The sequence below is a fragment of the Micrococcoides hystricis genome (assembly GCF_042434215.1).
GTDB classification, from domain to species: Bacteria; Actinomycetota; Actinomycetes; order Actinomycetales; family Micrococcaceae; genus Micrococcoides; species Micrococcoides hystricis.
Window position 1 is genome coordinate 1 of record NZ_JBHLUB010000027.1, and the last position, 95,755, is coordinate 95,755.

A 95,755-nucleotide genomic window follows, 5' to 3' on the forward strand; every position below is an offset into this window, starting at 1 on the left:
AAACCGGTGGCGTGAAGATCCACACCGCTTGAACGAGAGCTACGCGATCAATCTATATGAGGCACAACCCGAGTTACGCGATCAAATTGACATGAGGCACTACGGAGTCAATATCTGCTGATGAGGCCCAGGGGCGACAAGTCCTAAACTAGCTAAAGACTCAACAACGGTAGGGAGTGGAAGTGGCAGAAGAGAGGCAACGAATCCGCGTTGAATTCGCCTACGACGGCGGTCCCTACCACGGCTGGGCCAAACAGCCCGGACTGCCAACAGTCCAAGCTGCGCTCGAAGACGCCTTGGCCATGATCATCCGCCAACCAATAGCCACCGTGGTCGCCGGGCGCACCGACGCCGGTGTTCACGCCAACCAACAAGTCGTGCACGCTGACATCCCCGCCGACATCTGGGCCACTGTGCCGCGGAACGCCCCGCTGGCCCCAGCCCCGGCGATGCTGCGCCGCCTCAACGGGGTCCTGGCCAAAGACCATCCGGGAATCATCGTGCACCAGATCCAAGAGGTGCCACGGGTTTTCGATGCGCGTTTCTCAGCGGTCCGCCGAGAATACAGCTATCAAATCGCCGACGGGCTGGCCCGGTGGAACCCGCTCTACCGACACATCCGCTGGCAGCACCGCGAAGAACTCAACGTCGAACACATGAACATCGGAGCCCAAGACCTGTTGGGCTTACACGATTTCCTCAGCTTTTGCCGTCCCCGCCCGCATTCCACCACCATTCGTACACTGGAAGAACTCAGCTTCAGCCGGCTACCGGACGGGGCCATCAAAGCGCGCATCATCGCCGACGCGTTCTGCCACAACATGGTCCGAGCCTTGATTGCCGCCTGCGTCCAGGTGGGTGCTGGCCAGCGTCCGCCGGCATGGCTGGGCGAGCGGCTCGCCGCCGCCGAGCGCACCAGCGAGACCAAACTTGCCCCCGCCCATGGGCTCGTCTTGGAAAAAGTCAGCTATCCTTCGTGCGAGCAGTGGGCGGCCCGCGCCGAGCAGACCCGGGCCCGCCGTGACAGCTAAACTAGGTAACGGCTAGACTAGGTGGCGCACCATCCGTTCTGTCGCCGGTATTTCGTGCAAAGTCACACCGGCCTCAAATTGACCTTCGGGCTCGCTGACGGATAAACTATTTGCTTGTGTGCGTGTTCCGCCCTATTAGGTGTTTCTGAACCGCGTCACCAAACTCGTCTAGTTGCATGACACATGAGTCTGGATGTGCGCATAGGGTCCACTACGAACTCGGCTTTCTGACAGCCCTCACCTGTCAGGCCGACCAGCGCCCACCACACCACAGAACTACCCTGTGCAGATCTCACCGCTGTACAACCGTTGCTGTGAATGTAACTTGTAGAACTACACGAAGGCAGTAAACGTGCGTACGTACACTCCTAAGCCCGGCGATGCCGATCGTCAGTGGCACGTCATTGACGCCACCGACGTCGTGCTGGGTCGTCTTGCCAGCCAGACCGCAACACTGCTGCGCGGGAAGCACAAGCCGACCTTTGCCCCACACCAAGACATGGGCGATTTCGTCATCATCATCAACGCTGACAAGGTTGCCCTGACCGGCTCCAAGCTGGAGCAGAAGCGCGCTTGGCGCCACTCCGGCTACCCAGGCGGTATCCGTTCGACCAGCTACGCAGAGTTGCTGGAAGCCAACCCAGTTCGCGCCGTCGAGAAGGCCGTGAAGGGTATGCTCCCGAAGAACTCGCTGGCTGCTCAGCAACTGTCCAAGCTCAAGGTCTACACCGGTGCCGAGCACCCACACGCTGCCCAGCAGCCAAAGACCTTTGAGATCACCCAGGTCTCCCAGTAGTCCTGACCACTAGACACAGAAGAATTTTCTAAGGAGAACCGTGGCTCAGAACACTGAAGAGCTCAACGAATTCGGTGAGGAAAACCTCACCAGCTACACCTCCGAGTCAGCCGCAGCCCCAGATTCCGAAGAAGCAGCTGCCGCTCGCCCGGCACTGACCGTGCCAGGTGCCGCTGTTGGCCGCCGCAAGCGCGCCATCGCTCGCGTCCGCCTGATCCCAGGCAGTGGCGAGTGGAAGATCAACGGCCGCACTCTGGATGAGTACTTCCCGAACAAGCTGCACCAGCAGGAAGTCAACGATCCGTTCAAGGTCCTCTCCCTCGAGGGTTCCTACGACGTTGTCGCCATCATCAACGGTGGCGGCGCTTCCGGCCAGGCCGGTGCCCTGCGTTTGGGCATTGCTCGCGCGTTGAACGAAATCGACCGCGACAACAACCGCCCAACCCTGAAGAAGGCAGGCTTCCTGACCCGTGACGCCCGCGTCATCGAGCGCAAGAAGGCCGGTCTGAAGAAGGCACGCAAGGCCCCACAATACTCCAAGCGCTAAACCGCTTTCGGTCGATGGTGCCGAGAACACCATCACGATCTGCAGGAACCAGAACGATCTGGTTCCTGCAGTCGTTTAACCGCACCCTGCCGAGGCCTGGTGAGCGGTTAGCTGCCCTTGATAAAGGTGCCGGACAAATCGTAGATGAACGAGCGGTAATGCTGATTCACCTTCACACTCACCTGAACCTGCGGCGTATCTTCCCCCAACGGGATCCTGATCCGAACATACAGGGACTCCGGCGAAGACTCACTACTCTCGCTCCCATTCGCGTCGGCCCGCTTCAGAGCATCGGCCGTCACCTCTTGGACGATCACCCAGTGGATGTCATTGAGCTCAAACGTTGGCTCGTGGGTGGTCACCACCGGTGCGTCATGGGTTCGCGCACCCGAACCGCCGCGTACTCCCGGCTGCTCCCAGTGATAGTAGTCCGCCAGATTCTTGCTCGTGTCCCCGTCAAACGGCAGGGTGATGGTAGCTCGCTGCGGCCACACTGACACGCTACTGACCTCCAACGGTTTCGGGTACCGCTCGGAGATCAACTCCGTCAGATCCGCCATCGCCGCTTCCAAATCATCCAAGCTCTCCAGCAGCTTAGGTGCCGGGTCTATCTCGGTGGCTGCAGGGGAAGTCCGCAGGATTGTCCCATCTCTGTCATAGGCCACCGACAGTAAGTGCGCGGTGGGAAAGTAGGAGGTCATCGACAGGTCCTCGTCGACCGGCAGCTGGAGGATGCTGATGTATGGCTCGGCCTCTTCGGTGCCCTCAAGCCCGGCATCCTGGGTGTACTTCAGGGCCGCCGCATGAAACTCAGCCAGTCGGTCCCACGGCACATCATCGAACGTAAACACACCCTCCGGATCGATCACGGCTTGCGCCCGGTCGCTGACATGGATATCCGAGCGGCCCACAGTACCGGGAAGACCATAGGTGATGTACCGTTCAACATTCCCCCCGGGCCGTTCCAAAACCTTCGCCTCCAAGATGTCGCCACGAATTGTTATATTTGTCAGCTCATCCGACGGGGCGGCCTGGCGCAATTGATCAACTGCGGAAAGCAGTTCTTCCTGCTCCGTCAGGAGCAACTCGATCTTCTCGCCTTGCAGTCTCTTAAAGCTCAGCTCGATGGCGGAGCTGACAAAGCCAGCGTGCGGCGCCAGCATGATGGCAGCCCCTAGGGTCACTGCCAGTAACCGCTTCAACACGGCGGCGCCCAACTTGCCGCCGGAACGGCGGCCCGGGTTACGGCCCGCCACCATGGCGCCGGGAAGCTGATCGTAGCTTGGCACCCGGTCCGCCGGTGGCAGCATAGGTGGCTGCCGCAGCATCGAGGAGCCAACTTCCTTCTCCGAGAGCAGCACGATGTCCCGCGGGTCGTCAGAGAGCTGGGCCACCGGGTGCACCGAGCCGACCTGGAACTGGGCAGTGTGGAAGAGATCGATCACCGTCTTGATGGTGGTCCGATAAACCTGCCCGTGAATGGAAACCGTCAGATCGGCCCGCACCTGGGGGTTGTCGTTAATGAGAACCCCCGTGCGCCGGACATCGTCAATACGGGCAAACCCCGTCCGGCCGGCCGCAATGGCGGCCCGACGCTGGGCCGCGCTGCGCCGCATATTCCCGAATCCGACGATGATGCCGGAAGCCACAGCCGCCACGGCAGAAATCGTCAATGTGGTGCTGTAGATGAAGCTCTTGCTCTCGGCAAAGAAAACCAATAGAACCGCTGAGCCGACGGCGATACCGCCGAACAGCCAGGGAAGTAGTCTCAACATAGCCACACCGTAGGCCCCGTATGTGACCGCAAGGTAAACTTCTGGTGCCGCGGCGCCGCCGGGCGATCCTCGGCGAAGCGTCGAGCTGTTCCGTTATTACCGGTCCTCGCGCTGAACCGGTGCCCCGTCCAAACCGTACTTGTAGGAGTACTTGCGTCCTTCGTGGGTGAATATGACGTGAATCAGGCTCTGGTTATCGCCGTCGGCGTGCATGAACACCACCGAAGGGTCCGTCACCGCGGCACGTTGGCTTTCGGAAACTCCGGCCTGCCGCAGACTACGCTCATAAACTTCAGGGGCCAGCTCCCACGATAGTTTCTCTAGCGGCAGGCTAGCCGTCGCCTGCCGCTCACCGACGCTGCTACTCTTACGCTCCCGCACGCTCACCCCCGTGGCTCCGAACAACTGCGGCAACCGCCACGTGAGCACAGAGTCCTCATCCGAGTCGGCGGTGGGGGAGACGAAGACCATGATGTGCTTGTCCTCGATAAAGACCGAGTTGACCCCGGAGATCCCCCGCTCCGCCAAAGACTGTTGCAGCTGACTGGTGGCCATCTCGTAGTCCTCTGCGTTGTCCAACAGGTGCAGCGCATCCTGCTGCTTCTCATCATCCGGGGCTGGAACGGAGTACACCATGGTCCCTGCCGCATCGAAGGTGGCCGAGCGCTCCTCCTCGCTATCGAGCACCACCTGATACTGCAGGCCGCGAACCGTAGGGCCGGTAGAAATGTGGATTTCGCTGGCTTCAGCACCTTGCGGCAACAAGTCTGCGGCCGCGAAGTATTCGATGGTCTTGGTGCGCATCAGGTCGATGATCGCCCAGTTGATGTTCTCCAGGCTGAATTGATCCGATTCGTAGGAGACGGAACCGGCACCGATGGAGCGCACCCCACTATTACCGAGGACCCCAGGCACCCCGTACCGGTACCGCTTGGTTGCGCTGGAATCCTCATCAAGGGACTTATCGGCCTCCATCGTGGTCCCGGTGAGAACCACCGAAGAGGCCCGCGTGCTCGGCCCGGCCGACTGAAGCTGCTCGGCGGCCCGCCGCTGGGCGTCCCGGTCAGTGAAGAGCGGTTCGTACTGGCCCGTCACGGATCGGTTGGCGTTGGCCAGCCACCCCTGCAACAGCGCGATATTCGGGCCGATCACGACCGCGGCCCCGATGACGAAGGCAACCAGCTGCATCGGCCATAAACTCCGGGCCGGAGCACCTGGCGCGGCGACTTGCCGGGCGCGGGCACGCCAGCGCGGCCATAGCAGCACCGCGGGCGCACCCACGATGCCGATGATGGCCAAGGCCAGCGCCCACAGCGCTGCCGGGGAGAACAGGAAGACGACCAAGGCTGCGATCCCCATACCGATCAGCGCCCAGCTGAGGACCCGCACGACCGTTGTTAGCTGCCTATCCGAACTGCTCATCTTCTTCTCACCACTTCCGCAAGAACGTCCCAGACTCATCAAAGTCCGCCCCGACCGCCGTCAGCTTGTCCCCGTTGGGAACAACAGAAACCCGGATTTCTACGTTGCCGGTGTGTGCATTCTGGCCGATCAACACTGACGGGCTACCTTCAGCGTAATCGCCCTCGGTCGTCAAACCATGCTTTTGCAGGGTTTCCGTGAGTAATCCCGGTAGCTGCTGCCACGGCAGGGCAGCCACGTCGACCCGCTGATCGCTCGATCCCGGGTCCACGCGTTCGGCCAACGAGGGGTAGAGCGTGTCCACCCACTGTGGTACCCGTGCGGCCCGCCAGCGCAGCACCGAACCCGAACCGGTCCGTTGATCCGAGGTCTTGTCCGTCCGTGTAGCCGCCACATCAAGACCGTAGGCGGTGACCTCGATGGCGTGCACCGCAGCATCACCGAGCTGTTCTTGCACCTGCTCCACGGCCTGAAGCAGCTGATCAGCCTCGGTCAATAGGTTCGTGGGTTTGGTGATCGCCAACCGGTGGGAGGGGGCGTAGCCAATGAGCTGGCCGGCCCCGTTAAAGGTGGCCGTAGCCGGGGATTTCTCAAAAACGAAGCGGTAGAAGGGGCCGTGCCCCGGATCGGAGGCTGTGACGCTCAGGTGCAGCCCTTCGGCACGTGCCGGGTCCCGGGCCCCCGCGGCGACCGCATTCGCCGTCGCCCGCTCAACAAACTCAGGAATTCGTGCCCACTGAACCTCGCTAAACCCTGAGATCTCGGAGCTGCTGTGCTTGGCCGAAGCCTCATCCTCCCGGGCCCCACCACCACCGAGCGTGCCCGGCGGGCGGTACTCGAAGACCCGGATCTTCCCGGCTGGGGCCGGCACCAAGACCGTCATCGTGTTGTCGCTGACCTCCACGCGCAAGACCGAAGCGGAACCGGCAGCCTTCTTCACCGCATCAAACCCCGACTGCAACGCCTGCGGATCGGCCAATAACGGTTCGCGGTCGAGCACCCGAAGACCCCCATGACCCGTGTCACCGACCCCGGCGGACACAGCGAGGGCGATGGCACCCCGAACGGTGGCAAAGTTCGGGACCGCAACCAGCACCAGCCCGGCCACAAGTGCCAAGGCCTGCACCCACCACCGGAGGCCACGGTCTCCACGCCGTGTAAACGCGATGACCAACAGTAACCCCACGCCGAGGGCCAGAAGACCGACAGCGTTCAGCGGCCACGGATCGTACTGAAACGGCAACAACGCCAACAGTCCGACCCCGACGCCGATAAGGAGCCACCCACCGAGCTTGAGGAACTTCATCCGGACCCGTTAATCGTTGGAGATGACGTTGCCGTCAAGATCATAGGTGACGCTGACACTGCCCTGTTCAGACACCCACGTGGAGACATCGATGCGCTGACCGGGGTGATCCGTGCGGTGCCGCATCATCAGGGACAGCCGGCCGGCTTCCTCCCCATCTGGGTCCAGCCCGGCACCGGTGAGCATATCCTCGGCCAGGGCGCCGAACTTCTCCCAAGGCACCTCAGCCAGAGTAAACATCTGATCGGGTTCGGCCACCTCCACGTTGACCACCTGGCTCGCATGGGCCCCTAGGTTTCCATGAATGCGTGGCGGCGCCCACTCGTACATCTTCATTCTCTTCGCATCATCAATCGCGACCGCAACGCTGATCCGACGCGGATTGACCGTCAGATTAGCGACCGGTTGTTCGCCCACCAGCTCCTCCAGTTCTGCAACGGCCTGCCGCAGGCCCTCTTCATCCTGGAAGAAACTCTGGGCGCTTCTCTCCTGATCATCGGCAGCGGGGCTGGTCCGCACGATGGTGCCATCCGCATCAAACGTCACACCCATCAGCTGCGGCCGGAACTGCATCTCATACTGGGGGCCATCGCTGGCCTTGAAGGAATTCAACACCAGCCGCGGGCTTTCGGCCTCAGCCACCTGCGGATACCCGGCTTCCATCAGGTGATCTGTGGCCTGCCGGTACAGCTGGGTGATCCGCTGCGCGGAGACCTCATCGAACCTCACCTTGCCCGGCTCATCCAGCACAAAAGCTGAACCCGTGTCCCTGACCCCGGAAGCCCCGAGGGTGCCCGGCAAACGATACTCCAGCTCCCGTGCCCGGCCCTGCTCATCCTGGTTGGGAACCCCCATTTGGATGCGGTCCGCCTCGACGCGGAAGCTATAGAACCTGTCACTGTCGGCGGCCTTGTGCAACGCCTGAAAGGCCTCCTCAATGGCGTGTTCATCGGTGAGCAGACGGTCATCGTGCTGGTCTTGAAGAGACTGCACGTACAAGCTGGCGCCGCCGGCCACATTGTTGTAATTGGGTATCAACACCACGGCCAGACCCACCACGGCAGCCACAAGCTTCAACCACCACGGTACCGCCCGACGCCGCGGCGCATCCGCATCGTCCCGATTGACAGCCGGGGTGGAGGACACCGGGACCGTATGTTTACGCACCCCCGGCAGCATCAAGAGCGCGACGCCGGCCACGATGCCCGCTATCCCCAGCAGAACTAACGGCCACCCGGTCACCAAGAACGCCTGCGCAATCAGCGCTCCAACGCCCAACCCGATCAGAAACCACGCCAGAATTCTCATCATGGTTCCCAGCCTAGGTGAGCCATGCCACCTGCGGCAGCTTCGTGACAGCACCAAAGCCCGCCGGTCGGTGATGACTGGGTAAAACTTCGATGAACCCTCTAAACTAATAAGCGCAGCATTACCTTTTGCAGATGGGACCGCTTCATGGCCAAAGAACACAACCCGGTAGACGTTGATGAACAAGCGCCACGGATTTCCGTTACCGAGGACTACGCCGCTGAAGTCGACGAGCTGCGGGAGCTGCGCAGCAAGCTCAAAAAAAACTTCAACCCGGCAGTCGATCCGGAAGCCTGGAAAGAGGGCTACCCCTACGACACCAAACTCTCACGGCGCAGCTATGAACGGACCAAACGCAACCTGCAAATCGAACTGCTGAAAATGCAATTGTGGGTCAAAGCCACCGGCCAGAAGGTGCTCATCATCTTCGAGGGCCGGGACGCCGCCGGCAAAGGCGGGACCATCAAACGGTTCAACGAACACCTCAACCCCCGTGGCGCCCGCGTCGTCGCCCTAGAAAAACCCACGGATGAGGAACAAACCCAGTGGTACTTCCAGCGCTACATCCAACACCTGCCCTCCGGCGGTGAAATCGTGATGTTCGACCGCTCCTGGTACAACCGGGCCGGTGTCGAACGCGTCATGGGCTACTGCAACACCCAGCAATACCTGGAGTTCATGCGCCAAGCCCCGGAACTGGAAGAAATGCTGGTCAACTCCGGGATGCACCTGATCAAATTCTGGTTCTCCGTCTCCCAGCGCGAACAGCTCTCCCGCTTCGCCCAACGCGAGACAGACCCGGTGCGCCGCTGGAAACTTTCCCCAACCGATATGGCCTCACTCGACAAGTGGCAGGACTACACGGACGCCAAAGAGGCCATGTTCTTCTACACGGACACCAAGATCGCCCCATGGACTGTCGTGAAGTCAAACGACAAGAAACGGGCACGCATTGAGGCGATGCGGCACGTGTTGAACTTATTGCCGTACCCGGATAAGAATGAAAAGTTGGTCTTTCCCGCTGACCCACTCATCGTGGGCCCAGCTAGTAAGATCTACGAAAGTGGGGAAGAACCCGGTGGTTCCTTCCCAGTCATCCGCTAAACGGCTGCGCTGGCCCGCATGCGTTACGATCATCTTCCCCTTGCTACCAGTAGGAAAAAATGAAACGACTTTTTGGTACCGACGGTGTCCGCGGAGAAGCCAACGGGCTCCTCACCGCAGAACTGGTTCTACAACTGAGCCAGGCCGCCGCCGTCGTCCTCGGGCACAACAAAGTAGATGAGGGCAAGCGCCCGTTCGCCGTCGTGGCGCGGGACCCACGCATCTCCGGGCACTTCATCTCCGCAGCCGTCGAGGCCGGTCTGTCCTCCTCCGGTGTGGACGTGCTCGATGCCGGCACCATGCCAACCCCGGCCGCCGCCTACCTGGTGGACAACATCGACGCCGACTTCGGTGTGATGATCTCCGCCTCACACAACCCGGCCCCAGACAACGGCATCAAGTTCCTAGCCCGCGGTGGCCAGAAACTCGACGACGAACTCGAAGACGCCATCGAACGCGTCATGAACTCCGGCAACTTCGCCACCCCCACCGGCGCCGACGTCGGTCGGGTCACCCGCTTCGCCGACGCCGAAGACCGCTACCTGCTGCACCTGCTGCAGTCCCTGCCGAACCGCCTCGACGGGCTACACATGGTCTTGGACTGCGCTCACGGTGCCGCCTCGGCCATCTCCCCGCGGCTGTTCCACAGCGCCGGGGCCAAAGTGGATGTCATCGGTGCCGACCCAGACGGGCTGAACATCAACGACGGCTACGGCTCCACCCACTTGGAGAACCTGCAACGCGAAGTCGTGGCACGCGGGGCCGACTTCGGTATCGCCCACGACGGGGACGCAGACCGCTGCCTAGCCGTGGACGCCGAAGGCAACGTCGTGGACGGGGACCAGATCATGGCCATCATGGCGGTAGCCATGAAAGACGCCGGCACCCTCAAAGACAACACCCTCGTAGTGACCGTCATGAGCAACCTAGGCCTCAAACTGGCCATGCAAGAGCACGGCATTGAACTGCTCGAAACCGCAGTCGGGGACCGCTACGTGCTGGAAGGCATGCGCTACGGCAGCTACTCCCTCGGCGGGGAACAATCCGGCCACCTGATCTTCTCCGACTACGCCACCACCGGCGACGGTCTGCTCACCGGCCTGCAGCTCGGCGCCCGGATGGCCGCCACCGGCAAGTCCCTCAAAGAGCTAGCCCAGGTCATGACCCACCTGCCCCAGGTCCTCATCAACGTCCCACAGGTGGACAAGAGCCAAGTCAACACCAACGAGACCCTGCAAAAGGCCGTCGAAGACGTCGAAGCCCGCCTCGGCGACGGCGGACGAGTCCTACTGCGTGCCTCCGGCACCGAACCGCTGGTACGCGTCATGGTGGAAGCCCAGGATAAGGAAACAGCCCAATCCACCTGCCAAGAACTCGCCGACGTGGTCAAAGCCGAACTCGGGCTCTAACTAAACCGCTCTCGGCGCATCGAGCGCCCAACACAAAAGCCGCGGTCCGAACCAATCAGCTGGTTCGGGCCGCGGCTTTTGTCTCTAAAAGATTAAGCGTGGTGTGAGTGAGGTAAAAGAGGTTAGCGAGCCACGTGGTCACCATCTGAACCGGCGGCCGGACGCTGCAGGGCGTCACGGATCTCGGTCAGCAAGGCGATCTGTGGGTCTACTTCTTCCTCCGGCTCGATGCCGAGCTTCTTATTGCGGGCCTCAATCAGCTTGTTCATCGGCATGACGATGAAGAAGTAGACGGCGGCAGCGATCAGCAGGAAGTTCACGACGGCGGTCAGCAGCATGCCAACCTTGACGGAACCGTCGGGGCCCAAGGCCAGCCAGTTATCGAAGTTTGGTTCGCCCACGGCCAGAGCGATGGCTGGCATCAGCACGTTCTCGACCAGTGAGTTGACGACGGCGCCGAAGGCGGCACCGATGATGATACCGACGGCAAGGTCAAGGACGTTGCCCTTCATAATGAATTCTTTGAAACCCTGAATCATGGTTATATCCTAAATCCTTTCTCGGGGCCCAAGCACCGAAAAACATGAATGTGACCAGTTACACGCCAAGACGGGGTACTGGGGCTCATCCTAGTAGGTGGGCGCCGATTTGTAACCAAAATACTGCTCCATCGTTTTCTTGGAGTACTTGATCTTGGTCGCGGTCTTCACCCCGACGTAGCGGAAATGCCACGGCTCGTAACTGTAACCGGTGTTCCATTCCTTCCCGGCCGGGTAGCGCAGAATGAAACCGTAGCGGTGCGCGTTGGCCGCCAACCACTTTCCCGAAGACAACGAACCAAAACACCGGTGCAGGGCACAGCCGTACCGGGAATCCCCGATGTCGATGGCCAGCCCCAGCTGGTGCTCCGAGTAGCCGGGCTTGGCCGAGATGCGGTTGGCGTAGGAGACCCCGTACTTACTCACCCAGTAGGCGTACGTGGATTTTTGGGTGGCGTAGGAACGGTACCCGGAAATCGGGTACAACCGGTGGCCCTTGGTGCGGGCCGCCGCGGCCATCTTCTTATACGCGCTCGCCGCCGCCGGACGCAGGGCCTGCGAGTTGCCCACCGAAACTAGGCGGCTGGGCCGGTAGGTTTTAGGCCGGAGGGGATTCTTCTTGTTGACGATGACCGTCACCGAGGACGGCTTGGTGGTGGAGGCCTGCGCATCGGCCGGCGTGGATCCGACCAGAAAGCCAAAGGTCAACCCGATGGCCAGCAACGGCGCAATGATCTTCCGGTGCATAATTGCCCATACCAATCTGGCAGCCCAGCAACCGGCGTGCAGGGGCTACCGATAGTTCGGGGCTGCCGGGAAGCCGTAGTAGGCCTCCATGGTCTTGCCCGAATTCTTGATCGCGGTGGCGGTCTCCACCCCGACGTAACGCAGATGCCATGGCTCATAGGAGTAGCCGGTCACCGAATCCTGGCCCTGCGGGTAGCGGATGATAAAGCCGTAGCGGTGTGCGTTGGCCGCCACCCACTTGCCTTCTGGAAGCTGGCCGAAGCACTGTTCCAATCGGCACTGCCCGGAAGCGGGCATCACATCAACAGCCAACCCGGTTTGGTGTTCCGAGTGACCGGGACGGGCGGAAATCTTCTCGGCATATTCCGCCCCATACTGGTTCTTCCAATGGTTATGCGTTTCAACTTGGGTGGCGTAGGAACGGTACGCCGAGCTGGGGCTCAGTTGGTACCCCGCCGCGCTCGCGGCACTGACTAGTTGCTGGTACGCGCCAGCGGCGGCGGAGCGCAGTTGTTGGCCGTTACCGATCGCCACCAGATCGGCCGGCGCGTAATCCGCCGGCTGCAGCGGCACCCGCTTATTGACTAAGACTTCCAGATCATGGGCCGGCCGAGTTGCAGGCGTCTTCGGGGCCGCGGAAGTTTTTTGCGATTGCTTCGGTGCTGACGTGCTGGCCGAGGGGCTCGGCGTTGCCGAGCTAGCCTGCTTGGTCTCGGAATCCTCCGGGGAGGATGTTACCTCCGGGGTGGTCGGTGCCGATGAAGATGCTGACGATGGAGACGATGACGATGACGGTGCAGCGGAGGTGTCGGTGGCACCAGCATCCGACGTTGATTCCCCGTCGCCGGCGCAACCGCTGAGCACCAAGGCGGCCGCCACGGCAGTCACGAGGAGCCCTTTGCTGCGGGGCAGGGGACGACGGGAGACAGAATCCGGTGCTCTCATAGCCAAATCATATCGCTGCAACCATCAAATGACCGAGCGAATCCGCCTTGGGAAGCCTGGGGGAAGAGGACGGCTAGATTTTGCGGAGCAGGACCCGGGAGACCGAGTGGTTCTGATCCTTGACCAACACCAGCTTGGACCGGCCGCGGGTGGTGATGACGTTTTCGCGCAAGTTCGGGCCGTTCGTCCGCTCCCAAATCGCGTTGGCGGTGGCCACCGCAGCCTCGTCATCGAGCTTGGAATACCGGTGAAAATACGAATCCGGGTCCGTGAAAGCACCCTCGCGCAACTTCATGAACCGCTCAATGTACCAGCGCTTAATGTCGGCCGACTTGGCATCGACGTACACCGTGAAATCGAAGAAGTCGGAGACCGCCAACCCGGTGGTCCCGTCCGTGCGGGGTTGGGCCGGCTGCAACACGTTCAGCCCCTCCACGATCAGCACGTCCGGCCGGTGCACCACAATCCGCTCCCCGGGCACGATGTCGTAACTCAGGTGCGAGTACACGGGCGCCTCCACCTCGTTGGCCCCGGACTTCACGGCGGAGACAAAACGCAGCAGCGAGCGCCGGTCATAGGACTCCGGGAACCCCTTGCGTTCCATTAGCCCGCGACGGCGCAGCTCCCGGTTCGGGAACAAGAACCCGTCTGTGGTCACCAGCTCCACCCGCGGAGTGTTCGGCCAGCGCCGTAACATTTCCTGCAACACGCGGGCCGTGGTCGATTTACCCACCGCCACGGAGCCACCCACACCAATCACGAAGGGGGTCCGGGAAGACCGGGACTTCAAAAACTCCGTCTGTTCTTGACGTAAATTCTTGGAGTTCTGCACGTAAATGTTCAGCAACCGGGAGATCGGCAAATACACCTCGGCCACCTCAGCTAACGACAGCTTGTCGCCCAAACCGCGCAGCCGCTCAATATCCTGCTGATTCAAGGGCTGTTTGATCTCTGCCGCTAGCCGCGCCCACGTTGGCCGGTCTAACTCCACAAAGGGCGAATAGCTCTCGTGGGAGTTGCTGGTTTTATCGTTGCGCACCGAAGAAAAATCACTCACGTTCGTCATCGAGCCGAGCGGATTCTCAGACTCCTTGACTAGTTTACGAGGTTGTTGCCCGGCTGCGCGCCTAGCCCCCGCGCTAAAGTGGAGAAAAGCCCTCCTGCTGACCTGTAGGACAGTCTAGAAGTAAAGAAGGCCCAGACCGTGATCGTAGGCATCGGCATCGACGTCGTCCTGGTAACCCGGTTCAAACACCAACTCCGCAAAGCCCCGGCCCTGCGAGAACGCCTGTTCGTCCCGGCCGAGCGTGAACTCAACGAACGCTCCCTCGCCGCCCGCTTCGCCGCCAAAGAGGCCGTCGCCAAAGCACTCGGCGCCCCGGCGGGCATGAACTGGCAACACTGCTGGATCGAAATGGACGCCGCCGGCGCCCCGCACGTGAAGATCACCGACACCGTGGCGCAAGTGGCCGAAGACCTCGGCATCAACCGCTGGCACCTGTCCCTCAGTCACGACGGCGACGTCGCCACCGCCATCGTCATCGCCGAACGGCTCAACGACGACGAAGGGGCCGGACCCCAACTACGGTTGGTCGACTAACCAATGCATCAGGTTTACACCGGAACCCAAATCCGTGAAGCCGAACAGCCGCTGCTGGCCGCCGGGGCCGGCCCCCAACTGATGCACCAGGCCGCCTGGGGCCTAGCCCAAGGTGTCATCGAACTGCTCCACGAGCACCAACTAGCCGTCCCCGGGGCTCGCATCACCGGGCTCATCGGCGCCGGCAACAACGGGGGAGACGGGCTCTGGGCCCTAAGCTTCCTAGCCCGACGCGGCGCCCACATCACCGCGATCTGTACCGCCGAGCGCGTCCACCCCGAAGGCGCAGCAGCCTTCCGAGCCGCCGGCGGACGGTTCCTCAGCGGCCCCGAAACCGCCGACTATGCCCGGGCCGAGGTGGTCATCGACGCGGTGCTGGGCACCGGCGCTCGCGGCGCATGGGAAGGCCACCCGGTGCCCGAAGGTGCGCTCGTCGTGGCCTGCGACATCCCCTCCGGTGTGAGCGCGGACACCGGCCAGGTGTCCGGCCAAGCCATCACCGCGGACCTCACCGTGACCTTCGGCGGGCTCAAAGTGGGCCTGTTCAATGGCGCCGGGGCCGCGCATTCGGGCAACATCAAACTGGTCGACATCGGCCTCGGACCCCACCTGCCGGCCCCCGAACTGCAGCTGCTCAGCCCTACAGACATCCCGGAACTGCTGCCACCGGCCGCACCCCACGCCCACAAATACACCCGCGGGGTCCTCGGGGTGCTGGCCGGCTCAACCAAGTACCCCGGCGCCGCCTCCTTGGTCTGCGCCGGAGCCCTTGCCACCGGCGTCGGCATGATCCGCTTCCTCACCCAGACCGAACACGCAGAACCGCTCACCACCCTGGTGCTCGGCGCCCACCCAGAAGTCGTGCCGGCCACCGACCCCACAGAACGGGTCCAAGCGTGGCTGGTCGGCTCCGGCTTGAGCGACAGCGACCACCGGGTAGAGCAAGCCAAACAGGTGCTGACCCTCACCCAACAGCAACAACTGCCGGCGGTCATCGACGCCGACGGGTTGAAACTCATCGAACCGGCCACCACCCAGCCCAGGGTCCTCACCCCGCACGCCGGCGAGGCCGCAGCCCTGCTGAACCGGCTCGGCGCAGGCTCTGACGACGCGACACAAAACCAGCGCGTCGACCGCGCCAACGTGGAGGCCGACCCGTTGGCCGCTGCCCAGAAGCTGGCGGAACTGACCGGAGATGTCATCGTGCTCAAAGGCCCGCACACCATCATCTGCGGTCCCGATGCCGGACCCGGTCAACGGTTCATCTACCCGGGTGGGCACCCCTTCCTAGCCACCGCCGGTTCCGGAGACACCCTCGCCGGGATCATCGCCGCCGTCCTCACCGGCTGGGCCGAGGCCGACGCCGCGCCACCACTGGCAGCTCAGGCCGCGGCCGGGGTCTGGCTGCACGGGGCCGCCAGCTACGCCGTCGCAGCCGGAGGACCGTTCGGCGCCAGCCAGCTGGCAGCCGGCGTGCGCACCGTGGTCGCCGAACTCCTTTAGGATGGAGTCGGAAGGCACACGAAGGAGAACTACATGAAGGTCAGTACCGGCCGTGCGTACCCACTGGGCGCAACCTGCGATGAAGAAGGCACAAACTTTGCCATCACCGCCCGGGACGCTGAACAGGTCATCCTGTGTCTCATCGACGAGGACGGCCGCGAGGAACAGATCCCACTGACTGAAAACTCCGGAACCACCTGGCACATTCACCTCTCCGGGGTGGGCCACGGACAACGTTTCGGTTGGCGCATCCAAGGTCCCTGGGACCCGGACGCCGGCCTGCGCTTCAACCCGCACAAGATCCTGCTGGACCCGTACGCCAAAGCCATCACGGGCCAAACCAGCTGGGGGCAGGAACAGTTCGGTTACGTTTTCGGGGAACCGGAAACCATGGACACCACCGACTCCCTGGGCGCCACCATGCTCTCGGTGGTCATTGACGACGACTTCGACTGGGGCGAGGACGCCGCCCCACAGATCCCGTACCATGACACCGTCATCTACGAGACCCACGTCAAAGGTCACACCGCACTGCACCCGGACGTGCCCGAAGAACTGCGCGGCACCTACGCCGGCCTAGCCCACCCGGCCGCCCTGGAACACTTCAAGAAACTCGGCGTCACCGCCATCGAGCTGCTGCCCGTCCACCAGTTCACCAACGACTCCCACCTGCAAGACAAGGGGCTATCGAACTACTGGGGCTACAACACCATCGGCTACTTCGCCCCACACAACGACTACTCCGCCGCCGTGCGCAACGGCCAGCAGGACTACGGCGCCCAGGTCCGCGAGTTCAAACAGATGGTCAAAGACATCCACGCCGCCGGGCTGGAAGTCATCCTCGACGTCGTCTACAACCACACCGCCGAGGGCAACCACCTAGGTCCCACCCTGTCCTTCCGGGGCATCGACAACACCGGGTACTACCACCTGGTCGAAGGCGATGAAGCCCACTACATGGACTACACCGGCACCGGTAACTCCCTGGACCTGTCCAACCCGATGGTCATGCAGCTGGTCATGGACTCGCTGCGCTACTGGGTCCAAGAGATGCACGTGGATGGCTTCCGCTTCGACCTTGCCACCACGCTGGTGCGCGAAGAGGGCGAACTCGGCCCGGACATGTACTCCAACTTCTTCCACGTCGTCCGCCAAGACCCCATCCTGCGCCAAGTCAAACTCATCGCCGAACCGTGGGACGTGGGCTGGGGCGGCTACCAAGTCGGTAACTTCCCGGGCCTGTGGAGCGAATGGAACGGCATGTACCGGGACTCGGTACGGGACTTCTGGCGCGGTGAATCCGGCGCCCTGGCGGAATTCGCCACCCGCATCACCGGCTCGGCGGACCTATTCCAAGGGGACGACCGCACACCGCAAGCCTCCATCAACTTCATCACCGCCCACGACGGCTTCACCCTGACCGACCTCGTCTCCTACAACGAGCCGCACAACCTGGCCAACGGCGAGGACGGAAACGACGGCGAGAAGCACAACCGGTCCTGGAACTGCGGGGTCGAAGGCCCCACCGATGACCCGGAGGTGCTGAAGCTGCGTACCCAGCAACGCAAGAACCTGCTCACCACGCTCTTGCTCTCCCAAGGCGTGCCGATGATCTCCCACGGCGACGAACTGGGCCGCAGCCAAGACGGCAACAACAACGTGTACTGCCAAGACAACGAACTGTCTTGGATCGACTGGGCCAACGTGGATGAAGACATGATCGCCTTCACCACCAAACTCATCACCTTGCGCCAAGAACACCCGGTGTTCCGCCGCCGCAACTTCTTCAAAGGCCCCGCCGGGTGGGATGAGCAAAACGAGGCGCTGCCGGACATCTACTGGCTCGAACCCAGTGGCGAACCCAAGGCCGCCGAGGACTGGGCCAATCCCAACGCCAAATCCATCGCGTTCTACCTCAACGGTTCGGACCAGCCGGCCACCGCGCAACGGCACAAGGAAGAACCCGACCAGGACTTCTACATCCTGTTCAACGCCCACTACGAGCCGGTGCCGTACACGCTGCCGGCAGACCCGTTCCCCACCACGTGGGAGCTGGAACTGTGCACTGTCGAGGACGCGCACCTCACCGACGCCCAGCATCACCGCGGAGACCGGTACACCCAGGGGGACGTGCTGAACGTCCCCGCACGCTCCACCGTCGTGCTCGCCTCCGTGTGGGAGGACACCGAGCAGAACGCAGCTGAAGAAGTAACCGAGGAATAGCACCACACATGACAGCCGCCAACTCCCGGCCCCGGGCCAGCAGCACCGGGGCTGCCATCCCGCAGTCCGCCCAGTCCCAGCCGGCCCGCAGCGCCGACATCGACTTGGCGGCCATCCGCCACAACGTGGCCACCCTCGCGGCCCACGTCGCGCCCGCCAAAACCATGGTGGTTGTCAAAGCGGACGCGTACGGGCACGGCGCCCTGCCGGTGGCGCTCGCGGCCCAAGCCGCCGGCGCGCACATCATCGGCACCGCCCACCTGGAAGAGGCCCTCGCCCTCCGTGAGGCCGGGCTGACCGGGGAGCTGGTGGCATGGTTGCACACGCCCGACGCCGCGTTCGCCGAGGCCCTCGCCGCAGACATCCAAATCGGTGTCTCCGGGTGGGAACTGTCCCGGGTCATCAGTGCCGCCGCCGCAATCGGGCATCCGGCCCAAGTCCACCTGAAGGTCGACACCGGGCTGGGCCGCAACGGCTGCCCGCTGCCGGACTGGCCCGCCTTACTGGCCGAGGCCGCCGCCGCGGAAGCAGCCGGCCACATCAAGGTGGTGGGCATCTTCTCCCACCTGGCCATGTCCGAGGAACTCGCCCACCACTGCACCCCCGACCAGCTGGCCACCTTCGAAGAAGCCCTAGGTTACGTGCGTGAAGCCGGGCTGAACCCAACCTACCGGCACATCGCCAACACGGCGGCCGCCATCGCCTGGCCGGAAGCCAAATATGATCTGGTCCGGGTCGGATTGGGGACCTACGGGCTCAGCCCGTTCGCGGACAAAACCCCGGAGGACTTGGGGCTCATCCCGGCCATGACCCTGCGCACCCGGGTCGCCAACGTCAAAGACGTCCCCGTCGGCACCGGGGTTTCCTACGGCTGGCGCTACCACACCCACGACGGCTCCCGGCTCGCCCTCATCCCGATGGGTTACGCCGACGGCATCCCTCGCCCGGCAGTCGCCGGCCCGGTCAGCATCCACGGAACCACCTACAACTGTGTCGGCACCGTCGCCATGGACCAATTCGTCCTCGACCTGTCCCAACACCCACAAGCCCAAGCCACCGTCAACGTCGGTGACGAGGCCATCCTCTTCGGACCACCACCGGCACCGTCTGCCACCGCGTGGGCTGACGCGGCCGGCACCATCAACTATGAGATCGTCACCCGGATCTCCCCGCGCACCCCGCGGCGCTACCGCAACGCAGAATTCCGCCTCACCCTGCACACCGCTGAGCACACCAGCGCTTTCGCCGCCGCCCTCGCAGGCTACCTGCGCCCCGGAGACGGGATCATCCTCAGCGGTGAACTCGGTGCCGGCAAAACCACCTTCACCCAGGGGCTGGCCACCGGACTGGGGATCGAAGCGGCCATCACCTCACCGACTTTCGTGCTCGCCCGCCACCACGAAAACCCCACCGGCCCGCAACTGGTCCATGTCGACGCCTACCGGCTGACTGACGCCCAGGAACTCTACGACATCGACCTGGACCGCACGGTCCCAGACGCCATCACCGTCGTGGAATGGGGCCAAGACAAGGCCGAGGAACTGTTCACCTCTTGGCTGCAGATCGAGCTCATCCGCGAGGTCGGCGGGGCCGCGGACACCACCGACTTCAGCGACGAAGACGTCGACGAACCCCGGCAGCTGATCATCCGCCCGCACGGGCCCCGCTTCCAAACCCTCACCGCCATCCAAGAGCTGGCCCAGCTCGTCGCAGCCGCAGCCACCGGGGGAGAAGAACCACAACCATGAAACTGCTGGTCATTGACACCGCCGCCACCACCTCGGTGGCCCTGATTGCGGCCCCCGATGACGGTACCGGACCCGCAACGGTGCTGGCCGAGCAAACCACCGAGTCCAGCACCGATCACGCGGAACAGCTCAGCGTTACCGTCGCCGAGGTTCTCGCCGCGGCACACCTCGAACCCAGCGGGCTGACCGGTATTGTTTCCGGCGTCGGACCGGGCCCGTTCACCGGGCTGCGGGTCGGCATGGTCGCCGCCTCCGCGTACGCCTTCGGCTGGTCCCTGCCGCTGCACGGTGTCATGAGCCTCGACGCGTTAGCTCTCCCCGCCGCGGCCGCCCTACACCACGCTGCAGAGACTGAATTCCTTGTCGCCGCCGACGCCCGCCGACGCGAAGTCTACTGGGCCCACTATCGGCTGCCTCGAGCGGAGAACAATCTAGCGGCCAGCTTCCAGCCGGAACTGGTTGCCGGACCCTTCGTTGGCCCCGCCCAAGACATCCCCGCAGAACTGCGTCAACTCCCGGCCTTCGGCCCCGGTACCACCCTGTACCCGGAAGCCTTCCCGAACGTGGCAGAACCGGCACCTCATGCCGGCGTCGCGGCAACCGAACAGGAACACGGTCCCGCCAGCCACCTCGGCATGCGAGCAGCCCACCTGCTGGCGCACCACCCGGAACAACTGCTGCCGCAGATCCCGCTCTACCTGCGCGAATCAGACGCCAAGATCCCCACCAACCAACGCTGGGCACGGAATGTCTGAGCTGCCGCAGACCTACCCCAGCCCGGCCGGGCCCCTCACCATCCGGGCGTTCACCGCCGAGGACGCGGCGGAAGCCGCCGCGCTCGATGCACAACTGTTCCCCGGGCACCCGTGGCCAGCAGAGATGTTCGCGGCAGAAGCCACCAGCGACTACGCCCACTATCTGGCCGTGGCGGACCCCAGCGGCACCCTCATCGCCACCGCCGGCATTGCTCTGTTCGCACCCATCGCGGACATCCAAACCATCGGGGTGCACCCGCAGTACCGCGGCAGCGGCCTGGCCCGGCACCTGATGGGTCTGCTGGAAGAAGCCGCCACCGAACGCTGGCAACCCGAAGCGTTCATGCTCGAGGTCGCCGCCAACAACACCGCAGCCCTGAATCTCTACACCTCGCTGGGATACCGGCCCATCCACACCCGGCCAAACTACTATCCCGGCGGCATCGACGGAGTGATCATGCGCAAAGAAACCAGCCCAACTAACAGCACCAACGAACAGTACGCACCGCTGATCCTGGGCATCGAATCCTCCTGCGATGAGACCGGCATCGGCATCGCGCGCGGCACCACCGTCCTAGCCAACGCGGTCGCCACCTCCATGCACCGACACGCAGCCTACGGCGGGGTCATCCCGGAAATCGCCGCCCGCGCCCACTTGGAGCAATTCATCCCCGTGCTGCAGCAGGCATTGGCCGAGGCCGACGTCGACTTCGCCGATATCGACGCCATCGCCGTCACCGCCGGCCCAGGCCTCATCGGCGCCCTCATGGTCGGGGTCGCCGGCGCCAAAGCGCTGGCCCATGCCACCGGCAAACCGCTCTACGGGATCAACCACCTCGTCGCCCACGTCGCGGCGGCCACAGCAGAAGGAGTGCAGCTGCCCGAACGCACCGGCGCCCTCCTGGTCTCCGGCGGGCACACCGAGATCCTCAAAGTCGGGGCGCTCACCCGGGACCTTGAACTCTTAGGCGCCACCCGCGACGACGCGGCCGGGGAGGCCTATGACAAGGTCGCCCGCATTCTGGGGCTGGGCTACCCGGGCGGACCCGTCATTGACAAGGCTGCCCAACAGGGCAACCCCACCGCTTTCAAGTTCCCCCGGGGCATGACCGCCCGCAAATTCATGGGCACCGCAGAAGAACCCGGACCGGACCGGTACAACTTCTCCTTCTCCGGGCTGAAAACCGCCGTGGCACGGGCCGTGGAAGGCTTCGAATCCCGCGGGGAAGAGCCGCCCATCGAAGACCTGTGCGCGTCCTTCCAAGAAGCCGTGGTCGATGTGCTGACGGACAAAGCCGTCAAAGCCTGCACCGAAAATGGGCTAGAAAACCTGATTCTGGCCGGTGGGGTCGCCGCCAACTCCCGGCTGCGCGCCCTGCTGGCCGAACGCTGTGCCGCGGCCAACATCACTGTGCTCACCCCGGAGTTCAACTTGTGCACGGACAACGGGGCGATGGTCGCGCTGCTGGGCGCAGCGCTCGTCAGCGCCGGGGTACCGTCCTCCGAACGTGACTTCCCGGCCGTCTCCACCCTGCCGGTGCAGACCGTCAGCCACTAGCGAGGCGGATCAGCGGGTCGATTCCCGCGTGCGTCGAGCCGAATTCAGCACCACGGTGGCCAAGTCCCCACCGGATTCGGCAGCCCACTTTTCCTGGCGTTTGTACCCGGGGCCGTGGCGCAGAATATCCTCCACCTTGGCCAACTCTGCTGCGCAGTTGAGCCGGGCAGCCACCGGCTCCAACCGGTTGAGCGTCTCTTCTAGGTGGTCGGTGACCAGCCGTTCGGTCCCGGCGGCATCGTAAATGATCTCCGCGTCCAAACCGTAGCGGGCGGCGCGCCACTTATTCTCCTGGATATGCCACGGCTGCATGGTCGGGATCTGCTCACCGGTATCCAGCCGGGCGGAAAAATCGTCCACCAGACACTGGGTCAGCGCCGTCATGGCTTCAACCTCTGCCAAGGAGTCCATCCCGTCACAGACCCGCATCTCAATGGTCCCGTACCGGGGGACCGGCCGAATATCCCAGCGCACCTCGGTCACCGACTCGATGACCCCCGTCTTGTGCATATCGGCCACACAGTTCTCAAACCCGGACCAATCCGGGAACTGAAACGGCAGCCCGGCGGTGGGCAGCTGCTGGAACACGAGGGCGCGTTGGGAGGCGTAACCGGTAGCCAACCCGGACCAGAACGGGGAGGAGGCGCTCAGCGCCAAGAAATCCGGCATGTGGTTCAACAGCCCATCCAGTACCGGCATCGCCTTGTTCACGTGGTCCAGCCCAACGTGGACGTGGACCCCGTAGATCAGCATCTGCCGGCCCCAATATTGGGTGCGTTCCACCAAGGTCGCGTAGCGTTCCCCCTCGGTCACCGGCTGGGAGCTGGCGTCCTCGAACGGGTGGGTGCCTTGGCAGAACAGTTCGATGCCGAGGTCATCGGTGACCTTGCGGGCGCGGTGAACCAAGTCGCGCAGCTCGTCGCTGAGCTGGGCCACCTCGTGGTGCACACCGGTGACGCATTCGATGGTGTTTTGCAAAAACTCGTTGGTGATGTGGGCTTTAGTCTCCACATCTTCTTTACCGTGACCAGACTCGGACAGCTCGGCCAACACCTGCGGGGCAGAGGAGGAGAGTTTGCCGGTTTCGGCCTCAATTAAACCGAACTCCCATTCAACACCAATGGTTGATCGTTCCGAGGTCTTGAACTCGGTCTGCATGGGGCCCTCCTTGAACTGGTTTCACGCCACGTACGGCCCACCGCGACGGCGTCATCGACGCGAGGGTAGAGGCCAACAGCAGACGCTACTGGTGGTAAGTGTAATTGCTTTAACCCGCAGGTGGTATTCGTGACAATCCGGCTGCAATGACCAACAGTATCCCGGTTCGAACTAAGCTGTAAGGCGTGAAAGAACTGCGTGCACACTCTAGCCTTGCCACCACGGTGATCGCCCTGCTGATGATCCTCGGTGTGCTGACCGCTTGCGGGCCCACCACGCCGGCAGAACCCCACGAAAGTGTGACGAGCCCAGCGGCGGGCCAAGGACAAGGCGGGGCCGGGCAGTCTTCACCATCGCCGTCGGACACATCGAGCCCAGAACCCAGCGCAGAAACCCTCAGCTGGGGGCCAACCAAGGCTGAAGCCGCCGAAGCCAAAGAGATTGTGCAGGACATGAGCGTGGCCGAACAGGCCGGCCAAGTCCTGATGGCCTCCCTGCCCGGGACACAACGGATCGACTCTGCCGTCATCGCCAGCACCAAGCTCGGCGGACTGATCCTGATGGAAACCAACATTTCCACGGCGGCCGGGACCAAAAAACTCACCGCGGCGTTCGATGCCGCCTCGCGGAAAGCCTCCGGTCATGACGTGCCGGCCTTGATCGGCATCGACCAAGAAGGCGGGCTGGTCCAACGCTACTTCAAAAAAGAAACCCCGTTCCCAACCGCCATGGCCTACGGGGCCATCTACGAGATTGACCCCGAGGAAGCCACCGAGCTAGCCGCAGAAGGCTACCGTCGCCTAGGCACGCAACTGACCGAGCTGGGCGTGACGATGGACTTTGCCCCCGTCGCCGATGTCACCGCCGGAGCCACGGACCCGGTGATCGGGGCCCGCAGCTTCTCCGGCAAACCCGCCGCGGTGTCTGCTCTGGTGCGTGCCGCCAGCACCGGTTTGACCCAGGCCGGGCTGCTGCCGGTCATCAAGCACTTTCCCGGCCACGGCTCGGTTAGCACCGACTCGCACTACGGCCTACCGGTCTACGATCAGCCGCTGGAGGAGCTGAAGAGCACACAGTGGCAGCCCTTCGTGGATGCGATCAGTGACGGCATTCCGGCCGTCATGAGCGGGCACTTGGCCACCCCGGATGCCCCCACCGTGCCGGCCACCGTCAAGAAGGCCAATTACACCACGCTCAAAGAAGAGCTGGGTTTCGAGGGCCTGAATGTCACCGACGCCATGAACATGGGCGCGATCGTGAACCAGTACGGTTCAGCACAGGCTTCCGTCGCCGCGTTGAAGGCCGGTGCGGACCTGGTGGTGATGCCCGCCGATGTTGCTCAAGCGCACGCCGGGATCGTCAGCGCGGTCAGCGCGAAAGAGTTGTCCGCCGCGCGGCTGGCCGACGCCGCCACGACCGTGATCACCGCCAAGTTGTACCAGCAGCGGCTTTTGGCGGACCAAGACGTCGAGGACGCTGGCAGCGACAGCGCCTTCATCGAACTGGTCTTCGCCAAAGCCATCACCGATCTCTCCGGCCAATGTACACCCACGGCATCGGCGTCAGCTGCCTCGAGCGTGATCGGTGCGGATGCCACGCAGCAACAGTTACTGCGCACCGCTCTCGCCGACGTTGACGCCGAGGGCACAGCCACAGGCGCACCGGGGGCGGGGACCGTGGCCTTGATCGGGGTTGACCAGCTCAGCGTCGATGCCGCCACCGCCGTCACCCTGAACAGCCCGTGGCCGCTGGCCCGTTCTCGGGCCCAACACAAGTACGCGCTCTACGGTCGGGGTCCGGCCGCCATGGCGGCGCTGGCAAAAGTGCTTTCCGGGGCGGCGCCGGCACCGGGCAAGCTCCCGGTCACGGTGGGGGAGTATCCTGCCGGAACCGGCTGCGGCACTGCCACGGATTAGTCCGCTTCCGCTCGACTAGCGCGACAGCTTACGAGGCAGCCGAATCCGTCGTTGCCGGGCTGACCACCAGGGCGAGCCGTTCCTGTCCCACCCGGGTCAGAATGAGGTGCTGGTGTCGGCCGGCCTCCTTCTCGGCCTTGCTGAGTTTGCCCAGCAGCAGATTGCGCAGTTCCTCCGGCGTCACATCCATGCCCCGCTTCTTGATCGTCAAGGACCCGATGCCTGATTCTTTGACCCAAGCCCGCAACTTCTTCACGTTGTAGGGCCTGATCTCTTCCAAGCGGTAGGCCGTAAATCCGGGGCCGGCATGCAGATTTGGCGCACCAAAATAGGCGATGTGCTCATCGAACAGGAACCCGTCAACTTGCTCCACAGCCACATCCAGCAGCCGGGCACGAATCAACGCCGGATCCGGCTCGTACACGTAACCGCCCGCCAGCAGCGAGTCCAGGCCGGCACGGCCCCGTACCGCGGGCACACCCGCCTGCGGCAACGGCACACTGGAGGTGAACTCGGTTGGAGCCGCATCGTCCTGCAGGACCAGTGCGCTGCGGCGGATTCCCGGCCGGGCCAGCTCATTGAACCACAGCACCACTTCCACCAAGTCCCCGTTGTGAGAGACATATTGGATCTCCCCGCGCTCATGCACCGAGCGCGGCAGCGCATCGTGCGGCATTGCGGGTGCCAGTTTGACGCCGACGGGATGCCCAGCATCCACCAAAGACCCAATCAAATCGAGGGAGGGCGTGTATTCGGCCGGGTCAAACACCTTGGCGGCACCCCCGGCCGCATGAACCTGGCGGCGGGCCGGATCAAACCACAACCCGGCAGAGGCCAAATCTGCACTGGCCAGATAGTCTTCGGCGCTGGCGTGCACGACGGTGGCGTTCGGGAACGGCATGAGGTTCACGGTGGCAGCCGCCGCCACCGCTTCATCAATTTCCACGCCCACCGTCTCAGTGCCCAACGCGGCATTGGCCATGGTGTCCGCACCGATGCCGCAGCCGACGTCGATCACCCGTTGCACCCCGACGTGGACGAAGCGTTGGGCGTGATGGGCGGCCACGGGTAACCGGGTTGCTTGCTCTAAACCGTGTCTGGTGAGCAGCATCCGCTGCGCAAACTCCCCGAACTTGCTGTGAGCTTGGGCACGTAGTTGCTGCTGGGTCAGGGCCGCAGCCACCAGTTCGGGGCTATGCCCGGCTGCACGCAATTGGCGGTTGAGCCGATCACTGTCCGCAGAATCATACGCCGGTAGGGAGTTCACCAGCTCCCATCCTTCAGGGGTGAGCAGCGGTGTTAGGGAGCGTTGCGCTTGGGATGGGGCAGACATGGTCTCACTGTAGCAAGCACGCAGCAGCCAAACCTTGTTATCATTTTGTGACATCAAGGAAATGGAGCCGCAGATGGAACGAGAAGCCGAAGATCGCACCGATCTAGATGTGATCGGTGCCTTTGACGCCGTGGAAGAAGACGAGGCGCGGACCGAAGAACCGGTCTCAAGCCGTCATGCCCGGTTCCGGCTGCTGCTGATCATCAGCCTCATCATTGGCTTCCTTGCGGCCCTGCTGCTCATCGGCATGGCCGTGTTCCAAGTTTTTGCTGCCGGCAGCCAGACCCTGGCGGAGTCGGCCACCAGCCGTCCGGAGGGCGAATCCGCCCAAATCGAGGGCGTCTCCGTGCCGTTTGTGCCGGTCTTTGTGATCTTCGGCCTGGCGTTCATCGGCATCGTGGTCGGTGGCTGGGGTACCGGCCTAGGCCGACGCCGCCGTCGCTAAACTTGTGCCCTAGCCAACCTCGGCTAGAACACAACGTGGCACTCAACCGGGGCGCTAGCGGTAGTAGATCCCGATGCGCTGACCGTTGATGACTTCTACCGGAATGACGATGTCGTAAATCGCGCGCAACCGCGGGGTGCTCATCATCTCCTCCGGGGTTCCCTGATCGATCAGCCGGCCGTCCTTCATCGCCAAAATCTGGTCCGAGTAACAGGACGCGAAGTTAATGTCGTGAATCACGATCACCACGGTCTTGGCCAACTCTTGGCTCAACTGGGCTAAGAGCCGCATCATCTGGACCGAGTGCCGCATATCCAGATTGTTCAGCGGCTCGTCTAGAAAAAGGTAGTCGGTGTCTTGAGCCAACACCATGGAGATGAAGGCCCGTTGCCGCTGACCACCGGAGAGCTCGTCAACAAACTTGTCGGCAAACGGCAGCAGATCCAAATAATCCAGCGCCTGTTCTACCTTGACCCGGTCCTGTTCGGTCGGCCGGCCCTGGTGGTGGGGGAAGCGACCGAAGCCGACCAGATCCCGCACGGTCAGGCGTACCGTCAGCACGTTTTCTTGCCGGAGGATCGCCATCTTCTGCGCGATGAGCTTGCTGTCGGTGGTGAACACGTCGTGGCCATCAATCCGGCAATGCCCGGCATCGGCCGGCAGCAGACGCCCCATCATGGACAGCAGCGTGGATTTGCCGGCACCGTTGGGCCCGATGATCGAGGTGATCCCGCCAGCGGGGATCTGCGTGGTGACCGCATCGACCACGGTGTGCTCCCCGTAGCTTTTGGTCAGGTTTTCCAGTTCGATCAACGCAACCGTCCTCTCAAGAGCAGGGCGATGAAGACAATACCGCCCACAAAGTCAATGATGATGCTCAGTGCCGTGGAAAGCCCCAACACGTGGCTGAGCAGGAATTGGCCACCAATCAGCGCGATGACGCCGATGAGGACGGCCGCCGGGAGAGTGTACCGGTGCTTGCCACTGGAGACCTGGTAGGCCAGATTGGCCACCAGCACGCCAAAGAAGGTCACCGGCCCCACCAGCGCCGTAGACACGGAGATCATGACCGCGGCGATGACTAGCACCCCGGTGGAGATCAGCTTGTAGTGCACACCCAGAGAGATGGCGACCTCCCGGCCCAAGTTCATCACATCCAGCTGGTGCCGCCACAACACCACCGGGATGGACACCACGACCAGGGCCAGCAGAGCAAAGGGCAACAGATCGGGTTTGGTCCGGTTGAAGCTGGCGAAGAACAAGTCCTGCAGGATGATGTACTCGCTGGGATCCATCAGCCGTTGCAGCAGGGAGGCGATCCCCCGGAACAGGGTGCCAAAGACAATGCCGATCAGTAACAGCAAGTGCAGGGAGCGGCCCTGACCGGTGAACACCCAGCGGTAAAGCACGATGGCGAAGCCGGTCATCAAGACCGTGTTCAGCACGAACTTCAACGGTTCCGGGGCGGAAGTCAACGCGCCAGCGGAAAACAGGAAGACCGCGGCGGTCTGGATCAACAGGTAAAGCGCATCGAAGCCCATGATGGAGGGAGTCAGGATGCGGTTGTTCGTGACCGTTTGGAACAGGACGGTGGACATGCCGACGGCGTAGGCCACCAGCACCATCGTGATGACTGATAAGAGTCGGCGGTTCACGGCGTAGGCGAAGCCGCCTTCGATGCCGTAGAACAAAAACAGCCCGATCAGAACGAGGGAGCTGGCGCCGAGCACCCACAGCCAGGTGCGTGGGGTGAGCAGTCCTTCAAAGCGGTGCACCCGGCGGGCCGGGGTGGAAAGAAGTGGTGACACGAGTGTGGTCCGTACCGACGGTGACGGTTTAGGCGCGGTTCTTGCGGAACAGGCGGATCAGCATGCCGAGGAACACGGCTGCACCGAGCACCGAGACGACAATGCCGACCGGCACCTCGTAGGGGTAGATGATGGTTCGGCCGATGATGTCGCAGACCAAGATCAGGCCCACACCGATGACGGCGGTCCACGGCACGGCCTTGCGTGCGTTGTCGCCCACGAGCAGGGAGACGAGGTTCGGGACGATGAGGCCGAGGAAGGGCAGCGCGCCGACGGTCACTACGACGACGGCGGCGATCATGGCCACCAGGGACATGCCCAGCACCATGGTTTTGCGGTAGCTCAGGCCGAGGTTGGTGGTGAAATCCGCGCCCATACCGGCGACGGTGAAACGGTCGGCGGCCACAAACGCGACGGCCACCAGCAGGGCCACCACCCAGAGCAGCTCGTAACGGCCGGCTAGCACGCCGGAGAAATCGCCAATCATCCACGTGTTCAGGGTCTGCAGTAGGTCAACCCGGTAGGCCACAAAAGTGGTCAGGGCGCTGATGACCCCGCCGAGCATGAGCCCGACCAGCGGAATCAGGAATGTGGAGCGGACCGGGATGGTCCGGGTGATGGCAATGAACAAAACCGTGCCGCCGAGCGCGAAGAGAGCGGCAACCCCCATCTTGGCCATCAACGCGGCCGCGGGGAAGGCCAAGGTGACCACGAGGACACCCAGGGTGGCGGATTCAATGGTGCCGACCGTGGAGGGCTCCACGAACTTGTTGCGCACCATTAGCTGCATGATCAGACCGGCAACCGCCATGGCGGCCCCGGCCAGCATCACGGCCGCGGTCCGGGGGATACGGGAGACCTGCAGCAGTTCCCACGCGGCGGAGTCCCCGCGCAGAACATCAGAAAGAGCGACGTCGGTGACGCCCACAAACATGCTCACCACGGCCATTACGGCCAGCGCGGCAATCGCGAAGCTCAGCCCGGTGGACCCGGTGAGTCGGTCCCGCCAGTTCAGTGGGCGGGCCGGAGCGGTCACCAGGGTGGTGCCCGTGTTCTCTAACGTCGCTGTGAGAGCCATGAAACTTTCTTTTCGCTGTAGGTCGGTTTGAATCTGTATCACCCCGGACACCGGCACGTGCCCATGGTTGGGGACAACTGGGTTTTACTTGGCGCCTTCGACGACTTGGTCAATCATCTCCGGCAGGGAGTCCAAGCCGAGGCCCACCAGGTACCACTGGCCCGAATCCAAGTAGACGATCTTGTCGTTCTTAGCGGCGTTGGTGTTCTTTACCAGATCGTTGTCCAAAGTGGCCTTGGCGTTGGCCCCGGATTCGCCGGTGGCGCTATCCCGGTCAACCACCAGCAGGGTGTCTGGGTTGTGTTCGGCCAAGAATTCGAAGGAGATGGACTGACCGTGCGGGCCTTCAGCCTTGACCGGTGCAGCTTCCTTGAGTCCGAGGAGGGAGAAGGGGAAGTCAAAGCGGGAGCCGGTGCCGTAGGCGGTGAGTTCGCCTGCACTGGTCATAACCACCAGGGCGCTGCCGGCATCTTTGAGTTCTTCTTTACCGTCGGCGATCTTCTCGTCGATTTCCTTAAGCTCATCGGCGACTTCGGCTTCCTTATCGAAGATCTTTCCGAGGGTTTCGGTCTGCTTCTTGAAGGAACCGTAAAGATCCTTGTTATCCAGCGCCAGATTCACGGTTGGCGCGATTTTGCTCAGCTCATCGTAGGAGTCAGCGGCGCGACCGGAGATGATGATCAGGTCTGGTTGTTCGGCATTAATTTTTTCGAAATCAGGTTCCTTCATGGAGCCGATTTTCACGCTGGCAGCCTCGGCGGCCTCTTTAACTTCTTCGGGGTATACGGCTTCGGGGACGCCGGCTACCTCAACATCGAGGGCATCCAAGCTATCCAGAACGCCAAGGTCAAAGGTAAAAACTTTTTCCGGGTTGACCGGTACTTCTACGGGTTCGCCCTGGGCCTGTTCGACGGTGACAGTCTCGCCCTGAGGGTCCTTGTCCGTCTTGGCGGCATCGGCTCCGGTGGAGCAGGCGGTCATGCCCAGAAGTAGTGCGAGTGCGGTTGCCGCTGCGGCAATCCCTCGTGTGCGTGCGGGTGCAACGCGTGGTTCCATTACAGAACTCCCTTGAATAGGTTCTAGTACTCGGTGTGACTTCGGTAACGCAGTCAGTCTGGCCGGACTTGCCTAATTAGTGAACGGTCTTGTTCCCTAATTGAAGCTGGTGCCCACGCTACTACTTAGGCTGACCTTAGTGCAAGATGAAATTCGAATTAGGAAAGAATTGCGTGAGGTAATTATTTGGCGGTTTCGCTGCCTGCTTAGCACTCGTCTTGACTGAGTGCCAAGAGGCAACTTAGAGTTTCTCTTAGCACTCCGGGGCGCCGGGTGCTAATGAGCATGAAGGGCACGGCCGCTCTTACCGCGACAGTGTTGGCCATCCTTGACGTGCGTGATACACACAACTGATTAATCCCAGTCGTACTCTTTACAAAGAAGGAGAGATCCGAAGTGTCGATCTCAATCAAACCGCTCGAGGATCGTATCGTCGTCCAGCCACAGGAAGCCGAGCAGACCACCGCTTCCGGTCTGGTCATCCCAGACACCGCCAAGGAAAAGCCACAGGAAGGCGTCGTCGTCGCTGTCGGTCCAGGCCGTTTCGATGAGTCCGGTAACCGTGTGCCAATGGATGTTAAAGAAGGCGACGTCGTCATCTACTCCAAGTACGGCGGCACCGAGGTCTCCGTCCGCGGGAACGACTACCTCGTTCTGTCCACCCGCGACGTGCTGGCCATCGTCGAAAAATAAGCTTTAAGGAAGTAGACCCTCTTCATGGCTAAACAGCTTGAATTTAATGAAGCGGCGCGTAAAGCGCTGCAGGGCGGCATCGATAAGCTTGCCGACCTCGTCAAGGTGACGCTTGGCCCACGCGGGCGCAACGTCGTCATTGACAAGCAGTGGGGCGCGCCAACCATCACCAACGATGGTGTGACCATCGCCCGTGAAGTTGAGCTGGAGGACTCCTACGAGAACCTCGGCGCTCAGCTGGCCAAGGAAGTCGCCACCAAGACCAACGATGTTGCCGGTGACGGCACCACCACCGCCACCGTGCTCGCACAGGCCCTCGTCAGCGAAGGTCTGCGCAACGTGGCCGCAGGTGCCGCTCCAGGTGAAATCAAACGCGGCATCGAGGCCGCCGTGGCTGTTGTGGCTGACCGGTTGGCTCAGAACGCACGTCCAGTCGAGGGCGGCGAAGTAGCCCACGTGGCTGCCCTGTCCGCACAGTCCGATGAGGTTGGCGAACTGCTGGCCGAGGCCTTCGACAAGGTCGGCACCGAGGGTGTCATCACCATCGAGGAATCCTCCACCACGACCACCGAGCTGGACATCACCGAAGGGATGCAGTTCGACAAGGGTTACCTCTCCCCATACTTCGTCACCGACGCGGAACGTCAAGAAGCCGTTCTGGAAGATGCGCTGGTGCTGATCTACGGTGGCAAGATCTCCACGGTGCAGGAATTCCTGCCACTGCTGGAAAAGGTTTTGCAGGCCTCCAAGCCACTGTTCATTGTGGCCGAAGACGTAGACGGCGAAGCCCTCTCCACCCTGGTGGTCAACCGCCTGCGCGGCACCTTGAACGTGGCCGCTGTCAAGGCCCCGGGCTTCGGCGACCGCCGCAAGGCGATGCTGGAAGACATGGCCATCCTGACCGGCGCCACCGTGGTGTCCGAAGAGATGGGCATGAAGCTGGATCAGGTTGGTCTGGATGTGCTCGGTAGCGCTCGCCGCGTGACCGTCACCAAGGACCACACCACGATCGTTGATGGTGCCGGCTCCGCCGAAGACGTGGCAGGCCGCGTCGCCCAGATCAAGAGCCAGATCGCTGAAACCGAGTCCGATTGGGACCGTGAGAAGCTGCAGGAACGCCTAGCCAAGCTGGCCGGCGGCATCGGCGTGATCAAGGTTGGCGCTGCCACCGAGGTCGAGCTGAAGGAAGCGAAGATGCGCATCGAAGATGCCGTCTCCGCAACCCGTGCCGCACTGGAAGAAGGCATCGTTGCCGGTGGCGGTACCGCATTGGTCCACGCCTTGCGTGCCCTGGATGATGCACCTGAAATTCAGGCGCTGGAAGGCGACGCCGCCGCTGCGGTAGGCATCGTCCGCCGCGCACTGGTACAGCCGCTGCGCTGGATCGCTCAGAACGCCGGCGAAGACGGCTCCGTCGTCGCAGCCAAGGTTGCTGAGATGGACCAGAACCAGGGATACAACGCCAAGAGCGGTGAATACGGCGACCTGATCAAGGACGGTGTCATCGACCCAGTGAAGGTGACCCGCTCCGCACTGCAGAACGCCGCCTCCATCGCTGCGCTGGTGCTCACCACCGAAACTCTGGTGGCCGAGAAGCCAGCCGAAGAAGCAGACGACGCTGCTCACTAACAACTAAAACTCCCCAGCATCGGTGCGTTCCGTACCGACGCTGACCGCGAGGGCGGGCCTCAGCCACAAAGCTGCAGGTCCGCCCTCGTTGTGTTTAAGGTCGTGCGCATTCCTGCCGTCCTAGAAGGGTGGGGCATTGGCCTGATCTTGGCGTTGTTGATGATCGGCCCACGCCGCAGGGTGCAGCGGTAGCTCCGGTTGGCTGATATGTGTCTGACCCGAACCCTTATTCGGGATCTGTAGCGCGCCGTCGCTCTGGGCCGGGAGCGGGGTCACGTCCCACCAGCGGGCCGTCTTGCCGGTGTGATGTTCTTTGCACCACAGGGCCAAGTTGCCATAGGCGGTCTGTCCGGATTCGGCAAACGGATGGACGTGATCGGTTTCGCACATGGTTGCAGGGGCGCGGCAGCCCGGGTACCGGCAATGCTGATCCCGTAGGGCGAGGAGTCGTTTGACGATCGGCGGTGGCCGGTATTAGCCACCGATGCCGATGGGGTAGCCGGTGGCCGGTTCCGTGATGATGACCTGAAACAACCCGGCATTCAAGAGGGTGGCGGCCAGGGCATCGGCATGCGGACGCAGAGCCGTGCCCAAGATCCTCGTCTCAGCCAGAGTTGGGCCTTTCGGCATCTCCGGAGCCGGCTTGGCCGCCGTGCTGACGTGTTTACTGAGGTGGGGAAAGTGTCGGTCGATGAACTCGCGGAACTCATCGCTGACGTGGCCTCCGGCGGACATGAAGTCTGTCAGCGAGGTCAAGACGAACACGCTTGGACGCGAGGCTGTCGCTGAGCCTTGTTGCTTCCGGTCACCGGCGTCGCCCGATCCCAAGATGAGATCGGTCAGCGTGTCGGCCTCCACTTGGGTGCGGGTCCTGCCGTCGTTCTGGCTGCCAGTGCCAGATGCGTTACGTTGCGCGCTCGCGGCCAGCCGGTCGGCGATCTGCCGAATAGTGTCTGCAGCATCGTAGAGTTCCAGTCTGCCCATCCCGTCTCCACAAGCACTGATGCGCACATGTCGTCGGGCTAGGGCCGCCCGGTGACGCTGTCCGGCATCGTGTGGGTGGTGTTGTTCGAGCGCTGCGGTGGCGCGGGTGGCAAAGTCAGTCTCAGTGAGCTCTTCGGCAGCGAGGTCTTCCAGTGAATGACCTAGTCGGGTCTTGCCATCGAGAATGTCGGCGGTGGCGTCCTTGAGGTCTGCCGGTTCCCAAGGTTGACCGTCTGCTTGTTTCTTCGGGTCGGGCAGCCGCAGGCTTTTGAGCTTGTTCGCTGCTGTCTGCGCGGTGGCTCGCGAAATCACACCTGCGTGCAGTTTCTGTAACAGCTGCGGGCCGTGCTGGAACAGGTTGAGGGCCGTGATGAGGGCCGCCCGCATGGTTTTGGGTTCACAGCCTTTGAGTGTGGCCAATGCAGCGGATGACTTGCGTAGTAGCCGGCCCGCGTTGCGTTGCTCGACAAGCTCTAGGGTCAACTGCTCGAGCGTGAGGGTAGGGGATTCCTCGCGTGCCAGCTGGTAGAGGTATTGAATGAGACCGAGGTATTCTTCAGCAGCCTGACGGCGCAGGGCCTGTTCGGTCGCGATGACGGCCTCGGCAGCATTCTCGAGTGTGAGATCTGTCGCAACTGCGGCAAGAGGGTCGGGATTGCCCGCCATCGGTGTTGTCTCCACGGACCCTCCTTGCTCTTTTCGGCGCTTGCTCCAAGCGCACGTGTTAGCCAAGAACGCTACGGCGGGTCTGCGCCGCTGAGGTCACGTTAAACGCTAGGACAGCATGACCCATGCGGACCGGCCCCATGTGGAGGAACCGGCGTCAGCACCGGCTGTGGGGGAAGAAAAGCCGTCTTTTTGAGAAAACTCCCAGTCAACTTTGTTAGATTGCTGGGTGGATTATGAGTTATCGGATTCCACAAGCCGCGGACGCCCCCAAGCGTGGGCCACAACCGCAGGCAAAGAAAGCATTTTTTCCGGAGTACGCAGGCTTGCGTGCTCTGGCTGTGCTGCTGGTGGCCGTTTACCACATCTGGTTCAATCGGGTCTCCGGCGGTGTCGATGTCTTCTTGATGCTCTCTGCCTTTTTCCTCACCGGGACCATCGCCCGCCGTCTGGAAAACGGGCAACGTTTCAAGGTCCTGGACTACTGGAAGAAGGTGTCGCTGCGCATCGTGCCGGCCACCGTCTTCCTCGTCTTGGTCGTGGTCGTCGGCTCGGCGTTCTTGTTACCCGGTAACCGTTTCGAAGGCATCTTGGCTCAAGCCAAGGCCACCGTCTTTTTCGGACAAAACTTTGAACTCGCCGGCGAGCAGGTCGACTACTACGCGACCTCCTCGGCCATGGCCTCACCGCTACAGCACTTCTGGTCACTGTCGATTCAGGGCCAGTTCTACCTGCTGTGGCCGCTGCTACTACTTGGAATTTTCTTCCTCGGCTCGTACCTCCTCCGACTTGCCTCGGCTCGTGGCTGGCTGACGTGGCTGGGCATCCATGAGACCGATGGTCCAGCACCGTGGACACGCCGGGTCTTGGCCGGCGGGCTCGCCGTCGTCGCTGCCGTGAGCTTCAGCTACGCTTTGGTGGCGATCGGCCAAGATCCGCAGGCCGCTTACTTCTCTTCCGGCGCGCGAGTGTGGGAATTCGCCCTCGGCGGTTTGCTCGCGCTGAGCCTGCCGTGGTTGAGCACCAAACTGGCCGGTCACGCTCGAGTCCGCGTCATTCTGGGCTGGCTGGGTGCCGCCGCTTTGCTGAGCGCCGGCTTCCTACTGGCCAACGCCCACTTCCCGGGCGCCGCAAGCTTGTTGCCACTGGGGGCGGCCGCTGCCATCATGCTCAGCGGGGACACCGGCTCGAAGTACGGTTTTGATCGTCTCCTGCGTACCGGTGTGCTGCAGTTCTTGGCCAAGCACGCCTACGCGCTCTACCTGTGGCACTGGCCGATTCTGATCTTGATGCAGCGCTCGGGCACGCCGATGACGGTGGCCAAGGGCGCGGCTGTGCTGGTGGTCTCCATCGTGTTGGCGGTGGCCACCACCAATTGGGTCATCAACCCCTTGGCGCAGGAGCGCCAGCTCCGACTACCGCGTCGGGCACCGAAGACCAAGACCGTCAAGGAAGCGGCGGCTGCTTCTACCGGACCGAAGTGGAGCCTGCAGTTGCGCCCCCTTCTGGTGCCGGTATCGGCGATCGCGCTGACCTTAGGGGTCGTCGTCGGGTTCACCGCGAATGTGAACGCGACCAAAGAGCAGGCCGCAGCCCAGACACCCACCGATAACCCCGGGGCGGAATCACTGAAAGATGGTTTCGTATTCGAAGGTTCCCCTGCGGCGTTGACGGTGCCGCTGTCATCTCAGCTTGACGAACAGTGGGCCGAACAGAAGCAGCGGTGCCCAGAGGAGCTGGGCGCGGATGATCCGGCGTTGGTGAACTGCTACTTGTACGGCGAGGAAGACCCAGCCAAGGCCACCAAAACGATCGTGGCGGTGGGGGATTCCCACTTGGAGCAGTGGATGACCGCTTTGGACCCGATTGCAGATGAGGCCGGTTGGCAAGTGATCCGCCTGCACCGGCCGGCATGCCGTTTCACCTTGCCGGGGCAGCGGACATACCTGGACCGTGACGCGCAAGACCAAATGGGCTGCGACCAGTTCCGGCAGGCGGCCAGCAACTATATTTTGAACACCGAACCCGACGCGGTGTACGCCTTGGGCAGCATCACGTGGAAGCCTGACCCGGTGAGCGGTGAATACGAACCGGAAACCGTCGTGCCCGGTTTCGAAGAAGCGATCCAGCCGTTCTTGGATGCCGGCATTGACGTGGTGGCCCAGCGGGACACCCCGCGTTCGGCACGCAACCTGGCCGAGTGTGTGGACGTCTACTCCGCCGGTGACCCACGGTGCGCCATCGACCCCGCGGAAGCCATGGCGGATACGAACCCGCTTGAAGACCTGACACCGGTGCGGCAAACCCGCGGCCGCATCGATACTTTCGAGATGACGGACATGCTTTGCCCGAGCTCCAAACACGTTCCAGACTGCCCGCCGGTGATCGGTAACGTGCGGGTCTACTTGGACCAGCACCATCTGACCCGCGACTACGTGGCGACTACGACCGACGAGTTCGAGAAGCGCTTCCGTTCGGCACTAGACTAAGTTAGATACCGGTGATTTTTGCCCCGTGACGACCATGCTGTGTGAAAGGTGAAAGTGTGAGCGCATACGAAGACGCCCCCTCGACCAATGACCCCTTCGGCTTTTTTGGCCTGACCTACGATGACGTGCTGCTGCTGCCAGGTGCCACGGACGTCATTCCTTCTGAGGCGGACACTTCCACCCAGCTCACCCGCAACATCCGGTTGAACATCCCCGTGATCTCTGCGGCCATGGACACCGTGACAGAAGCGCCAATGGCGATTGCGTTGGCCCGGCACGGCGGCATGGGTATCATCCACCGGAACCTGTCTATCGCCGATCAGGCCGAGCACGTGGACCGCGTCAAGCGCTCCGAATCTGGCATGATCTCCCACCCGGTCACCATCAACCCGGACGCCACGCTGAAAGATCTGGATGACTTGTGCGCCCACTACCGGGTTTCCGGTCTGCCGGTGGTCGATGAAGACAATACGCTGCTGGGCATCATCACCAACCGTGACATCCGCTTCATCCCGTACACCGAATACCCGAACCGGTTGGTTTCCGAAGTGATGACTAAGATGCCGTTGATCACGGCCAAGGCCGGGGTCTCCCGCGAAGAGGTCATCGCCAAGCTCGCCGAGCACCGCATCGAGAAACTGCCCCTGGTTGATGAGAACAACAAGCTGACCGGTCTGATCACGGTCAAAGACTTCGATAAGGCTGAGCAGTACCCGAATGCGGCCAAAGACGATGAGGGCCGGCTCCGCGTGGGCGCGGCAGTGGGCTTCTTCGGCGAAGGTTTCGAACGCGCCATGACCATGGTGGATGCCGGGGTTGACGCCCTCGTCGTCGACACCGCCAACGGCCACTCCCAGGGTGTGATTGACATGATCGCCCGGCTGAAGAAAGACCCGGCCGCCAAGGGCGTGGACATCATTGGGGGACAGGCCGCCACCCGCGAAGGCGCCCAAGCGTTGATCGACGCCGGTGCCGACGCCATCAAGGTGGGTGTGGGCCCGGGCTCGATTTGCACCACCCGTGTGGTTGCCGGCGTCGGTGTGCCACAGATTACCGCGATCTACGAGTCGGCCAAGGCCGCCGGTCCGGCCGGTGTGCCCGTGATCGCCGACGGTGGTCTGCAGTACTCCGGCGACATCGGCAAGGCGCTGGTGGCCGGCGCATCCTCCGTGATGGTCGGCTCCATGCTTGCCGGTGCGGCTGAAGCGCCCGGGGACTTGGTGTTCATGAATGGCAAGCAGTTCAAGACCTACCGTGGCATGGGCTCCTTGGGTGCCATGCAGACCCGCGGTAAGAACACCTCCTACTCCAAGGACCGCTACTTCCAGGCAGATGTGCCCGATGATGAGAAGCTCATCCCGGAAGGTATTGAAGGTCAGGTGCCGTACCGTGGCCCACTGAGCGCCGTCGTCCACCAGCTCACCGGTGGACTGCGCCAGACCATGTTCTACGTGGGCGCACACACCATTGACGAATTGAAGGCTCGCGGCAAGTTTGTCCGCATCACCCCGGCAGGTCTGCGTGAATCCCATCCGCACGACATCATGATGACCGTGGAAGCCCCTAACTACCGCAATCGCTAGAAAGAGCAACGCACCTGTGAGTTTTGAAGTAGAAATCGGTCTGGGTAAACGTGGCCGTACGGCCTATTCGCTGGACGACGTGGCCGTTGTGCCAACCCGTCGTACCCGCGACCCTAAAGACGTCTCCTTGGCTTGGAAGATCGACGCGTTCGAGTTCGAATCCCCGGTCATCGGCGCGCCCATGGACTCCATCATGAGCCCGGAAACCGCCATCCTGTTGGGCAAACTTGGTGGCCTAGGTGTGCTGGACCTGGAGGGGCTGTGGACCCGGTATGAGAACCCGGAGCCAGTGCTGGAAGAAATCGCCGCACTGGAAGCCGCCGACTTTTCCCCGGCCAACACCCTGCGCCTGCAGCAGCTATACAACGCCCCAATCCAAGCTGAATTGATCAGCGCCCGGTTGGAGCAGATCCGCGAAGCCGGCGTGGTGGTTGCAGGCTCTTTGAGCCCGCAGCACACCCAGCAGTTCTACCAGACCGTGCTGGAAGCGGGCGTGGATATCTTCGTCATCCGCGGCACCACTGTTTCAGCCGAACACGTTTCGCAGAACCAAGAACCACTGAACCTGAAGCAGTTCATTTACGAGCTGGATGTTCCAGTAATCGTCGGTGGCGTGGCGGGTTACACCCCGGCTCTGCACCTGATGCGCACCGGCGCGGCAGGCGTCCTCGTCGGTTTTGGCGGCGGAGCCTCGGGCACCACGCACCGTTCGCTGGGGATCCACGTACCCATGGCCACCGCGATCTCCGATATTGCTGAAGCACGCCGGGATTACATGGATGAATCCGGTGGACGGTACGTGCACGTCATCGCCGATGGCGCCACCGGCACCAGCGGTGACATTGTCAAAGCACTGGCGATGGGAGCCGACGCCGTCATGTTGGGCGCCGCACTGGCCCGTGCCAGCGAGGCACCGGGCAAGGGCTGGCACTGGGGCCCAGAAGCGCGCCACCCAGAACTACCACGCGGCAACCGCGTCAACGTCGGTACCGTCGGCTCGATGGAAGAGGTCCTGTGGGGCCCTGGCCACCACACCGATGGCACCTCCAACCTCATGGGCGCACTGCGCCGCAGCATGGCCACCACCGGATATTCAGACTTGAAGAAGTTCCAGTCCGTGGATGTCATGGTCACTCCATAGCGATGCTCAAAACCGCGCTCAAGCCAAAATGGTTGATCATTCTGGTCCTGTCTTTGGTGATCGCCACCTTGTTCGTGCTGCTCAGTAAGTGGCAGTTTGAACAGGCCGAGGCCAAGGGATCAACCGAAGAACCCAAGACCGAGACCACCGTCTCGCTGACCGAGCACTTCAAGCCCGGACAGCCGTTGATGCAGCATCAGGCTGATCAGCTGGTCTACCTCTCAGGGAAGTACCTGCCGAAGAAGCAGGTCTACATCCAAGACCGGCTCCGAGAGGGGGTCAAGGGGTATTGGGTGGTCACGGCCTTCGAGGTTGAAGGCGGCGACGGGAACATCATCCCGGTGGTGCGCGGTTGGCAGGAAGACCTCGCGGCGGCTAAAGCCTCCAAGGCACCGGATGAGACCCTGTACCTAGAAGGGCGGTTGCTGCCACCTGATGCGCCCGACTTCGGGTATCGGGAGGACCCGGAGGTATTCCGGTCGCTATCCACCGCGGAGTTGATCAACATTTGGGACGTGAAGTCCTACGCCGCAACCGTTGTGCAGTTCCGGGCCTACGCTACCGGAGCGCTGCGATTCGCCGCAGAGGAGCAAGGTCTTGAACCCGTCTATGTTGGTCCTCAACCACCGCAGTCGCAGCTGAACCTGTTGAATGTGTTTTACGCGGTGGAGTGGGTCTTCTTTGCAGGTTTCGCGCTCTTTTTATGGTTCCGACTCGTCCGCGATGACCACCGCAAAGACCTAGAGCAGGCCCGGTTGGATGAGGAATGGGCCCAGCAATGGTACCGGGAACAAGGCTATATCAAGGAAGAAAATCATGACCGAACAGAGTAAGCGTTCCGACCAGTCCGTCCGCACGGAGGGGCAGCTGCCCCCACCGCCACCGCGGCCGCAACCGAAACGTCGCTTCGGCGGTACCCAACAGCAGATCCGTTCCGCATTGACGTTCTACCGGTTCGCCGCATACATCACCGGTATCTTCCTGCTGTTGCTCGTTGCCGAAATGGTGGCCAAATACGCGTTCGGGCTAGAGCTGTTCGCAGGCGGCACGGCCGCCGATGGTAGCAGCCACGGTTTCGGTTTCGCCCCGACCGACTCGGTTGAAGGCGGGCTCAACCTCTCGATTGCGGTGCTGATTGTCCACGGCTGGCTCTACGTCATCTACCTCATCGCAGACTTCCGATTGTGGTCGCTGATGAACTGGCCGGCCACCCGACTGCTGGTGATCGCGCTCGGCGGCGTGGTGCCCTTCTTGTCCTTCATCGTGGAAAAACGAGTCCACAAAGAGGTCCTGGCTGAACTGTCTAAGGCACCGGAAGCGATCCAACGCTATTGATATTTTCTCTCTCCGAACTGGAATAGAATAAAACCGTGAGCGAAATCCCAGCATTAGAACATCAGACAGTTCTTGTCATTGATTACGGTGCCCAATACGCCCAGCTCATTGCCCGGCGCGTACGTGAGGCCAATGTGTATTCCGAGGTCGTCCCGCATTCCCTTGCGGTGAACGAGATTCTCGAGCGTAAACCCGCAGCCATCATCCTCTCCGGCGGACCATCCTCGGTCTACACCGAGGGGGCGCCGGCAGTTGACCCTGCCCTGTTCGAGGCAGGTGTCCCGGTCTTGGGTATCTGCTACGGCTTCCAAGCGATGGCCAAGGCCTTGGGCGGCAAGGTCGAGAAGACCGGCAAACGTGAGTACGGCGCGACCGCCGCGTTGACCACCCCGGACGGTAAAGACAACCCGCTGCTGGCCGATATTCCAGTCGAGCAGAAGGTGTGGATGAGCCACGGCGACGCCGTGACCGAAGCCCCAGAAGGGTTCACCACCGTCGCCGCGACGCAGGCTGCCCCCATTGCCGCCTTCGCCGATGATGTTCGTCGCCTCTACGGTGTGCAGTGGCACCCAGAGGTCAAACACTCCGATTACGGCCAAGCCGTCATCGAGAACTTCCTGTTCAAAGGCGCGGGTCTGCGCGGTGACTGGACGACCGGAGACTTCATTGAAGAACAGGTCCAGTTGATCCGCGAACAGGTCGGTGACTCGCACGTCATCTGTGGCCTCTCCGGCGGTGTCGATTCTGCCGTGGCCGCCGCTCTGGTGCAGCGCGCCATCGGCGATCAGCTCACCTGTGTGTTTGTGGACCACGGGCTCATGCGCGAAGGTGAAGGCGAACAAGTTGAGAAGGACTTCGTCGCCTCCACCGGTGTCAACCTGGTGGTCGCACACGAGGAAGAACGCTTCCTGAACGCGCTGGCCGGTATCACCGACCCGGAAACCAAACGCAAGACGATTGGCCGGGAGTTCATTCGGGTATTCGAGGCCGCCGAGAAGCAGGTCTTGGAATCCGTGGCCAAGGAAGGCGCCCGCGTCGAATTCCTTGTCCAAGGCACGCTTTACCCGGATGTTGTCGAGTCCGGCGGTGGTGAAGGCGCAGCCAACATCAAGTCCCACCACAACGTGGGCGGGTTGCCTGATGACATGGAGTTCAAGCTCATTGAGCCGCTGCGGGCTCTTTTCAAGGACGAGGTTCGCGCCGTTGGGCGGGCTCTGGGGCTGCCTGAGGCCATCGTTGGCCGGCATCCCTTCCCAGGCCCTGGCTTGGGTATCCGCATCATTGGTGAAGTCACCAAGGAACGTCTTGACATCCTGCGGAAGGCCGATGCGATCGCCCGCTACGAGCTGGAGCAATCCGGCCACAGCGGTGAAGTCTGGCAGCTGCCTGTGGTGCTGCTGGCCGATGTCCGCTCCGTGGGTGTCCAAGGCGACTTCCGTACTTACGGTCATCCGATCGTTTTGCGTCCCGTGTCTTCCGAAGACGCGATGACCGCCGACTGGTCCCGGCTGCCATATGAACTGTTGGCCAAGATTTCTAACCGAATCACCAACGAGGTTGATGAAGTCAACCGCGTTGTGCTTGATGTGACCAGCAAGCCACCGGGAACCATCGAGTGGGAGTAACCCGGACACGACTAACCTAGTCACTGGTATCTCACAAAAAGGCCCGCTTGGGCAGGTTTTTACCAAGCGGGCCTTTGTGCTGCCCGCAGCTTCCCGATGCTCCCTGGGTGCATTGAACCAACTGGCCGGTAGCGCTCTAAAGTTCCACCTCTGTAGCTTTTTCGAGCGCCGCCGACTCGGTGCGATGTACACCACGGTATCTATCGATGTGTCGTACTAGTCGCAGTTAAGATGAAACCCTAGTATGTCATTTAGTGTTTTTATTTATCCGAGTAAGGCGTGGGTGTGCAGTTCGAAGAAGCGGCGGAAATTCTAAGAGTCCTAGCGAACCCTAAACGGGCGCAGATCGTCGACGTCATCTCCACCGAGGAGATGCATGCGAAGGAACTACTGGATTATTTCCAAATCAGCCAACCAACCCTGTCGCATGACATGAAGCAACTGCAGAACGCAGGGATCGTGAATGCGCGACGAGCTGGTAGATATATTTTCTATTCGCTCAATCAGGATCGGTTACGGGCGTTTCACTCTCGTTTGGGTGAACTATTTTTCGCTTCGAAGCACGGTGTCGCCCGCCCTCGCCGGAACGGTACTTCTTCGTCGAATTAGTTCATACCAGCAAAAGTTGAGACCGACATGCTTGTTCGGTTCGACGAGGCTGGGTCAGGGGCGTCAAGGCGTTTCACTTAGCGGATTGGGCGCAGCCCTACGGTAGCGTAGACACAAAAGTGTTTCATGCTCAGAAAGCGGGTACCTGTGTTCGGTAAACGATCCGGTGAGAATCCTGCCAAGCGTTTCTTCGGCCTGTTTGGCAGCCTCGGTTCCGAGGATGAGGCCGCCGAGGAACGCAAGGACGAGCAACGCGTCAAGGGCTCTGAAACGGGCACCTCTGACAAGGCCGGGAAACAGGAGTCAGCCACGGGTCTCAAAGATGAGGACCAACGTGCTGATTCCGACGCTCCGGCACGCACCGGTGACGAGACCGCATCGGAGGCGGCGGGGGAGCCACCAACAACAGCTACCCCGGTGATTGACCCGTCGGAGATCCGCACCGGGCGCAACGATACTGTTGCCGTCTCGGACGAATCCGCAGCGGCTGAATCGGACGCCAGCCAATCCGGCACAGGTGAGGGAGGCGATGCTGAAGATCTCGATGGTTCGGCTGATGAAGCGGAGTCAACTGAGACCAAAGGGGCAGGGCTGCGTTTTGATGCGAGCGACAAAGCCCATGAAGCGGCTTCAGCAGAGCCCGATTCGGACCCCGGTACTGACGATTTCCAAGAGTGGTTGGACTCGCTGAGTACCGGCAACGAGCAAGACACGATGCTGCGCTTTGCTCCGTCCCGGCTGAATAGCATCAACCTCACCCACGTCCACCCATCTGGGCTGACCCAGTTCATGGTCGGGCGGAAAACCCGTCTATCCACTTTGCTGCGCGACCCCGATGCGTTCGAGGATGCCAAGCGCGCGGCCCGGCTGATCCGGGCCAAGGTGAACGAACTTGAAGAAGAGCGTGGCATCAGCGTCGGATACTTGGCCTGCGGGCTGGTCACGTGGCGCAGCATCACTCCGAATGCGCAGGGCGAACTGCGGAGCGTCCACCTCAGTGCCCCGGCCTTGCTGGCGCGGGTGAGCATCACTATTCGTCCCGAACAGGACGACTACGAGCTGCAGCTGCAAGACCGCGCCGTGGTCAACCCCGCCCTCGTGCGTCGTCTGCAGCAGCGCGAAGATCTGCAACTGGAAACCGACTCGATTGTGGCAGCCGCGTATGCCACCGCGAAGTTGGATCCGCTGCCGGCCATGGATGAATTGCGCGCCCAATTGTCCGGACTGCGTTCCGTTGTGGTTGAGAACAACCTGCTGGTCTCCACCTTCGCCGACTTGTCCGAGGCCCACGACGGGTACGAACTCAACCGTGATCACCCATTCTTGGCAGCCCTGTACCGTGGCGACGAGGCGGTAGCACAGCTGCGTTCGGCGCAGCCGGAGGTCACGCTTGCACCCCTTGATGAGCGGGATCCTTCCGAGGAGTACTTGGTGCTGGACGCAGATGCCAGCCAACAGGCCGTGTTAGACCGAATTGTCAGCGGTCAAGATGTGGTGGTCGATGCCGCCCTTGGTACGGGTGCGTCTCAGACCGCGGCGAACGCGGCCGCGGTGCTCGCCGCCGCCGGTAAATCCGTGTTGGTGGTTGCCGAGCGGCGTTCCGGTCTGGATGACTTGTTGACCCACTTTGATCGGGTGGAATTGGCCAGCGCCGTACTGGATCTGCAGGAGGTCACCGATGATGCGAAGTTGCGCCATCGGGCGGTTGAAGCGATCTTGCGCAACGAACGGGCCGAGCAACCAAACTTGGAGTCCATCCACCGGACCCTGAAGAAGACGCGACACCAGCTGATCGATCACGTCAATTCGCTGCACAGCGTGCGGGATCGTTGGGGCTGCTCCCCGCTGCAAGCGATGCAGGCACTAGCGGAGCTGACCGCGCTGGAGCCGGCGCCTAAGACCGGGGTCCGGCTGAAGCGGTCTGTGCTGGATAAGACCGTGAACCGCGATGACTTGTCCAACAAGCTGGTTCGCGCCGCACAGCTGGGCGCCTTTGACGCCGATGTGCAGGCCCGTCACTGGTCCGGGGCCAAGCTGCGGAACCGCCGAGATGCGGAGAGCGCCTTTGAGCATGCGGTCGCGGCCGAGAAGCAGTTGCCCAAGCTGCGCGAGCGGATCCGGGAGATCACGGATCACGCGCAGATCAAGGTGGGCCAAACGTTTGGGTCTTGGGCCGAGCAGCTGAAGCTGTTGGCCGAGGTCCGCACGGTACTGGATCATTTCCAACCGGATATTTTTGAGCGCAACGTTCGGGACCTGATCCATGCCACCGGAAGCTCCGCGTGGCGCAAGGAGGCCGGGGTGGAGATCCCGTCTTCGATCCGGTCTCGGTTGCGTAAAGTTGCCAAGGCCTATATTCGACCCGGCGTGCAGGTCGACGATTTGCACAGCCGGTTGATGCAGGTGGAGCGACTGCGCGAATCCTGGAACAAGTACGCGTTGAGCCACCGGCACCCGGCGGTACCGCTGGGCATCTCGCAGGTACAGGAGCTGTACAACGAGGTCGCCGAACACCTCAACGAACTTGACCGCGTGCTCCGCCCGGTTGAGGGGAACAAGCTGGTGGACACTGACGTCGACACCATGATCGAGATCGTGAACCAGCTGGCTAAGGACGAGAAGACTCTGCTGGAGGTCCCGGAGCTGACCCTGATTCAGGAGCAGCTGAATGAGGCGGGCCTGCAGGAGCTGATGGCGGACCTGCAGGAACGCTCCGTCACCACTGATGAAGTCGCCGACGAACTGGAACTAGCGTGGTGGAAGTCTGCGCTGGAGGCCATGATTTCCGGCGACGACTACTTGGCGATGATGGGCGGCAAGGACCTGCGCCGCATCGAGGCCGAATACCAGCTGGCCGATCAAGCCCACATCGAATCCGGTGGCCGCAAGGTGGCGTTCGCCCTCGGACAGCAGTGGCGCCGCGCGCTGGCTGAACACATCACCGATGCCACCACGCTACGGACCGGGCTGAAAGACCATGACCTCGACATTGCCGGCTACTTCGGGTTGGCGCCGTCCCTGCAGACCGCGCTGATGCCGATTACCGTGGCCAGCCCACTGGGACTGGCGGCACATGTGCCCAGCAGCCGCAAGTACGACGTTGTGATCTTCCTCGACGCCGGTGAACTCACCCTGTCCTCGGCCTTGGGCGGCATCAACCGGGCCGACCAAGTGGTGGTCTTTGGCGATGCGCACTCACATGAGCCTAAGCCTTTCACCGTTTCGGTGGACCCGACGGCGCCGACTCGTTCGGTGGAGAAACTCACCAGCTTGTTCGACGCAGGTGCCCGCATCCTGCCGCCGGTGGCGCTGAAGCACCAGTACCGTGCCGTGGATTCGATGCTGATGCGTACCCTCGATGCGAAGGTCTACCAGCAGGGCATCAGCCGACTGCCGGCCCTGTCTGATATCAGCGGGGAGAATCCGACGTTGCGGGTGCACCAGCTGGTGGACTCCAAGGTCACGCTGCGGGCCAGCAGTGGCCGGAATGTGGAAACCTCGCACCGGGAGGTTGCCGCCGTCGTGCAGGCCATCGTGGCCCACGCCAAGGAACGGCCACGGGAGTCACTGGCCGTTATCGCCGGCAATGAGGCGCATGCCCGAGCCTTGGCCGAAGGCGTCAAACGTCAACTGGCCGAGGACCGCTCCGTAGTGCCGTTCTTCCAGGGCGGGGAGGAGCCGTTCGCCGTCGCCCCGTTGGAGCGTGCGGTGGGGCTGGACCGTGACCGGGTGATCTTCTCCCTGGGCTACACCGCCAGCGGTAACGAATTCAACCCGGAGGATGGTTACATCGCCAGCGAGGCCGCCATCAAGATGGTGGCCAAGGCGTTGCTCTCCGGGCGCAAACGCCTAGACATCGTGGTGTCTTTGACGCCAAGCATGCTGCAGGGCTTGAACTTGACCGGCGGACTGGCGACCCTCTTTGCGGTGCTGGCCGCACCGAAGGTGGGGCCAAGTTCCCTCCGCCACCTGCCGGCACCACTGCTGGATGATCTGTACTACCGGCTAGGTCAACTGGATCTTGCGGTACTGCGTGACTACGGCGAGCAGATTCCGGCCGTGATTGAGTACCGGCCTAACCCATTGACGGCTGAGGCAAGCACTGAACCGGTGAGCACCCCGGTGGCCGTGGTCACCGATGGGGATGAGAGCTTCGCCCGCATGAGTGTGCGCGAGCGCTCCCGGTTGCAACCGCTTCGGCTGCGCGGACTGGGCTGGCAGACGTTTACGATTTGGACGATCGAGGTCTTCTCGGATCCGGGTGCGTTGGCGCAGAAGATCTACTCGCTGGCGACCAACGGTAGTAGCGCGGACAAACAGGGAGGAACTGCGGTGGCAGCCAAACCGACACAGACAAAGCGGGCCAAAGGCCGGCGTGCCCGCTTCCAATTCACGGACGGGATCTTGCCCTCAACCGCAGCCGAGGATCAGCCGCACCGTTGGGGTGACGGTGAGGAACGCCGTGACCAGTGGTTGAAGGATCAGCGTCCGCCACACTGGGGGAACGACTAAGGCAAGCCCACCCCGGCGTCTTCTTCTTCGGGAGTCGTCGGGCTCAGGGTCATGAGGATGGACCCGCCGGAGGCTGCCGCAGCCACATTCGCTGCCAGCTTCTGCGGGACCGCCACCACGACGACGGCCTCCCCCTGATGAGAAGCCCCGGAACTGGTGAACGGTCCTGATTCAGCGGCCGGTTGTCCGTGGTACGCGGAGTTGTACAGGATGGTGGCCGCTGGCGCCAGAACGGTGGTGGAGTCGCGGCCGTCCTCGAATGAGGGCGCTTGAATCAGATCGACCGTGGCCCCGGGCGCCAAGATCTGCGCACTGGTGGCGTCCTGGCTCCGGATCGTCACCGCACGCGTTCCCGCCGGTAGTCCGGCCAACATTTCCGGGCCGAGCAAGAGGGAATGGCTGAGAACCATCCCGGCAGACAAGGGCACCGCCACGTGTTCACCGATGAGGTCTTCCGGGGAAGCGACCGTGCCCGAGAGGGCCGCTGCGGTTTCCGAAGACAGCTGCACCGTGGTCAGATCGTTAGCACTCAGCTTCTTCCCGACCGGGACATCTTGGGCGGTGACCACGACAGGTTGGGTGGCGACCGGTTCCCGGTGACCGGCCTGGAAGGTCAGGAACCCGGCCAGCAACGCCAGCACGAGGGCGAAAAGCCGTCGATGCTTGCCCAACGCCTCACGAAAAGTCAGGTTCAACACCGGCCGTTGCTGCCGCGTTGAGGAGCGGCGCTGACCCCGACGCGTGAAGAGTGCGAGCTGTCCCATGGACACCAGTACAGGCTGCTTCAGCTCTGCAGCATGTGCCAGGGCTGGCCGCAGGTGGAGATACCTGCCCTCATGTCAGGTTGTGGGGAAGTTCTCCTCGTGGCTAGTTCTGCGCGGCGCTCGGGGAGCTGGTATCGGTCTTGGCTGGTGCAGGCGATGAGGTTTGTTCGGATCCTGCCGAACGAGAATCGGTCTTGTAGAAACCGGATCCCTTGAACACGACACCGACGGTGTTGAACTGCTTGCGCAGGGTTCCCTGACATTGCGGGCAGACGTTCAACGCGTCCTCGTCGAAGGACTGGTAGATCTCAAAACCGTGGCCGCAGTCTTTGCAGGCATAAACATAAGTAGGCACGAAAGAAGATTTTACCGTGCACCGGGGCACGGTTTAGAACATCCAGTTAAAGCCCAATTGGGTGACAACCCCATCGACCGCTTGATCGTGCTCGTCCACCGGGAAGGTCCCCGGGGGAACGAATTCGTGCTGGTACACCATGCCCAGCAGCGTGGGAACAGCGGAGAGCGCCTTGACTTTGGCTAGGAACCGGTCATAGTAGCCGCCACCGTGGCCGAGCCGATACCCGTGAAAGTCGATGGCTTGGGCTGGCACCAGCATGACATCGACTTCATCGAAGACGTCGGCGCCGAACCGGGGCCCGACCGGCTCATCGATGGGAGCGTAGGCGCAGCGAGCCATTTCAACGCCCGGGTACCACGGTGTGAAGGCCAGCTGTCGCTCCGGCAAGCAGATCGGCATGAGTACCTCAAAGTGATCCTCTTCCACCAGCTGCTGCAGCAGTTGGTGTAAAGGCAGCTCGGTGCCGAAGGGCAGCGTGGCGGTGATGCGCCGATGGGGACTGTGCGAGGTCAACCATGGGCGAAGATGCGAGGTGATGAGGGCGGCGGCGCTGTTCCGCTCAGCCTGGCTCATGTTCTTGCGTTCGGCGACAAAGAACGCCCGTTGCCGCCGTTTGGCCTCATCGACATCGGAATGGGTGCTCATGGGGGTGATCATAACGGGCTGTGCCGCTAGGGTAAAGGGTCCCGACAGCGGTAGGTGGTGGTGCTGGACTATGATGAGGGTGCTATGACGAGCATCTTCTCCGGGAACCCGGCACGCTGGCCGGTGACGGTGTATGAGCCGGTTGATCGACCTGCCGGCTGGGAGCACCGTTTGGTGCTGCGACCGTTACGCCGACGGGATCAAGAGGAATGGTTTTCCCTGCGGCATCGCAATGCCGGCTGGTTGTTGCCGTGGGAAAACACGGATCCGGTTGAGGCGGAGAATGTCACCCATTACAACTTCGCCACCATGGTGCGCAGCATGCAGCGTACGGCCAAGTCGGGGCATTCCCTGCCGTGGGTGATCGCTAAGGAGCTCGATGATGGTGGGCCGACGGTGCTGATTGGTCAGCTGGCGGTGTCCGGAATCTTCTATGGTTCGTTGCGTTCGGCGGCGATTGGCTATTGGATTGATGAAAGCCATGCCGGGTTCGGTCTGACGCCTCGGGCCGTGGCCTTGGCCGTGGATCATTGTTTTACGCGTTTAGGGCTCCACCGGCTGGAGATCAACATCGTGCCGCAGAACGCTAATTCGTTGCGTGTGGTGGACAAACTCGGTTTCCGCTTCGAAGGCACGAGGAAGAATTACCTGCACATCAACGGTGCCTGGGTTGATCACCAGAGTTTCGCGCTGACCGCAGAAGAGGTTCCGGCAGGCGGATTGTGGCAGCAGATCGCGCGAAATAACAGCTAAGTCAGCCTTGACCGGAGTGTCACCACCAATACGGAAGACAGAACCGTTAATTTGGTGAGTAGCGCATCCGCACACTGAACTTAGGACTGACCCATGAACGAGCAGCCCCAAACTCTCCGCATCAACTGGCAACGGGTACCTTTTGCTGTGGTCGGCTTGGTCTCGCTCGTCGCCATCCCGGTCACCGTCATGTTGGCCAATGCCGGTGTCGTCGGGTGGAGCTGGCCTCTGCTTTTCGGCTTCCTCACCTTCGCCTCGGTCGGCAGCCTGCGGATGCTCGCGATCCGCTCCGAATACAAGCCTCACGGATACCACCAGAGCCCAACGGCCGCCTCATACCAGCGTAAGAACGTGCCGGGACTCACGCCACGGAATACCGCCGCTGATCCCTTCGACGCCAGTCAGGAACTCAACGCCGAGACGACTGAAGCTGACACCGCCGAAGCTGTTAGTGAGCACAGCAGCGATGCGGTAGAAGCTGAACTGCAGCAAGAGCATGCTGCATCGGAAACGGTCACCGATGTGGTCGCTGCCGAAGCCGAGACCACATGGGAACCAGTAGAGGTGCCCGCACCCAAGTACACCCGCGAAGCTAAAGCTGAACGCGCCGAACCGGAACCGCTGGAGCTTCCGGAAGAGCCGAAGGCTAGCGTTAATCGCCTGAAAGATACCCTGCTGGTCAATGAGGACCTCTTGCGCGAACAACAGGAACGGATCATCCGTACCTCGGTGCGCGCGCACCAGCCGAAGGCAGGGGCTCTGAATCTTGATGACGTTCTGGAACGCCGCCGGGCCTAGACTCAGACCCATCACTGCCCGGAGGCACCGGGCTGAGAGCAGGCGGGCATGAGCCAGCCGCTGACAGAACACCTCGAGCATTTCCACAATGCAGCCCGGTTGAACCTCTTTTTCCGGGCGCGTCTTGCGGCCCGGGGCATCGCCGTCGACACCATCGACATCGTGCGCGTCCAGCATCGCCCAAAAGCCGGGGTCACCGGGGTATACCGTGTCCGCGGCAGCATGGGCGGACGCGCGATTGAGCACCACTACGGGATGACTACCGAATCGTTGACGGCCCAAGAACGCCATGACGTGGTGCAGACCCACTATGCGGGCATCCCCGTGAGTGTCTGGCGGCACCCAACGGACCCACGGCTACCGGGATTGCCTTTGGCCACCGACCCTGGCACCTTGTGCGCTCTGTGGCCGGATGCCTTTCCGACGGCAGGGGAGCTGGACCTTTCGTGGCGAACCTACCGGCCGTTGCGGCGGGCTGTTCTGCATGCGCAGTACGGCGCGCAGGAAGCCTACCTGAAGGTGCTGACGCTAAAACGGGCGGGCCGACTCGGCCACATCCATCGGATCATGGCCGACGCCAAGGTGCCCACCGCCAGGTTGGTGGGGGAGCCCAAAGCAGGGATTGTGCCGCTGGCAGCGCTGCCGGGAAGACCGATGACCGACTACCTGTTCAGCTGGAATCCGGACGTGCTCGACCGGGCGCTACCGCTGGCCGAATTGGTTCAGGTGTTAGATGACTTGCCGACTGAGTTGACGACGCTGCGCCCTCGGTCGGCGTGGGCCGACGGCATCGGAGCTTTTACCCGTTCTGCGGCGGCAGCCTTCCCGCACTTGGCTCCGCGACTGCGGCGGGTCCGGAAGCACTTACGTAAACGGTTGGCCAAAACCGATCGCGGTCCGGTGGTGCCCACCCACGGTGATTTTTATGAAGCCAATATTTTTCTGACCGAAGGCCCAGACCAATCCCTGAGGTTTTCCGGGCTGCTGGACTTAGACACCATGGGCCCTGGGCATCGGGTCGACGATCTGGCCTGTCTGCTTGGTCACCTTGCCGTCCTACCGTCGGTGCATCCGGACTACCGGAGAATTGAACCGCTCACGGCACGCTGGTGGCAGGTCTGCGCCGGTCTCGTTGACGAGCGAGCGCTACAGTTGCGGGCCGCCGCTGTGGCCCTGACCCTCATCGCCGGGACTAAACACGCCCCGGCACACAAAGCTGCCAGCATCGCAGAACAACGACTGACCGCGGTGGAGGAAATACTGGAGGGTAAAAGGGCATAGAATCGAAAAGGGGCAAAGTGGGAAGGACAATCAAGGATGGCACAGCGACGAGCATCACGGTCTCAGCTGCTGCGCGCCGGCGCGCTGGTGGCGCTCGCTGGCACCGTTGTCCTGAGTGGATGCACGCAGAATCCTGAGCCGGGCCCCACCCCGGAGGAGATCACTGAGCTGAGCGTGTTCGTCCCTGCCGAACCGCTTGATGCAGCCGTGACCGAGGCCTACCTGCAATACGTGGATGCACAGGAACGTTTCAAGGTCGACCGGCAAGACAGCCAAGGCACTGACCAGCAGGATGAGGCCCCAGCATTCTTCAATGAGAGTGAAGTGAAAGACACCCTGACCCGTCTGGTGCAGGGAAATACCTCACTGGCGGTCGTGCGCGCCGGCCAAGCGCTGAACATGCTCGACCCCAACACCCTGCTGGTGCCGGTGACACGCCAAGAGACCAGCCCGGCACCCGAAGCGACCCCGTCCCCGTGGCCATCCACCGCCGCGCAGAAGGACGAACAACTGGCTGACCGGCTGCCCATCACCATCCAGCCGGCGCGTTCCTCCGAGGGCCGCCGAGGCGTGCGTGTTTTGAGTGCGTCCTTTGTGAAGACGGCACGGGAACTAGAGCCTGAGCAACAACTCAGTGACGTCTGCGACGAGCTTGACGCCGTCGTCCAGAACAGGATGCCCATCGCCCAGATTCGGGCAGAACTTGCGGCCGGCTTTGACTGCGAACCGCAGACGCTAACCGAAACTGAGCCGGTTGCCGCACTCCGGGAAGGCATGAGCGGAACCGCGGATCTGGTGCTGCTCGATAGCGCGAACCCGGCCGGTTTCGACAAGGGCATGGCAACGGTCCTGCCCGATGACTACCTGCTTCGAGCCGACAATTACCGCCCACTGCTATCAACCAGCGCGTTGTCCGACACCGAACTGACGGCCCTGTCTGAGACCGTGGCCCATGTCAGCGAAAAACTTACCGGCGAGGAACTGACCAACCTGTACCGGTACATCCATGAAGACCCATCCATGACCCCGGCCGAGGCCGCCACGTGGTGGCTGCACCGGCAGGGGCTGCTAACGGAAGAGAACTAGGTGCAAGAGATCAGGCAATCCAGCAAACTCCAGTACGTGCGCTATGACGTGCGCGGCCCTGTCATGGAGGAAGCACAACGGATGGAAGAAGCCGGTCAACGCATCCTGAAACTCAACATCGGTAACCCGGCACCGTTCGGATTCGATGCACCGGATTCGATCCTGATGGACATCATCCGCCACTTGCCGCAGGCGCAAGGCTACTCGGACTCCAAAGGTATTTATTCGGCCCGGACCGCCGTCAGCCAGTACTACGAGTCTCGGGGCATCATGGACATCTCGGTGAACGATGTGTTCATCGGCAACGGCGTCTCCGAGATGATCAGCATGGTGCTGCAAGCCTTGGTCGACAACGGCGATGAAATTTTGATTCCGGCCCCTGATTATCCACTCTGGACTGGGGCAACCACGTTGGCCGGTGGCACCGCGGTGCATTATCTGTGCGATGAGAACAATGACTGGAACCCTGACTTAGAGGACATCGAGTCTAAGATCAGTCCGCGCACCAAGGCTATTGTGCTGATTAACCCGAATAACCCAACCGGTGCGGTCTATTCGCGGGCCACCTTGGAAGGGTTCGTGGACGTGGCGCGGCGGCACAACTTGGTGCTGATGGCCGATGAGATCTACGAAAAGGTGCTCTACGACGGCGCCCGGCACATCAATGCTGCGGCATTGTCTGACGATGTGCTGACGTTGACGTTCTCCGGGTTGTCGAAGGCCTACCGGGTGGCTGGTTTCCGGTCCGGCTGGGTGGCCGTGTCCGGACCGAAGCATCGGGCCCGGAACTTCTTGGAGGGCCTGACCTTGCTGGCTAATATGCGGATGTGTGCCAATGTGCCAGCTCAGCACGCGATCCAAACGGCGTTGGGTGGCTACCAGTCCATCAATGATCTGGTCTTGCCCGGTGGCCGGTTGCGAGAACAGCGCGACGTCGCCTACCGCATGCTCAATGAGATTCCTGGCGTGAGCGTGAATCAGGCCAAGGGGGCCCTGTATCTGTTCCCGCGGCTTGACCCCGAGGTGTACAACATTCAGGATGACGAGAACTTCGCCCTGCAGCTACTGAAGGAGCAGCGGATCTTGGTCTCCCACGGTCGGGCGTTCAACTGGGTGAACCCGGACCATTTCCGGTTGGTGACCCTACCGTCTGTGGAAGTTCTGACCGAAGCGGTGGGCCGCATCGGGGAGTTCTTGGACGATGTGCGCGAAAAGGGCCGCGTCCTCTAGTTTTGACCGGTGGCGTCGGCGCCGCTGTCGCCTTGAACCTGGGCACGGACCTGATCCAACCGTTGCTGGGCCCCGTTGAGCCACGATTCACAGCGGTTGGCCAAGGCCTCGCCGCGTTCCCAAAGGGCCAAGGATTCCTCCAGTGAGGTTTGGCCGGCCTCGAGACGGTTGACGATGTTGACCAGTTCCTGGATGGCGGCCTCGTAACTGAGTTGGCCAATATCTGAGGTGTCTGCCGTGGCAAAGGCGGTCTGGTCTGGTTGGTTGGGCTGGTCCGTCATGCTTGGTCGGTACCTTTCGACTCGGAGGGTTGTGCGTCGGTCAGTGCGGAGGTGGTGGTGCCTTCGGAGGTCGCGGCGAGCGCGCCGTCGGCTAAGAGCAGCTGCAAGGCGGTCCCGGCCGGAGCCTGTTCCGGGTTCTTCAGCACGTGCCCGTCAATCGTGCGGGCGACCGCGTAGCCCCGGTTCAGAGTCTTTTGCGGAGACAAGGAACGAACCTGGGTACGCAGGTGTTCGATCCTAGCGTGGCCTGCGGCCACCGCCCGGTCTGCGGCTTGGAAGGCCCGGGCCCGGATGGCAGCGAGTTCTTGGGCACGCAATTGAACCATGGTGTGCGGGTTGGCCAGCACCGGCCGGGTGCGTAAGGCCGCCAGGCGCTCCGCTTCGGTGGCTAAGAGCCGTTGCACCCCGGCGGCTAACCGCTGCCGTCCTTCGGCGATCATGGCCAACTCTTCTGAAGCGTCGGGCACGATGCGCTTGGCAGCATCGGTGGGGGTTGAGGCCCGCAGATCGGCCACATCATCTAGGATCGGGCGGTCTGCCTCGTGCCCGATAGCGGAGACAATCGGGGTCTGGGCGGAGGCTACCGCCCGGATGAGGGCCTCGTCGCTAAAGGGCAGGATGACTTCTTCGAGTGCGCCACCACCGCGGGCAATCACGATGACCTCCACCTGCGGGTCGGCATCAAGTTCTTGGAGCGCGCGGGTCACCGCGGCGGGCGCTTGGGGACCCTGAACCTGGGTCTCAATCAGCTTGAACCGTGCGGCCGGCCAACGCAGGGTCGCATTGCGCATGACATCCTTTTGGGCGTCGGAATCCTTGCCCGCGATGAGCCCGATGCAGGCCGGAAGCTTCGGCAAGGGACGTTTGCGTTCCGGGGCGAAGAGACCTTCGGCAAAAAGCGCTTTGCGCAGCATCTCTACCCGGGCGAGCAGATCTCCGATACCGACCGGGTTCATCTGCTGGATGTTCAGTGACAGTCGACCGTTTTTTTCGTAGAGCTGCGGGTTCACCAGTGCGGTAACCCGGGCGCCGACATCGATGCCAGGGGAGAGCTTCGCGGCAACCGAGCGCCACACGGTCACGGACATGGACACGTCTTGATTCAGGTCCCGGATGGTGCCGTAGACGTTGCCACGGATTTCCTTGAACTCGATCAGCTCACCCTCAACCCAAATATGGGGTGCACCGGAGAGCAATTGCTTCAGCCCGGCCATGTACTGGCCCAGTGGCATCGGTGAGTCTGGTTGGTTCAAGACAGTTGCCATGGTCTCCACTGTAGCGGCTCCCACCCCCGTGCTAGCTCAAGGCCCGGGGCGAAGATGTGCGGCAAGTTCGATAGACTAGGGGACATGTCCACTCATGTTTCCTCCAAGCCTGTTTCGATGCCCATGCCATCCATGCCGCGGGTGCGTCGCTCCCGTGAAGAGGTGGAAGCTGCCGCTCCCGTCCACGGGGAGAAAAAAGTTTTGCTGGCCGCTCCGCGCGGTTACTGCGCCGGCGTCGACCGCGCCGTCATCGCCGTTGAAAAAGCCCTCGAGCACTACGGCCCACCGATCTATGTCCGCAAGCAGATCGTGCACAACCGGCACGTGGTGGAAACCCTCGAAGAACGCGGCGCGATCTTCGTAGAAGAAACCGATGAGGTCCCCGAGGGCTCACTGTTGGTGTTCTCCGCCCACGGTGTTTCACCGGCCGTGGTGCAGTCCGCCAAGGACCGGGATCTTGAGACCATCGATGCGACCTGCCCGCTGGTCACCAAGGTGCACCGGGAAGCGGTCCGCTTCGCCAAGAATGGCTACCGGATTCTGCTGATCGGTCACGAAGGCCACGAAGAGGTAGAAGGCACCTACGGGGAAGCCCCGGAAGTGACCACCATCGTCAACGGACCGGAAGAAGTCGCCGATCTGGTGGTGCCAGAGCACGAGAAGCTGATCTGGCTGTCCCAAACCACGCTGTCCGTGGACGAGACGTTGGAAACCGTCCGGCTGCTGCGTGAGCGGTTCCCACACCTAGAAAACCCGCCATCGGACGATATTTGCTACGCCACCTCCAACCGTCAGCACGCGATCAAAAAGGTCGCCCCGCAGGCTGATCTGGTGCTCGTGGTCGGTTCCACGAACTCCTCAAACTCGGTCCGGCTGGTCGAGGTCGCACTGGAATACGGGGCCAAGAATGCCAAACTGGTTGACTTCGCCCGCGAGGTCGATGAGGCCTGGTTCGAAGGCGTCGCCACCGTTGGCGTCTCCTCGGGTGCCTCGGTCCCAGAGGTCCTCGTCCAAGAGGTCCTGCGCCTGCTGGCCGACTACGGTTACGGAGAAATTGAGGAGATTGTCACCGCCGAGGAAGACATCATTTTCTCCCTGCCGAAGGAACTTCGTCCGATCCTGCGCGCCCACGGCGACGAGTCCCGGGCGTTGGGCGGACGCGGCACCAAAACGCCCAAGTAAAGCGCACGAATCTGCCATTGCGTAGTTCTTTGCTACGCTTGTGAATTGTGACACGGGGTGCCCCCACACGGTGCGGGGCTGAGAGAACACCCGTCGAACCTGATCCAGATAACACTGGCGAAGGGAATGTCTCATCACTCCCTTCTGCCATCGCAGAAAGGCATCCATGGCAGATCACCAAGCCCCGGCGTTGAACCAGCAAATCGTCCTCGTTACCGGGGGCGCACGCGGACTCGGCAAAGCCGTCACCGAAGCATTCTTGCGCGAAGGTGCCAAGGTCGTCATCAACTACCTGAACTCCCGCGAAGCCGCAGAAGCGCTCGCGAACGAGGCCAACGAGCGTGCCGCAAACTCGGCCATCGCCATCCAAGGTGATGTGACTGATCCGGCCGCCGTGAAGAACATCTTTGACACCGCCAAAGAGTTCTTCTCCGCACCGATCTCCACCGTGGTGAACAACGCACTAGCCTCCTTCTCCTTCGACGGCGACGCCCGCCCCAAGGCCGACGAGATCGACTGGTCCCGTTTCACCGGTCAGTTTGAAGGCAACGTTCGCGGCGCGGTCAACACCACCCAGGCAGCCCTCGCTGGTTTCGAGGAACTCGGTTCCGGCCGCATCATCAACATCGGCACCAACCTGTTCCAGCACCCGGTGGTGCCCTACCACGACTACACCGCCTCCAAGGCCGCGCTGCTGTCGTTGACCCGCACCTTCGCCCACGATTTGGGTCCGAAGAACATCACCGTCAACATGCTCTCCGGTGGCCTGCTGCGCACCACCGATGCCTCCGCGGCCACCCCGGAAGAAGTCTTCGACTTCATCGCCTCCGGCACCCCGCTGCGCTCGGTCACCACCCCGGCTGAATTCGCGGACGCGATCCTGTTCTTCGCCTCCCCATGGTCACGCTCAGTCACCGGCCAGAACTTGGTCGTTGACGGCGGTTTGGTCATGGACTAACCGATGGATCAGGAACCCAAACTCCATTTCAACCTGTTCCTGTTCACCGCCGGACACCACTCGGCGGCATGGCGGCACCCGGACTCCGCGCTCGAACGACTCGGAGACATCAGCTACTACCAGGAACTGGCCAAGATCAGCGAACGGGGTCTGCTCGATGCAGTCTTCTTCGCTGACGGTCACTCGGTCCCTCCGGTGGCACAGGGGGCCCGGTGGTTCCTTGAACCTCTCACCACGTTGTCTGCCATCGCGGCGGTCACGGAGAACATCGGGCTGATCTCCACCGTCTCCTCCACGTTCTACACCCCGTTTCATGCCGCGCGGTTTGCCGCATCCCTAGACCACATTTCCGGTGGTCGGGTGGGCATCAACGTGGTGACCAGCATGTGGGACGCGGAAGCGCGCAACCATAACCGCGAGGCCATGCCAGCCGCCGCGGAGCGGTATGCCCGGGCCGAGGAGTTCATACAGGTCATGACGGGACTGTGGGACTCGTGGGCCGATGACGCCATTGTCGCCGACCGCCAGGGGCTGTGGGCTGATCCGGACAAGGTTCGCCCGATCAACCATCAGGGTGAACACTTCCTGGTGGACGGACCCTTGACCGTGCCACGCTCCCCGCAAGGCAAACCGGTGCTTATTCAGGCCGGCGCCTCCGAGGACGGCAGGAACTTGGCGGCCCAGTGGGCTGAGGCCATCTACGCGGTGGCCTTCGACCTGAAGGCGGGCCAAGACTACTACCGAGATGTGAAGTCCCGGATAGCCAAAGCTGGACGCAACCCGGACGCCACCGCAATCCTGCCCGGCCTGGTCACCTACATCGGGTCTACCGAGGCCGAGGCACGGGCGAAGAAGGCCGAACTGGATGCGTTACTACCGGTCCAGCATTCCCTACGTGAACTCGGTCTGTTCATTGGGCAGGACTGCTCGGACTGGGACGTGGACGCGCCCATCCCGGACCTGCCGAGCTTGGAGGAGGTCACCGTTCCGAAAGGACGGTACGGCACCATCCTGCGCATGATCGAAGTGGACACGGTGGACGGCAAACGACCGCTGGTGCGCCAAGTCCTAGGCCGGCTGGCTGCCGGTGGCGGACACTGCACCATGATCGGCACCCCGGAACAGGTGGCCGATGAGATCGAAACGTGGTTCCGCAACGAGGGCGCCGACGGGTTTAACCTGATGCCGCCGATGTTGCCGAATTCGTTGGAAGACTTCATCGACCACGTCATCCCGATCCTGCAAAAGCGGGGCCTGTTCCGCACCGAATATGAGGGCAAAACGTTGCGCTCTCACTTCGGTCTAGAACAACCCGTCATGGTGTAGCCACCACCCCTAAAACAAGCTTGTGCCCCGCACACACCGGTTCAGCGTTACCGGTGTGTGCGGGGCACGAGTCGTTTAAGAGCAGCCGGTGGTGGATGCTTGCACCGCTAAAACTCGTAGCGCCGGAACGGGGCAGCATATTCGGTGCCGGCTGCCTCGCCTCCACCGCGCAGGATTTCCGGGATGAACTTTTCCGGTGCCATGTGATCTGGCAGGGACTCTAGGTAGATTTTGTGTGCCGCCAATGACTGCACCGCCCGGTCCTTGGCTTTCTCACCGACCCGCACAGCCGCATTGGGCTCATTGTGGGCGGTGACCCACAACTGTTTTGTCGACCATGGGGCTAAGCCTGCATCGGCGAGCTCGGTAAACAACCACGGGTTGTCCGCGTCCCGGATGGCGTCCACGGTCGCCAGCCCCACGTTGCGGTGATCGGCGTGGTTCAACCCCCACCCGACGGTCAGTTCCCAGGTCATGGTGATGACGACATCGGGGCGGACCTTGCGGATGTGCTCGGCGATCGCCTGACGCAGCTCGAGGTTGTTTTCCACCAGTCCGTCAGGGAAGTCCAGAATCTCAAGATCGTTGACGCCCACCACGGCGCAGGCTTCTTGCTGTTCGTCGCGGCGCAACGCGACTGTTTCGGCTGGTTTCATCTCGCGGATGCCGGCCTCGCCTGCGGTGATCAGCAGGTAGTGAACTTCTACTCCGGCATCGGTGAGTTCGGCCACCGCGGCGGAGGCACCGTACTCCATGTCATCGGGGTGGGCGACAACGCAGAGGACCCGCCCAATGCCGTCGAAGTTAAGGTGGGGGAGTTGGGTGCCCATGGGTGTCCCTCCTAGAAGTGTTCTTAACACAACAATGCCTCCGATCTTGGCGTGATGCCAATACCGGAGGCATTGTGTTGGGTCTAGCCCGCCTTAGGCTCGGGCCAGTCTGTAGAGTCCCTTACGGGAAGAGCAGGTAACGCTCGATCTCGATCGGGGATACCTCATCGGTGACCTCGTGGAACTCGTCGTTCTTCACGCGGATGTAGTAGTCGATGAAGTCTTCAGTTGCGTCTGAAGGTTCACCTTCTGGGCCATCCTTTGGAACCTTGCCGAACGCCTCACGCAGCACGTCGTCCTTGCCCAAGTAGTGGCAAGCTTCCCAGAGGGAGCCCGGCAGCAACTTGATACCGCGTTCGCGCAGCTGCGATGGGGAGAAGTCGTACAGGTTCTTCTCGTTGATCGGACCTGGATCCAGTTTGCGTTCGATACCGTCGAGGCCGGCAGCCAATGCTGCGGCCATCGCCAAGTATGGGCTGCCGGAGAAGTCCGGGGTCCGGTCTTCGATGGCGCCATTACGGGCGATACGGATCATCTGGGTGCGGTTGTTGCCGCCCCAGGTCCGGGCCACTGGGACCCAAGTACGAATGGTTTCGGTACCTGGTTTCAGGCGCTTGTAGGAGTTCACGGTGGGTGCCGCGAACGCCGCGTAGCCGCGTGCGTGCTCCAGCAGGCCGGCGATGAAGTGGTAGGCCACATCGCTAAGCCCGAAGCCACGTGGGTCTTCTTCGCCGTCTTGGGCTTCGAAGAGGTTGATGTCATTCTCCATGTCCCACAGGCTCATGGTGAAGTGCATACCGTTACCGGTGTTGTCCGTGAACGGCTTCGGCATGAAGGTTGCCAGGGCGCCGTGTTCACGGGCGAGCATATCGACCATGTACCGGAAGAAGATGGCGCGGTCGGCGGATTCGACAGCGTCAGCGTAGGTGACGTTGCATTCGAACTGGCCGTTGCCGTCTTCGTGGTCAACCGCGTAGTTTTCCCACCCGAGTTCGGTGACGTACTTGGAGAGTCGGGTCGCGAACTCGTAGTTGCGGGAGAGGGACTTCACGTCATAGCAGGGCCGTGCCCAGTTGTCGTGTTCGTCCGCCACTTGCAGGTTTCCGTCTTCGTCGAAGTTCACGAGCATGAACTCGGCTTCGAAGCCCAACCGGAAGTCAAAGCCCATTTCCCGGGCGCGCTCCACCTGACGCTGCAGGATGGTTCGTGGACAGAATGGCCACGGCTCACCATTGACGTAGGCGTTGCCAATCACGTGCCCGAGGTTTTTCTTCCAGGGAACAACGCGGAAGGTCTTCGGGTCCGGCAGGGTCACCACATCCGGGCTGTGGGGGCCTTGACCGATGTCACCGGCGGCAAAACCGGCAGCACCGGCGCCTTCGGCGAACAGATCTTCTACGTGTTCGGCTGGAACGAGCTTGGCGTTGGATTTACCCTTGATTTCCGAGAAGGAGGCAAAGATGAACTCGATGCCCTTCTCTTCACAGAGTTTTTTGACTTCCTCGACGGTTTGCGGTTGTTGGATTGGCATTTTATCCCACCTATTTTCTTTGTGGATTACTTTGCGGCTAATCGGGGTTTAGAAGCTCTGTCCGGGGATCCAATCGGTTCCGGCGAGCGGAACCTTGGCCATGGCAGCCGACTCGATGGTCAGTGCCACCAGATCTTCTGGTTCTAGGTTGTGGACGCTGGACTTACCACAGGCGCGAGCCAAGGTGGTCAGCTCCATCACCAGAGCGTTCAGGTAGTTGATGACCCGGCGCGCGGCGGTATCCACGTCTAGGCGTTTGGAGAGTTCAGGATCCTGCGTGGCAATGCCGGCTGGGCAAAGACCAGTGTGCAGGTGGTGGTAGTGATCGGCGGTGGTGCCCAGAGCCTCGTACTCGTCGGAGAGGTCATAGAGCTGACCGTCCATTTCCAAGGTCTTGGAGTTCATGCCCATCGCGATCAACACAGCCATACCCAGGGACACACAGTCCGCGCCCAAGGCTAGGGCCTTGGCCACGTCGGCGCCGGTCCGTAGACCACCGGAGACCATCAGCTGGACCTCGCCATCCATGCCCATTTCGGAGATGGCTTGGCGGGCCAAACGGACGGCAGCCAGGGTTGGGATACCGGTGTGCTCCATGTAGACGTCCTGGGTGGCGGCCGTACCGCCGACCATGCCGTCTACCACGACGACATCGGCGCCGGCGTTGATGGCCAGCTTGACGTCATTGAGCACACGGGTGGCGCCGATCTTCACGTAGATCGGGACCTTCCAACCGGTGGCTTCGCGGAGCTCTTCGATCTTGATGGTCAGATCATCCGGGCCGGTCCAGTCTGGGTGACGGGACGAGGAGCGCTGGTCAATGCCCGGTGGCAGGGTCCGCATCTTAGCGACACGTTCGGAGACCTTCTGGCCGAGCAACATACCGCCACCACCAGGCTTGGCACCCTGGTTGATGACAACTTCGATGGCGTCGGCACGCTGGACGTCGCGTGGGTTGAAACCGTAACGCGATGGCAGCAGCTGGTAGACCAGTAGCTTGGAAGCCTGGCGCTCTTCTTCCGTCATACCGCCGTCACCGGTGGTGGTGGAGGTACCCACGTGGGTGGCTGCGCGGCCAAGAGCTTCCTTAGCCTGTGCCGAGAGGGCACCGAAGCTCATCCCCGCGATGGTGACCGGGATGTCGAGCTTGATCGGGTTCTCGGCGAACCGGGTACCCAACACGGTCTCGGTGGTGCACTTCTCGCGGTAGCCTTCCAGCGGGTAGCGGGAGGCCGCTGCAGCGAGGAAAGACAAGTCGTCGAAGCTGGGCACCTTGCGCTTGCCGCCACCACCACGGATCTCGTACAGACCGGTACGAGCCATGTCCTGGACGTAGGAGATCATCTCCGGCTGCCAGGTGTGGTTTTCGGCTAGGTGCGTCCGATCGACGGCTGGATGTTCGTTCTTGTCGATAGGCTTCATCAGTATTCTTGCCCTTTCAGAGCGTCAAAGTGGTAGAGCGTCTTCGCAGAGGCAACTCGTTTGACGTTTTCCGGGTCGATGTGATCGAAACCGGTGAGCTCAACAAGTTCGCGAACCTTGGCCACATCGTCTTCGGTCATGTCTTCTTCGCGTGCGTCTGCACCGAAGGAGTCAATGGAACCTTGGACGTAAATGACGGCTTCGTAGAGGGAGTCACCCAGGGCGTAACCGGCGTTGCCACCCACCAGGATGGTTCCGGCCTGAGCCATGAAGGCGCTCATGTGGCCGATGTCGCCGGCGACTGCGATGGTGCCGCCCTTCAGGGAGATTCCGGTACGGGAGGAAGCGTCACCGTCGATGATGATGGTGCCACCGTGGGCCGAGGCGCCGCCGTTTGAGGAGGCGTTGCCGTGGACACGGATGGTTCCGCGCATCAGGTTCTCGCCGCAGGCGACACCGACGGAGCCGTTCACGGTGATGTCGGGGCCATCGCACAGACCACCCAGGAAGTAGCCGGCGTGCCCGTTGACGGTGACGTTCAGACGCTTCAGTTGGCCAACACAGATGCTGTGCTGACCACGTGGGTTCTCAATGGTGACGTTGGCGCCATCCTCGAGCTCACGCAACCGGTTGTTCAGTTCCCGGAGGGTGATCTCATTGAGGTCTAGGACAAGCTGGTCACTACTGGTTTGTCGCTGCTGTCCTGATTTGACTTCCATATGTACAGCTCCTCCGGCTTGGGCTCGTAAATCTGAGCGTCATTGATATTAGGTAGATCGACCATGGCCACGTATTCGCTGGCGACAGCGACGTAGTCATCGGTTTCTGCCACCACAAGTGGCTTACAGGCAAAGGAGTCACGCACCACGGCGAACTCGTCAGCGGTACCGACCAGAAGGGTGTAGAACCCGTCCATGGTGGTAGTCACGGTGGTGAGGGCTTCTGCCATCTGCTTACCGGCAGCCAATTCACGGCCGATCAGGCGTGCAGCCACTTCGGTGTCATTATCGGTGACGGTGTAGATACCTTGCTCGGCCAGTTCACGACGAACCATGAACGGGTTGGAGAAGGTGCCGTTGTGAACCACCGCAAGATCCGAGTTCGGAGCGAACGGGTGGGAGTGTTCGATGGTCACGGCGGACTCGGTCGCCATGCGGGTGTGTCCGATGGCCTGGTAGCCGGAGCGGTCACGGACCTCGAAACGGTTGCACACGTCGGCCGGAGAACCAACATCCTTGAGGATTTCCATGTGCTGGCCATACCCCACGAGGGAGGCATCAGGAACGATGTTGAACAGCTCTGCCTGGACGGCGTCAACATCGTTGGTAGTGACAAAGACACCGCCGTCGGGACGAACTCGTTCGACCTCGACCTCGGTGTTCAGCGCCTTCGCCAGCTCTTGCTGAAGGCTGTCGACGATCTTCTTAACGTCTGCTTGGGGCAGTTGGTCTTCCGTGACACGAATGGAATACCGGTACTTGCCGTCCGGAATCCCATCGGAAAAGATGACTAGGCCAGCGGAGTCCTGTCCGCGACTAGCCATGCAATCCATCATCGGATACACCAACTCGCCGATTCGGCTCTGCAGTGCCGGGTTTTTTAGATGCAAACCGACAATTCCGCACATAGTTAGGTACACCTCCCTGCTAACCTAGCCGGGCCCAATCTGCGTTCGCATTTCGAACGCAATCTTAAAGTCCCGATTGGTAGCTATTGTTTGAAATACGCAGCTGGTATTACCGCAATCTCACACGCTTCTAAGCCTAATGTCAAGGAATAGATGAAGCGCGATTTCAGCCAATCTTTGCCGAGAATACGCGGGATTACAAGAGTTAAGGTCTCGTGAACATTACTTCTCTTCAGCTTGAAGCGAGTTTAGGTCGGTGTGACCTGCGTCATTTCGCGGAAGTTGGTGGCATGAATCACTTTCGGCGCATCTCCGTCTTAAAGTCGAAAATTTAAAAACTCTAGACGGGGCATTTTTTGTGTCCTAGAGTGGCCAGCATATAGCGCCAAGCACAGGAGAGCTCATGCGTTCAAAAGCATCGTTTAGCAACGATAAGCCACAGAAAAAAATCTCTGGCTACTCGGCGGCGTCCCTCTTCTATCAGGGACTGAAACCACAGTCTTCGTGGAAAAAGAACTGGACTGAACCAGATCTCAAGAAGCAGTACGACGTGGTCATCATCGGTGGCGGTATTCACGGACTCGCTACCGCGTACTACCTCGCTTCTCGTCATGGCATTACCAATGTTGCAGTCATTGAGAAGTCCTACATTGGTGGCGGTGGCTCCGGACGTAACACCGCCATTGCCCGCTCCAACTACCTCACTCCGGAAGGTGTCGCCTTCTACGACCGTTCGGTGAAGTTGTACGAGAACCTTTCCACCGAGCTGAACTTCAACATCATGTTCGCCCAAATGGGGCACTTGACCCTGGCCCACAACGACTCCTCGCTGCGCACCATGCGTTGGCGCGCAGAGGTCAACAAGGTTCAAGGCGTTGACTCCGAGGTCATTGGTCCGGATGAGATCAAGGAACTTGTGCCCATGATGGATACCTCGGCACAGACTCGTTACCCCATCTTGGGAGCGCTCTACCACCCGCCTGGAGGCACCATCCGCCACGACGCTGTGGTGTGGGGGTATGCCCGCGGTGCCTCGCTCTATGGCATCGACATCATCCAGAACACCGAAGTCACTGGAATCGATGTGGAACACGGTCGGGTCACCGGCGTGCGCACCAGCAAGGGTGACATCAAGACCGGTACCGCCGTGAACTGCACCGCAGGTTGGTCACCGCTGATCAACCAAATGGTCGGCATCGACATGCCGGTGGTGGTCTCCCCGCTACAGGCAGCCGTTACCGAACCGGTCAAACCGTTCCTGTCTTCTGTGGTGGTCTCTGGTTCGTTGCACGTCTACGTTTCTCAGACCTCCCGCGGCGAGTTGGTCTTCGGCGCTTCGATGGACCCATTCGCGCAGTACTCCATGCGCGGCTCGCTGGACTTCATTGAAGGATTGGCCAAGAACGTCCTGACGCTGATGCCAGGGCTGTCGAAAATGCGGTTGATGCGCCAGTGGTCCGGTCTGTGTGACATGACCCCGGACTACTCGCCAATCATGGGCCCTACTGAGATTGAGGGCTACCACGTTGATATCGGCTGGGGCACGTACGGCTTCAAAGCCGGCCCCGTTTCCGGTGAAGCCATGGCAGAGCTGATCGCGCACGGTCGCATGCCTGAAATTATCGCGCCATTCGGTGTGGAACGCTTTGCTGATGGCCGACTCGTTGGTGAAAAGGGCGCGGCTTCGGTCGGCCACTAAAGCTGGGAAGGATTAAAAGAAAATGATTTTGTTGCAATGCCCTTACTCTGGCTTCCGCAATGTCAGCGAGTTCGTCTGGCAGGGCGAGGTGCTCGAACGCCCTGACCCCAAGACGGCTACCCGTGCGGAGTGGCGTGCCTACTTGTACAACCGCCGGGCGAAATCCGGTCGGGTCCAAGAAATGTGGTTCCACCGCAATGGTTCACGCAAGTTCTTCATCGCGGAACGCGACACCAATACCAATGAGGTCTACGACGTCTACAAGATTGACGAAGCAGACTCAGCCCCTGAAACCGGCGAGACCGCGGCAGGAGATGTCTAAACCATGATCGGCAACTCAACACGCATCGGAGCCCAGCCCGGGGAAACCATTGACCGTACCCGGCCTCTGACCTTCACCTTTAACGGCAAGACTTTCTCCGGCTATGAAGGTGACACAATCGCGTCGGCCCTAGCCGCCAACGGGGTCCAAGTCTTTTCCCGCAGCATGAAGTTCCACGCCCCACGCGGCATCATGACCGCCGGCTGGGTGGATCCAAACCTCATGGTCCAACTCGGGGACGAACCCAACGTTCGTGCCGGACACCGTCTGGTACGCCACGGGGATGCAGTAACCTCCCTGAACGTTTGGCCGTCGCTGAAGTACGACGTCAAAGCGGTCAACCAGATTATTGGCCGTTTCCTCGCGCCAGGCTTCTACTACAAGACCTTCATGAAGCCGCAGAAGTTGTGGCCAACCTACGACAAGGTTCTGCAGCAGTTCGTGCACGCCGGCAAGGTCGACACCAACACCCCTAAGGTGGCCAAGGACAAAACTTACGCCAACCCGGATGTGCTGGTGGCCGGCGGTGGTCCGGCTGGCATGTGGAGCGCGCTCGCGGCAGCCGACGCCGGAGCCAAAGTCATGTTGGTCGACGAGGACACCGAACTGGGCGGCCACTGGCTGTTCACCTCCGGCAAATCTGCCGAGCGAACCGAGCTGGCCGAGCGGGTGCGTAACCATCCCAATATTGAGGTCCACGAGAACTCGGTCGTCATCGCCCGTTACGACGGGAACTGGTTCGGTGTGATCGTCCGCTATCCGGACGGTTCTGAGCGACTCATCAAGACGCGCGCGCAGGTGCTCGTTGTCGCCGCCGGCCTGATCGAACGACCGTACATCTTCAAGGGCAACGACAAGCCAGGCGTCATGCTCATGACTGGCGCGCGCCGCCTGCTGAACCGTTACGGCGTCAAACCCGGCAACCGTGCAGTGGTCTTTACCGCTAACGAACACGGCGATGAAGGCATCGAGGAGCTGCGTGCTGCCGGTGTTGAGATCGCAGCCGTCGTCGATGGACGTAAAGGCGAGTTCATCCGCGAAGCGCACGGAAAGGGCAAAGTCGAACGCGTCGAACTGGGCGACAACCGTGTCATCGATGCGGACCTGCTCATCACCTCGATTGGCTGGACCGCACCGACGTCCCTGCTCAACATGGCAGGAGACAAGCCGGTCTACGACACCACCGCCGCACGCTTCTTCCCGGCCGATGATCTGCCCGAAGACGTTGTGGCAACCGGTGGTATCGCCGGCGATGGCACCGACGAGCAGCTTCAGGCCCACGCAGAAGCAACAGGTAAGCACGCCGCCGCCAAGGCCGCCGAGATCCTCTCCGTCTGGCAATCGGCCAGCCCGATCGCCTCGGTACGTGAGGCCGGCCAGCAACTGGCGCAACAACCCAAGGCAGAGCCGGTGGCTCCGCTGCCGCGGAACCCGCATCCGGAGATCTACCGGTCCACCACCCATGGTTTTGTGGACTACTCTGAGGACGTCCAATCCGATGACATCTTCACCGCCATTGGTGAAGGCTATAGTCTGACGGAACTGGCCAAGCGGTACACGACCACTACGATGGGGCCGCTGCAGGGCAAGCTTGAGGTCATCAACGCAGTTGCCGTGATCGCCGAAGCAACCGGACGGACCATGAACGAAACCGGCACCACGGTTTGGCGGCCACCTTACGCACCGACCACACTCGGTGCGTTGGCCGGCCGGAACATGGACCCGGTGCGGTACTCGCCAATGCAGTCCTGGCACGAAGCCCATGGCGCCCAACCATTGGTGGCTGGCGCCTGGATTCGTCCCGAGCACTACGGCAACCCCGAAGGGGAAGTGCGGAACGTTCGCGAGAACGTCGGCATTATCGATGTCACCCCGCTGGGCAAGCTCGAGCTCAAGGGCAAGAATGTTCCAGACCTGCTCGAATTCCTCTACACGAACAAGTGGCGCAAGCTGCCGATCGGCGGTGTTCGCTACGGCGTGATGTGTAGTGAAGACGGCGTCGTCTTTGACGACGGTGTGACCGGGCATCTGGGCGAGGACCACTACCTGATGACCACGACCTCTGGTGGGGCAGCTTCGGTCTGGGAAGTCGTTGAAGAAGTTCTGCAAGTCGAACATCCGGAATGGGATGTCACGTGCACCCCAATGACGACCTCCCTAGCGTCCATCAACGTGGCAGGTCCAAAATCCCGTGAACTGCTGGAACGCATCTCCGATGTCGATTTTGATCCGGAAGCGTTCCCATACATGAATGTCCGCCGTGGCACCGTGGCCGGAGTCAAGGATGTTGTCCTCTGGCGCATCGGTTTCACAGGTGAGCTCTCCTACGAGCTGCATGTCCCGGCCGAATATGGTCTGCACGTGTGGGAAACCTTGTTGGAGGTCGGCCAGGACCTGGGCATCGCACCCTTCGGTATTGAAGCTCAGCGAATTCTGCGCTTGGAGAAGGGCCACCTGATCGTTGGCCAGGACACCGACGGTCTGACGCAAGGCTTCTCGGCTGGTCTGGACTGGGCGATCAAGCTGGACAAGGACGACTTCCGTGGCCTGCCGGAACTGCGGTGGCAGAAGGAAGACGGGCCGGTCTCTCAACTGGTGGCAGTGCAACCGGTCAACGGTGATGAATTGCCAGTGGAAGCGGCACAAATCATTGATGACCAGACGAACATCTTGGGGCGGATTACCTCCTCCAGACACTCGCCGTCTCTGGGTCGGTCCATCTGCTTGGCGCAGCTGCGCACTGACATGGCTGTTCCTGGCACCCAGCTGAGGATCCTGCAGCCCGACGGCTCGATCATTATCGGTCGTGTCTGTGAAGAACTATCCCACTTTGATCCAGAAGGAGTCCGCGGACGTGTCTAATGCAACTTACAAGGTGGCAGAACCCATCGCGCGAACCCCGCTTCGGGGAGCTCCCACCCAAGTGATTGATGGACGTGAATACCAGCAAGGTGCCACCAGCGGCGACTTGTTGATCACGGATCTGTCCATGACCAAGAAGACCCAGTACCGGCAGGTGAGCGGTCAGAGCGCTGACCTCGGCGTCCCGTACGGGGAGGCTAAGTGGACTGGCAACACTTTGGTGGTTGGATCCGGGCCGGGGGAATGGATGGTGATTGAGTCCGCAGGTGCTGGCGCTCCGGAGGAAGTACCAGGAACTCGCCATGTGGACCTGTCCAACGGTCGGGCGATGATCAGGGTCAGTGGGAAGAACGCGCTGGAGCTGATGCGTCGCGTCTCTGCCTTCAACTATGACGACCGGCTCTTTCCGAATCATGCGGCTGCACGAACCTCCGTTGCAGCGGTGACGACCGACGTGATCCGTGATGATGTCGGCGGTGAGCCGAGCTTCATTCTTCATGTGGAGCGCTCATCAGGCATCTACCTGCAGGAGATGCTGTTAGAAGCTGGTGCCGAATTCGGCGCCACTATTGGTCAGGCCAGCCCGGATTTTGCTCCGGCTGACTGATTACTCGAGTTCCCCTCGATGAAGAGCGGCGAGAGAGATTTTACGATGCGGTCTCTCTCGCCGCTTTTTCATGTCTACTGGTCGGTCTCGGTCGAGGTGAGCTCAGCGGCGACAGGTTGGACCGTGGCCGAATCGAGCTCCGCGATGTCCTCAAGCTTCTGGTCCTGGGCGAGCTTGTAGGCGGAAAGCTGCCGACCGGTTGGCAGCAAACGAGACTGCACAGAGTTGACCATGCTGTTGTAGTTGCGCACCGAGCTGTTCAGACTCTTGCCCAGATTCTCTAGGTGATTGCCCAGCACGGAGATGCGCTCATAGAACGTGGTGGAGAGCTCGAGGATCGTTTGCGCATCCTCATGCACCCGGGTCTGACGCCACGTTACGGCGACATTCTTCAGGACTGCATACAAAGCAGTAGGTCCGGCAAGCACAATATTCGCTGCCAGAGCGTCGTCCAGAAGCTGTGGGTCGGCAGAAATGCAGTCGGTCAACTGGGAATCAAAGGGGAGAAAGAGCACCACATATTCGGTGGCATCTGGCAGCGACTGCCAGTAGGACTTTTTGGAGAGTTGCCGCACGTGATTCCGCAAGCTGGCAACTGCAGCAGCAACTTCTTCTTCATCTGTGCGGTCGAACAGGCCAATAGTTTTCGCGTCGATGATGAGCTGACGATCTTGGGGCAAGTGAACAACTACGTCGGGGCGATCGGTTTTCTCCGCAGTGGCGACGGAGAGCTGAGAGGTGAAGTCACTGCCCTCGTGCAGTCCGGAGAGTTCGAGGATCCGTTGCAACGCGAGCTCGCCCCATGAGCCCCGTGCACGGTTGTCTTTCATTGCCGTGGCTAGTTCAGTGGTCACGGACAGAAGCTGCTGATGCTGTGTTGTTCCGACTTGGAGCTGTTGTTGCAGGGAACCGTATTGCTGGTGACGTTCCTCTTCCAAGGCGGAAACCTTTGCGGTCATCTGCCGCAGCTGGGTGGAGATGGGGTGAAGTTGATTCAGTACCGAAAGGTTCGTTTGGTTAGCTTGCTGAGACTCACCCAACCGCTCCCGGAGCTGATCTGCTTGGGTTTGGGCGCGAGCGAGCTCCTCTTTGGCTGCGGCGAGTTCATGCGTTTTGGCTTCCAAAGCTTGTGGGGTGGGTGACTGTGCTTGGTTGCGACGCTGCAAGAAGATAGCAAGACCGAGTCCGGCAACTAAGCCCACGATGAAGACAAGTACGACGATGAGAGTCAGAACAACTGGATCCATGTCCACCACTGTGCCACGGAGCACTGACAAAATAAGGACTTCGACTTTCGTTGCGTGAGACGGTCGGGTTCTCTCCGGTCAGTTCAGAGCGGCTAGAATGGGTGACTGTGTCTTTAACAATTGGAATCGTCGGTCTGCCGAACGTCGGAAAATCAACTCTGTTCAACGCCCTCACCCGCAACACGGTGCTGGCCGCAAACTACCCGTTTGCCACTATCGAGCCGAACATCGGCGTGGTGAACCTGCCAGATGAGCGCCTCGGAAAGCTCGCCGAGATCTTCGGCTCCGAACGCCAGCTTCCCGCCACCGTATCGTTCGTGGACATCGCTGGCATCGTCAAGGGCGCTTCTGAAGGTGAAGGACTCGGTAACCAGTTCCTAGCGAACATCCGTGAAGCCCAAGCGATTGCCCAAGTCGTCCGGGTTTTTGAAGACCCGGATGTGGTGCACGTTGACGGCAAGGTCGATCCGAGCTCTGACCGAGAGACCATTAATACCGAACTTGTCTTGGCCGACATGCAGACCATTGAGAAGGCGCTGCCGCGGGTGGAAAAAGAGGTCAAGATCAAAAAACGCGAGCAAGCTGAACTGGATGCGCTGCTGGCGGCACAGAAAGTGTTGGAGCGCGGCGACACCATCTTCTCCGCAATCGAATCCGACAAACTGGACATGGAGAACTTGCGTGAGTTGAACCTGCTCACCGCAAAGCCGTTCATCTACGTGTTCAACACTGACGAGACGATCTTGGGCGACAAGGAAAAACAGGCTGAATTGGCTGCCATGGTCGCACCTGCCCAATCGGTCTTCTTGGACGCCAAATTGGAGGCAGAACTCGTCGAACTGGATGACGAGGAAGAGGCCCGGGAAATGCTGGAGATGGCCGGCCAAGAAGAATCAGGCTTGGATCAATTGGCCCACGTCGGATTCAAGACCTTAGGACTACAGACCTATCTAACTGCCGGCCCGAAAGAGGCCCGCGCATGGACCATCCACCAGGGCGACACCGCGCCGAAGGCCGCCGGGGTCATTCACACCGACTTTGAACGCGGCTTTATCAAAGCTGAAGTGGTCTCTTTCGACGACCTCGTTGACGCAGGCTCAATGAATGAGGCCAAGGCCCGCGGGAAGGTCCGCATGGAGGGCAAAGACTACGTAATGCAGGATGGTGACGTGGTCGAGTTCCGGTTTAACGTGTAGCCGAGTGCGTCGTTCAGCCTCTGGCTGATCGGCTGAATGGCCGCTTGAGGGCGGCCCCGGAGTTCGCCGGGGCCCCAATTCGTGTGGGTGGAGCCGTTTGGCATGAGTGACATGGTGGTGCGCATGGCTCGGATGGAAGGAGGAATTGGGCGGCTCGGGCTTTTCTGCCGGCATGGCCTTCCTTGCCGATGGCAATCGCATCCGCGCCACCGAGAAAGCTCTGTCCGGCACCGCCCTTGTTATACTGCCGGGCGACGATACCGTCCATCTTTGGAACCATGAACTCAGTGGGGTTCAGCCCGTCGAGCTGGTTTTCGGTGACCAGTCTCCGGTCACGGATGAGTAGGGGAAAATCATGAGGTTGATTGATCCGAACGAGCTTTTCAGTTCTCTTGAGCAGCTTGATCCCGCCATCAAAAACAAAGCCAAGATCCCTGACATCGATGCAACGTACACCGCGTTCATTCATCGTTATGACGGGGTGAGTCTCACGCCGGACATTGTTCTGTATGGCTATCAGAAGGTGCTCGAGCAGAATCGGCGAGCATGTGGCGACGGTTTGCCCGAAGATCTGTGGCTTATCGGGCAGTCGGGGCAGGGCGATGAGTGGTTCTTGAGTGCACGGCGCAAGACAGTGTTCTTTTTCGACCACGACCAGAGGGAGTACGGAGGGCCAGAGAGCTTCCTCGATCTGAAGATCGACTTCACTGGTTTTCTCAGGATGGCGTTCCTGTTGTCAGAGCTGGAGGAGAAGCTTGACGAGGGGCAGGAGATCGATGAACACGAGCAGGAAGTTTCGGACCTTCTGAACAGCATCCATCCGCAACTGCGTGATAGGTTTCCCTTCAACTATTTTGAATGATTGCACCTTGGTCTCAGCTCACGGTCGTTAGCGGAGGCGCGATGCCGACGCCTGTGGCAAGTGTGCGGGTGTGGGCGTCCTTGACGGCATCGACCAAAACGGAAGTATCGGGGTTCTCGGGAGCTGTGGCGCCGAAAGAACGTTAATCAGCTTCGGAACGTCGTGGAGTTCAAATTTAACGTTTAGCGTTATTGACGCTTCGCGTTATGGGGGGATAGGGTGAAGCATGATCCAGTCGTTCGCCAACAAGGACACCGAGCGGTTGTGGATCGAGAAAGGGTACGTTCCATTGATTCCCGAATCCACTCGGTCGCCCTGCGCAAGCTGCGACAACTTGCGTACGTGCAAAGTCTTGAAGAGTTGCGGATTCCGCCGGGAAACCGTCTCGAGGCGTTGAAAGGGGATAGGCGGGGTCAGCACAGTATTCGGATCAATAGCCAGTGGCGGATCTGCTTTCGGTGGACGGCAGCTGGTCCAGAGGAGGTCGAGATCGTTGACTATCACTGACAAGCTTCCACCAGTACACCCCGGTGAAATTCTCATGGAGGACTTCCTTAAGGAGATGGGGGTCACCCAGCACAAACTCGCTGTTTCCATAGGTGTTCCACCGCGCAGGATCAACGAGATCGTCCACGGGAAGCGGGCTGTTACTGCCGACACTGCACTCCGTTTAGGGAAGTATTTCGGGATGAGCCCGCAATTCTGGCTGGGGCTGCAAGCGCAGTATGACCTAGATGTGGCAGAGGATAAAATCCTCGCCGAGATTGAGCAGATTCAGCCGCTACAAGCTGCCTCGGCATAGCTTTGCTTTTTCAATCCAAACGATGATGAGTTCCGTCTTTGGAGCCTGTGTTTCTAGCGAACCTCGGTGCTTCTTGGGAGTGTTTATTCGGTAGCCTCGACGACTTTGAGCGCAATGGCTTTGAGACGCTCTGCTAGGGCTTCGCGTTCCACTACACCAGTCGGGCTGCCCACCGACCGCTACCAGCGCTCGGACAGCCTTTAATCTTGCCTCATTTTTTGCTCTGCTGCCTGTAGCGCTTGTTTTAGAATGGTTATGTCACTTTCGGGCACTTTCCACGTTTTCGTCATTTTTAGATGGTCTAAGCAGCGATTCAAGGAATCGATAATTAGTCCGAGTCGTCGATTATGGTCGCCATCAAGGAAAGACTGATAGTCGATTTTCAGTCGAAACTCTAAATCCTTTTGTTTATTGTTGCGGCGTACAACCTCGGGAAGCTTCATGTTCTGCATAATCGGTCCTTCTAGGATCGCAATGTATGCCCAGCACCAGTCTTCATATGCACCAGAAAACTGTTTGTCCTCAATATAGGAATTAACTATTTTCTCAAGCTCATTCGCAATCGTGCTGTATGCGTGCCCTACAGTGTGCTCTGCTTCAGCGGAATTCCACAGTCTCATTTTGTGTTGTCCTTGGTGTCTTTTTGTGCCTTACCGATCCGAATTTGGTTAATGTTGGCCGGCTATCAGGATATTCGTTTTATTAGGCAGTACTTTATGTAGCCGAGGAGGGTAATGTGGAGACGTTTTATCCACACATGCGTAGTAGTGCGCTGTTGTCATTCACAGCGGAAATCGTTGGCTTCTCGTCGTAATTTGCGAATGAGAAAGTAACTTTCCAGCGACACGCCGTTTAATTCAGATTTAACGTGTAGCATCATTCGTGCTTTGTGTTATAGGGGAGTGCTCCTGGGGTCGAGGCAGTTTTACACTGGTAGGGAAAAGTGCTGAACGCAACTGGACTGTGCTAGTTACATTTTTCTTGTAGGACCGCCCGAATCCCTTCACCAGGGGACAGACATGTTCGGACTGTTTGGCAAGCGTTCTGGAAAAGCGATCAAAAGCACTCGCCCCGAGCCCACCCATGAAATGAATGACGACCCGGTCATCGGCTACGTGCTGTTGAGCGAGTCGGTCAGCAGGGAACAGATTATCGAGGCCCTGAATGATCATGTCAGTGAAGAAGGCCAGCTTGAATGGGACGATGAGGCGGCTGATGACGACAGCTTAGGTTGCTCGATCAAGGGGCTCTGGATATCGATTTCGTCGACGGACGCGCCGTTTCCTGGCGGCGAGGCGCAGGGGGTACTCCACCCAGTGTTCGGTGGGGGACAATCCCGAAGCTATCGAACAGCACCGCGCCTTCCTCATCGTGGCAGGCGTGCCCGCTTTGTCGAAGGGTCATAGTGGCAACCAAGCTCCGTTTAGTCACAAGGATGCCGTTGTCTTACAGGTGCAGGCGGTCCGTTCGTTGTTGCTTCTTCCGGAAGCCGTTGGATACTACTCCGGAGCCGTGGGCACCACCTATAGCAAAGAGGCCTATCTGACAATCACTGACGCAGAGAACCCGATGCCCTCGGCATGCATCGGGCCGGTATGGGTCAGGCCGGGCGACGACGATACGTGGAACGCGTACTCGATCGGCCTGCCGAAATGGGGCGTTCCAGAGATTCAAGTGGTCGGGTAGAGCGTGAGCCCTCCGAACTGTTCGAATACCTGACGGACATCGTCGATTACCAAATTCGGGGTGGCCGCATTCGGGCGGGAGAGACCCTCGTACGTGACGAGAACGAGAAGATCATGACGTCATAGCAGCCGAGCATCGTCGATGACGAACAGACCGCCCTTCAGTTGGAGCTGTGACCATGGCACGCGAAGGAGCCCCGATGCACGATATCGGAAGCCTGATCGCCGTCGACGACCCGGCCTAGCCCTATCTTCAGAAGGCGCTGGCCGAATCGGACACCGTCGCAGAGCATTTCTTTCTACCCTCGGCTGTCCACCGTCGAGCGTCATGATCGGCGGGGCGCGCTGTCTCGTTTGTACCTTTCGGCGTCGTTCGATCAGAGATATCATGGTTGATAGCAGAAGGAGGTGGCTCTTATGGCATCCATCATTGTGCGTGGTCTCGATGACCACGTGAAGCAACAGCTCGCATCTCAGGCGAAGGAGCACGGGCGGTCCATGGAGGCCGAGGTTCGCGACATCTTGACAAAGAGGGTCCGGCGGCCGCACATAGGCATGGCTCTTCTGGACGTAGCGCGGGATGTCGGTGAGGTCGATGATCTGCCGATTCCGACGCGCGACGATGTCGCAAGGGTGACGTACTTCGAATGATTGTCCTGGACACCAACGTCATCTCGGAGATCTTTCGGCCCTCTCCGGAGCCTCGTGTCGTTGAATGGCTCGCGTCGCTGACGGGTGAGGTCGCGATCACGTCCATCACTCTTGCGGAGCTGCTTGCCGGCGTCCGAAGGCTCCCGAAAGGCCGAGGCAAAAACAAGCTGGCACACGGGATCGATGAAGCGGTAGCGCCGTATCGGGGGAGTCGGTCGTTGCTCGTATTCGATGCTGACGCGGCAGAGCGATACGCGGAGGTGCTCACATCGTGTGAGGCAGCAGGTGTGTCGGTCAGTACCGCCGACGCCCAGATTGCCGCGATTTGCCTAGCGCACGGGGCGACCTGCGCTACGCGCAACGTACAGGATTTCCAGCACACCGGAGTCAAACTCGTGAACCCTTGGGGTACGGACGCGTGAGGAGTCCTTCGTTCGAGGTCCTCGCCCACTAAAAGCTCACTGAAGCCGATCTGCAATGGCTTCGACAGCTCTTTGACAGCGAGTATCTCAAGGAGTTCGGAGAGTGGGATCCGCAACAGCCCTCCGGTTATGCGCCTCAAGATGTCCACATCATGGCGCGGACCGAAGGTCGCGTCGTCGGCCACGTGGGATGGGCGCGCCGCGAGATCGCTGTCCGTACAGAGACCCTCGCGATCGTGGCCGCGTCGCGTTCGGATACTTGGGGTGTCGAGAGCAAGTCGTCCCGTTCTACGAGTCATGTGGTTGGAAGAGGAACCTTGCTCGCGAGAAGTCGATCGGGCGCGAAGGCGAACCTGTCGTGGACGAGCTCGGCCCGCCGATCCTCATCCTGCTAATCGCCCCGCTCGAGACATGGCCTGGCGGAGACGTCGACCTGCGCAAGCTCCTCGCTGCGCGTCGTGACGAGTTCCAGATGCTCCTCGACCGCTACGGCGCGACTAACCCGAACCTTTTCGAGTCCGTCGCCCGCGGCACCGCGACTGCGGGATCGGACATCGACATCCTCGTCGAGATAGACCCCGCTGAGGCTCATCTGTTGCCTCTAGCCGAGGCACTGGAGGGACACGTTGTCACCGATTGACAGCACCGGCCCAAAAGTCATTCGGTTGCGGAACGTTGTGCGGTCTGGTGAGGCGCACCCGCTATAGTGTTGAGCATTCTTTTAAGAGGATCATGAAGCGCTTTGGATTCCTGAGTTTTGGTCATCACGGCCCAGAAGGCGACCCGTTCGATGCTCGGGCGTCGTTGCACCACGCACATCGAGGTCGGCACCGCCGTGATTGACCTGCGCTAGCGCATGTCGCAGTTGTAACACTCGCTATCCAGCGTTGTCGAGCACTGCCTCGCGAGGCACGGCGTCAGGAGCACTCTCCCGCGCCGCCGGTGCGATCGTGAGGAACACCAACGAGACACCGATGCCTGCGAGTCCGAGCCACCCGATGAACGGCAGCCGCTCTCCGACGACGACCACCGCCAGCACGGCGGCGACCGCGGGCTCGGCGAGGGTGAGCGTCGTAGCCGTACTCGCCGAGACCCTGGTCAGGCCGAAACCGAACAAGACGTATCCGAGGAACATGGGCACGAGCGCCATGTACGCGCCGACCGCGAACGCCTGGGGCGAATCCAGTAGCGGGGAGCCGGTGATCGCGAGCACGGGCATGAGTGCCAGGCCGCCGAGTCCGAAGACCGCGCCCGTCGCCGCGGCACGCCCGATCCCGCGGCCCATCAGACGGTACGCGGCCCACGTGTACAGCGCGTAGGTTGCTCCGGCGACCAGGCCGAGCCCGACGCCCGTCACGGTGCCGACCAAGTCAGCGGGGGCGTCGTGCATCTTCGCGGCGCACAGCACGGCGCTGCCCACGATGCCTAGGCACGCCGCCAGCATCCACCACTCGCTGAGCCTCCTGCGGTCAACGACCCGCTCCAGTAGCCCGGAGGCGATCGGGGCCGAGCCCAGCGAGACCACCGTGCCGACGGCGACGCCTGCCAGGTGCATCGAGCTGTAGAACGCCAGCGGATAGACCACTACGCCCAAGGCCCCGGCGATAACCACGCCCCGCTGAGAGGACAGAGCGGAGCGCTCGCTGTGCAGCTGTGGCAGGGCTATCAGCGCCTGGAGGACGCCGCCGATTCCGAGGGCGGCAGCGCCCATGGTGAGGGGTCCGACGCCCGGGGCGAACGTCGCCGCGGTCCCCGTGGTGCCCCACAGCGCGGCGGTGACCAGGACGGCGGCGACACCGGCGAGGCCTCCCTGCCTCACAGGGTCGCCAGCATCGTCGCGGCGATCCCTCGGGCCCGCTCTAGGCGCGCCGGAGTACCGTCCAGGCCCGCGCGGGCGACAGCCCCCTCCAGTAGGAAGCTGAAGTGCTCGGCTATCTCCCGAGCGTTCTGTTCGTCAGTCAGCCTTGCCAAGCCTTCGGCGAGGATCTGCTCGACCTGCTCCTTGTGCGCGCGCACGGCCTCACGCGCAGGAGCTCCTGCTGGGAACTCGGCGGCGGCGTTGAGGAGCCCACATCCGCGGAAGCCGTTGCCGTAGGCGTCGTTCGCGTGGTCGATGTAGGCATCGAACACCGAGAGCACGCGGCCGACCTCCGTCGACGCCTGCGTGGAGCGAGACCGGTGCAGGTCCAGCCACTCCGCGTGGCGGGCGTCGATGTAAGCGCTGACCAGATCCGTCTTGGACGAGAAGTTGTTGTAGAGGCTCTTCTTCGCGACTCCTGCCTCGGCCGTGATCGTGTCGATCCCCGTCGCGTTCACCCCGTCGTCGTAGAACCGCTTGGCGGCGGCGTCGAGCAGTCGCTCTCGCGCTGTTCCCATGATGTCCTGTCCTTTGATCGCTAGTAGGTAGCCCAGTCTGCCTACTGTGGTTCAAGGCGCAAGTATTACCTACTGCGACTCTTCGACAGCTTCTAGAGACTGACTTTGAGGCACCTGACGGAAGTACACGACGTTTTTCTGAGCAACCTCCACATCTGGCTCGGCGGCCACGTTGAGGGAACCCGTACGCAGGCGAGTGAGGGAAGACTTCGGCTTGCCGTAGGCGTCAAGGAGCTCGAAAATGAACTCCCAGTCATAGGAGTCGCGGTACGCCAAAGGCTCCATTCGTGCCCCAACGGCCTTGAGACTCAGCTTCGCCATGGGCATCCTCCACCTGATTGAACATCGCTTCTGATGATGAGTGTATCTGCGGTGGTGGACTTTCCGAACTGCTAGGAGTCTGCGCGCCCGTTGCGGCGTCAGCTGATCCGTTCGATACTTGGGGCATGACAATCTGGAAATTGTCCGATGACTGGTTCGATCGGCACACAAGCCAAGACCTGACGTATCGAGTTAGAGTGCGAGTTTTGACGCCGGGTGCGCTGGACTCGGCATGGGCGCGCATTGTTGACCAACATGGTGCTGACGAGGAGGGCGTTGTTCCGATCGGCGGGGCCGCACTCATCCGCGTGAACAATCAGGAAGCAGAAGCCATCAGTGGCGGCGAAGATGCCCTTGATTCCCTCGAATGGGCGGTAAACGAGGTCCTCGGTGAAGCTCTGAAAGGAGCAAAGACAACCGTGGTTGCCGAAGAACGGGCTCTGGTCATTGATTAGTTGCTACTAGTTGTGCGGCAGATCCGTAAACTTTATTGAAGACAACGTGTCACGTTTCAAGGACGAAAAATGTTGTACGGCGGCAGTCTAAACGCTCACTCCGGACGCCCCAGCGATGGTGCGGATGCCCCTGAGTACCGAGGCCACGACGACCCCGCTTGTTGACGGGGAATCAGGTAGCGGATTGTTGGTGATCTCAAACTGGTAGGTGCCCGTCCGGCCAGAGGCATGGATGGTGTGTTTGGTGAGATTTGCGGTGGGGTCGGCGATGAGCTTGACGATCGTGTGATCCCACATGTTGGTCGCGTGGGCTAGGGCCACTGAGACGTTGAGGTTGGCTGGGAATTTTTCGATAGCCTCGCTCACACCACCTTCGTAGAGAACAAGCGATTCAAGATTTGATCCGCCGCCGCGGAGCCGTTCGGCTAGGTCCGCATCCATCCACGGTTGGATCAGGCTGGCTGGCGCTTTCCGGGTTTCCAAAACAATGGAGTCTAGGCCACCTTCGAGTGCTGCGCTAGCGAGGATATCGAGCCCACCGATTGCCCCATTGGTCACATAAACCCGACCAGGCCCACCATCGAGCAGTGTTCGCCGCAGGATCGGATCAGCGAGCGCCCCAACACTTGCTAACAGCAGCAGCTTGTTCGCTGCAATAATGTTGGGCCCGTATTCGGTCACAGCCGGAACTCCGGCGCACTCAACGAAAAGATCCGCGCGTTCAAGCGCATCATTCAGATTTAACTCACTCACGCCATCGGTGGCCGCTGTCCCCGGTGTTCGCACGAGCGCGCCGACGAGCTCAACCTCAGTCATATCCCGGATCCCGCTAGCAACTCGGGAGGCGATTGCACCGTACCCTATCAAGGCGATGTTGAGCGTCATGATGCCTCCTAATACCTGTGCCGTGGTCTGTGTCAGGAGTGTATATGCAACCGGTTCGTTCGCCGCGTCGAAACGGTCCGCGTCAGATTGCGCCGCGGGTACTTTCGTGGGCATCAATGATCGATGACGACACGGCAGGACAGGCGATTGCAGTGACAGAGCTTGAGTTTGTGAAGCCGCATGTTGCGTTGATGCCGGATGCTCACTTTGGGATGGGCAGTGCGGTTGGGACAGTGATCCCTACCGTGGGTGCCGTTATTCCCGCGGCGGTCGGCGTGGACATTGGGTGCGGCATGATCGCTGCCCGGACCAAGTATTCGGCCAAGGATATCGAGGGCTTGGACCTAGTCGAGTTACGGGATGAGCTGACACGGATCATTCCGTTGTCCCCAGGCAATTACAACAAAGACATCCTGCACGATTACACGGTTAAACGTCTTGAAGTGCTTGAAGCCCGCGCTGCAACAGATGGCGTGGACCTAAGTCACTCTCCGCAATGGCGTGAACAGCTTGGCTCCTTAGGTGGTGGCAACCATTTCATCGAGTTGTGCTTGGATGAACAGGAACGGGTGTGGTGCTTCCTGCATTCGGGTTCGCGTGGGGTGGGAAATAAGATCGCGCAGAAGCACATCCGCATCGCTCAGCAGCAGTGCGAGCAGGCCGGGGTTGACTTGCCTGATCGGGATAGCGCCTACCTCAGGGAAGGCACGGCTGAGTTTGACAGCTACCTGACGGAGCTGTTGTGGGCCCAAGCGTTCGCATTAGCTAACCGTGAAGAGATGATGGACCGTTTTGTTGAACAATTGGCGCTCATGATGGGGGACAAGCCGGAAGACGTTGAGGTGGAACGGATCAACGCCCACCACAACTACACCGAGCAGGCGAAGATCGACGGCATGGTGCTGTGGTTAACACGGAAAGGCGCGATCAACGCAGAAACCGGTCGACCTGGGCTGATTCCAGGCAGTATGGGAACCCGTTCGTATGTGACTCGCGGGCTGGGTAATGAGGATGCTTTTTGGTCGGCCCCGCACGGTGCAGGACGGGTGTTGTCCCGCCGTGCCGCACGCAAGAAGTTCACAGAGCGCGATCTTCACCAGCGTATGAGCGGCATCGTTTATCGGCCGGGGCGCGCGTGGGTAGATGAAATTCCGGACGCCTATAAACCCATCGACAAGGTGATGGAAGACGCGTGTGATCTGGTGGAGGTTGTGCATGAACTGCGGCAGATCCTCAACGTGAAAGGCACCTGATGATGGATGCAAACCACACGATGACCTACCGCGATGAGCTAGGTACCGTCCAAGCCCACCAGCTCGAGGGGGAGCGCGATGGTGATACGTAACTCACGGTGTTGCACGGCTAGATTCTAATGAGCAAATGCGCAAGGAGGACCGTGGTATCACCACAGAACATTTTGTTGTACTTGTCCGCTGAACAAGAGCAGCAAGTCCGGGAAATTTTTGATGCTCTTGCGTCCCGCGGTTTCCCGCGCCAAAACCAAACCCCGCACATCACCATTACCTTTTCACACAATATGGCACCTGCGGCAGTGGAGAGTGCCGCGCAGGTTTTACCGGGCGTTATCCCTGCAGATTTCCAGCGGGTCGGAACCGCGATTTTCAGTACGCGTCGCAAACAGACGGTCGCGTGGCTTTTAGAAACAGGGCAGTTGATGCGGCAAGCGGCTTGGCAGATCAGCGCGTTGAATCCGGATGACCACCGTTCAGACTGGATCCCGCACCTGACGATGGGGTTGCGGATTCCACGTGCGATGGTACCTGACTACATTGCGGCTCTGGACGAGGTGACCCCACGCCATTTCAAAGCACTGCTCGCAGATCGGGCAGGATTCTGGAAACCTGCAACCCGGCAGTACCGGGCACTCGCGGGCCCACAGCAATGACAGGCAGAAACACTTGAAGTTGCGACTCGTTCTCAGATACTGCGCAGTAGGCTTTCAGAATCAATTCAGAAATGAAGTGTACGTTTCTTACGGACCTTTTCGGCGCGCTGCATTCTGCGATTCTGCCGTCGTTCACCACGACGCATGCCACTGTGGGTAGCCTCGCGAACATTTCTGCGATCAGCGCCATGGACGCGCCAACCGTTTTACCGTGAAAGGGAAACTTTGTCGTTTCTAGGAAGAGCCTGGCGCTATTGTGCCCGAAAGCCAATCAAAACCCTCATCATATTTGCTGTTCTTACGGTCATGGCGACAGTGGTGATGGCCGCCGGTGCCGTGACCCGCTCCGCCGATCAGGTGTCTGAGGAAATCGAGGCAAAAACTGGTAGCGGTTTTGTGTTGGAGAACAATCCGCACTACAACTTAGGTACGCCGCGAGGCGCCGGCAATGTCAAGGCCTCGGATATTGAAAAACTTGCGGGCCTGGACGGTGTTGTGTCGCATGTTGCGCGGCAAAATGTCACCGCGGACCTCGTGAAAGCGAAGGTTTTGAAGCCTGATTACGACGACTATGACCAGCAACGCGAGGCACAGTTCGGTAACGCTGTGAACGTGTGGGGTGTGAATCGAAGCGATATTGCTAACGCGTTCCGCAGCGGCTCGCTGAAGCTTGTTGAAGGCCGCCACTTGACGGCTGAGGACAAGAACAAGGCCGTGATCCATGAGGATCTCGCGAAGGCGAATAACCTCAAACTCGGTAGCACCCTCACGTTGAAGGGCAACAAGTACGACGCCGATAACCAGAAGCAGTCCACGAAGGAAGTAAAGACTGAGGTTGTGGGCATCGTTTCGGGGAAGAACACCCGCCCGGTTGCTGTGCGTAGCGAGCTGTATGCGAACACGGTGTTCACTGACTTGGATACGACGCGTGCTCTGTATCAGTTCACGCCAGAAACCGAGATTTATCAGGACGCGAACTTCTTCGTGGCTAAAGACGTCAACTTTGAGGATGTCGTGAAGACGGCCGCCGCCCAGGGGATCGACTGGAACAACTATCAGCTATCGCGTTCGGCCGAGTACCTCACCGGCATCACTGGGGCGGTCGATGGCGTCAAGAGCATCATGAGCAACACGATGGTCGGTGCCACTATCTTCGCGGCCGCCGTTGTTGCTCTGGTCCTGTTCTTGTGGCTCAACGAACGCAAGAAGGAAACTGGAACGCTGCTCGCCATCGGCGTTCGCAAGGGCAACATCACGGCCCAGTATTTCGCGGAGCTCATCTTGATCGCGATTCCGGCGTTCGTCCTCGCGTATTTCGCTTCGAACGCAGTCGCCCAGTGGATGGGTAACGTGACGCTCGCGAGCGTGAACAAGTCCGCTGAGCAGCAGATGACGCAGGCGGGCCAGTTCGGTGCGGACATGGAGTCTTCAGCATCGCTTCAGACGCTGGATAGCCTCGCTGTGGGCCTGACCAATGGCTCGGTGATCCAGGCCGTGATTATCTGTGTGGCTGTGATCGCGGTGGTCGTTGCGATCATGTCGATCCCGATGCTGCGTAAGAGCCCTCGCGCGATCCTCGTGGACAACAAATGACGAGCCCGTGGCCTCGAGCAATCCGTAGTGTTCTGCGTAAACCGCGGCGCAGCGTCTTGATGATCCTCATCATGGCCGTTGTGTTCACCGCGCTTGTTGCGCAGTCTGGTGTGCGTTCCTCCATGGCTGAGGTGAAGAACGCGATCAGCGCGAATGTTGGCGCTGGCTTCACGGCAACAGCTGCCGTCGATGCGGCGGCCGGCTCTGAAGCGCAGTCCGGTTCCGGTGCGCCGCAGCAACCGCCTACCCAGCAGCCGCCCGCCCATCAACCACCTGCTGACCAGGGCGGCATCGACGAGAAGGTCGCTGAGCGTTTGGCGGGCATTCCGCAGGTAGCTAGGCACAGTCTGGAGGCAGTGACGATCGCCCAACCCGAGGGTGCCAATCCGGTCACGAGCAACCGTGGGGTTCAGTTGGATCCTGAGTTCGCTGGCGGTGTCACGGTGACTGGCGCGAGTGATTCTTCGCTCAACTCGGCGTTCCAGGGCAAGCTGTATCAGCTGGTTGAGGGCAAGCATGTGGCCGCAACCGCATCGCAGGCTGTGATTCATGGGGAGTTCGCTGACCACAACAACCTCAAGGTGGGGGACATGCTGACCCTCGCTCAGGGGGACAAGAAGGTCACCGTGACCGTCGCCGGGATCTTTGAAGGCAAAACGGAGAACCCGAGTGGCCTTCCGGCGGGCGCATCAGAAAACAATGTGTTCGTGGACCTAGCTTCAGCGCAGGAGCTCGGCGTGCCGATCACGGCTGGCCGCTATTTCACGCATAACGCGGAGGAGCTTCCGCAGGCGCTCGCCGCGGCACAGAAGATCGCGCCGAAACTGACGTTGGAAGACAACTCGGCTCAGTTTGCGCCGGTGCTTCAAGCGATCGCGGGCGTGGACAAGCTCTTGGCGACCATGCTGTTGGGTTTGAGCATCGCTGGTGCGTTGGTGCTCGCGTTGGTGAGCACGTTCTGGGCTCGCGGCCGCATCCACGAGGTGGGTGTGCTGCTTTCGCTCGGGAAAAGCAAAGGCAATGTGCTTACGCAATTCGCGCTTGAAGCAACCATTTTCGCGGCCGCCGCGGCCGCCATTTCAGCGGTGCTCGGGTCAGTTCTTTCGGGGGTTCTCGGCCGGGCGGTTGTCGCTCAGGCCGGCGACGAGACTCTCTCTTCAATCCACCTCGCGACCAACGCCGGCGGTATCGCTACGGCACTCGCGTGGGGATTCATCATCGTCTTGATGGGCGTCTCGGTGGGGGTTTTGCCTCTCATCATGCAGCGTCCAAAACGCATTCTTTCAAAACTTAGTTAGGAAAAATTATGTCTATTATGCAGCTTGAGAACGTCGATTTCACGTACGGTAGCGCCGCTCAGCGCGTTTTGAAGAACGTGAGCTATGACTTCGAGGTCGGCACGTTCTACGCGATCGTGGGTTCTTCCGGCGCCGGCAAGACCACGATGTTGAGCCTGCTCGCCGGCCTCGATGCGCCCACAAACGGAGTCGTGCGTTTCGACGGCAACGACATCGCATCCACCGGCTACACACGCCACCGCCGCGACCAGATCGCGTTGGTGTTCCAGAACTACAACCTCATCGACTACCTCACCCCACTTGAGAACCTGCGCCTCGTGAACTCGAAGGCCACGGTTGAGGACCTCACCCGCCTGGGGCTCGATGCGGCGGCAGCTAAGCGGAATGTGTTGGCTTTGTCGGGTGGCCAGCAGCAGCGCGTCGCGATCGGCCGCGCGCTCGTTTCGTCTGCTCCTGTGATCCTAGCTGATGAGCCTACGGGTAACCTGGATGAAGAAACCGCGGACGGCGTGATCGAGATTTTGCGTGATGCCGCGCATCAGCAGAACAAGTGCGTCATCGTGGTGACTCACTCGAAGCAGCTGGCGAAGGCAGCGGATGTCACGTTGCGTCTTGAGCGCCGCAACCTTGTGGAGCACCGCAACTGACTCCGGTGGCTGGTGCCGCATCGGCGCTCTCTGGTGCGGCACCGCTGGCAGCCGCCACCGCATCGTCCGCGGCATCTAAAACATCCGCATCCGGCACAGAGGAGAGCACTCATGAGCGAGACCAGTAAGATCCCTGTCAGTGACATCCCGGAAGCGGAGTCCTACCTGGTTCCGGGTGATGAGAATTTGACCGGCGAGGACATCTCGGTGTTCTAGGCCGAGGATGGCTCGTTCTACGCGCTCAACGACGAGTGCACTCACGAGGTCGTAAGCCTCGCCGACGGCTGGATCGAAGGCACCGAGGTTGAATGCCCGATGCATGCGGCCCGGTTCTGCCTCAAGAGCGGTAAGGCGTTGTGCTTGCCGGCCACGGCGCGAAGACGCACAAGGTCGAGGTCGAGGGCGACACCGTGGTCCTGTAGCCGGGTGTCCCTGCCGCTGACGCTGAATGATGGCGGTTGAGTCGGTTGCCATCGTCGGTGGAGGCGTGGCCGTTCGCGTGGCTTTGACGGTGAGATCACGATGGTGGAGGCGGGTGGGCTTCCGTATGATCGGCCGCCGCTGTCGAAGGATTATCTGCTGGGCGCTCAGACGCTCGAGCAGATTCAGTTCCAGCCACGGGAATGGTTTGCTGAGAACCGCGTGACGCTCATCGAGGCTGAAGCTGTGTCGGTTGAGGCCAACGCGCAACCAACCGTGCGGCTGAGCAACGGCGATGCGGTGGCCGCTGACCGCATCGTGCTAGCTACGGGCGGTAGCGCCCGCAAGCTCCCGGTTCCCGGCGGTGAGCTGGCTGAGGTTCTCAAGCTACGGACCCGCGCTGACGCTGATCGTTTGCGTGACTCTTGTGGAGCCGGCGCAGCCGCCGCTTGTTCCGGCCGTTGGGCCGGTGCTGGCCCGACGTCATCCAGTCGGCCCCGGCACGCATCGAACTGGACGGCGCCGAGCGGGTCGTCACGCTGACGGACGGCACACAGCTGCGAGCAGATCAGGTCCTAGTGGGCATCGGCATCACGCCGAACACGGCGCTCGCCGAGGCCATGGGCCTTGAAGTTAACGACGGCGTGGTCGTTGATGAGCGCCAGCAGACCTCGAATGCGGCTGTCTTTGCGGTAGGCGATGCCGCTCGCATCCGCACCGCGGGTTGCGGCGAAGTGGACAGGGTGGTGCTCCTTTGAGTGCCGCCGAGTCATTGGTCGCTGGTCAGTTGAGGCTGGATCGGACGGCCCGTCGAGTTTTTGTTGATCACCGTGAAAAGTCTTTGACACCGCGTGCGTTTGCGTTGCTTGAGTTTTTGATGAGTCACCCTGATGAGGTGTTTTCGCGACAACGTTTACTGGAAACCGTGTGGGGTTTCGAATCGATTGTCACCACGCGGGCTGTGGATCACCGCGTCGCTGAGATCCGTAAGGTGATCGGTGAAGTGGCACCGGGACAGTTTATGATTGAGACGGTTTCGGGCGAAGGGTACCGTTTCGCTGCTGAGGTGGAGCGAGCATGAGTCAGCCACCGTACCCGCAGCAGCAAGCCCCGAATGCCAACCCACCGCACGCCTCAGCGCTGCAACCCCCAACCACAACGCAGTCTTCGCAGCGTCGTCGCAAGAAGCTGAATCGGACACTGGTGTGGGTGTTCGCGCCGGTTTTGGTGGGCCTTGCTACCAGCTTGGTGTGGGTGCCGCTGGATGGCAAGAAAGTCTTGACGGTTGCCACGACGTTAGCGTGGGTTCCATTGCTGCTAGGCCTTGTGCTCACCGCGGTTTTGCTTGCGAGCTGGTTGGCTATGAGCTGGTTGCGGCGTGGTGAGGTGCGGGCGGTGCGGCGTGAGCGGGAGGAACAGACACAGCGGCGTCAGCGTTTAATGGCCCGGTTGGATCATGAGCTAAAGAACCCGATTCAGGGGATTCGGACGGCTCTGGCTGACGAGCCGTCGCAGCGGCAGCTGCAGAGTATCGGTGTGCAAGCTCAGCGGCTGTCTAGTTTGCTCAGTGACCTGCGCAAAATCAGCGAGGTTGAACATGCGGAGCTCGAACTGACAAGCGTGGATTTGACTTACTTGGTTGAGGAGGCCGTTCATACGGTTATGGAGGTTCCCGGTGCGCGGGAGCGCCATATTGAGGTCGCCTTGCCACGTGCGCCGCGACCTTTGCCGCGTATTCTGGGAGATTCTGATTTGTTATTCCTCGCTATTGCTAATGTGCTCAGTAATGCTGTTAAGTATTCACAGCCGGGGGCCCGAATTGAGATCCATGGCCGTGAGGCAGACGGCTCGGTGTTCATTGCTTTCGCGGACACAGGCCGAGGTATTGCATCCGATGAACTGGTAACAGTGTGGGAGGAACTGGGCCGTTCGCGTGAGGTGCGTGGCACTGAGGGCAGTGGTCTAGGGCTTCCGATGGTGCGGGCAATAATTGAGCGGCATGGAGGTTCTGCGTCGTTGGAGTCGTGGCATGGCCAGGGCTCTAAAGTGACGTTGCGGTTACCTGTCGGTTAGTAGATTTCTAGCCACTGACGTCACATGTGGTCTTGAATGCGCCGCCATCTGCTCTTCGACGTTGAACCTTTCTGGGGTTTCGGTAGGGTTACTTTGAAGGGCAGCTGTCAGCTGCCGTCCCCACAAAGGAGTTAATGAGCAATGACGTTTAATGTCTACCTCTCCGGTGAAATCCACACCGATTGGCGCGAAGAAATCCAGCGGGGTGCCGAGGCCGCCGGCCTGGACATCGTTTTTACTGCGCCGGTGACTGACCACCCGGCCAGCGATGCTGCCGGCGACCACCTAGGTGAGACGCCCGACCAATTTTGGCGTGATCACCAGTCCTCCAAAGTGAATTCGATCCGAACCCGGACCTTGATCGGTAAGGCCGATCTGGTGGTTGTTCGCTTTGGTGACAAGTACAAACAGTGGAACGCAGCTTTCGATGCCGGCTACTGCGCCGCGCTCGGCAAGCCTTACGTGACACTGCACGACGAAGACATCGTCCACCCGCTCAAGGAAGTGGACGCAGAAGCGTACGCCTGGTGCAAGACCACCGATCAGGTCGTCGAAACCTTGCGTTACGTCCTGAAGGGCTAAGTCATGTAGCTTCCCTACGGGAAGACGTTCAAGGCGGGTAGACGACTGTCTGCCCGCCTTAGTTTTTACACTGCGCAGGTATAGAAAATAAGGGGTAGTGTTCAAAGCTACCTGCAGCTTAGGATGTGAATGTGAAAAACATTCGTGTTTATACCCCGGAAAAGTACGCCAGCTCTGATTACGAAAAGGTAGATGAAAACATCTACCGTCAGCTTTCTGATGGGACATACGTGACCTCGCTCAGCTTTGAGCAGGAGCCTGAGCTGGGGGAGTCTGACAGCCCCCAGGAAATTTCGCAGTACCCCCTAGAGGACATCCTCGATAAGTTCTATACCCATATTGAGGACTTCTACGATGAGCTCAACGCAGCTAGTGACTCAACCTGTTACTTGGAGTTCGGTGGGACCGAGATCGATGACATCAAAGGGGTACTCGGTCTGGTGGGCAAACATGTCTACAACCGGGAAAACGATGAGGGAACAATCGATCTTGTCATCGAGTAGCTCGCCGACCACAGTCGGCTGAGAGGATCTACTTTTGGTCTCCGGCAAGATCGTAGCGCCGGGATTGATGATCTGCTGTTGCTCGCCAGTACGGGCCATCTTCCTCCACGACCAGTTCTAGGAGCCATCCTTGAGTTGGTTTCCCTTCAGCCTGCCAGATCTTGGACATGACGTCTGGGTCGAGAGCATCGATTGTATGTTGTGCTTGGGCGCTCTCACACCGAGTTACGAACCCACCGCTGGAGCGGATCATGAGCAGTGAACACGTCCCGCCATTGCTGTCTGCCAATTCCGGTCGAGTCGAATGGAGACTGGTCCAGACCTCCGCACGGGTCATCCCGATCGTCGCAGAGGAGATGTGCGTTGTGTCCAGCAGAGCCAAATCTTTACGAAGTTGAGCTGTAGCGGCAGCAAAGTCACCTGATCGGATCTTGGTCACCTCGTGACCGTCGAGCTGCCCGTTGGGCGGACCATCGTGGCCACAGCGAAAGTTCGTTCCAGTGTGTTCGCCGAAGACCATGATCTCGGCACGAGGTGTCGTACAATCCGGGACTTCCTCCAGTTGCCGTTCGATGCCCTCCAGATCAAACTCATCGACGGGTGCCCCGGACATGGCGACCCGTGGTGTCGGGGACCCAAGGCTGTTGGGCACCTTGTCGCCTGGTTTCTTGCTGAACTCTACGGCGGTTCCGTCGTCCTTGATGAAGGCCACGTCGATGCGCAGATCCTCATCGGGGGTCCGTTCGACGGTAAGGCGTGCGATCTGGTCGCTGCCAGCCCTCCCGGCCATGTCCTCCACGGTGCCCGCCAGAGAAGTGGGGGTTCCGGGCTGACATGCGCTGATCGCGGGCAGCAGCAGAAGCCCTGCAACTAGTGTTATCGAGAGCTTTCTTCTGCTGCGACTATCGAAATCAGCCATGAATCAACGATATGTACCGCCGACCGGGCACACAACATTGCGTCATGTTTGAAGAGAGGTAGCTAGGTTATCCTGCCGTAGCCTCGCCTGTTTTCGGGTCAACGTTGAACGCCCACATGACGCCGAACTTATCGAAAACCTGTCCGTAGTGGCCGCCCCACGGGGCTGGCTCGAACGGCATATTGATGGCGCCGCCAGCCGCCACGAGTTTCTCGATGCAGTCGTTAGCGATGTTGACGTCGTCGAGATCGTAGAGCAGTGAATAGACCGTTCCTTTCACCACGAGTTGCTCACCCGGCATGGCGTCACTGGCGGTAATCGTGCCACCAGGCAGATCAAGCTGAGCGTGCGCGACCGCCCCGGGGTCTGGTTCGAAGGGCATCCCTTCCATTGGCGGCATGTCGCCGTATTTCAGAATGTTCAGTTCGCCACCAAAAATGTCCCGGTATAGGGTGAGCGCTTCTTCGGTGGCGCCATCGTAGGCGATGTAAGTCGATAGCGTGCTCATAGTACTTCTCCTTGGTACGGTCGGCATTCCGCCGAATCGGTATTCCGTCACCATTTCGGTGGGGATACTTCCACGCTAGTGAACGTTTAGCTAAAGAACTTGTCCTGAATTGCTGACTTTGCTCAGACCGCTTCGAGGCCTACACGCCCGGCTGCGGCCTCGAGGAACAACTTAGGCAGGTTGACCGTGATCGGCGGATCCTCCGGGATCAGGTCTCGTAGTTGCAGTGTCAGAGTCTTCGACTCGACCAGCGGGAAGGTAATGGGAGTGCGTTCCAGTTGCCGTCGGTTGCCGGACATGTGGAAATATGAACGCAGATTCGTGGTTCGCGGCACTTCGACGACCATGGCGTAGTAGCTACCGTCCGGGATGGCGGAGACGGTGTATTCGTGGTTTCCGAGCAAGGCGATACCCAGCAGGGGATCTGCTTTGACTAGAGGCTCTGGGTGCAGCGCCACGAATAAGACACTTCGCTTCTGTGCGCCAGTCACCCTAATGCGAAGTTGGTTGTCTTGCTGGTGTTGTCGTGGAGTGAAACTGCGATGCACTAAGGTTAGCGCAGCCAGTTCGTCCTGACGGTGCAGCAGGTAGCTCGCTAGGTTTCGCATCTGCGCGCGAAACTGGGCTGGCCCCAGCCCCGTGTAGCGTCGAAAAGCTCGGTAATAACTGGAGGGAGATTCGTGACCGGCATACCATTGCGACTGCGTGACCGAGTAACCCTCGAGCAATCCTTGGATGCCCCGATCGACCTTGGCCGCGGCGGCAAAGTCACGCAGCGTGAATCCCAAGCGCTGTTTCAAGAGCCGTGAGAGATGAAACCGACTCCGGTGGGCTTGATCAGCGAGTTCATCTAGTGATTCAGTGCGCCCATCGCGGACCGCGTGAAGCAAGTCCGCGAACTCATCTTCTGTGCCCCTATTCATGGGGCGCCGCCTCTGTCCACGGCGCCATTAAGCGCAAGGTCTCGATTAGGCATGCCCGTTCTAGGGCCACCCAGCCGGCGTGCTCGGACGCTATTGCGTCCAGCAGATTACTCGTCATGCCTTAAGCTTCGACCCAAAACACAGGCGTTGACAAGACTTTCAACGCTCCTTCATTGCGCGTGGCGCCGAAGAGCCTACCGATCCTCGCAGTTCGGGCAGATCCCGGTCATGGGAAGTTGGATGAAACAGTCCTGACAAATCGCTGCCGGTTTTTCGACTGATTTCTTGCGGGATGGCTTACTATTCGACTTCCGTACCTGAGCCTGCAGAATCTCCTCGGCATCAGCAGGTACCGAAGAGCAGTAAGAGCGGTAGCACTCCAAGCGATCAAACACCGCCTGACGGTTGCGCTCGAACGGATCGCCCGCCGCGTCTTGCCCGGCAGCTTTGATGTTGTGGTCGTAGCCAGCTCCCACTCGTCCATCTGCTTGCCGGACGGCCAGCGAAGCCAGCGGTGGCAAAGATTCTGCCCGGCAAACCTTGTCTACCGACTCTAGGACTTTACCGATCCAGTTTCGGAAAGCAGATCGGGTGTGGGCGCCAGTGTGGTGTTGGATGTCCTGGGCCAATTCGGAGTAATAGATGGTCGAACCAAAAACGGATGCGATGTCTTTAAGTTTTTCCAAGGCCGCTTCTGTCCAGAGCGGCAAACCTTCATTAATTCCGACGAACTCTTGGGATGACTGATTAGGCTCAGCACTCATACTTCCATTGTGTCCAGCCCCTAGTGGATTATCTAGGGCTGGGCGTGAACAAGTCACACAAAGGGTTCCTTCGTAAGCCTACGAACCATAGACTTATTCAACAGCCCGTGCGAGACACGGTATGACTCGATTGCGAGGCCAAGATGAACGAGCACGTCACGATTTCAAACGACCCGGAAGAAGTCGAAAAAGTCTATAAGATCATGTCCGACATGGACATCGCGATGCTCACAACGGTGGATGCATCATCGACGACTGGACGGCTGACCAGTCGTCCGCTTTCCACCCAAGTCCACGAAGAAGACGGTGATGTCCTCTTTTTCGTTCGCGCCTCCAGCGCTGTCGTAGAGGACATTCGAGCTAATCCGAACGTCAACGTGGCGTACTCATCGATGAAAGCGTGGGTGTCGTTGTCGGGCACGGCAACGGTTCTTGATGATCGGGCTTTGGTCAAAGAACTCTGGCACAAGGGCGCAGACGCGTTCATGGAAGGTGGTCCGGAGAACCCAGATAACGTCATCGTTAAAGTCCATGGTGATACTGCTGAGTATTGGGGTGGCGAAACTTTGGTCGGCACGGTGATATCGACGGTGCGCTCGATCGCTGGCCGCGGTAGGGACGATGATGCTGGGCCTACTGTGGTGGATCTGCCCTAATTTGTTGCCTGCCGGTCATCAGCGTGCTTAGTGTAGAAGAAAGGCAAGCTGCCTCATCCGAAAGGAATCTAGACATGGACTTCGACTGGACACCAACAACCATCGCTCTTGTTGTGGCTGGCGCTATTGTCTTGCTGCTGATCATTGTGCTGATCGCACGCAGTGGACGCAAGCGTCGTGAAGAGCACGACATCGAAAACCGGCAGCGTGCAGCGGAACTGCGGCAAGAAGCTGAACGTGATCGCGTCCAACTTCACGAAGAAGAAGTCGAGATCAAAGAACAAGAACTCGCGGCTGAGCGCGCCCGAGTCAAAGCCGAAAAGGCCCAGGTTGAAGCTGACCGGATGGAACGGGAGGCACATGATCGTCGTAGCGGCGTCGGTGCCGCACAGCAGGATATCGACAACCGGCTGAAAGAAGCCGATGATCTAGACCCTAACCGCGGACGTGATGGCCGGGACCAGGGTGATGTACGGGCGGATCGTGATGACCGTCAGGTGCGCGAGGACCGGGTTGACGAGCGCAAGGACCACGAGGTCGTCGAACGCCATCTGGCAGATGATGAGCGTCGGGTGGAAGCCGACCGTCACCATGAGCCAGAGCATCGCCGCGATCTGAACGATCGGAGCGAGCACGACCGACTGGATGACGAGCACGTCGAGCAGGAACGGATTGAGCGCGACCGGATCGAGAATGATCGCTATGACGATCGTGGGGATCTGCCACCGCGAGTCTAAGCTCGGCACGTTCTAAAACTGGCTCATCGTAAAAATGAGTGTATTTTGGTTCTGAATCCGCCGGTGTCCAGGAGTGCTCTGGTGATGTAGTGCAGCAGGTTGCGGAAGCCCAGAGCGGTGC

95 protein-coding genes, 2 pseudogenes and 1 riboswitch are annotated in these 95,755 nt (G+C 60.9%); of the genes and pseudogenes, 61 read left to right on the plus strand and 36 right to left on the minus strand.

What is annotated here, in order from left to right:
• The first annotated feature begins 182 nt into the window (after window positions 1–182).
• The 3 genes from truA (at window position 183) to rpsI (ending at window position 2,374) form a co-directional block, all read left to right on the plus strand.
• Complete coding sequence (gene truA, locus ACFFFR_RS05800) at window positions 183–1,031, plus strand: tRNA pseudouridine(38-40) synthase TruA (protein ID WP_377458644.1); 849 nt, start codon at window positions 183–185, stop codon at window positions 1,029–1,031.
• 352 nt (window positions 1,032–1,383) lie between these two features.
• Window positions 1,384–1,827 (plus strand): 50S ribosomal protein L13, encoded by a 444-nt coding sequence (gene rplM / locus ACFFFR_RS05805; protein ID WP_377458646.1) that lies wholly within the window; start codon window positions 1,384–1,386, stop codon window positions 1,825–1,827.
• A gap of 40 nt (window positions 1,828–1,867) precedes the next feature.
• Window positions 1,868–2,374: a 30S ribosomal protein S9 gene (gene rpsI / locus ACFFFR_RS05810; RefSeq protein ID WP_377458648.1), complete on the plus strand. Its 507-nt coding sequence runs from the start codon at window positions 1,868–1,870 to the stop codon at window positions 2,372–2,374.
• Between the two features lie 107 nt (window positions 2,375–2,481).
• On the opposite strand, the gene ACFFFR_RS05815 is transcribed toward rpsI, so the two are convergent.
• The 4 genes from ACFFFR_RS05815 to ACFFFR_RS05830 form a co-directional block, all read right to left on the minus strand.
• A complete protein-coding gene (locus tag ACFFFR_RS05815) occupies window positions 2,482–4,149 on the minus strand; it encodes a hypothetical protein (protein WP_377458650.1) in 1,668 nt (555 codons plus the stop codon).
• A 96-nt stretch (window positions 4,150–4,245) separates the two neighbouring features.
• A complete protein-coding gene (locus ACFFFR_RS05820) occupies window positions 4,246–5,571 on the minus strand; it encodes a hypothetical protein (protein ID WP_377458652.1) in 1,326 nt (441 codons plus the stop codon).
• Between the two features lie 7 nt (window positions 5,572–5,578).
• The gene (locus tag ACFFFR_RS05825; RefSeq protein WP_377458654.1) at window positions 5,579–6,877 is read right to left on the minus strand and encodes a hypothetical protein; all 1,299 of its coding nucleotides are present in this window, start codon (window positions 6,875–6,877) and stop codon (window positions 5,579–5,581) included.
• A gap of 9 nt (window positions 6,878–6,886) precedes the next feature.
• Window positions 6,887–8,188 (minus strand): hypothetical protein, encoded by a 1,302-nt coding sequence (locus ACFFFR_RS05830; RefSeq protein WP_377458656.1) that lies wholly within the window; start codon window positions 8,186–8,188, stop codon window positions 6,887–6,889.
• A gap of 144 nt (window positions 8,189–8,332) precedes the next feature.
• Here ACFFFR_RS05830 and ppk2 point away from each other — a divergent pair, with 144 nt between their 5' ends.
• Window positions 8,333–9,289: a polyphosphate kinase 2 gene (ppk2, locus tag ACFFFR_RS05835; protein WP_377458658.1), complete on the plus strand. Its 957-nt coding sequence runs from the start codon at window positions 8,333–8,335 to the stop codon at window positions 9,287–9,289.
• A gap of 59 nt (window positions 9,290–9,348) precedes the next feature.
• Entirely contained in the window at window positions 9,349–10,698 is a 1,350-nt protein-coding gene (glmM, locus tag ACFFFR_RS05840) for a phosphoglucosamine mutase (RefSeq protein WP_377458660.1), read from the plus strand.
• Window positions 10,699–10,820: 122 nt separating this feature from the next.
• Here glmM and mscL read toward each other — a convergent pair whose 3' ends face one another.
• The 4 genes from mscL to coaA all read right to left on the minus strand — a co-directional run bounded on the left by mscL (window position 10,821) and on the right by coaA (window position 13,995).
• A complete protein-coding gene (gene mscL, locus ACFFFR_RS05845; protein WP_377458661.1) occupies window positions 10,821–11,237 on the minus strand; it encodes a large conductance mechanosensitive channel protein MscL in 417 nt (138 codons plus the stop codon).
• A 90-nt stretch (window positions 11,238–11,327) separates the two neighbouring features.
• Complete coding sequence (locus tag ACFFFR_RS05850; protein ID WP_377458663.1) at window positions 11,328–11,984, minus strand: M15 family metallopeptidase; 657 nt, start codon at window positions 11,982–11,984, stop codon at window positions 11,328–11,330.
• A gap of 45 nt (window positions 11,985–12,029) precedes the next feature.
• Window positions 12,030–12,929, minus strand: a complete 900-nt coding sequence (locus ACFFFR_RS05855) for a M15 family metallopeptidase (RefSeq protein WP_377458665.1) — start codon at window positions 12,927–12,929, stop codon at window positions 12,030–12,032.
• 73 nt (window positions 12,930–13,002) lie between these two features.
• Window positions 13,003–13,995 (minus strand): type I pantothenate kinase, encoded by a 993-nt coding sequence (coaA, locus tag ACFFFR_RS05860; RefSeq protein ID WP_377458667.1) that lies wholly within the window; start codon window positions 13,993–13,995, stop codon window positions 13,003–13,005.
• Between the two features lie 138 nt (window positions 13,996–14,133).
• Here coaA and ACFFFR_RS05865 point away from each other — a divergent pair, with 138 nt between their 5' ends.
• The 7 genes and pseudogenes from ACFFFR_RS05865 to tsaD all read left to right on the plus strand — a co-directional run bounded on the left by ACFFFR_RS05865 (window position 14,134) and on the right by tsaD (window position 22,316).
• Entirely contained in the window at window positions 14,134–14,529 is a 396-nt protein-coding gene (locus ACFFFR_RS05865) for a holo-ACP synthase (RefSeq protein ID WP_377458669.1), read from the plus strand.
• Between the two features lie 3 nt (window positions 14,530–14,532).
• Window positions 14,533–16,032 (plus strand): NAD(P)H-hydrate epimerase, encoded by a 1,500-nt coding sequence (locus ACFFFR_RS05870; RefSeq protein WP_377458671.1) that lies wholly within the window; start codon window positions 14,533–14,535, stop codon window positions 16,030–16,032.
• A 33-nt stretch (window positions 16,033–16,065) separates the two neighbouring features.
• Window positions 16,066–18,255: a glycogen debranching protein GlgX gene (gene glgX / locus ACFFFR_RS05875; protein WP_377458673.1), complete on the plus strand. Its 2,190-nt coding sequence runs from the start codon at window positions 16,066–16,068 to the stop codon at window positions 18,253–18,255.
• A gap of 8 nt (window positions 18,256–18,263) precedes the next feature.
• Window positions 18,264–20,003 (plus strand): alanine racemase, encoded by a 1,740-nt coding sequence (alr, locus tag ACFFFR_RS05880; RefSeq protein WP_377458675.1) that lies wholly within the window; start codon window positions 18,264–18,266, stop codon window positions 20,001–20,003.
• Window positions 20,000–20,758, plus strand: a complete 759-nt coding sequence (tsaB, locus tag ACFFFR_RS05885) for a tRNA (adenosine(37)-N6)-threonylcarbamoyltransferase complex dimerization subunit type 1 TsaB (protein ID WP_377458676.1) — start codon at window positions 20,000–20,002, stop codon at window positions 20,756–20,758. Before alr ends, tsaB begins: the two co-directional genes overlap by 4 nt.
• Window positions 20,751–21,215, plus strand: a pseudogene (locus ACFFFR_RS05890) (GNAT family N-acetyltransferase); the annotation flags it as partial. The gene tsaB and the pseudogene ACFFFR_RS05890, both read left to right, overlap by 8 nt.
• Window positions 21,216–22,316 (plus strand): tRNA (adenosine(37)-N6)-threonylcarbamoyltransferase complex transferase subunit TsaD, encoded by a 1,101-nt coding sequence (gene tsaD, locus ACFFFR_RS05895; protein ID WP_377458802.1) that lies wholly within the window; start codon window positions 21,216–21,218, stop codon window positions 22,314–22,316. It abuts the pseudogene before it with no gap.
• 9 nt (window positions 22,317–22,325) lie between these two features.
• On the opposite strand, the gene ACFFFR_RS05900 is transcribed toward tsaD, so the two are convergent.
• Complete coding sequence (locus tag ACFFFR_RS05900) at window positions 22,326–23,474, minus strand: glutamate--cysteine ligase (protein WP_377458678.1); 1,149 nt, start codon at window positions 23,472–23,474, stop codon at window positions 22,326–22,328.
• A gap of 185 nt (window positions 23,475–23,659) precedes the next feature.
• Here ACFFFR_RS05900 and ACFFFR_RS05905 point away from each other — a divergent pair, with 185 nt between their 5' ends.
• On the plus strand, window positions 23,660–25,390 hold the full coding sequence (locus ACFFFR_RS05905; protein ID WP_377458680.1) for a glycoside hydrolase family 3 protein: 1,731 nt from the start codon (window positions 23,660–23,662) through the stop codon (window positions 25,388–25,390).
• A gap of 28 nt (window positions 25,391–25,418) precedes the next feature.
• On the opposite strand, the gene ACFFFR_RS05910 is transcribed toward ACFFFR_RS05905, so the two are convergent.
• The gene (locus ACFFFR_RS05910) at window positions 25,419–26,723 is read right to left on the minus strand and encodes a class I SAM-dependent methyltransferase (RefSeq protein WP_377458682.1); all 1,305 of its coding nucleotides are present in this window, start codon (window positions 26,721–26,723) and stop codon (window positions 25,419–25,421) included.
• A 73-nt stretch (window positions 26,724–26,796) separates the two neighbouring features.
• Here ACFFFR_RS05910 and ACFFFR_RS05915 point away from each other — a divergent pair, with 73 nt between their 5' ends.
• Window positions 26,797–27,168 carry a hypothetical protein gene (locus tag ACFFFR_RS05915; RefSeq protein WP_377458684.1) on the plus strand — a complete coding sequence of 124 codons (372 nt, stop codon included), beginning with the start codon at window positions 26,797–26,799 and terminating at the stop codon, window positions 27,166–27,168.
• A gap of 54 nt (window positions 27,169–27,222) precedes the next feature.
• Here ACFFFR_RS05915 and ACFFFR_RS05920 read toward each other — a convergent pair whose 3' ends face one another.
• From ACFFFR_RS05920 to ACFFFR_RS05935, 4 genes are all read right to left on the minus strand, one after another.
• Entirely contained in the window at window positions 27,223–27,981 is a 759-nt protein-coding gene (locus ACFFFR_RS05920; protein ID WP_377458685.1) for an iron ABC transporter ATP-binding protein, read from the minus strand.
• Entirely contained in the window at window positions 27,978–28,976 is a 999-nt protein-coding gene (locus tag ACFFFR_RS05925; protein WP_377458687.1) for an iron chelate uptake ABC transporter family permease subunit, read from the minus strand. Before ACFFFR_RS05925 ends, ACFFFR_RS05920 begins: the two co-directional genes overlap by 4 nt.
• 28 nt (window positions 28,977–29,004) lie before the next feature.
• The gene (locus ACFFFR_RS05930; RefSeq protein WP_377458689.1) at window positions 29,005–30,054 is read right to left on the minus strand and encodes an ABC transporter permease; all 1,050 of its coding nucleotides are present in this window, start codon (window positions 30,052–30,054) and stop codon (window positions 29,005–29,007) included.
• 84 nt (window positions 30,055–30,138) lie between these two features.
• A complete protein-coding gene (locus ACFFFR_RS05935) occupies window positions 30,139–31,110 on the minus strand; it encodes a siderophore ABC transporter substrate-binding protein (RefSeq protein ID WP_377458691.1) in 972 nt (323 codons plus the stop codon).
• Window positions 31,111–31,506: 396 nt separating this feature from the next.
• Here ACFFFR_RS05935 and groES point away from each other — a divergent pair, with 396 nt between their 5' ends.
• Complete coding sequence (gene groES / locus ACFFFR_RS05940) at window positions 31,507–31,803, plus strand: co-chaperone GroES (RefSeq protein WP_377458693.1); 297 nt, start codon at window positions 31,507–31,509, stop codon at window positions 31,801–31,803.
• Window positions 31,804–31,827: 24 nt separating this feature from the next.
• On the plus strand, window positions 31,828–33,432 hold the full coding sequence (gene groL / locus ACFFFR_RS05945; RefSeq protein WP_377458695.1) for a chaperonin GroEL: 1,605 nt from the start codon (window positions 31,828–31,830) through the stop codon (window positions 33,430–33,432).
• A 120-nt stretch (window positions 33,433–33,552) separates the two neighbouring features.
• On the opposite strand, the gene ACFFFR_RS05950 is transcribed toward groL, so the two are convergent.
• A complete protein-coding gene (locus ACFFFR_RS05950; protein ID WP_377458804.1) occupies window positions 33,553–33,891 on the minus strand; it encodes an HNH endonuclease signature motif containing protein in 339 nt (112 codons plus the stop codon).
• Between the two features lie 15 nt (window positions 33,892–33,906).
• On the minus strand, window positions 33,907–35,097 hold the full coding sequence (locus tag ACFFFR_RS05955; RefSeq protein WP_377458697.1) for a 13E12 repeat family protein: 1,191 nt from the start codon (window positions 35,095–35,097) through the stop codon (window positions 33,907–33,909).
• Window positions 35,098–35,318: 221 nt separating this feature from the next.
• Here ACFFFR_RS05955 and ACFFFR_RS05960 point away from each other — a divergent pair, with 221 nt between their 5' ends.
• The 8 genes from ACFFFR_RS05960 to ACFFFR_RS05995 all read left to right on the plus strand — a co-directional run bounded on the left by ACFFFR_RS05960 (window position 35,319) and on the right by ACFFFR_RS05995 (window position 48,376).
• The gene (locus ACFFFR_RS05960; protein WP_377458699.1) at window positions 35,319–37,571 is read left to right on the plus strand and encodes an acyltransferase family protein; all 2,253 of its coding nucleotides are present in this window, start codon (window positions 35,319–35,321) and stop codon (window positions 37,569–37,571) included.
• Window positions 37,572–37,627: 56 nt separating this feature from the next.
• Complete coding sequence (gene guaB / locus ACFFFR_RS05965; protein ID WP_377458701.1) at window positions 37,628–39,154, plus strand: IMP dehydrogenase; 1,527 nt, start codon at window positions 37,628–37,630, stop codon at window positions 39,152–39,154.
• Window positions 39,155–39,170: 16 nt separating this feature from the next.
• Complete coding sequence (locus ACFFFR_RS05970; protein WP_377458703.1) at window positions 39,171–40,295, plus strand: GuaB3 family IMP dehydrogenase-related protein; 1,125 nt, start codon at window positions 39,171–39,173, stop codon at window positions 40,293–40,295.
• 2 nt (window positions 40,296–40,297) lie between these two features.
• On the plus strand, window positions 40,298–41,128 hold the full coding sequence (locus tag ACFFFR_RS05975) for an SURF1 family protein (RefSeq protein WP_377458704.1): 831 nt from the start codon (window positions 40,298–40,300) through the stop codon (window positions 41,126–41,128).
• Window positions 41,112–41,630 carry a DUF3817 domain-containing protein gene (locus ACFFFR_RS05980; RefSeq protein ID WP_377458706.1) on the plus strand — a complete coding sequence of 173 codons (519 nt, stop codon included), beginning with the start codon at window positions 41,112–41,114 and terminating at the stop codon, window positions 41,628–41,630. Before ACFFFR_RS05975 ends, ACFFFR_RS05980 begins: the two co-directional genes overlap by 17 nt.
• 35 nt (window positions 41,631–41,665) lie before the next feature.
• The gene (guaA, locus tag ACFFFR_RS05985; protein WP_377458708.1) at window positions 41,666–43,255 is read left to right on the plus strand and encodes a glutamine-hydrolyzing GMP synthase; all 1,590 of its coding nucleotides are present in this window, start codon (window positions 41,666–41,668) and stop codon (window positions 43,253–43,255) included.
• Window positions 43,256–43,540: 285 nt separating this feature from the next.
• Complete coding sequence (locus ACFFFR_RS05990) at window positions 43,541–43,864, plus strand: ArsR/SmtB family transcription factor (protein ID WP_377458710.1); 324 nt, start codon at window positions 43,541–43,543, stop codon at window positions 43,862–43,864.
• Between the two features lie 126 nt (window positions 43,865–43,990).
• Window positions 43,991–48,376, plus strand: coding sequence for a DUF4011 domain-containing protein (locus ACFFFR_RS05995; protein ID WP_377458712.1), 4,386 nt, complete (start codon window positions 43,991–43,993; stop codon window positions 48,374–48,376).
• On the opposite strand, the gene cpaB is transcribed toward ACFFFR_RS05995, so the two are convergent.
• The 3 genes from cpaB to ACFFFR_RS06010 all read right to left on the minus strand — a co-directional run bounded on the left by cpaB (window position 48,373) and on the right by ACFFFR_RS06010 (window position 50,143).
• Window positions 48,373–49,140 (minus strand): Flp pilus assembly protein CpaB, encoded by a 768-nt coding sequence (gene cpaB / locus ACFFFR_RS06000; protein ID WP_377458806.1) that lies wholly within the window; start codon window positions 49,138–49,140, stop codon window positions 48,373–48,375. The two genes, ACFFFR_RS05995 and cpaB, sit on opposite strands and share 4 nt — an antisense overlap.
• A gap of 103 nt (window positions 49,141–49,243) precedes the next feature.
• On the minus strand, window positions 49,244–49,495 hold the full coding sequence (locus ACFFFR_RS06005) for an FmdB family zinc ribbon protein (protein ID WP_377458714.1): 252 nt from the start codon (window positions 49,493–49,495) through the stop codon (window positions 49,244–49,246).
• A gap of 33 nt (window positions 49,496–49,528) precedes the next feature.
• Complete coding sequence (locus tag ACFFFR_RS06010; RefSeq protein WP_377458715.1) at window positions 49,529–50,143, minus strand: 5-formyltetrahydrofolate cyclo-ligase; 615 nt, start codon at window positions 50,141–50,143, stop codon at window positions 49,529–49,531.
• A gap of 84 nt (window positions 50,144–50,227) precedes the next feature.
• Here ACFFFR_RS06010 and ACFFFR_RS06015 point away from each other — a divergent pair, with 84 nt between their 5' ends.
• The 5 genes from ACFFFR_RS06015 to ACFFFR_RS06035 all read left to right on the plus strand — a co-directional run bounded on the left by ACFFFR_RS06015 (window position 50,228) and on the right by ACFFFR_RS06035 (window position 55,291).
• Entirely contained in the window at window positions 50,228–50,896 is a 669-nt protein-coding gene (locus ACFFFR_RS06015) for a GNAT family N-acetyltransferase (RefSeq protein ID WP_377458716.1), read from the plus strand.
• A 93-nt stretch (window positions 50,897–50,989) separates the two neighbouring features.
• Window positions 50,990–51,694 (plus strand): hypothetical protein, encoded by a 705-nt coding sequence (locus ACFFFR_RS06020; RefSeq protein WP_377458717.1) that lies wholly within the window; start codon window positions 50,990–50,992, stop codon window positions 51,692–51,694.
• A gap of 48 nt (window positions 51,695–51,742) precedes the next feature.
• The gene (locus tag ACFFFR_RS06025; RefSeq protein ID WP_377458719.1) at window positions 51,743–52,975 is read left to right on the plus strand and encodes a phosphotransferase; all 1,233 of its coding nucleotides are present in this window, start codon (window positions 51,743–51,745) and stop codon (window positions 52,973–52,975) included.
• A gap of 36 nt (window positions 52,976–53,011) precedes the next feature.
• Window positions 53,012–54,061, plus strand: a complete 1,050-nt coding sequence (locus tag ACFFFR_RS06030; protein WP_377458720.1) for a hypothetical protein — start codon at window positions 53,012–53,014, stop codon at window positions 54,059–54,061.
• On the plus strand, window positions 54,062–55,291 hold the full coding sequence (locus tag ACFFFR_RS06035) for a pyridoxal phosphate-dependent aminotransferase (RefSeq protein ID WP_377458721.1): 1,230 nt from the start codon (window positions 54,062–54,064) through the stop codon (window positions 55,289–55,291).
• Here ACFFFR_RS06035 and ACFFFR_RS06040 read toward each other — a convergent pair.
• Together ACFFFR_RS06040 and xseA are read right to left on the minus strand one after the other, a co-directional pair.
• On the minus strand, window positions 55,288–55,572 hold the full coding sequence (locus tag ACFFFR_RS06040) for an exodeoxyribonuclease VII small subunit (protein ID WP_377458723.1): 285 nt from the start codon (window positions 55,570–55,572) through the stop codon (window positions 55,288–55,290). The genes ACFFFR_RS06035 and ACFFFR_RS06040 overlap by 4 nt on opposite strands.
• The gene (gene xseA, locus ACFFFR_RS06045) at window positions 55,569–56,837 is read right to left on the minus strand and encodes an exodeoxyribonuclease VII large subunit (protein ID WP_377458725.1); all 1,269 of its coding nucleotides are present in this window, start codon (window positions 56,835–56,837) and stop codon (window positions 55,569–55,571) included. The genes ACFFFR_RS06040 and xseA overlap by 4 nt, the downstream gene beginning before the upstream one ends.
• Before the next feature lie 84 nt (window positions 56,838–56,921).
• On the opposite strand from xseA, the gene ACFFFR_RS06050 reads away from it, so the two are divergent.
• From ACFFFR_RS06050 to ACFFFR_RS06060, 3 genes are all read left to right on the plus strand, one after another.
• The gene (locus ACFFFR_RS06050) at window positions 56,922–58,019 is read left to right on the plus strand and encodes a 4-hydroxy-3-methylbut-2-enyl diphosphate reductase (protein ID WP_377458727.1); all 1,098 of its coding nucleotides are present in this window, start codon (window positions 56,922–56,924) and stop codon (window positions 58,017–58,019) included.
• Between the two features lie 43 nt (window positions 58,020–58,062).
• Window positions 58,063–58,163: riboswitch (TPP riboswitch) on the plus strand.
• 22 nt (window positions 58,164–58,185) lie between these two features.
• A complete protein-coding gene (locus ACFFFR_RS06055) occupies window positions 58,186–58,977 on the plus strand; it encodes a 3-oxoacyl-ACP reductase (RefSeq protein WP_377458729.1) in 792 nt (263 codons plus the stop codon).
• A 3-nt stretch (window positions 58,978–58,980) separates the two neighbouring features.
• Window positions 58,981–60,303 carry an LLM class flavin-dependent oxidoreductase gene (locus tag ACFFFR_RS06060; RefSeq protein WP_377458730.1) on the plus strand — a complete coding sequence of 441 codons (1,323 nt, stop codon included), beginning with the start codon at window positions 58,981–58,983 and terminating at the stop codon, window positions 60,301–60,303.
• A 107-nt stretch (window positions 60,304–60,410) separates the two neighbouring features.
• On the opposite strand, the gene ACFFFR_RS06065 is transcribed toward ACFFFR_RS06060, so the two are convergent.
• From ACFFFR_RS06065 to ACFFFR_RS06085, 5 genes are all read right to left on the minus strand, one after another.
• Window positions 60,411–61,133 (minus strand): PIG-L deacetylase family protein, encoded by a 723-nt coding sequence (locus tag ACFFFR_RS06065; RefSeq protein WP_377458732.1) that lies wholly within the window; start codon window positions 61,131–61,133, stop codon window positions 60,411–60,413.
• Between the two features lie 121 nt (window positions 61,134–61,254).
• Window positions 61,255–62,664, minus strand: coding sequence for a type III glutamate--ammonia ligase (gene glnT / locus ACFFFR_RS06070; RefSeq protein WP_377458734.1), 1,410 nt, complete (start codon window positions 62,662–62,664; stop codon window positions 61,255–61,257).
• 48 nt (window positions 62,665–62,712) lie between these two features.
• Window positions 62,713–64,086 carry an FMN-binding glutamate synthase family protein gene (locus ACFFFR_RS06075; RefSeq protein ID WP_377458736.1) on the minus strand — a complete coding sequence of 458 codons (1,374 nt, stop codon included), beginning with the start codon at window positions 64,084–64,086 and terminating at the stop codon, window positions 62,713–62,715.
• Entirely contained in the window at window positions 64,086–64,805 is a 720-nt protein-coding gene (locus tag ACFFFR_RS06080) for a GltB/FmdC/FwdC-like GXGXG domain-containing protein (protein WP_377458738.1), read from the minus strand. The genes ACFFFR_RS06075 and ACFFFR_RS06080 overlap by 1 nt, the downstream gene beginning before the upstream one ends.
• Window positions 64,751–65,629, minus strand: a complete 879-nt coding sequence (locus ACFFFR_RS06085) for a class II glutamine amidotransferase domain-containing protein (protein ID WP_377458740.1) — start codon at window positions 65,627–65,629, stop codon at window positions 64,751–64,753. The genes ACFFFR_RS06080 and ACFFFR_RS06085 overlap by 55 nt, the downstream gene beginning before the upstream one ends.
• A 487-nt stretch (window positions 65,630–66,116) precedes the next feature.
• Here ACFFFR_RS06085 and ACFFFR_RS06090 point away from each other — a divergent pair, with 487 nt between their 5' ends.
• The 4 genes from ACFFFR_RS06090 to ACFFFR_RS06105 are packed head-to-tail and all read left to right on the plus strand — an operon-like array spanning window position 66,117 to window position 71,203.
• Window positions 66,117–67,412: an FAD-dependent oxidoreductase gene (locus ACFFFR_RS06090; protein ID WP_377458742.1), complete on the plus strand. Its 1,296-nt coding sequence runs from the start codon at window positions 66,117–66,119 to the stop codon at window positions 67,410–67,412.
• 22 nt (window positions 67,413–67,434) lie between these two features.
• Window positions 67,435–67,734, plus strand: coding sequence for a sarcosine oxidase subunit delta (locus ACFFFR_RS06095; RefSeq protein WP_377458743.1), 300 nt, complete (start codon window positions 67,435–67,437; stop codon window positions 67,732–67,734).
• A gap of 3 nt (window positions 67,735–67,737) precedes the next feature.
• A complete protein-coding gene (locus ACFFFR_RS06100) occupies window positions 67,738–70,596 on the plus strand; it encodes a 2Fe-2S iron-sulfur cluster-binding protein (protein ID WP_377458745.1) in 2,859 nt (952 codons plus the stop codon).
• On the plus strand, window positions 70,589–71,203 hold the full coding sequence (locus tag ACFFFR_RS06105) for a hypothetical protein (RefSeq protein ID WP_377458747.1): 615 nt from the start codon (window positions 70,589–70,591) through the stop codon (window positions 71,201–71,203). The genes ACFFFR_RS06100 and ACFFFR_RS06105 overlap by 8 nt, the downstream gene beginning before the upstream one ends.
• 74 nt (window positions 71,204–71,277) lie before the next feature.
• On the opposite strand, the gene ACFFFR_RS06110 is transcribed toward ACFFFR_RS06105, so the two are convergent.
• Window positions 71,278–72,450: a DNA recombination protein RmuC gene (locus ACFFFR_RS06110; RefSeq protein WP_377458749.1), complete on the minus strand. Its 1,173-nt coding sequence runs from the start codon at window positions 72,448–72,450 to the stop codon at window positions 71,278–71,280.
• Window positions 72,451–72,557: 107 nt separating this feature from the next.
• Between ACFFFR_RS06110 and ychF the strand changes: the two genes are divergently transcribed.
• The 5 genes from ychF to ACFFFR_RS06135 all read left to right on the plus strand — a co-directional run bounded on the left by ychF (window position 72,558) and on the right by ACFFFR_RS06135 (window position 75,310).
• Window positions 72,558–73,646: a redox-regulated ATPase YchF gene (gene ychF / locus ACFFFR_RS06115; protein ID WP_377458751.1), complete on the plus strand. Its 1,089-nt coding sequence runs from the start codon at window positions 72,558–72,560 to the stop codon at window positions 73,644–73,646.
• A gap of 145 nt (window positions 73,647–73,791) precedes the next feature.
• Window positions 73,792–73,992 carry a hypothetical protein gene (locus ACFFFR_RS06120; protein WP_377458753.1) on the plus strand — a complete coding sequence of 67 codons (201 nt, stop codon included), beginning with the start codon at window positions 73,792–73,794 and terminating at the stop codon, window positions 73,990–73,992.
• Between the two features lie 9 nt (window positions 73,993–74,001).
• Window positions 74,002–74,508, plus strand: a complete 507-nt coding sequence (locus ACFFFR_RS06125; RefSeq protein ID WP_377458755.1) for a hypothetical protein — start codon at window positions 74,002–74,004, stop codon at window positions 74,506–74,508.
• A 264-nt stretch (window positions 74,509–74,772) separates the two neighbouring features.
• Window positions 74,773–75,015: a type II toxin-antitoxin system RelE/ParE family toxin gene (locus tag ACFFFR_RS06130; RefSeq protein WP_446686096.1), complete on the plus strand. Its 243-nt coding sequence runs from the start codon at window positions 74,773–74,775 to the stop codon at window positions 75,013–75,015.
• A complete protein-coding gene (locus ACFFFR_RS06135; RefSeq protein ID WP_377458757.1) occupies window positions 75,002–75,310 on the plus strand; it encodes a HigA family addiction module antitoxin in 309 nt (102 codons plus the stop codon). Before ACFFFR_RS06130 ends, ACFFFR_RS06135 begins: the two co-directional genes overlap by 14 nt.
• A gap of 200 nt (window positions 75,311–75,510) precedes the next feature.
• On the opposite strand, the gene ACFFFR_RS06140 is transcribed toward ACFFFR_RS06135, so the two are convergent.
• Window positions 75,511–75,930 carry an Imm44 family immunity protein gene (locus ACFFFR_RS06140; RefSeq protein ID WP_377458759.1) on the minus strand — a complete coding sequence of 140 codons (420 nt, stop codon included), beginning with the start codon at window positions 75,928–75,930 and terminating at the stop codon, window positions 75,511–75,513.
• A gap of 399 nt (window positions 75,931–76,329) precedes the next feature.
• On the opposite strand from ACFFFR_RS06140, the gene ACFFFR_RS06145 reads away from it, so the two are divergent.
• The 5 genes from ACFFFR_RS06145 (at window position 76,330) to ACFFFR_RS06165 (ending at window position 78,708) form a co-directional block, all read left to right on the plus strand.
• Window positions 76,330–76,716, plus strand: a complete 387-nt coding sequence (locus ACFFFR_RS06145; protein ID WP_377458760.1) for a hypothetical protein — start codon at window positions 76,330–76,332, stop codon at window positions 76,714–76,716.
• 174 nt (window positions 76,717–76,890) lie between these two features.
• Window positions 76,891–77,121 (plus strand): hypothetical protein, encoded by a 231-nt coding sequence (locus ACFFFR_RS06150; RefSeq protein ID WP_377458762.1) that lies wholly within the window; start codon window positions 76,891–76,893, stop codon window positions 77,119–77,121.
• A gap of 291 nt (window positions 77,122–77,412) precedes the next feature.
• The gene (locus tag ACFFFR_RS06155; protein WP_377458764.1) at window positions 77,413–77,646 is read left to right on the plus strand and encodes a FitA-like ribbon-helix-helix domain-containing protein; all 234 of its coding nucleotides are present in this window, start codon (window positions 77,413–77,415) and stop codon (window positions 77,644–77,646) included.
• Entirely contained in the window at window positions 77,643–78,068 is a 426-nt protein-coding gene (locus ACFFFR_RS06160; RefSeq protein ID WP_377458765.1) for a type II toxin-antitoxin system VapC family toxin, read from the plus strand. Before ACFFFR_RS06155 ends, ACFFFR_RS06160 begins: the two co-directional genes overlap by 4 nt.
• Before the next feature lie 259 nt (window positions 78,069–78,327).
• Window positions 78,328–78,708 (plus strand): nucleotidyltransferase family protein, encoded by a 381-nt coding sequence (locus ACFFFR_RS06165; RefSeq protein WP_377458766.1) that lies wholly within the window; start codon window positions 78,328–78,330, stop codon window positions 78,706–78,708.
• A 237-nt stretch (window positions 78,709–78,945) separates the two neighbouring features.
• Here the strand turns inward: ACFFFR_RS06165 and ACFFFR_RS06170 are convergent, their stop codons facing one another.
• The 3 genes from ACFFFR_RS06170 to ACFFFR_RS06180 form a co-directional block, all read right to left on the minus strand.
• Entirely contained in the window at window positions 78,946–79,887 is a 942-nt protein-coding gene (locus ACFFFR_RS06170; protein WP_377458767.1) for a DMT family transporter, read from the minus strand.
• The gene (locus ACFFFR_RS06175; protein ID WP_377458768.1) at window positions 79,884–80,444 is read right to left on the minus strand and encodes a TetR/AcrR family transcriptional regulator; all 561 of its coding nucleotides are present in this window, start codon (window positions 80,442–80,444) and stop codon (window positions 79,884–79,886) included. Before ACFFFR_RS06175 ends, ACFFFR_RS06170 begins: the two co-directional genes overlap by 4 nt.
• Before the next feature lie 69 nt (window positions 80,445–80,513).
• Window positions 80,514–80,765: a hypothetical protein gene (locus tag ACFFFR_RS06180; protein ID WP_377458770.1), complete on the minus strand. Its 252-nt coding sequence runs from the start codon at window positions 80,763–80,765 to the stop codon at window positions 80,514–80,516.
• A 125-nt stretch (window positions 80,766–80,890) separates the two neighbouring features.
• On the opposite strand from ACFFFR_RS06180, the gene ACFFFR_RS06185 reads away from it, so the two are divergent.
• Window positions 80,891–81,220: an XRE family transcriptional regulator gene (locus ACFFFR_RS06185; protein WP_377458772.1), complete on the plus strand. Its 330-nt coding sequence runs from the start codon at window positions 80,891–80,893 to the stop codon at window positions 81,218–81,220.
• An 87-nt stretch (window positions 81,221–81,307) separates the two neighbouring features.
• On the opposite strand, the gene ACFFFR_RS06190 is transcribed toward ACFFFR_RS06185, so the two are convergent.
• Window positions 81,308–82,105: an aspartate dehydrogenase domain-containing protein gene (locus ACFFFR_RS06190; RefSeq protein ID WP_377458774.1), complete on the minus strand. Its 798-nt coding sequence runs from the start codon at window positions 82,103–82,105 to the stop codon at window positions 81,308–81,310.
• Window positions 82,106–82,221: 116 nt separating this feature from the next.
• Between ACFFFR_RS06190 and ACFFFR_RS06195 the strand changes: the two genes are divergently transcribed.
• The 12 genes and pseudogenes from ACFFFR_RS06195 to ACFFFR_RS06250 all read left to right on the plus strand — a co-directional run bounded on the left by ACFFFR_RS06195 (window position 82,222) and on the right by ACFFFR_RS06250 (window position 91,127).
• Window positions 82,222–83,358, plus strand: a complete 1,137-nt coding sequence (locus ACFFFR_RS06195) for an RtcB family protein (protein WP_377458776.1) — start codon at window positions 82,222–82,224, stop codon at window positions 83,356–83,358.
• A 143-nt stretch (window positions 83,359–83,501) separates the two neighbouring features.
• Window positions 83,502–84,011 carry a 2'-5' RNA ligase family protein gene (locus ACFFFR_RS06200; RefSeq protein ID WP_377458778.1) on the plus strand — a complete coding sequence of 170 codons (510 nt, stop codon included), beginning with the start codon at window positions 83,502–83,504 and terminating at the stop codon, window positions 84,009–84,011.
• A gap of 225 nt (window positions 84,012–84,236) precedes the next feature.
• Window positions 84,237–85,604, plus strand: a complete 1,368-nt coding sequence (locus ACFFFR_RS06205) for an ABC transporter permease (protein ID WP_377458779.1) — start codon at window positions 84,237–84,239, stop codon at window positions 85,602–85,604.
• A complete protein-coding gene (locus ACFFFR_RS06210) occupies window positions 85,601–86,902 on the plus strand; it encodes an ABC transporter permease (RefSeq protein ID WP_377458781.1) in 1,302 nt (433 codons plus the stop codon). Before ACFFFR_RS06205 ends, ACFFFR_RS06210 begins: the two co-directional genes overlap by 4 nt.
• 8 nt (window positions 86,903–86,910) lie before the next feature.
• Window positions 86,911–87,549, plus strand: coding sequence for an ABC transporter ATP-binding protein (locus ACFFFR_RS06215; protein ID WP_109303261.1), 639 nt, complete (start codon window positions 86,911–86,913; stop codon window positions 87,547–87,549).
• A 279-nt stretch (window positions 87,550–87,828) separates the two neighbouring features.
• Window positions 87,829–88,011: pseudogene (locus ACFFFR_RS06220) on the plus strand (Rieske 2Fe-2S domain-containing protein); the annotation flags it as partial.
• Between the two features lie 54 nt (window positions 88,012–88,065).
• Window positions 88,066–88,512: an FAD-dependent oxidoreductase gene (locus tag ACFFFR_RS06225; protein WP_377458820.1), complete on the plus strand. Its 447-nt coding sequence runs from the start codon at window positions 88,066–88,068 to the stop codon at window positions 88,510–88,512.
• Complete coding sequence (locus tag ACFFFR_RS06230; protein ID WP_377458783.1) at window positions 88,419–88,727, plus strand: FAD-dependent oxidoreductase; 309 nt, start codon at window positions 88,419–88,421, stop codon at window positions 88,725–88,727. The genes ACFFFR_RS06225 and ACFFFR_RS06230 overlap by 94 nt, the downstream gene beginning before the upstream one ends.
• Window positions 88,724–89,050, plus strand: coding sequence for a winged helix-turn-helix domain-containing protein (locus ACFFFR_RS06235; RefSeq protein WP_377458785.1), 327 nt, complete (start codon window positions 88,724–88,726; stop codon window positions 89,048–89,050). Before ACFFFR_RS06230 ends, ACFFFR_RS06235 begins: the two co-directional genes overlap by 4 nt.
• On the plus strand, window positions 89,047–90,042 hold the full coding sequence (locus tag ACFFFR_RS06240; protein WP_377458786.1) for a sensor histidine kinase: 996 nt from the start codon (window positions 89,047–89,049) through the stop codon (window positions 90,040–90,042). Before ACFFFR_RS06235 ends, ACFFFR_RS06240 begins: the two co-directional genes overlap by 4 nt.
• A gap of 141 nt (window positions 90,043–90,183) precedes the next feature.
• Complete coding sequence (locus ACFFFR_RS06245) at window positions 90,184–90,624, plus strand: YtoQ family protein (protein ID WP_377458788.1); 441 nt, start codon at window positions 90,184–90,186, stop codon at window positions 90,622–90,624.
• Between the two features lie 131 nt (window positions 90,625–90,755).
• Entirely contained in the window at window positions 90,756–91,127 is a 372-nt protein-coding gene (locus ACFFFR_RS06250) for a hypothetical protein (RefSeq protein ID WP_377458790.1), read from the plus strand.
• A gap of 28 nt (window positions 91,128–91,155) precedes the next feature.
• On the opposite strand, the gene ACFFFR_RS06255 is transcribed toward ACFFFR_RS06250, so the two are convergent.
• The 4 genes from ACFFFR_RS06255 to ACFFFR_RS06270 all read right to left on the minus strand — a co-directional run bounded on the left by ACFFFR_RS06255 (window position 91,156) and on the right by ACFFFR_RS06270 (window position 94,241).
• Entirely contained in the window at window positions 91,156–91,917 is a 762-nt protein-coding gene (locus ACFFFR_RS06255) for a hypothetical protein (protein ID WP_377458792.1), read from the minus strand.
• 196 nt (window positions 91,918–92,113) lie between these two features.
• Window positions 92,114–92,554, minus strand: a complete 441-nt coding sequence (locus ACFFFR_RS06260) for a VOC family protein (protein WP_377458793.1) — start codon at window positions 92,552–92,554, stop codon at window positions 92,114–92,116.
• 122 nt (window positions 92,555–92,676) lie between these two features.
• Window positions 92,677–93,477 carry a helix-turn-helix domain-containing protein gene (locus ACFFFR_RS06265; RefSeq protein ID WP_377458795.1) on the minus strand — a complete coding sequence of 267 codons (801 nt, stop codon included), beginning with the start codon at window positions 93,475–93,477 and terminating at the stop codon, window positions 92,677–92,679.
• A 194-nt stretch (window positions 93,478–93,671) separates the two neighbouring features.
• On the minus strand, window positions 93,672–94,241 hold the full coding sequence (locus tag ACFFFR_RS06270; RefSeq protein ID WP_377458797.1) for a hypothetical protein: 570 nt from the start codon (window positions 94,239–94,241) through the stop codon (window positions 93,672–93,674).
• Window positions 94,242–94,384: 143 nt separating this feature from the next.
• Between ACFFFR_RS06270 and ACFFFR_RS06275 the strand changes: the two genes are divergently transcribed.
• Together ACFFFR_RS06275 and ACFFFR_RS06280 are read left to right on the plus strand one after the other, a co-directional pair.
• Window positions 94,385–94,897: a pyridoxamine 5'-phosphate oxidase family protein gene (locus tag ACFFFR_RS06275; protein ID WP_377458799.1), complete on the plus strand. Its 513-nt coding sequence runs from the start codon at window positions 94,385–94,387 to the stop codon at window positions 94,895–94,897.
• Window positions 94,898–94,971: 74 nt separating this feature from the next.
• Complete coding sequence (locus ACFFFR_RS06280; protein WP_377458801.1) at window positions 94,972–95,634, plus strand: hypothetical protein; 663 nt, start codon at window positions 94,972–94,974, stop codon at window positions 95,632–95,634.
• The last annotated feature ends 121 nt before the right edge of the window (window positions 95,635–95,755 follow it).

Excerpts from the sequence above, each read along its gene's own strand:
- ACFFFR_RS05815 (WP_377458650.1), bottom strand. The coding sequence starts at position 4,149 with ATGTTGAGACTACTTCCCTGGCTGTTCGGCGGTATCGCCGTCGGCTCA.
- ACFFFR_RS05820 (WP_377458652.1), bottom strand. The coding sequence starts at position 5,571 with ATGAGCAGTTCGGATAGGCAGCTAACAACGGTCGTGCGGGTCCTCAGC.
- ACFFFR_RS05825 (WP_377458654.1), bottom strand. The coding sequence starts at position 6,877 with ATGAAGTTCCTCAAGCTCGGTGGGTGGCTCCTTATCGGCGTCGGGGTC.
- ACFFFR_RS05830 (WP_377458656.1), bottom strand. The coding sequence starts at position 8,188 with ATGATGAGAATTCTGGCGTGGTTTCTGATCGGGTTGGGCGTTGGAGCG.
- ppk2 (WP_377458658.1), top strand. The coding sequence starts at position 8,333 with ATGGCCAAAGAACACAACCCGGTAGACGTTGATGAACAAGCGCCACGG.
- glmM (WP_377458660.1), top strand. The coding sequence starts at position 9,349 with ATGAAACGACTTTTTGGTACCGACGGTGTCCGCGGAGAAGCCAACGGG.
- mscL (WP_377458661.1), bottom strand. The coding sequence starts at position 11,237 with ATGATTCAGGGTTTCAAAGAATTCATTATGAAGGGCAACGTCCTTGAC.
- ACFFFR_RS05850 (WP_377458663.1), bottom strand. The coding sequence starts at position 11,984 with ATGCACCGGAAGATCATTGCGCCGTTGCTGGCCATCGGGTTGACCTTT.
- ACFFFR_RS05855 (WP_377458665.1), bottom strand. The coding sequence starts at position 12,929 with ATGAGAGCACCGGATTCTGTCTCCCGTCGTCCCCTGCCCCGCAGCAAA.
- coaA (WP_377458667.1), bottom strand. The coding sequence starts at position 13,995 with ATGACGAACGTGAGTGATTTTTCTTCGGTGCGCAACGATAAAACCAGC.
- ACFFFR_RS05870 (WP_377458671.1), top strand. The coding sequence starts at position 14,533 with ATGCATCAGGTTTACACCGGAACCCAAATCCGTGAAGCCGAACAGCCG.
- glgX (WP_377458673.1), top strand. The coding sequence starts at position 16,066 with ATGAAGGTCAGTACCGGCCGTGCGTACCCACTGGGCGCAACCTGCGAT.
- alr (WP_377458675.1), top strand. The coding sequence starts at position 18,264 with ATGACAGCCGCCAACTCCCGGCCCCGGGCCAGCAGCACCGGGGCTGCC.
- tsaB (WP_377458676.1), top strand. The coding sequence starts at position 20,000 with ATGAAACTGCTGGTCATTGACACCGCCGCCACCACCTCGGTGGCCCTG.
- tsaD (WP_377458802.1), top strand. The coding sequence starts at position 21,216 with ATGCGCAAAGAAACCAGCCCAACTAACAGCACCAACGAACAGTACGCA.
- ACFFFR_RS05900 (WP_377458678.1), bottom strand. The coding sequence starts at position 23,474 with ATGCAGACCGAGTTCAAGACCTCGGAACGATCAACCATTGGTGTTGAA.
- ACFFFR_RS05910 (WP_377458682.1), bottom strand. The coding sequence starts at position 26,723 with ATGTCTGCCCCATCCCAAGCGCAACGCTCCCTAACACCGCTGCTCACC.
- ACFFFR_RS05915 (WP_377458684.1), top strand. The coding sequence starts at position 26,797 with ATGGAACGAGAAGCCGAAGATCGCACCGATCTAGATGTGATCGGTGCC.
- ACFFFR_RS05930 (WP_377458689.1), bottom strand. The coding sequence starts at position 30,054 with ATGGCTCTCACAGCGACGTTAGAGAACACGGGCACCACCCTGGTGACC.
- ACFFFR_RS05935 (WP_377458691.1), bottom strand. The coding sequence starts at position 31,110 with ATGGAACCACGCGTTGCACCCGCACGCACACGAGGGATTGCCGCAGCG.
- groL (WP_377458695.1), top strand. The coding sequence starts at position 31,828 with ATGGCTAAACAGCTTGAATTTAATGAAGCGGCGCGTAAAGCGCTGCAG.
- ACFFFR_RS05960 (WP_377458699.1), top strand. The coding sequence starts at position 35,319 with ATGAGTTATCGGATTCCACAAGCCGCGGACGCCCCCAAGCGTGGGCCA.
- ACFFFR_RS05975 (WP_377458704.1), top strand. The coding sequence starts at position 40,298 with ATGCTCAAAACCGCGCTCAAGCCAAAATGGTTGATCATTCTGGTCCTG.
- ACFFFR_RS05980 (WP_377458706.1), top strand. The coding sequence starts at position 41,112 with ATGACCGAACAGAGTAAGCGTTCCGACCAGTCCGTCCGCACGGAGGGG.
- ACFFFR_RS05995 (WP_377458712.1), top strand. The coding sequence starts at position 43,991 with ATGCTCAGAAAGCGGGTACCTGTGTTCGGTAAACGATCCGGTGAGAAT.
- cpaB (WP_377458806.1), bottom strand. The coding sequence starts at position 49,140 with ATGGGACAGCTCGCACTCTTCACGCGTCGGGGTCAGCGCCGCTCCTCA.
- ACFFFR_RS06010 (WP_377458715.1), bottom strand. The coding sequence starts at position 50,143 with ATGAGCACCCATTCCGATGTCGATGAGGCCAAACGGCGGCAACGGGCG.
- ACFFFR_RS06015 (WP_377458716.1), top strand. The coding sequence starts at position 50,228 with ATGACGAGCATCTTCTCCGGGAACCCGGCACGCTGGCCGGTGACGGTG.
- ACFFFR_RS06020 (WP_377458717.1), top strand. The coding sequence starts at position 50,990 with ATGAACGAGCAGCCCCAAACTCTCCGCATCAACTGGCAACGGGTACCT.
- ACFFFR_RS06025 (WP_377458719.1), top strand. The coding sequence starts at position 51,743 with ATGAGCCAGCCGCTGACAGAACACCTCGAGCATTTCCACAATGCAGCC.
- ACFFFR_RS06030 (WP_377458720.1), top strand. The coding sequence starts at position 53,012 with ATGGCACAGCGACGAGCATCACGGTCTCAGCTGCTGCGCGCCGGCGCG.
- ACFFFR_RS06040 (WP_377458723.1), bottom strand. The coding sequence starts at position 55,572 with ATGACGGACCAGCCCAACCAACCAGACCAGACCGCCTTTGCCACGGCA.
- xseA (WP_377458725.1), bottom strand. The coding sequence starts at position 56,837 with ATGGCAACTGTCTTGAACCAACCAGACTCACCGATGCCACTGGGCCAG.
- ACFFFR_RS06050 (WP_377458727.1), top strand. The coding sequence starts at position 56,922 with ATGTCCACTCATGTTTCCTCCAAGCCTGTTTCGATGCCCATGCCATCC.
- ACFFFR_RS06055 (WP_377458729.1), top strand. The coding sequence starts at position 58,186 with ATGGCAGATCACCAAGCCCCGGCGTTGAACCAGCAAATCGTCCTCGTT.
- ACFFFR_RS06060 (WP_377458730.1), top strand. The coding sequence starts at position 58,981 with ATGGATCAGGAACCCAAACTCCATTTCAACCTGTTCCTGTTCACCGCC.
- ACFFFR_RS06065 (WP_377458732.1), bottom strand. The coding sequence starts at position 61,133 with ATGGGCACCCAACTCCCCCACCTTAACTTCGACGGCATTGGGCGGGTC.
- glnT (WP_377458734.1), bottom strand. The coding sequence starts at position 62,664 with ATGCCAATCCAACAACCGCAAACCGTCGAGGAAGTCAAAAAACTCTGT.
- ACFFFR_RS06075 (WP_377458736.1), bottom strand. The coding sequence starts at position 64,086 with ATGAAGCCTATCGACAAGAACGAACATCCAGCCGTCGATCGGACGCAC.
- ACFFFR_RS06080 (WP_377458738.1), bottom strand. The coding sequence starts at position 64,805 with ATGGAAGTCAAATCAGGACAGCAGCGACAAACCAGTAGTGACCAGCTT.
- ACFFFR_RS06085 (WP_377458740.1), bottom strand. The coding sequence starts at position 65,629 with ATGGCTAGTCGCGGACAGGACTCCGCTGGCCTAGTCATCTTTTCCGAT.
- ACFFFR_RS06090 (WP_377458742.1), top strand. The coding sequence starts at position 66,117 with ATGCGTTCAAAAGCATCGTTTAGCAACGATAAGCCACAGAAAAAAATC.
- ACFFFR_RS06095 (WP_377458743.1), top strand. The coding sequence starts at position 67,435 with ATGATTTTGTTGCAATGCCCTTACTCTGGCTTCCGCAATGTCAGCGAG.
- ACFFFR_RS06100 (WP_377458745.1), top strand. The coding sequence starts at position 67,738 with ATGATCGGCAACTCAACACGCATCGGAGCCCAGCCCGGGGAAACCATT.
- ACFFFR_RS06110 (WP_377458749.1), bottom strand. The coding sequence starts at position 72,450 with ATGGATCCAGTTGTTCTGACTCTCATCGTCGTACTTGTCTTCATCGTG.
- ACFFFR_RS06125 (WP_377458755.1), top strand. The coding sequence starts at position 74,002 with ATGAGGTTGATTGATCCGAACGAGCTTTTCAGTTCTCTTGAGCAGCTT.
- ACFFFR_RS06140 (WP_377458759.1), bottom strand. The coding sequence starts at position 75,930 with ATGAGACTGTGGAATTCCGCTGAAGCAGAGCACACTGTAGGGCACGCA.
- ACFFFR_RS06145 (WP_377458760.1), top strand. The coding sequence starts at position 76,330 with ATGTTCGGACTGTTTGGCAAGCGTTCTGGAAAAGCGATCAAAAGCACT.
- ACFFFR_RS06150 (WP_377458762.1), top strand. The coding sequence starts at position 76,891 with ATGCATCGGGCCGGTATGGGTCAGGCCGGGCGACGACGATACGTGGAA.
- ACFFFR_RS06155 (WP_377458764.1), top strand. The coding sequence starts at position 77,413 with ATGGCATCCATCATTGTGCGTGGTCTCGATGACCACGTGAAGCAACAG.
- ACFFFR_RS06160 (WP_377458765.1), top strand. The coding sequence starts at position 77,643 with ATGATTGTCCTGGACACCAACGTCATCTCGGAGATCTTTCGGCCCTCT.
- ACFFFR_RS06175 (WP_377458768.1), bottom strand. The coding sequence starts at position 80,444 with ATGGGAACAGCGCGAGAGCGACTGCTCGACGCCGCCGCCAAGCGGTTC.
- ACFFFR_RS06180 (WP_377458770.1), bottom strand. The coding sequence starts at position 80,765 with ATGGCGAAGCTGAGTCTCAAGGCCGTTGGGGCACGAATGGAGCCTTTG.
- ACFFFR_RS06185 (WP_377458772.1), top strand. The coding sequence starts at position 80,891 with ATGACAATCTGGAAATTGTCCGATGACTGGTTCGATCGGCACACAAGC.
- ACFFFR_RS06190 (WP_377458774.1), bottom strand. The coding sequence starts at position 82,105 with ATGACGCTCAACATCGCCTTGATAGGGTACGGTGCAATCGCCTCCCGA.
- ACFFFR_RS06195 (WP_377458776.1), top strand. The coding sequence starts at position 82,222 with ATGATCGATGACGACACGGCAGGACAGGCGATTGCAGTGACAGAGCTT.
- ACFFFR_RS06210 (WP_377458781.1), top strand. The coding sequence starts at position 85,601 with ATGACGAGCCCGTGGCCTCGAGCAATCCGTAGTGTTCTGCGTAAACCG.
- ACFFFR_RS06215 (WP_109303261.1), top strand. The coding sequence starts at position 86,911 with ATGTCTATTATGCAGCTTGAGAACGTCGATTTCACGTACGGTAGCGCC.
- ACFFFR_RS06240 (WP_377458786.1), top strand. The coding sequence starts at position 89,047 with ATGAGTCAGCCACCGTACCCGCAGCAGCAAGCCCCGAATGCCAACCCA.
- ACFFFR_RS06245 (WP_377458788.1), top strand. The coding sequence starts at position 90,184 with ATGACGTTTAATGTCTACCTCTCCGGTGAAATCCACACCGATTGGCGC.
- ACFFFR_RS06255 (WP_377458792.1), bottom strand. The coding sequence starts at position 91,917 with ATGGCCGGGAGGGCTGGCAGCGACCAGATCGCACGCCTTACCGTCGAA.
- ACFFFR_RS06260 (WP_377458793.1), bottom strand. The coding sequence starts at position 92,554 with ATGAGCACGCTATCGACTTACATCGCCTACGATGGCGCCACCGAAGAA.
- ACFFFR_RS06265 (WP_377458795.1), bottom strand. The coding sequence starts at position 93,477 with ATGAATAGGGGCACAGAAGATGAGTTCGCGGACTTGCTTCACGCGGTC.
- ACFFFR_RS06270 (WP_377458797.1), bottom strand. The coding sequence starts at position 94,241 with ATGAGTGCTGAGCCTAATCAGTCATCCCAAGAGTTCGTCGGAATTAAT.
- ACFFFR_RS06275 (WP_377458799.1), top strand. The coding sequence starts at position 94,385 with ATGAACGAGCACGTCACGATTTCAAACGACCCGGAAGAAGTCGAAAAA.
- ACFFFR_RS06280 (WP_377458801.1), top strand. The coding sequence starts at position 94,972 with ATGGACTTCGACTGGACACCAACAACCATCGCTCTTGTTGTGGCTGGC.